The following is a 90746-nucleotide window of genomic DNA, read 5'->3' on the forward strand; positions in this document are numbered from 1 at the left end:
GCCGACCCGATGTACATCTTTGTTGACGCTGACTACGAACAGTATGAAGTCGAGAAGGATAATCTGGGCGATTCCATCCACTTCATTGAAGACGGCATGGAAGAAACCTGCGAAGCGGTGTTCTACGACGGCAAGGCCATTTCGGTTGAACTGCCGAACACCATCGTCCGCACCGTGGACTACACCGAACCGGCCGCCAAGGGCGACACCTCCGGCAAGGTCATGAAGGTGGCCCGCCTGCCCAATGGCTACGAACTGCAAGTCGCCTCATTTGTCGAAATCGGCGAACGCATCGAAATCGACACCCGCACCGGCGAGTTCAAGTCGCGCGCCAAGAACTGATTGTTCCTGCCGTGACCCAAAAAATAAGGAGCCTTGAGGCTCCTTATTTTTTGGGGCCGCTTTTTACCCCGCCAGCGCCGTCCGGTCATCATTGGCGGAATAATGCGGTACTGACGGCTCTTTGACCGGGCGAACAACGGCTTCGGCCGCCTCAGCTTCTTCATCCCCGAACCACCCTTCCAGCCGTTCAATCAGGGCCAGGAAGTCACGGGCGCGGGACTGCTTGCTCAACAGGAAGGGCTGGCCTGACAACTGCCGCGAATCCTCTTCACTGACAAAAAACACCACCACCTTTGCCAGTTTCTGGGCCTGGCGTATCTGCTCCAGCGAGGGATTGCTCAGGCTCATCACCACCACATCGGCCACGCCTTCGTCGATGGACTGCCAAAGTGTATGCGGACGCTTGCCAAAGGTGTTGATCAGGGAGTTCAACAAGGCGCGCTCGCGCTCAATGTCGGAAAAAATCATGATGGTGCGGGTTGTGCGCATGGTGGCGGTCCTCGGTGGCGTGTGACGCCTTAAGCCGTATAAAAAGTTGCAATACAAGGACTTCTGCAAGGACGGGGCCAGTTCACGGACTCCCTTTTTCGTTTTGTGAACCGGCTCAAAGGCCGGGTGCCAAAATTTGTCAGGGATGAGACCCGGTTCACGAATTCCCGCCCGGAATCACCACCGTTAATCCGGGGAAGCGTCACGCCGGTCGGGAAACCGTGTGACCATTTTCGTCATTTTTCGGCATTATTCAGCCCGCCGGATGGCAGCGGCGCTTCCTTCGGCCACAGCAGCCAGATTTGGCCCTGCTGTTTCATGCGGCCCGCCAGTTCGCCGGGCTCTGCGCCGAAACCCCAGAAAAAATCCGCCCGGATCGGACCGGCAATGGCACCGCCGGTATCCTGGGCATGCACCAGCCGGTTCATGGCGCGGCCGCTGTTGGGCCGGGTCGTGGCCAGATACAGCGGCGCGCCCAGCGGTACAAACTTCGGGTCCACCGCGACACTGGCCTCGGCCACCAGCGGCACGTTCAGCGCACCGACCGGGCCTTCGTCATTTGCGGGCAGCAGGCGGAAAAAGACCTGGCTGGGGTTGGCGTTGAGCATTTCCTGCAACCGTTCAGGGTTGGCCAGCGCCCAGGCGCGGATGCTCTGCATGGAGGCCTGATCCAGCGTCAGCTCGCCCTGGTCCACCAACCAGCGGCCGATCGACTTGTAGGGGTGGCCATTCTGGTCGGCATAACCCAGACGCAGGGTGGAGCCGTCCTCCAGCAGGATTCGGCCCGACCCCTGCACTTCCATGAAAAACGCTTCAACCGCATCGTCCGCCCAAGCCAGGACCTTGGGGTTGCCGGTCAGTTTTCCCGCGCCGATATCGGCGCGGCTCCAGTAGGGAACCACGGTTTTTCCTTGCAGCCGTCCGCGTACGCGCCGTCCTTTCAACTCGGGATATAGCGAACCTATATCCAGTGTCAGCAGGTCTTCAGGGGCGCTGTAGAAAGGCACGCGACCGGGCTTGTGGGCCAGGCCGCCCTTCAGCAGGGGCTCGTAATAGCCGGTGATCAGCCCGCTTTGCCGGCCATCGCTGCCTTCAATGCGCCAAGGGGTGAAGCGGCGTTCAAAAAAGTTGCGGATGGTGCCTTCATCCTTGGCATCCAGCATCACCGCCTCGGCGCAGGCTTCCTTCCACTGCGGACGATTGGCCAGCCGCTTGCAGGAATTCAGCCAGGCGGGCCAGCTGCCTTGCAGGCTCTCGCCCGGCCAGTCCGGCAGGGCGTCCCATTCGGCGGGGAGATAGCGGGCTGTGACCGGCTCGGGTTTGACGGGTTCGGGTTTGACCGGCTCCGGCTTCACCAAATCGGGCTTGCCCGGACCGGGCGTTGTGCCTGTCGGCGGCAGCGGTTGTGACACGCACCCGGCCAGGGCGCCTAGAACTATGACCAGCAACAGGGAACGCATGCCACTTTCGTCCGGAATCAATCAAAGGGGACCTGATTATCCGGGAAAACGGCCGCGCTTGCCGAGCGGAATTGTCGAAGAATGTTAGCTTTCGGGCGGCTGGCGGCGATAACGGCCCGGTGTCTCCCCGAACCAGCGCTTGAAGCTTTTCTGGAAGTTGCTTTGCTCGGAGAAACCCAGCAGGAAGGCGACTTCACCCAGGCTGAGGCCAGGGTCGCGGATATAGGTGGCCGCCAGCGTCTTCCTCACTTCGTCCACCAACTGCGAATAGGTCTGCCCCTGCTCTCCCAAGCGGCGCTGCAAGGTGCGGACATGAATGCCCAGCGCTGCCGCCACCTCCTCCTGCGGCACCGCCCCCTGCGCAATGCGGGTGGCCAGCAGGCGGCGCAGCTGGGGCAAAAATCCGTCCTCGCGGCTGAACTGCTGCAGTTGCTGCTCGGCCAGCCGCGCCATGGCCTGGCAAACTTCGGGATTGGGTTCGGGCAGTGCATAGTCCAGCATGGTCAACGGCACCGCCAACCGGTAAACCGCCTGGTCGTAGCGGATTTCACAGTCGGCCAGACGCTGCAGGGTGGCCGTTGAGGACGGAGCCGCATAGGCCATGTCCACGCGCACCATACGCAAGTCGTCACCCATGACCAAACGGCTGCAGGTCAACAGCCCCGCCAGGTTGTAGTCCGCCAGATAACGGTTCTGCCGCCAGGCCTCATTGGTATGCCAGTGGATGACCAGGCTTTCCCCTTCGGCCTCAATGCGCGGAGCGCCCACATCCATGGCCAGCGATTGGTACCGCGACAGATAACCCACCGCCTCGCGGCCCCATTGGCAACTGAGGGCGGCATAGGCCACGGCGCCGTAATAACCCAGACGCATCAGTTCCCCGGCATGCAGGCCGACATCTTCATCCTCCAGCCACTGTGCGGCGCGGGCGAACAAGCGATGACAGACATCCACCGCCACCCGCCCTTCCCGGTCGGACGGATCCACCGCCAGCCCGTCCAGCAACACCGGCAGCAACAGCCCGCGCCGTTGCACATAGTCAAAAAAAGCCCGCAGGTAATTGACGGAGACGGTCCGGGACACGGTTTGTGCGGGTAATTCGGCTTGCAATGTGGCCAATGCGGTCATCCCCCCTCTTCTGCCGGTCGATCCGGCCGCCCGACTATAGTGAAACCGCGCCTCAATTGCCAAGCCTGCCGCCTTTATGTCGCATCGTGACAGTGTGGCTGTCGCAATCGGCTAAGACGATTGTCATCTTTGGCTGGAATAATCAGAACCCCGGTCTCTTCCTGTTTGCCGAACCCGGCAGGCGGAGTCATTGGCCCTTTCCAGGAGTGGAAAATGTTTGTTTACCTGCCGCCCGGTTCCATGTCCGTCGCGTTGATGCTGCAGCACGGCCCCATGATCCGCACCTGGCTGCGCCTGTTCGCCAAATCGCTGTTTGCCCGTTATTGGCCCGCCCCGGACACCACCGGCTACCGCCCGGTCACCGAAACCATCGACCCGCCCGCCCGTTATCTGGTGTCCGCCTACAAGACCTGGTGCGGCATCCGGCACTCCGACCCGGCAGTCATCCCGCCGCATCTGTTCTGCCAGTGGGGACTGTCCCCGGCCCTGCGCATGTTTTCCCAGTCACCCTATAATCTGGCCGAGGTGATCAACCAGGGTGTGACCATGCGCATCAACGGCCCGTTACCGGCCGGACAGCGTTTGCGCATCCGCGCCAGCCTGGAGTCCATTCAGGAAACCGGCGGGGTGACACTGGTCTCGGTCCGCATCACCACCGGCACGGTGGATGAACCGGAACTGGTGGTGGCCATTCTGCATTCCGCCTTCCTCAAGGCCGGGGCCTCGCAACGGGCGGCGCTGAGCAAGTCCTTCAAGCCTGCCGCCAAATCCTGGGCGTTTTCAGGCCACTGGCAGGCCCGGCCCGACGATGGCCTGAAGTTCGCGCTGCTGACCGGCGACTTCAATCCCATTCACTGGCTGGACAGCGCCGGGCGCAAATCCCCCTTCGGACGCACCGTGCTGCAAGGGCTGGGCATGTTCGCCCGCACCTATGAGCAACTGGCACAACAAACGGAAATCCGCGAAATCGAGGTGCGTTTCCAGCGGCCGGTACCGCTGCCATCCGGAGTGCTGGCGGTGGAGACCTCCCCCGCCGCCGAGGCCGGCTGGCAGGTGGTGCGCCTGGTGGATGCCGGCAGCCGCGCCTGCATGACGGGGAAATTCCGCTAGACGGAAGTGCTGCGGAACTTTCTGCCGAAGTTTCCGCAGCACATAAGACACTTCAGCAAAAGGTGAGGGTGCCCCAGCAGTTATCCACCGGACGCTGGTTCAGGTCAACATTCGAAATAGGCACATTCGCCCCGCCCAGCAGATTGCCAATGGCCTCCCCCGCTCCCGCATAGACACGCCGCCCCGTGAAGTCACCCAGTATGACCTTGGGCACCGACATCCACCATCCTTTCTCCGCCGACACCGCCCCGGCAAAATTCCCGGTGCTGACTTTCGGCCAGGTCAAGGCCTGTTTCTGCAAGCCCAGATAGAAATCCCGGGTGCCTTCACCGGCATCAAAACGGCCGTTGCCATTGGTGTCAGCGCCCATCTGCAGGCTGTGTACAAAGCGGAGATCCTCGGTGAAATCGGCATGCAGCGACAAAAAGCCGACAGCAACCGCCACCACCGGCGACAGCGTCGGCGAATTCGCGTTGATACCTTGACGCCTCAGAATCAGATTGAAGACATTGTCACCCGGATTCGGATCATTGGTGTTGATCGTCGCATTGCCCAGAGGAATTCCACCGCCGAAATTACAACCGGTCCGAGTGGCATTGGCGGCGCTCAACAGACAGAGTGAAACCGGTAACTGGGCATTGTTGACCATGGCCACCATGTCGCCGCTAAAGCTGTTAATGCCTGAGTGGTTGGCGGGATTGTTATCGGTGCCGGCGGGTCGAAAGCCAAGACTCATGCTCCCAAAAGCTTCCGCCGAGCCCAAGCGGATACCCGTGACTGTACGTGTCGAAGGGCTGTCCGGGTTGCTGATGGCAAACTCCAGAAAGGGCCGGTACAGCGTGAAATCGGTTGGCGGACCGGCGTCAACCCCGGTTCCCGCCAAGCCGGTCAGCACAACCCGGTCTATATCGATATCACAGACACCTGTGCCGTTGGGGCCGTCACAGCCCAGGGCCAGCTTGTGGATATTCAGGTTGAGGTCAATCTGTGCATCCACCATGAGCCGGTAAAATGCCATGTTTCCGTTGGGGTTGCTTCCCCCTGAAGCCGTGTAAAGAGAGTTGAAGAGTGACTGCCCTGAGACACCGGACATCGCCTCATCATCCAGACGCTCCAGTGCACTGCACGGCACTGCCGCGTATAACCATAACCCGCACACCGCCCCCTTGAAATTGACAGCCGCCATCCTCAAACCTCCCTGTTCGATACGTCTTTTGCAACGAATGGTTTTTCAGCGCCGAACGGCAGTGAAATTCCGATAATCGGTCTTTCGACCTATTTCGCAGGCGAGAATATCGGCCGATTGAGGCAGATCAAATGGGAAAAACGGACAGTGGCCATGTGATAAACGGACAGCATGAGCCCTGGAAAGCCAGTGATGCGAGGAATTATGGACGACCAAAGGCATTGGCCGTTTTGACAGGATGATGAAGGCTTTTAACCCCGCACCGGACCGTTCAGGAACAGTCCCAGCTCGCGCACAAACTTCAGCGGTTCATCCATCAGCGGCACATGGCCGGATTTGTGGAAACGGATAATCCGGGCGTCGGGGGCATAGTCGGCAATGGCCATCTGCCCCGCCGGGGCGTACAGCGGCGACTTCATCCCCACCATCACCGTCACTGGCACCGGACACTGCCGCAGGGCATGCCGGTAATCGTGACCGCCGCCGACATAGGCGCGCAGATAGGCCCGGCAGTCGTCTACCCGGCTCAGCGGCAACCAGCGTGTCAGTTGCCCCGGACTGATCAGCAGCTGGCGCAAGACCGGCTTCAACAACGGCTTGCCGGTCATGCCGGCGGCAATCTCGGCCAGCGTGGCGGCGGCTTCACGGCGGGCGGACAGCGGCATTTCGCCGATGTGGGTCAAAGCTGTGTGTTCATCCAGCAGGTCGCCCAGGCGGTGCATCTGCCCGAACAACTCATCCTGACGATGCCCGAACAGGCCGTGGTTCCAATCCGGCCGGTTGCCGACGCAGGGCGATTGGTCGATATGCAGGTAACGCCGAACCCCGTGCAGACCGAACTCCTTGTTCAGGTGCAACGCCGTGGAGCCGCCCAGGGAAATTCCGGCCAGCAGGAAATCGTGCAGGTGGAAATACGCGATGATGTCCTGCACGTCTTCCATATGATTATGGAAAACATCGGCCTGATTTAGCCGGATGTGCGCCGACTTGCCGAAACCCCGGAAGTCCGGCAGGTAGAAGCGGAATTTGTTCAGGTAAGGCAGGATGAACGGCAGCCAGTGGACGCTGTGCATGCCCAGGCCGGGCAGCATCAGCACCGGTTGGCCACGGCCGACCACGCGCACGTACAACGATTTTCCGTCACGAACAGGAACAAATGGCATGGTGCGGGCTTCCCCGTTAAGCTAAACGCAGTCCCGGACTATAACTGTCCGTCCCCCTGACCGAAAGCCCGCCGAGCCGATCATGCGCCGCCTGTCCTTGTTGATCACCAGCCTGTCTGTTTTTGCCACAACGCCCGTCATGGCCTGTTCCGATGACTATTGCGAACCGGAAATGACGCTCACCGCCAACCAGTGCGGTCTGTCGGCCCTGCCCTTCCTCAGCCCGGCCAACGACACCCGCGTCAATCTGGCGTTGTTACTGGCTGAAAAGGGACGGTTCCCGCTGCATGCCGCCGAGCAGGACTACCCCTCATCCGCTCCGGAGCGTGTGCCGTTCACCATTTTCTCCGTGCTGGGCCAACCCCAGACTGCACCGACAGAGGAACCGCCGCCTCCGAAAGCACCCGCGCTGCTGGCCAAACTGGGTATCCCGGACAGCCGCTGGCAAAGCGAGTTGGTTGAGCGTCTTGGCTATGGCACTGGCTCACCCTGTCAATCAAACTCAGCACCTTCAACAACAGCTTTTCTGGAACAGCTGGATGTGGCCGAGCTTAACCTCGCTGAAGCCAGGGCGCTGGCCGGTGCGCGCCTGCAGCTTAACGGCCTGTGCGAAGGTGACACGTTCCCTCCTCTGTCTAGCTTGCCGCGCACTGGCATTGCCGGAGATTTCAGCCGTTATTTAGCCGCCGCCACCGCCTTTTATGCCGGACATTATGAGGAGTCTGAGTCACTGTTCCAGTCGCTGACATCATCCACACAACCTTGGCTGGCAGAAACCGCCCGCTATATGCTGCTGCGGGTGCCCCTGAACCATGCTCAAGTCATGGCTACGAACGAATGGGGCAACTTCGAACGCGCCAAATTGAACATGGAACAGCTAAAACTGGCACTGCAACGCACCGATAGCTACCTTGCCTATTATCCCCAAGGCCGTTATGCCGCCTCTGCCAATGGGCTTTACCGTCGCATCTACTGGCTGATGGGGGACCACGAACGGCTTGCTGCTCGTTATGACGCCGACTGGCGTAACGACACCGCTTTATCGCTGCTGGCAGAGGTTGATGACAAGATTTTTGTCCAGCAAGAAGACTTCTACCCACGCTCCATGCCAGAGCTGTTTCTTGTTAATGCCCTGCGCAGTCAGCGGGCAACCGAGAGTGAGAAGCCCCGACCAACCGCTGACCAACTGCAAAAACGCATTAATGACACGTTCGGCAATACAGCTCCGGCTTGGTCTGGTTACCTTCTTGCCTCCCAACGCTACTTTGTAGACGGTAATTATGCACTGAGCCTGCAAGCGACTACATTGCCTGCCGAGCCAGTACTGCCTATGGACATCACCGCCTTCAGCACGCAAATACTGCACGGATTGTCACTGGCCTCGCTGCAACGCTGGGATGATGCGGAGCAACACTGGCGGCACCTGCTGGAGGTTGAACAAGACCGCCTGCGCACGCCGCTGCTGCAACTGGCGCTGGCCATGACGCTGGAGCGCGCCGACAAGCTGGACACCGTCTTCGCCCCGGACAGCCCGGTCAGCAACACCGTCTTCCGCCAGCCCTTGCTGGGCATTGCCCCGGCGCCGCTGCTGCGCACGGTGATGGCCGGTCAGCACCTGCCTCTGGACGAACGCAAAGCCGCCGCCGTCCGCCTGCTGCGCAAGGATCTGACGCGCGCCCGCTATACCGACTTCCTGACCGACCTGCCGCTGGCGGACGCCTTGGGCCCGAATGACTTCAGCGCCCCGTCACGGGCCGTGGACAACGGCGCTTATGACTGCCCGTCCTTGCCGGATGCCGTGCGAACGCTTGAAACCCGCCCCACCAGCGCCCAACACCTGAATTGCCTGGGCGACTACTTCCGCGAGTACAGCGATCACGGCTATGAAGCCCCGCGCGCCGACCTGCTGGGCGGCAGCCCTGATCGCTTCGGCAGCCGCGATCGCAGCAGCCTGGACCTGTACCGGCAGGTCATGGCCGACACCACTGCACCGGACAACGACCGCGCCTATGCCCTGTACCGGGCGCTGCGCTGCTTCGCCACCAGCGGCAGCAACCATTGCGATACCCAGGATGTTCCAAAGGCACAGCGCAAGCGTTGGTACACGCAGCTGAAAACCCGTTTCGGCAAAACGACTTGGGCGCAGGCGCAACGGGTCTACTGGTGAAGCGGCGCACGGCGCTATGGCTGACGTTATGTCTGGGCCTGCCGGTTCAGGCCCAGGTGGATGCACGAAACTACCACCAGTTCTGGCTGTGGGCGGCCGTGAAACCGCCCGCCAACCTGTTGCCGCTGACCACCACCCTCTACGTCCTGCAAGGCGAGGTGTCCGGAACCGGCCGCACGGCCGCCTTGCAGATGCAGGGCGTCAGCCCCGTGCCGCTGGCTGTGGCCGAGGTCTGGCTGTCCTGGCGGGTGCAACGGCTGGACTGGCATCCAACGGTACTGCCCGGCATGCTCAGTCGCCTCAAACGCTGGCAGCATCGCGGCGCGCACATCGCCGGCATCCAGATCGACTTCGACGCCCGCACCCTGAAACTGGCCGACTACGCCGCCTTCCTGCGCCAGCTCAAACCGCAATTGCCCGCCGGGTGCCGCCTCAGCATCACCGGCCTGCTTGACTGGACCCAAACCGGGGATGTCGCCACCTTGAACAGCCTGCAAGGCGTGGTGGATGAAATCGTGGTGCAGACCTATCGCGGCCGCCGCACTGAGCCTGACTACGGGCGCTACCTGGACAGCCTGTCGCGGCTGGAAATTCCCTTCAAGGTGGGCCTGGTGCAGGGCGGGGAATGGGATGAGACTTGGCAGACACGGCTGAAGGCAAATCCGGCCTATCGCGGTGAGGTCGTGTTTCTGCTGAATACCCGCTGATGCCGGTCGGCGACAGGTCGACAGCGAAGACTTCCTGCCGCAAAATAACCAACCATTCGATTTCTATTCAACGATTCGGGAGATGCCCTCATCATGGGTCACTGCATTACCGGTCTTGTCGCCGCGCCTTCCGTCCTGACAAAACTGTCCCGCCACCACCCCCTGCCCGCCCCGGTTCCACTGAATCAGGGACTGGCCTTCCTGCCCTTGCGCGGCATCGACCTCGACGCCTTCCTGCAACAGCCGCAAGACGGTTTTCCCGAGGGCTTCAATTACCTGTCGGCGCAACTGATCGACCGGTTGCTGACTGCCTCGCGGCTGGGACCACTGGCCTATGTGGAAATGGAGTATTTCGCCGGCGCCGGGATACAGGGCGCAGCGGTGTTCCGCGACGGGAAGCTGTTGATGCAGCCGGTCAGCGCCGGCATCGGACCGGTCAACCTGGCGCTGGGCCTGCTGGGAGTGCGGGTTGCAGGCGACCAGCAAGACGCCTTTGAGGCCATCGGCCTGTACCGGCACCGCCATACCGAGGAATGGGTGGCCGCTGCGGGCTGAATGCCCTGAGGCATCACCCCGCCGGATGGCGCTCAGGCAAACCGGTAGTCCGCCAGCGGATAATGCCCTGCCCGCCACAGCGCCATCGGCGTCGGTGTCGGCCGCAGCAACGTCGACTCCCCGTGCTGGTTGAAGTAGTAACTGTTGGCCGGGGCGCAGTTGCCATTGACGAAGACACTGCTCTCGGCATGGCGGTGCATCTCGGCCACAAAGCGTTGCTGGGCTTCCTCCCGTATCTCGAAGCGTGTGTTCTGCCGCCGGTTCATTTCCCCCAGGCAGCGCGCCATGTGCGTCATCTGGCTCTCGATGGTGAAGAAATACGACAAGCCGGTAAACGAAAACGGGCTGGCCAGATAGAACATGTTCGGGTAGCCGTGAACGGTAACGCCTTCATACGACTGGTAGCCGTGCCGGTTCCAATGCTCCCCCAGTTCTACACCGCCCTTGCCCACCACGTCGAATGCCGGAAAATTGCCTTTCTCCCAGACCTTGTAGCCGGTGGCGAGGATCAGGGTGTCGATGGTGCGCTTGACGCGGTCCTTGCCGACAATGCCGTCCGCTGTGATGTGATCAATGCCGTCCGTTACCAGTTCGACATTCGGCCGTAAAAAAGTGGGGTAATAATCGTTGGAGAAGGTGGGTCGCTTGCAGCCGAAGCTGTAGCGCGGTGTCAGTTTGGCGCGCAGGGTCTTGTCCTTGATCTGGCGATACAGGTGCGCCAGGCAGAACAGCTCCGCCGTCTTGCCGAGGAAAGGCAGTTCGCGCTGGTGCAGCGCGGCGCTGACCATGCCGATTTCCAGGATGGCCGAACCGGCCCAGCGCGCCGCCTTCTGCGTGGCGGGAACCTGCGCGAACAGCCGCTGCACCGGATTGGGAATGGCCGGATTCACCTTCGGCGACACCCAGATCGGCGTGCGCTGGTAGACATCCAACTGCTTCAGCTTTGGGGCGATGGCGGGCAGCAACTGCACAGCGGTGGCGCCGGTACCGATGACAGCGGCGCGCTTGCCGCTCAGGTCGTAGTCATGGTCCCACTCGGCGGTGTGGATGACCTTGCCCTTGAAGCCATCAATGCCGGGAATGTCCGGCCGCTTCGGCTGCGAGAGGAAGCCGGTGGCCAGGATCAGCAGCCGCGCCGTCACCGGCGGCTGACCGACCGGGTGGACGGTCCAGAGGTTCGCCGCTTCGTCATAGACCACTTTCTCCACCGTCGTGTTGAAGCGCATGTAGCGTCGCAGCCGGTACTTGTCGGCGACATGGCAGGCGTAGGCCTTCAGCTCCGCTCCCGGCGCGTAGAGGCGTGACCAGTGCGGGTTGGGCTCGAAGGAATAGGAGTAGGTGGTGGAGGCGATATCCACCGCCAGGCCGGGGTAGGTATTGATGTGCCAGGTGCCCCCCAGGTCACTGGCGCGGTCGATGATCAGGATGTCGTCAATGCCCAGCCGGTTGAGCTGGATGGCGGCGCCCATGCCGCCGAATCCGGCGCCGATGATGATGGCGTGGTGATCCACGGAGCCTGATGATGTTGCCATGGCGGGGGTCTCCTTGTTGTTGTCAGCTTGCGTATTGTTTGAACCGTTTCGAGGGGGTTGGCATTGGCCGGACAGCCCGGTTTCACCCTAGGCTGCGTCAGTCGCTGACGGCGAATCGCCCGGAAAGCGGTCTCCCCCCGGCAATAGCCTTGCCCGCAGCTGCGGCGACGGCAGCAAGCACTGGTCATGCGCCCCGAACACCTTGCGCAAGGGCCACAGCAGGCTGTAGACCGGATTGCCGATCAGGTCGGGCACCAGCAGGTCCAGCACCTTCGCCAGACGCGCCCACTTCCCCCCGATCAGGTAGCCCAGTTGCACGGCCGCCTCGAAGCGGGTAAACGCCCGGCCGTTGCGGATAATCACAAAGGTGCGGAAATCACGAGTGGGCAGGCGGTGGTGCCGCAACAGTTCTTGCCCGACCTCCGATTGCAGCGCTGCAAAGCGCAACAGCGGTTGCTGCTCGCGCTCCAGCGCAAAGTTCACTGCGCCGTTGCAGAACACGCACTTGCCATCAAACAGCATCACCGAAAACTCAGGCATGACGGGCCTCCCGGACATTGCCGGCGCTCGGGAAACTCAGTATCCGCGCCCCCTCCGGCGACTCGGCGATGGCCGTTAGTGCCTGCAAGGCTTCCGGCAGCGCCAGCAATGACGGCTTCAGGATGTCGCCGATCAGTTTCTCCACCAGCGGCAGGCCTTTTTTCGCCACCCAGACCGGCAGGCCGGGCAAGCGCTCCGGGTATGGATAAAGGTCGGCATGAATGTCGATGCGCATGCTGTGGCTGCCCTGCTCCACCAAGGTAAACGTGCCCTTGCAGTCGAACAGGCTGCGGTAATCATCGTGGTAAAACTCGAATTCAACCACCCGCCGCTGCGCGCACCAGACGGTGGTGGAGCGGATATGGTCCATGTTGCTGCGCAGGAAGGGCCGCAGCAACACCGGAATGATCGAAGTGTCGATATGCCATTTGTAGTCCACCTCGGCGGTGTGCGCGGAAGGTTGCTCAAAACGGGTAATGTCGATGCGGTCGATGCTGGGCAACCACGGCGGCAGTTGTTCCATGCCGGTGAGAAAGGCGTCATAGACCCGGTCGATGGGGAAGTGAATCAGGGCGTCGTGGCGGATTTGCATGGGGCATGCCTCGTTGCAAGCGTGTTGCCGGGGATTCCGGATACCGCGGGGCGGTACCGGAAATGTCTTGAGTCAGGGTTGGGCAGGCGCGCCGTTCACAGAACCGGCTTGCGGCGCCGCGCGGTCCAGGCACCAGGGCGACAGCACCCGGTTGACCAGGCCGCCCGGTTTCAGCACCGTGAACCACAACACCGCCAGCGCCGCCGGCAGACCGACCAGATAGCTGGCAATGTGCGCCGCGGTATCCGCCGGAACCTGACCCAGGCCGCGGGCTATGTGGTTGCCAACCCCGAACAACGAGCCAATATAATTCACCACTACCGCGCTGAAGATGGCCGCCCCCAGGCTGACAGCGAACACCGCCACCAGATAAGAAATCAGCAGGATCGGCCCGTAACCCCAGAACGTCACCGGACGACCGCGTTCGGCCAGGGCGGCGCTGTGCCACAGGAACATCAGGGCAGCAAAGGGCGGCAGCAGGTACACGCCGTCGAGATACAAGGTCATGGCCACGCTGCTGGTGATGAAATGCCAGGCAGCCACGGCCGTACCCATGATGGTGCCGCCGGTGCCCACACCCGGTGTCCACGCGGGCGAACCCGTCACCATGTCGCGGTCATAGAAGAAGCGGTCATAACCCAGCCCGTCCCAGCCGTAAACCAGAATGAAGAACATGCCGAAGTAGCCGAGCATCCAGTTCAGGTTGGCGAGGTAATATTTGCCGCACTGCAACAACTTCATACCCACCCAGAAGCCGAGGATGCCCTGGGTGATGTTGGTGATGCCGAAGGCCAGCACCAGGAATTCGTGCATGCTGGAGAAGTTTTCCGCGGCCTGCATGGTTTCCCACGAGGGATGCCTTATCAGCAGCAACATGCCGGTGGGAGACCAGCACAAGGCCAGGAACAGCACCGTCCAGACAAAGAACCGGCTCTCCAGCGGCTTTTTCAGCCGCGTCAATTGCGGGCCGGCGGCCAGCGCCAGACTGGCGCCAAATCCGTAAGCCCAGAACACATCCACTTGTACCATGATGACCTCTCGTTATCGTTATAACGGCTTGGGAACGCAGCCCCGCCGGGATGTCACCATCCTACGATGTCAATAATTTCCCCATGAGCTTGACGCAGGCCAATCTGCTTGTAATCTTGGGCCAATCAGAGGAACCTCGCCCCCATGAGCACATCGGCCACTCCCCCACGCGTTGACTTCGATACTCCGTCGGTGCCGGTGGAGTTCGCCCGCCTGATCCTGCAGATGGGCGCCGAACGCGGCTACCCGCGCGAGCGCATGCTGGCCGGTCTGGATATTCCCGTGGCGCTGGTGGACGAGGACGGCGCCTGCCTGTCCATCCGCCAGCACATGAGCCTGTTGTTGAAGGCCATTGACTTGTCCGGCGGTGAAGGCGGCCTGGGTTATGAACTGGGCCTGCGCATCGGCCTCAGCACCCTCTCGCTGATTGCCATTGCCCTGCTCAGCCAGATGACCATCGGCGACGCCATCCGTCTGGGTATCGAATACAGCCAGGTCTTCGTCCCGGTTTACCGGGGGCAACTGGACGAGGAAGATGGCTTTGCCGTACTGGACATCAGCATGGACCTGCCGATGCCGGAGTCGCTGTACCGTTACGCCTATGACATGGCGCTGGTCAGCGTCTGGAGCGGCCTGCTCAACCTGTTCGGCGGCGTCTGGCCCGATGCCGAGCTGTGGTTCGCCTATCCCGAGCCGGAATATTTCGCCGCCTACCGCGACCGCCTGCCCACCTGCCGTTTCGACATGGACGCCAACCAGATCTGTTTTCCCGCTTCCCATCTGACGCGCCGCATCCAGACCGGTGATCCGGTGATGGCGCAGTTGATGAAGGAAAAGATGGCGCGGGAACGGGAAGCGCGGAAACAGCAGGGCAAGGCCGACATCCTGACCCTGTTGCGGTCACTGCTGGTGCGGGGACCGGATGGCTATCCCGATCTGGAAACGGTGTGCTCGCGGCTGTTCATGTCGTCACGGACCCTGAAGCGCAAGTTGCAGCAGGCGGGAACCGGCTTCCAGATCCTGCTGGATGATGTACGCCGCCAGGATGCCATGCGCCTGCTGGGCAATCCGGAACGCAGCATTGAAGACATTGCAGCCTGGATGGGTTTCGTGGAACCGGCCAACTTCACCCACGCCTTCAAGCGCTGGACCGGCAAGACACCCAGCGAGTGGCGGGAGCAACAACGGAATCCCTCATCGAACTAAGCCCGAAACAGTTTGACAACCATCAAACAGTTCGATAATTTTGACACTGTCAAATATCGCCCGGAGCTTCACCGATGACCGCCTCTCCCCACGCCCCCGTCCAGACCAAGCTGATCGACGGCAAGCAACGTTATTACGAACCCGCCCCCGAAGGCATGGATGTGGAAGCTTTCCGCCAGGTGGTCACCAGCCGCCGCTCCGTGCGCAAGTTCACCACTAAACCGATTCCTAAAGCCGTGGTGGATGACTGCCTCGACCTGGCGATGCTGGCCCCCTGCTCCTCCGGCCTGCAGCCCTGGGACTTCTACGTGGTGCGTTCCGCCGACAAGAAAGCCAAGCTGGTCAAGGCCTGCATGAGCCAGTGGGCGGCCAAGAGCGCGGCGGAACTGATTGTCTGCGTGGCGCGCACCGACCGCGTCAACGAGTTCTCGAAGAAAATGATGCGCGACTGGCCGATGCCGGAAGTGCCGCCGCTGGTAAAGCGTTACTACCAGATGATTCCCTACAACTACATGCCCGGTCCGCTGAACAGTTTTGCGCGGGTGAAGAAGGCGGCGATCTCGGTGGGCGGGATCTTCACGCCGCTGCCGCGCGGCCCCTTCACCGAGGACGAGGTCAAGCTGTGGGCCGCCAAGAGCGCCGCGCTGGCCTGTGAAAACCTGGTGCTGGCTTTCCGCGCCCACGGTTACGACACCTGCATGATGGAAGGCTATGACGATGCCCGCGTCAGCAAGCTGCTGAACCTGCCGGACGGCGCTTTCCCGATCATGGTGGTGGCCGCCGGGGAGCGTTCCGACGACGGCGTGTTCTGGCCGCAGGTGCGCTTTGAGCGCGAACTGTTCATCCACGAAGTCTGAGCGGAGCCGCCCGGAATGAGCGCCATTACCGTCCGCCGCACCCGCTTCGATGCAGCACAGCCGCTGAACCGTCATTACTTCGCCGGGCAATCGCCATTGATGTCGCACCTGCTGACGGCGTTGTCACTGACCTTCCCGGACGGTGAGCAGTTCTTCGTCCATAGCGTGCGTAACGTCCGCGATCAGGTCAGCGATCCGCAATTGCAGGCGGACATCTCCGCCTTCATCGGTCAGGAAGCCATGCACTCGCAGGCACACGCCCGCTTCAACGCGGTGATTCAGGCGGACGATTACCGGTTGCAGCGCTTTGAGCAGGAAATGGAGCATGGCATGGCCACGCTGCGCTCCCGCTCGCCGCGACGGCAGCTGGCGGCGACGGTGGCCTATGAGCATTTCACGGCGTTGATTGCCGCGCACCTGCTGAGCCGTCCGCACCTGTTTGACGGTTTTGACGACAACCTGCGCCAGTTGTGGCTATGGCATGCGCTGGAGGAGCTGGAACACAAGGCGGTGGCGTTCAATGTCTATCAGGCGGTGTTCGGCAACGGCAAGGAGAGTCTGGCGCAGCGGCGGCGCAGCATGCGCACGGTGTCGGTGGGCTTTGTGATGGGGGTGGCGACCATGACCGGCAATCTGTTGTGGCAGGACCGCAAGGCCAGTCTGGGCAGTGCGCGCAAGCTGCTGCTGAATGTGCGCGATGCGGCTTATCTGCTGGATTTGGTGGTGAATACGTTGCCGCATTATCTGGCGTTTTATAAGGCGGGGTTTCATCCGGATGAGGCGGATCATGGGGCGTTGATTGCGAAGTGGCGGAAGGCCTTGGAGGCATAAGCCCTTCCGGTTTTATCAAGTCGGCTGGGCATGACGTCTGCCAGATCTACGACACACGGTCGGCTGGAATTCAAGGCGGGTCGTTGTCGGGATTTTGGGGGTGTGGTAGCTTGTGGTTGTTGCGGCGCGGTCGCTTTGCGGGAAATGTCTTTTTCAACGTCGTTTCCGTAAAATTCAGGCACCGAATTTGGTGTTAATATCAAAGTTAGGCCACCAAAACTCGCTACACATGTCCAAGTTGTCCGGTTTTACCTTCAGGTTTTGCATCGGCTCGCAAGGAGGAAAGCGCTCTGGCGTCTGGCGCGTCTGGACAAATGACGGCAAGAGTGATGTGTATGTTGCGGTACGTACTATCGCGGGGCTCTCAAAGATCAGTCTTCACGAAACTGGAGATTGCAATGCCTCTATGACCGCGCAGTCCATCGCAATGGATTCAACAATGCTGGAGAAGCTCAACGGTACACGCCACCTCGACCAGTGGAGGCGACCGCTTCGAACTGGAAGGCTGCTTTCAATTCCGCTCCGACTTCGCTTTCCGGCCTCAGAATTGCGCGCTGGTATCGATAGCGTTCCAGAGAAAGACTTGCATTGGATACCCCCGCCAATTGACGGATGTACCTGTGACGTAGTCTTCATGTTCTCCAGTTCACCCCATGAGCCTGGCGACTGGCCATGGAGAACCACAGGTGGCATTTGCTTAGCGTCGACCGTGCTGGCGAACGGTGAGAAGCTCTGGTTGGTTTCCAAGAATTACACCACCGGGCAGCCACTCGCCTCGGTTCTTGACGAAAGAAAACCATCCAATCTTCCGTTAGGTTCACGCCTTCTCATGGGCGAAATAGGTCCTGGCAACATCAGAATTATCACGGACGCAGCATCCGACAAGTCGGCGCCTACGGAAGCCTAACATCTGCCCAAGCACATCAAACTTCAAGCGCAAAACCATGAGTAGTGCTACTGATTTCGAAACAGTCACCAGCCTAACTGATCTATAAGGAACCTCCCCACCAACCTTTCGCCACGATGAAAGGCCTGCCTGACACGCCCGACCAATAAAAAAGAGGCCTTACGGCCCCTTTCTCATGTACCACGCCAACATCAAGCCGCCTGTTTCGCCTTCTTCCCCGCCGGGTTGGAAAACTCCATCACCCCGTCGTCAATCGGCTTGTAACGCAGCGTCCCCAGATCCAGCATGTAGTTCATGTAGACCTTCCACGGCGCCTTGTTGCCCTGCTTCGGCAAATGCGCCAGCGCACGCTGGATATAGCCGGAATGCATCTCCACAAAGGCCTCCTGCTGCACCGACGAGTCCTTGTTCACCGGCATGCACTGACGCAGGCCCTTCTTGTCCATCTGGTTCAGCACCCGGCACACATACTCGCTGCTGATGTCCGCCTTCAGCGTCCACGAGGCATTGGTGTAACCAAACACCATCGCCAGGTTCGGCATGCCTTCAAACAAAATGCCCTTGTAGTTCATGCGCTCGGTCAGCTTAACCGGCTTGCCGTCAACGCTGAAGGTCGCGCCGCCCATGATCTGCAAATCCAGACCGGTGGCGGTGATGATGATGTCCGCTTCCAGCTCCTGCCCCGACTTCAGCTTGATGCCCTTTTCGGTAAAGGTATCAATGTGATCTGTCACCACCGAAGCCTTGCCCTGACGCAGCACCTTGAACAGATCGCCGTTAGGCACGGCGCACAAACGCTCATCCCACGGGTTGTAACTGGGGGTGAAATGTTTCATGTCCACCTTCCCGGCCAGCTGACGGCGGGTCAGTGACAACAGCAGGCGACGCACCGGCTTCGGCTTCTTCTTCGCGAGGTTGAAGAAACCCAGCGTCAGCGACACGTTCTTGGCGCGGGTGATGCGGTACACCGCCTTCTCCGGCAGGAAACGGCGCAGGCCGGTGGCGATCGGATCCTTTTCCGGAATGGTGACAATATAAGTCGGCGAACGCTGCAGCATGGTGACATGCGCAGCCTTGTCGGTCATGGCGGGCAACAGCGTCACGGCGGTCGCGCCGCTGCCGATGATCACCACCTTCTTGCCGCTGTAGTCCAGGTTTTCCGGCCAGAACTGCGGATGGATGATCTGGCCCTTGAAGCTGTCACGACCGGCGAATTCGGGCGTGTAGCCTTGGTGGTACTTGTAGTAGCCGGTGCACATCCACAGGAAGTTGCAGGTCAGCTTTTCCACCTTGCCGGTGGCGGCATTTTCCACACTCAACACCCACAGCGCATCCGGGGTGGACCAGGCAGCGCTCAGGATTTTATGACCGAAGCGGATGTGCTTGTCGATGCCGTTCTCGAGGGCGGTTTCCTGAATGTAGTCGCGGATGGACGGGCCGTCGGCAATCGCCTTGGGGTTGGTCCAAGGCTTGAAGCTGTAGCCCAGGGTGTACATGTCGGAGTCGGAACGGATGCCGGGATAGCGGAACAGGTCCCAAGTGCCGCCGATGGCCTGACGGTTTTCGAGGATGGCGTAGGACTTGTTCGGGCAGTCGCGCTGCAGATGAACGGCCGCGCCAATACCGGAGAGACCGGCGCCGACAATTATGACATCAAGATGCTTGCTGGACATGAAAACTCCCGCGGGTTGGGTAGGTGTTCCGGCGTTGTCACGCCTGGATTGTCGTTTTTCCGATAGAAACATCTTACCGCTGCCCAAATCAAGCACGATAGTCCAAGTCAGGACAAAAAATTGTCATTCGAGGCCACTTGCCGGGTTTGCCCGCTCTGGTTGGCCCCGTCTCCGAAAAGACCTCCGGCAAGGTCAAAGACTTTGCAGCAGCGACTTGGCGGCCTCATGTCCCTCTGCCGCCGCCTTCGCCAGCAGCGGACGCGCCTGCTCCGGCTGCTTCGGCAACCCCTCCCCCAGTGCATAGGCGCGGCCCAGCAGGTAAGTGCCCTGTACATCCCCGGCGTCAGCGGCCTCCTTGAGCAGGCTGCCGCCGCGCGCCACGTCGGCCGTCACCCGCTGGCCGTTCAGCAGCCGGTAGCCCAATCCGGCGCGGGCGGTCATGTCACCGGCCTGCGAGGCTTTTTCCAGCCATTGCAGGGAGGCGGCAGAGTCAGGTTTCTCCAGCTTGTCGCTGTCCAGCAGCGCGGCCAGGTTGCGCATGGCGGCGGTTTCCCCGGCCTCGGCGGCGCGGGTATACCAGGTCACCGCGTCCGGATAAGCCTTGTATGTTTCCAGCGCCAGGCCGATGGCGGTCAGGAATCCCGGCGCCTGTTGCTCCTGCGCCCATTGCGCAATGATCGGCAGCGTATGCGCCCGGCCGCCCGAGGTGGTCACCGCGCCGCGGATCAGCTCCAGCACATCATCATCCTTGGGTTGTCCTTCGCGCAGCAGCAAGGCCACATCAAACATGGCCGGACGGCCGCTGTCGGTGAAATAGTCACTGAACCAGTCGTACCAGAGGCCAGCGCAGGCCACGCAGCGCTCCCGCTCCACGGTCACGGCATCCGATTTCATCGCCTGCCAGACATCCGCCTCCTTTTTCTCCTTGCATCCGGCCTCGGTCAGATTGCCGGTGCCGTATTTCTCGATGCAGTAGTAACCGTCGGTGAATTTGCCCCGGCGGTTATGCATGCTGTCCAGCAGTTGCCGCCGATACAGGGCGGGAGACACAATATCGCGCAGGGAGTCGCTCAAACCGCCGAAGGTGGGATTGCCCAGGGCATAGAGACTGCCCTCCAACTGCTTGTAATTCGAGCACAACACGGCGGACAGGCTGCTGTAAGGGGTGTACTTGCGATACAGCGCACTTTTGGCCTTGCAGCCCTCGGCCAGATACGCCTTGAACTCTTCCTTCTGCGCCGGACGGCGCGCCATTTCCTCGGTGTACATCGCCACGGCACGGTCATCGTCAATATCCACGCCGCGCTTGAGGATGCGAAGGTAATTGTCCGCATCCCCTTCCTTCAGGGCGATCATCGCCTCGCGGGTGGCGGCCTTGTGCTGGTGCCCCAGCAGGATGATGCCGGTGCCGTTCTGGTCGCGCTGGATATCCTCGACATAGCCCGCCCATTCCTTGTCGCTGCCGCGAATTTTCTTGCCGACTTTCTGCCGCAGGCGGTTGAGGCTGGCCTTGTCCCAGGCGTCGTTCATCGACTTCAGGCCGCCGCCGGTGAACTCCAGCAGCATGCCCACCGGCAGCAGCGAGGCTTTGATCAGTTTCTCCGCCCCTTCGTCGAGGTCGGTGGCGGCAGTGGCGTTACCGGCGCAGCCGCCGCCCAGGCAGGACATGGTTTTCTGGTCCAGACCGTTGGCCTGGCGGCGCAGCATCAGCTCCTTGGCGGAGGCGCGGGAGTAATCGCGGTAGTCCTCTAGCGGCGGCGCGGCCAAGGTCGGGGATGACCCGGCCAGCGCGCCCAGAAAGGCTGTCGTCAGGGTGAGCAGGCGGAAGGATGAATACATGGCAGGGCCAGCCGTCAAGATCAGGAATGGCCCGATTATGGCGGCTGAAAAGTGTTGCTGTCACCCCCATAGCGGGAGTGAAAAAGCCTTTCAGACCTTCGCCATCCCCACCACCTGCAACTTCATCCGCTCCCTAATTACGGCAATGCACTCCGGAAACACCCGGCTGATGCGGGTCAGGTCGCGGATCATGGCCATCTGCGGCCAGGTCGCCTTCTCCCCGGCGCGGATGTAGTCCGCCAGCCCCTGCGGTGTGGGGTTGGAAATCACCTTCAGGTAAGCCGACGGCCGGAACGGATACTGGATGTTGATATCGCCCAGATAGGTTTGCGCCGCCACGGCATGCGCCTGCGCCAGCACCGGGTTCAGTGGCGTCTTTTCAAACAGGTGCCGGCCGATATCCAGCAACTCGGCGGTGCCGGTATGAATCACCGACGATACCACCCGCTTGCCAAAAGCCTGGATGCCGCGCTGCTTGCGGTGGGTGATGAAGGGAATGACGTGCGGATTGGCCTGGCTGACGATGGTCTGGTTGACGTTGTGCAGCCGCGCCAGCCGTTCACGCGGCAGGTCGCCGTGAACCGTGCCGTCGATCCAGGTTTCCGTACTCATATACGGGACCTGCCGCCCGTCCGCCCGCCGCGCCTGCAAGGCCACCGGCGGAAACAGACCCGGCACCGCGCAGGAGGCTTGCGCTGCATATTCCACCAGCACATCCGGCGAGGTCAGGTAGTTCAACACGCGCGGCTTCTGGTGGGTACGCGTGGGCGATACGGAAATATTGAGGATGCGGCCGCTGCGGCGGTAGGCTTCCAGAAACGTGGCGCTGCCGGCATTGGCGACAATGTGTTCAAAGACCTGGGCTTCGTCCATGGCGGTGCGATGCTTCCACATCCCGACCGGGGTGCGCCAGCGCAGGGCGATACGATGGATGCGCTCCTGCGATTCGGAGAAGAGTTCATCCAGCTCCGCATCGCTGCGGTTACAGATCGCCGCCGCGACAATCGCACCCATGCTGGAACCGGCCAGCGTCTGCGGCAACAGGTGCTGTTCCCACAGCGCCTTGACCACACCCAGATGATAGATCCCGAATGCCGCCCCGCCGCTCAGCATCAACGCCGGGCGGCCATAGATGCGTTCCGCCTGTTCAAACAAGGCCAGCTTGCGCGCCTCCGGCATGCCGGGGATGGTCTGCTCACTGAGCGTGCGCATCACCCGCTCCACCTCGTCGAGGTATTCCGTGACAATCAGCTTGGTGCCGGTACGGGCATAGAGATACAAGTCGGGGTTGTTCAGTTCACCCAGATGACGGTAAACACTTTCCTGCAGCAACACCGCCAAGGCATCCAGATCATTGCTCTGGCGCATGGCCTGCATCTGGCGGATATGGTCGCGGATCAGCTTTTCGTGGAAGAAGGCCGAGCCATCCGAGTGCCGCCAGTCCATCAGCCCTTCGGCTTCGTCCAGTGCTTCGGCGGCGGCCAGCCATTCTCCGTAGGTGGAGGCTTGGTCCAGCCGGGCTTGCAGGTCAAAACGGGGAAGGAGTTTGCGCATGGGGAATGCCTCTGACAGGCGCGATCAATGGGTTGGACCAATTATCCTCCCATGGTTCGGACGGGAACAACCCCAAAGAGAACAGTTGTGCAGAAATAAAAAAGGCGCGCCGGAAACCTCCGGCGCGCCCGCTGTTTCACCCTCAGGCCGGTTCTTGCAACTGGATCAGGATCGCCGGATTTTCCAGCGTCGAGGTATCCTGCGTAATCTGCTCACCCTTGGCGATGGCGCGCAGCAGGCGGCGCATGATCTTGCCAGAACGGGTCTTCGGCAGGTTGTCGCCAAAGCGGATGTCATCCGGCTTGGCGATGGCGCCGATTTCCTTCGCCACCCAATCGCGCAATTCCGCCACCAGTGCCTTGGCTTCTGCGCCGCTGGGGCGGGCGCCCTTCAACACCACGAAGGCCACGACCGACTCGCCCTTGATCGGATCGGGCCGTCCCACCACCGCCGCTTCCGCGACCTTGTGGTTGGCCACCAGCGCCGACTCGATTTCCATGGTGCCCAGGCGGTGACCGGACACATTCAGCACGTCATCAATACGGCCCATGATCCAGAAGTAGCCTTCGGCGTCGCGGTTGGCGGAGTCGCCAGCCAGATAGTACTTGCCGTTGAACTCCTCGGGGAAGTAGGACTTCTTGAAACGCTCGGGGTCGCCCCACAGCGTGCGCACCTGCGACGGGAACGGGCGCTTGATCACCAGGATACCGCCCTTGCCCAGCTCCACCGGATCACCGGCTTCATCCACGACATCGGCCATGATGCCCGGCAGCGGGAAAGTGCAGGAGCCCGGCTTGGTCGCCACCGCGCCCGGCAGCGGCGTAATCATGTGGCCGCCAGTCTCGGTCTGCCACCAGGTATCGACGATGGGGCAGCGTCCGCCGCCGACCACTTCGTGGTACCAGATCCAGGCTTCCGGGTTGATCGGCTCACCCACCGAGCCCAGCAGCCGCAGCGACGACAGGTTGTACTGCTTCGGCAGATCACCACCCAGCTTGATCAGCGAACGGATCGCGGTCGGCGCAGTGTAGAAGGTGGTGACGCGATGGTCTTCGATCATCTTCCAGAAACGGCCGGCGTCCGGATAGGTTGGCACGCCCTCGAAAATGACTTGTGTCGCACCCACGGCCAGCGGGCCATAAGCCACATAGGTATGGCCGGTGATCCAGCCGACGTCGGCGGTACACCAGAACACATCATCCGGCTTGTAGTCAAAGGTCCACAGCATGCTGTTGACCGCGCCCAGCAAGTATCCGGCGCTGCTGTGCTGCACGCCCTTGGGTTTGCCGGTGCTGCCGGAGGTATAAAGGATGAAGAGAGGGTCATCGGCATAAACCCAGGTCGGCTCGCACTGCTCGGGCTGCTTGGCAACCAGGTCATGCCACCAGATGTCGCGCCCCCGCGTCCACGGGCCGTCTTCGTGCAGCACGCGCTTGAACACCACCACCCGCTCCACGGAATCGCAGCCGCCCATGGCCAGCGCTTCATCCACGGTGTCCTTTAGCGCCACGATCTTGCCGCCACGCACACCGCTGTTGGCGGTAATCACCAGCCGCGCCTTGGCGTCGATGATGCGCTCGTTGACGCTCTTGGCCGAGAAGCCGCCGAACACCACCGAATGGATGGCGCCGATCCGGGCGCAGGCCTGCATCGCCACCACCGCCTCAATGCTCATCGGCATATAGATCAACACCCGGTCACCCTTGGTGATGCCCAGACTCTTAAGGCCGTTGGCCAGCTGGCAGACCTTGCGGTGCAGTTCGGCATAGGTGACGCGGGTGACGGTGCCGTTGTCGGATTCAAAGATGATGGCCAGCTTGTTCGCCAACTCCGGCAAATGACGGTCCAGGCAGTTATAGGAGACGTTCAGCTCACCGTCTGCAAACCACGAAAAGAACGGGGCATTGCTTTCATCCAGCACTTGGGTGAACGGCTTCTTCCAGCTCAGGTTCTGGCGGGCCAGACTGGCCCAGAAGCCTTCATAGTCATCTTCCGCCTGCTTGCACAAGGCGCGGTATGCGTCCATGCCGGAAATACGGGCCTTGGCGGCAAATTCGGCGGACGGCGGGAAGTGGCGGTTTTCGTGCAGGACGGTATCAATGGTCGAAGACATGGGGCAGGCTCCTTGTTATGTGATGACCCGAAGGAATGGAACGTTTTTAAGCGATTTTACGTCCGGTTGGAATGGGTTTAAGGGACTGACACATACAAAACGCCGCATGGCTGCGGAATTGCCGGTTTTTAATCCATTTCCAGCCGGTCTTTCAGACGACTGACATTAAGGAGCCCCTGATACAAATGATTGACCACGTATCCAATAAGTTTTAGATTCCGAGAAAAGGCTCACATAAATTATTGTGCACCACCGAATTATTTGCCTGCTAGCGGAAGGCAGCCCACCGGTATCTCAACATGCCTGTAACCGCACCATCCACCTTCCAGCAACCCACGATGATGCCCTACGTGGAAATCATCCGTGACAGCTCCCAGCTCAAGCAGTATTTCGGGCGGATGCACCGTTACGACCCGCCTCCCGTGCATGACATCCTGATTTCGTCCGGCATGATCACGGAAGAACAGTACCGGACCGCCATGTCAGACCCTAACCGGGTGCAAAGCCAGCATATCGCTTTCTACTTTCGGCATCAGGGGCTGATCACGGACGATGACCTCGGCCATATTCTGGGCCGTTGCTTCGGCATCCCCTACGTCAACCTTCATGATTTCGACATCGACATCAGCACCCTGCAAAGCATTCCGGTCGAATTCGCCCGCAAGAATGCCGTAATGCCGTTGTTGTCGCAGGAAACCAAGCTGGTCATTGCCGTTGCCGACCCCACCAACAACACCCTGATGGAGACGCTGCACTTCATCACCGGCAAGCAGATCGAGCTGGCGGTGTCCACCTACGAAGACATCATGCTGGCGGTGTCCACCTATTACAGCCAGGATGAAATTGCCAAGGCGCTGCAAACCGTCGATGTCCTGTCGCATGAGCCCGGCGATACGCCAATCAGTGAAAAAGCCCTGGAACGGCCGGTGGTGCAACTGGTGCAGAACCTGATTGCCGAAGCCGTCATGAACCGCGCCTCGGACATTCACATCCGGCCCCGGCAGAGCGCCGTGGAAATTTACTTCCGGGTGGACGGCCAACTGGTGCACCAGCGCAGCTTCAGCAAGCAACTTTTGTCCGCCATCACTTCCCGGCTGAAGATTTTCGGCGGCATGGACATTTCCGAACACCGGGTTCCGCAAGACGGCCGCGCCCGCATCCGTTTCGGCGACAAGGAAATCGATTTGCGGCTGTCCATCATGCCCGGCATCTATGGCGAAGACGTGGTGATCCGCCTGTTGGACAGCCAGTTCGCCATGAAACACCTGGAAGATCTGGGTTATGAAGGTGATGACGCCGAACGCATCCGCCACCTGCTCTCCCGCAATAACGGCATGTTCCTGGTCACCGGCCCCACCGGCTCCGGCAAGTCCACCACGCTTTACACCGCCATTGAACAGATCCGTTCCGACAGCATCAACATCATTACCGTGGAAGACCCGGTGGAATACCGGATGGACGGCATCACGCAAATCCAGATCAACAACCAGACCGGCTATACCTTTGCCCGCGCGCTGAAGCACATTTTGCGCCACGATCCGGATGTGATCATGCTCGGGGAAATCCGCGACGAGGAAACCGCGAAGATGGCGGTGGAAAGCGCCCTCACCGGCCACCTGGTGCTCAGCACCCTCCATACCAACAGCGCCGCCACCACCATCACCCGTTTTCTGGAAATCGGCGTGGAGTCGTACCTGCTGAGCAGCACCCTGCTGGGCGTGCTGGCGCAACGACTGGTGCGCAGCAACTGCCCGCATTGCCTCATTCCCGAGGAGGTTTCACCCGGCGTGCGCAAGGTCATGGGCGTCGAGGATGGCGAAGTGTTCTACAAAGGAGGGGGCTGTGAGTTCTGCAAGCACCGCGGCACCAAGGGACGCCGGGCGGTCTATGAATTGCTGGTGATGACACCGGCGGTGCGCAACCTGCTGCAACCCGGCGTTCAGGCCGACACCATCCAGCAACTGGCCATCCAGGAGGGCATGACTCCTTTGACAGAACATGCCCTGCACCTGGCGCGCCAAGGACTGACGTCGCTGCAGGAAGCCTACAACATGCGGCTGGAGTAAAACCCCCTCAGCCCTTGGCGGACGCCATGGCCTGTTCAATGCGGAACAGCGCCGCTTCCACCGTCCCCAGTTCATCGGCAGCCAGACGGCTGATTTCGTTCAGCACATCGGCATTTTCCAGTTGCTGGGCCTGTTCCTCAAAATCAGCCGGAAGTCCGTTGGCGTAATCCTTGCGGATGGCGTTAAGGCGGGTCAGCAATGCATCGCGGCGAAGGGTAAGTTCGGCCTTGCGGGCGGCGAGATCAGGCATGGGAAACCTCATGATTATTGGGGGGATTATTCATTATCCGCTGATGCCTTGCCAGGGGCAAGCCAAATGAAGAAGGAGCGCCCTTGGGCGCTCCTTCTTCATTTGGCGAAAACAGCGGGTCGGTTCAGACCGGCGCCAGCAGCGCTTCCGAAGGGTGCAAAATCGACAGCTTCTTGCCAATCGCCTGCTCCAGCGCGGGAATCAGGAAGGCGTCGTCTTCACACGCAAAACTGATGCTCTTGCCGCTGGCCCCGGCGCGGCCGGTTCGGCCGATGCGGTGCACATAGTCATCGGTCTGCTCGGGCAAGGTGAAATTGACGACATGGCTGACGCCGTCGATGTGGATGCCGCGACCGGCGACATCGGTGGCCACCAGCACCTTGATCTTGCCTTCGCGGAAGCTTTCCAGCGTCTTCACGCGCTTGTCCTGCGGCACTTCGCCTGAAAGCACGGCGCAGGAAATATTGTTGCTCTTCAGCAGGTCGCCCAGACGGCGCACCTGGTCGCGGCGGTTGGCGAACACCATCATGCGTTCCACCTGTTCCTCGCAGATCAGGTTATAGAGCAACTGGTATTTCTGCTCGGCGCTGACAATGTAGATCACCTGCTCCACCGTGTCGGTGGTGACCGACTCCGGCTCAATTTCCACGCGCAGCGGTTCAAACTGCCATTGCTGGGCCAGGTTCAACACATCGCGGTTGAAGGTGGCGGAGAACAGCAGCGTCTGCCGGTGCGACTTGGGCGGGCACATGCGGATAATGCGCTTGATGTCGGGAATGAAGCCCATGTCAAGCAGGCGGTCGGCTTCGTCGATCACCAGCACTTCAATCTGGTCGAGGTACACTTCACCCTGACCGGCAAAGTCCAGCAGGCGGCCGGGCGTGGCGACGATGATGTCGGTGAAGTCGCGCTGCAGTTGTGAACGCTGCTTGTCATAATCCATGCCGCCCACCAGGGTGACAATGCGCAGGCCGCTGTGCTTGCACAGCAACTCGGCATCCTTGGCGATCTGCAGGGCCAACTCCCGCGTGGGGGCCAGGCACAAGGCGCGGGCTTCACCCACGAAACGGTCTTCGGCGGGCGGAGTCTTCAGCAGGTCGTTGATCAGCGTGATCAGGAAAGCGGCAGTCTTGCCGGTGCCGGTCTGGGCGCGGCCAATGGCGTCGTGGCCGGAGAGCGTGAAACGCAGCACTTCGGCCTGAATGGGTGTGCAATGAGGGAAGCCCAGGTCGTCAATGGCGCGCTGCAGGCGGGAGTCCAGCGGGAGTTCGGTAAACTTGATGATTTTATGAGTCATTTCTGGAAATCGGTTCCGGGGTTGTGACGCCGCACCCGTCAGGCGGGAGAAGTCGTCAGCCAGTACAAAAAACAAGGCTGGATGATAACAGTATCCGGACAGCAAATATGCAGAATCACCAAAAATGCTGACGGAGAACACGTCTGGCCGTTCCTGCAAAACAAATGTCCGCCCCTGACGCCGCCTCACGCCTAAAATCCGGCCCCTCCGCACCCTGACAAGCCGGCCCTTCTGGTCTACTCTTGGCTGCTGAAGTGTCCCTCAATTCGCGAGAAAACAACAATGAGCATGATGCAGCAACCCCTGCTGATTTCCTCCCTGATCGAACACGCCATCGTCTCCCATCCCGACGCTGAAATCGTCAGCCGCAAAGTGGAAGGCGGCATCCACCGATACACTTACGGCGAGGCCGCCAGACGCAGCAAGCAGTTGGCCAATGCCCTGACCCAAAAGCTGGGCGTTCAGGCCGGCGACCGTATCGGCACGCTGGCGTGGAACACCTGGCGGCATTACGAGCTCTATTTCGGCGTTTCCGGCATTGGCGCGGTGACTCACACCATCAACCCACGCCTGTTTCCAGAACAGATCGTCTATATCGTCAACCACGCCCGGGACCGCTACATCTTTGTCGACCTGACCTTCCTGCCGTTGCTGGAAGCCGTGCACGACAAGCTGCCCAATGTAGAAGGCTATGTTGTCCTGACCGACCGCGAACACATGCCCGCCGCCAGCAAGCTCAACAACCTGTTGTGCTATGAAGAACTGATTGCCGACCAGTCTGACGAATTCACCTGGCCCCCTCTGGATGAAAACTCCGGCGCGGCGCTGTGCTACACGTCCGGCACCACCGGCCACCCCAAGGGTGTCATGTACACCCAGCGCTCCACGGTGCTGCACGCCACGGCCGCCACCCGTCAGGATGCGCTGAACATCCACGGCGACACGGTGATCCTGCCTGTGGTGCCCATGTTCCACGTCAATGCCTGGGGCACGCCTTATGCCGCCACCATTACCGGCGCCAAGCTGGTGTTCCCCGGGGCGGGCATGGACGGCGCTTCCCTGTATGAACTGATCAACAGCGAACAGGCCACGCTGTTGCTGGGCGTACCGACAGTGTGGCTGGGCTTGTTGAACTACCTCGACCAGATCAACGCCAAGCTGCACAGCGTACACAGTGTCGTGGTGGGCGGTTCCGCAGCACCGCTGGCCATGATCAAGGCCTTCGACCAGAAACACGACGCCTTCCTGATCCACGCCTGGGGCATGACTGAACTCAGCCCGCTAGGCACCATCAACAACCTCAACAAGAAACTGGACGCCCTGCCCCGTGAAGAGCGCTACCAGCGGCAGCTGAAGCAGGGGCGGCCGGTTTACGGGGTAGAAATCAAGATTGCCGATGAGGAGGGCAATGAATTGCCCCGTGACGGCAAGACCTTTGGCCGCCTGCTGGTGCGGGGCCCTTGGGTTGCGGGCGAGTATTACCTGCATGACGACAAGAAAGCCTTTGCCGACGGCTGGTTTGACACCGGCGATGTCGCCACCATTGATGCTGAAAACACCATGCAGATCGTGGACCGCTCCAAGGATGTGATCAAGTCCGGCGGCGAATGGATCAGCTCGATCGATCTGGAAAATGCGGCGGTAGGCCATCCCGGCTTGAAGGAGTGCTGCGTGATCGGGGTTTATCATCCCAAGTGGGATGAGCGGCCGTTGTTGCTGGCCATCCGCAAGGAAGGCAGCACGGTGACCGAGCAGGAGGTGCTGGATTTCCTGAAAGACAAGATCGTGAAGTGGTGGATGCCGGATGCAGTCGTATTCGTGGACGAACTGCCACACACCGCGACCGGCAAGCTGCTAAAGACCGGTGTGCGCGAGCAGTACAAGAACTGGCTGGTGGAGAATGGGCGGGCTTAAGCCCTCAAGGCCTGATCAGGCATGGATAACACAGCGCGAGCGGGTGTCATTTCACCGGCTCGCGGATATTGCCCTGCAATTACAATAGCGATACATTTCATAAGCCATCCAAACGATCACACAACAACAATCCGGACACTCATATGATCATCCGCACACCCGCCCCATTGGGGCTGATCACCTGCCTCGCAGGCTCCATATTTCTCAGTGGTTGCAACAGCAACGGTGACGACGGCTCACTGGCAAAAACCACGCCTACCCGAACCGTACTCGTCTACATGGTCGGTTCTGACCTGGAAAGCGGCAGCAACGCCGCCACCAACGACATCCGTGAAATGATGCAGGTCGGCTCCGGAGAAAACCTCAACATTGTCATCACCACCGGCGGCGCAGATAAAGCCGGGTGGAAAACCGTCAAGCGGCACCTGATCAACAAAGGGGAACAGAAGACACTGACCGATCTCGGCAATTTAAATATGGGGCACAGCGACACCCTCCGCGACTTCCTGGATTGGGGTATGCGCAGTTATCCGGCCAGCAAGTACACCCTGGTTTTCTGGAACCATGGCGGTGGCGCAGTTGGCCATAACGGAGCCACCGTTGGCAACGACGAAAACCACGGCAATGACGCGCTGTCCCTGCCGGAAATCGCTACAGCTCTGAATACTGTGACTCATGCCAATGGCAAGCGCTTCGATTTGATAGGCTTTGATACCTGCCTCATGGCTACCATAGAAACCGCCGCAACCATATCGCCTTTTGCCGACTACATGGTCGCCTCGGAAGAGCTTGAGCCGGGAAGCGGCTGGGACTACCGGGCATGGCTGGGCAAGGCCAAATCCTCACCGGCTCTGGCCACCCTGGACCTGGGCAAGACCATCGTTGACAGCTATTTCGCCTCCTTCCCCGCCGGGTCGGATGAAGGCAAAAGCATCACCCTTTCAACCATCCAGCTGGCCAGGGTTTCGGCGGTGACCACCGAAATAGGCAAACTGGCCCGCACGCTCGGAGACCGTTTGACAGCCAATGCCGATGTCGCCCGAATTGAAATCGCCAAAGGCCGCAGCCGTTCTGAAAGCTACGGACATCAAAACGGAACAGACTCCGGCATGGTGGATATCAATGATTTTCTGAGTCACCTGCCGCCCGCACTGGCCGCCGAAGCAGCGCGAGTCCGCACCAACCTTGATGCAGCTGTTGTTTATAACCGTCGCGCCGAAGCCCGTCCTAATGCCTCGGGACTCAGCATCTACCTGCCCGGTGAGCGCACCATCGCCGGCGGGATCACCGATGACGTTCTCGCCTATAAGCGTATCGGCTACAGCACTTTCTGGGAGTCCGTCATTGATCGTTACGCCACTGCCGCCGCTAATGATGTCACGGCCCCGGCTTTCCAGAACGCTGGTCTGGTCGGAAACCGGCTGGCTGTGGATATCCCGGATGCGCCGGACCTGAGCTCGGTGGAGGTCTACATCACACAAGAACTCCCGGATGGCAACCATTTGGTGCTTGGCCGGGAAGAGCCGGACAGCATGGTTGGTGAACACGCTGTCTATGATTTCGACAATACAGTGCTGACCATGAACAACCAGTTTGTCTTCGCCGAAGTCCTGGAGGAGGATGAAGACAACAATCGCTTCGTACTGGGCGTGTCAGCCCAAGTCAATGGCCAGCAGGGACAGTTGACGGTTCTGGTCAGTCTGGACCCCTCGGATAATCTCGTTCTGGAGGTCGTGGGCTTTCTTCCCATGAGCGCTGCCGGAGTTGCCCCGCGCATGATGTCCCTGAACACCGGGGACTCAATCACTCCGCTTTACCTGCGACTCAATCCTTCAACCGGCGAAACTGATTATGTAACCTTAGAGGGAACTGCGTTCACCGTACCGGCTGGCGGCATCAACGCCTCCGTCGGAGCGCTTCCGGCCGATACCTATAATGCCTTTTTTGCGGCACAGGACTTCTCGGGAAATATGGCCTATAGCGATGCATTCGCCTTGACCGTCGGGGAATAACGGCTGCACCCCCTGCGCTTGCGCGGGACAGATTCTAAGGCAAGGGATTGCCTTTCATCAGAATGCACACCAACACAGGCGCAGGCATCTTGTCGGTCGGCGCCTGTAACTGTCGGATTTCCCACTTGTAAGCCCCCGCGCCAAACGGCAGACTAAACCCATAATCCTAATAATTGACTGGAGAAAGCCTTGAGTCCGGATGACATTGCCCGCACCCGCCTTCGCCCCCGCCGCATGGGCATCGACTCCCACTCCGAACCGGTCGCCTTCCTGCGCGCCGACTGCCATGTCTGCCGCTCGGAGGGTTTTGAGGCCCAGTCGCGAATCTCCGTGACCGTGGGCGACAAAACCATCATCACCACCCTTAATATCGTCTACAGCGACATCCTTGGCAAAGGTGACATCGGCCTTTCCGAAGCGGCCTGGAAACGGCTGGACATCAGCAATGGCGAAGTGGCCACGCTGTCCCACACCCCCTCACTGGACTCCATGTCGCATGTCCGCAGCAAGTTGTACGGCCACCGCCTGTCCCGGGAGGGCATGGAGGCCATCGTTACCGACGTGGTGGCTGGCCGTTATGGCGACATCCAGCTCGCCGCACTGCTTACCGCCTGTGCGGGCAACCGGCTGGATCTCAGTGAAATCACCTGGCTGACCACCGCCATGGTCAACGCCGGTCACCGCATTGACTGGGGACGTGAAAAGGTCATGGACAAGCATTGCCTCGGCGGACTGCCGGGCAACCGCACCACCCCTATCGTCGTTTCCATTGCTGCCGCCTGCGGGCTAACCATCCCCAAGACTTCCTCCCGCGCCATCACCTCCCCCGCCGGCACCGCCGACGCCATGGAAACCATGACCCGGGTGGCCATGAGCCTGGAAGACATGAAGCGTGTGGTGGAAAAGGAAAACGCCTGCCTGGTCTGGGGCGGATCGGTGTCACTGTCCCCGGCAGATGACATTCTCATCCGCATTGAACGCGCGCTGGATATTGACAGTGAAGGACAAATGGTCGCCTCCGTTCTGTCAAAAAAGGCCGCCGCCGGTTCCACTCATGTACTGATCGACATTCCTGTCGGCCCAACGGCCAAGGTGCGGGGAAGGCAGGCTGCCGACCATCTGTCGCACCTGCTGAAGTCGGTCGGGGAGGCGCTGGGCATGCAGGTCCGCACCATCCAGACTGACGGCACACAGCCCATCGGTTATGGTGTCGGCCCGGCGCTGGAGGCGGCCGATGTACTGGCGGTCTTGCGCAACGATCCCCGCGCCCCGACCGACCTGCGCGAACGCGCCTTGCTGGTGGCCGGCGAGTTGCTGGAACTGGGCGGCATTGCCGCGCATGGCAAAGGCAACCGCATGGCACGGGAAACACTGCATTCCGGTCGGGCCGGGGAAAAATTCATGGCCATTTGCGAAGCCCAGGGTGGTTTCCGGGAACCGCAGATTTCTCCCTGCACCCGAGGCTTTACCGCCCGACGCACCGGCATCGTTACCCACATCAACAACCGGCTGGTGTCCCGTCTGGCCAAATTGGCCGGAGCCCCTGGCGCATCAGGCGCCGGTCTACGGCTGGCCGTCCATCTGGGTGATCGGGTGGAGCATGGCGACCCGATGTTCGAGCTGTTTGCCGAAAGTCCCGGCGAGCTGGCCTATGCCATGGAGTTCCACGAAGCCCACCCCGACATGATAGTCATCGAGGAAGAATCCGTATGATCAGCCTGGTCACCCTGTACGACGAGGCCGAACTCGGCCCCCGCCTTCAATCCTGGCTGGCTTCTAAAGACATCGCCTGTCATTGTCTGGCGGCTGAAATCCACGCCTTCCCCGACGGGGAAATCCGGGTCCGGGTTCCCGAGCCGGTCAGCGAGACCGTGGTGCTGATCTGCACGCTGGACCACCCCTCGGAGAAAACGCTGGCGCTGACGTTTGTCTCGGACGTACTGCGCAGCATGGGTGCAAAGCGCATCTGGCTGGCTGCGCCCTATCTGGCTTACATGCGCCAGGATATCGCCTTCCATCCCGGTGAAGGCATCAGCGCCGCCAGCTATGCCCGTCTGCTGTCACGATCCGTGGACGCCATGGTCACTGTCGACCCGCACCTGCATCGCATCCCCGATCTGGAGGATGTCTATACCATTCCTTCCACCGCCCTGCACGCCACCGACATCATCGGCGACTGGCTGAAGGACCGGCTGCCCGGCAAGTCGCTGCTGATTGGCCCGGACCGCGAAAGCGAACAATGGGTTACCGCTGTGGCGGCACGCTGCGGCCAACCGTTCCGGGTGCTGGACAAGGAACGCCTTGGCGACCGCCAGGTGGTGATTCAGGTGCCGGATTTGTCGGCCGAGGGCTTGCAAACTGTGGTGCTGGTGGACGACATGGTCTCCACCGGCCAAACCTTGATGAAGGTGGCGCGGGCATTGCGCAGTCAGGGGATCAAGGATATCCGCGCGGTCTTCGTGCATGCCCTGTTCGGGCCGGAAACCGCCGCAGAAATGCACGATGCCGGGATTGGGGAATTAGTCAGTTGCAATACAGTGGCGCACCCCACCAACGGGATTGACGTGACCATCATGATGGGAGAATGGGTGCAACAGCAACTTCAGGCATGACAACACCGGAGCGCACCTCGCAGGCGCTCCGGATTCACCCCGGGTTTGCTTATACCTCGTGGACAAACCGGGCCCGGTCAAAGCGCAGCCGGGGATAATAAACCCCGTCTTTGGCGCGTTCACCTGCCCCCAGCACCATCACCACAAAGGCATCCTTCGGCAACTTCAGCAGGCGGCGCACCCGCACTTCGTCAAAACCTTCCATGGGGCAAGAATCGAAGCCGTGCGCCCGCAGGCCCAGCATCAGGTTTTCAGAAGCCAGCGCCACGCTCTTGGCGGCCCAGACCTTCATGTCGGCGTGGGAGAACGGCCCCCTCGGCACCGGCTTGAACAGCCCGGTCACGCCGGCGATGCCCTTTTTCACCAACCCCCAGCTACCCAACGGCCCGATGCCATAGTAGAACGGCGCCACCCGGCTGTAATACTGCTGCACGATTTTCGGCACGGTGGGTTGCGGCCATTCGGTCAGCGTCATGCGCGCATGCTCACGCCAGGAAGACATACTGGCCACGATAACGATCAACTCGGCGGCGGTGCCGGCGGCATTCTGGTTCAGGCAGGCTTCCACCAACTTAGCCTTCTTCTCAGGGGTCTTGACGACGTAGAATTCCCACTGCTGCAGGTTGGACGAATTGGGAGCCAGCATCGCCATGTCGATACAGTCATTCAGCACATCAGAAGGAATAGGCTTGTCTGTGAACTTCCGGACCGAACGGCGGCTGTCGACGACCTTGCGGAACTCCTCGACATCAATCGAGTCGGGAGCGGGTTCGTAATAGCGTTCTTTGGCCACGGCAGGCATCCGGCAGTCAGTGAGTGAACCCCGATCATAGCCCGGCCGCTGCTCAGTTTGACAGATTTGAAAAGTGTATTCCGCCAAGATTGGCCGCAACTCCCACCCGGCCAGAGTGACTGCCGACCCTGACGTTTCAGGGCCGGCAAGGCATATCAGTTGACGGTGAACTCCAGCACGCCGAAATAGGTCTTGCCCGCCTGATCCAGCCGGTCAAAAGCCAATTGACGGTGCCCGGAATTATCGGAAACTTCAACCTTCAGATAATAAACACCCACCGCCGGAACCGGCACAACGACTTCGGTGACGTTACTGACCGTTCGATCCACCACCGTCGTTTCAAACCCCGGTGATTCAGACACCCGCACATGGTAAGTCAGGTTGCCGCCCTGAAAGTCATGGGAGGCATCCCACCCCAAACGCAGACCGGAGCCATCCGGAAGCTGCTCTGCTGCCTGAAAATATGGCATTGGCTTCTGCAGGCTTGCCACAAATAAATCCCGGTTGGTCTGGATCACGTTCGCCAACCGGGCAAACTCTGCATCCCATTCCTTCATCCGATCCGCATCAACGGCAGGCAGATAATCCAAATCCGGCACCGCCGCCACCCACGGACGCACTTGCGGCCTGTAAACCGCCAGTTTCGCCTGGATGCGGGACGGAGCCAGGTAGTTTGTCCGGATTTCATCCACCGCCATCACGACTTCCTGCAAATGTTTGGGATCACTCATAAAACGCCGGTGCAGACCAACGCCCCACCAGTTACTTATGCCCAGTTGCCAGTCATCGTAAAGGTTATTGGCTGCCAGAATGTCTGGTTGTCCTTCAAACCCCAGCGAACCGTCGTAATCCCACGGCAGGAAATAAAATTTTTCACTCCCCTTTGGCTGGTAAAGCGCAAAGTTCTGATTGACTGTGTCGCGGTTGCCCATAAGTACGTTTACAGCCAGCCATGTCAGATAGTTGCTTTTGTCAAAGTACCGCTCAAAAGTCTGGTCAAACGGCAGATCCGGATCATTGATTTCCGCCAGCATCTGCAACAGCAAACGGTGATCCTTGTTGTCAGCTTCCAGTGACAGTGTCTTCTCGAAATCCGTTTTGCTCAGCGGCTTGCCCGCAGCATCCAGGGCCAGATTTCCATTCACCAGGAAGCTGAAGTCTTCAGCCTTGTAGATATTGCCGTCCGTCGGCAACCCCCGGTTCAACAAATACTCCTTGCCCATTTTCTCCACATGCGTGAAAAGCCCGTAATCCTGGCCATTCAAGGTGACATGTACAAACTGGGTGCGCAGGCTGGGCAGGTGAGGAATGTCACGGAACAGATCAAACGCCAGCTTGTTGCGTACCCGGGTCAAGTCGTATGGATGCTTGTTGAGTTGAAAGGTGCTTTCACCTCGCCACAAAGCTGAGCCGGAGGCCAGCTTGACCCGGTAGGATTTCTGGTCAGCCAGCCTGGAACTGTGGCCACGAAGACGCAAGGTGGCATTCACCGCCTTACCGTCATCGGCGTAATTATCCGTACGGATGTGCGCTTCTACCTCGGGTGTTACGGCGTCTGTGTCGTCAATATCCGCATCCACTTGCGCCAGTGTATAAATACCGTCACGGGTGGTGATGTCGGCCTGAAGCACTCGCGCCGTTTCTTCCACGGCATACACCGCCGGATCATCCCTGAGAACGGGATTCTCATCAGCAGCAAACACTGACGCGGGCGGTGTCACAGCCGGAGCAGACGAATCACCACCTCCCCCACCACAGGCCGACAGCAAAATCACCCACGGCAGGCTGAACCGAAAATACATATTGGAAGACATCCTTAACACCTCACCACCAGAAGACTCAAAACTTGAACCCAACCCTAATAACGGGCAAAAAAAAACGACCCCTAAGGGTCGTTTCTTCAGCGTAAGTAGCCGACTGAAATCAGTCGAGCGGACGTACGTCTTCAGCCTGCAGGCCCTTTTGGCCCTTGGCAACGGTGAACTCAACGCGCTGACCGTCACGCAGGGTACGGTGGCCGTCACCGCTGATGGCGCGGAAGTGAACGAATACATCTTCACCGGCTTGACGTTGAATGAAGCCGAAGCCCTTGGTGTCATTGAACCACTTGACGGTGCCTTGTTCGCGATTGGACATGAAATTTCCTCAGATTTTACAGATAACCCTTTCCAAGATGTTCATTCAACGAGGAAAGGGCAAAACAGCAAGTTGACATTCAGGACTAAACCCGAACCAATTGCAGTCAATTCGATTTGACTCCGGAGAGACAAATCATTGATATTGGACGCGAGCGTCGCAACGATCAGTCGAGCGGACGGACGTCTTCAGCCTGAAAGCCCTTCTGGCCTTTCACGACAGTGAATTCGACACGTTGGCCGTCACGCAGGGTGCGGTGGCCGTCGCCGCTGATGGCGCGGAAGTGTACAAAAACATCTTCACCAGCTTGACGCTGAATGAAACCGAAACCTTTGGTGTCATTGAACCACTTGACAGTGCCTTGTTCCCGATTTGACATAGGAATATTCCTCTGAGTTACTGAAAATCCGCCTAAAACATATCAACAACGGCCAGACATCAGCAAACATCAGGCGACACAGTTGCAGCTTCAACGGTACGTCCCATTAGACACCCTTTCCGCCTTGCTGGCAACCTAAATATCAGGGTTGAATCACACTTTGTAACAATGGCAGCGGACAATCCAGCAAACCGGCAATGACGCGCAACAACTCATACTCCTGCACATGCAGAACGCCGTCACTTTCCACGGTGCGGGCGCACAAGGCCAGCAACCGGCGCTTGCCATCCGGGTCCAGCGTCCGCAACGACCTTAGCGCCCTGTCCAGCGCCGGCAGCGGCTCGGGCCCCGGATCCGGCATGGGCGGCATCTGCTCTCCCAGAGACTGCATCAGCTTCTGGTAATGCACGGGGATAGCTGTCCGGGCGTGACTACCAAAGTCCAGCAGGCAGCGCACCAGCACCGCCACCGACAAATGTTGCGACTCCAGGGAGCGCTGGTGCATCACCATCGGCGCGGGGCGGATTCGTTGCTCAACCCGCTTCAGCAAGGCGAACTCGAAAACGGACAGCCGGCTGTTCTGCAGGGCAAAGCGCCGCAAGTCCCGCAACATGGCCGCCGACGCCTGGGCGTCCAGCAAGTCCAGCCGCGGCAGGCACAACTCAACCAGCGGCAAGGCAAACCGGCCGTCCAGTGTCGCCAGATGCCCGCCCAACGGAATGACCCAGCGCGCAAAAGCGGATTGCCCCTCCAGGAATTCCTGCACCGCCTCCGCGCTCATCGGCTGGAACCGGGCAATCAACGCATAGAGCACCGCCCTGGCGCCGGTTGCGGTTTGCAGGGCGCGGGTTATTTCGACCGGTATTTGCCGGTGCAGCCAGGCAGCCGACTCCAGGTCCTCCATTCGCAGCTCACCCACCCGGTCGGTCAAGCCGTCTCCACGGAGGTCAACTTCACGGTCAAAAGCAATCGGGGCATCGTCAACGGGTGGCGGAACGGCATTTGCAGTTCGGGCCGATACCGGCATCCCGGTTAACGGAGCCAGCCCCGGCAGCAGGCCCGGCAGGGGGGCTCCCACAGAAGCCGGAAGGGTCAGCGGAGCAGCAATGGCTGACGATTTTCGTTGCAGAAAACCGGGACAGATCGCCTCGATGCGCTCATCCAGCGGCGGATGCGTCGCCAGCCATGCCTGGATTGGCACCGACTCGCCAAAACAAAGGTGACTCAGGGTTTCTGCATGCAGCCCCTGCAACCGGGAGCCCTGCTCACGAATCTTCCACAAGGCCCCGGCCAGCCCTTCGGGATTGCGGGTGAATTGCACGCCGGCGGCATCGGCCAGCACCTCCCGCTCGCGGGAAACCGCCGCCTTGATCAAACGCCCCATGAACAGCCCTGCATATCCCACCAGCCAAATGGCCAAGCCCAGCAGCCAAACCACCGGCAGCGGATTGCGTTCCCGGCGTCCGTCATAGCCGCCGGTCAGGGAACGCATCAGGAAGCCGCCCAGCTGGCCGATGGCCAGCACCCCGGCCAGTGCGGCCAGCATGCGCATGTTCAGACGCATGTCGCCATGGAGGATATGACTGAACTCATGGGCCACCATGCCTTGCAACTCATCACGTTCCAGATGCTCCAGGGCGCCTTGGGTCACCACCAGCACGCTCTGCTGCGGCGTCAGCCCGGCGACAAAGGCGTTGATGCCGGCTTCACGCGGCATCACGTACACCACCGGCACCGGCAGACCGGCCGCAATGGCCATTTCCTCGGTCACGTTCAGCAAGCGGCGCTCGGAGGCGTCACGTGCGCTGAAATCGACAGGCACCCCGCCCATCATTTCCGCCACGACCTTGCCGCCTTCACGCAGGTACAGCCACTCCAGCAGGGCCCCACCCAGCACCAGAATCAGGGTGCCTGCCAGCGCCTGCGGCGTCCAGTAATGCCACCACCAGAAGCTGCCGCCGCTGTCAGCCTTGCCAACCGACAGGGCAACACCATAAAGCACGGCATTGACTCCGGCAAAAAGCAGGAGAATGGTCAGGGCAAAATAAACCAGCATGCGCATCGTGGTGCGGCGTGCATGCTCCTGACGGCTGAAAAAATCCATGGCCTTCAGCTCATCCGGATGCGTACCGGCTCGCGGGCTTCAACATTGGGAATTTCGAGCGCCATGGCCCGCTGGAAGCCGCAGACACCGGCCAGCAGGTTGTTCGGGAACTGCTCCCGGGAAATATTGTAGAACATGACAGCATCATTAAAGGACTGCCGGGCAAAGCCGACCCGGTTCTCTGTGGCCTTCAGCTCCTCCATCAGGTCGGCAATGGTTGCGTCCGCCTTGAGATCCGGGTAGGCCTCCGCAACCATCATCAACCGGCCGAGGGCGCTGTTCAGCGCTCCTTCCGCCTGGGTGAACCGTGTCATGGCATCGGCGCTGGCGGCATTGGCGGCCAAGGCTTTTTCCAGCCCGGCCGCCTGGTTGCGGGCGGCAATCACCTGGCTGAGCGTTTCCTTTTCATGGCCAAGATACGCCTTGGCCGCCTCCACCAGATTGGGAATCAGTTCATAACGGCGCTGCAATTGCACATCTATCTGGGCGAAGGCATTGTCAAAGCGGTTGCGCAACGCCACCAGGCCGTTGTAAATACTGACGGCATAGAACACCACTGCCGCCAGGATGGCCAGATAAACCACCATTGCTGTCATGTCGACCACTCCATTGCCAAGGATTTGCTGTAAAAATAGCAGATTGCCCACTGAACAACCAACGCCGGAAGCCCCATGAGCAAGCCCACCCTTGAAAAGCGCCAGAATCTGGCCAACCTCGCGCTGGTTGCCGCAGTCGGCGGGTTGCTGGTCCAGCACCCTTTGGCCAATGCCTTCCCCGGTTATGCCGCCGCCATGCCCCATGTCAAGATGGCATTTGAGGCCGCCCTGATCGGTGGGCTGGCGGACTGGTTTGCGGTCACCGCGATCTTTCGCAAGCCGTTCAACCTGCCCATTCCGCACACCGCCATCATTACCGAAAACAAGGACCGCATTGCCGACACCATCGGCCTGTTCGTGCAGCAGAATTTCCTCACCTCACAGGCCATCCGGCAGAGCTTCACCCAGAACAATGTCGCCGGACAAATGGCGTCCTGGCTGGAGAAAGAGGCCAATGCCGAAAAGCTGTCGCGCGAGATCGGCCTGATTGCGCCGCGCATGCTGCAGTTCTTCCGGCATCCGGCGGTGGAGAAATTCGTTCAACGCAATGTCGTGGACTGGATTCGCGCTTCATCCTCCAACACGCTGGCCGCGCAGTTCCTGCAAGCGGTCTTCAACAACGGCAATCACCAGCAGGCGTTCCAGTTCGCACTGGAACGCACGGATGACTGGCTGCGCCGACACCCCGAAAAGGCGCAGGAACTGCTGGCGCCGGTGATCGAAGCACTGATCGGCCCTGTATTGAGCAAAATCCGCAACTCTCTGAGTACGGACACCCAGGGCGTGCTGTCCCTGCTGATGGGCGGCCTGACCGCTTTCGCCAAACCTGAAACCAAACGGGCCGTGGAACAACTGAAATCCGGTATGAATGCCGCGCTTAACGTGGAACTGCGCATCATTGACGGCCTGATCAACGTCATCCATGACATTCGGGAAGACCCGCAGCACCCATTCCGCAAGCAACTGGACGAATCGGCCAAATACTATATCGGCGTGCTGAGTGTGGACTCCCCGGAGTCGCGACGGCTGAACGCCTTCAAGGACGAGATGATCAACAATCCGGAGGTGGTGCAGTTCTTCACCAGCATCGTCATCAGTATTCGCGAAGCGGTGCAGAAAGACCTGAATTCCGTAAAGCCGGGCATTCTGGACAGCGTCAAGGAAGCCTTGATGATGCTGGGCCGCAACCTGGCGCAGGACGGTCAGTTCCAGCAGGACTTGAACAAGGGCATTGTCGATGCCACCTGCTTTGTCACCGAGGAATATGCAGATGCCATCATGCGCTTTGTCAGCGACCAGGTGCGGGCGTGGGAGTCTGAGAAAATGGTGCGGGAGATCGAGAAGGCGATCGGGCCGGATTTGCAGATGATCCGGGTGAACGGGACGCTGGTGGGGGGATTGATCGGGCTGGTGTTGAGCTTTATTGCTTGATCGAAGTCACGATTTCCAGCGCGACCAACCCCAGACTGATGATGGCGGCGGCCAGCGACATCCATCTTGGAAAGATCATGACTCCTTCGGCCGTTGGCTGCCGTTTCTTGATGCGCCACAAAGCCAGGTTTACCCCGGCGAAAAGCGTCAGCATGATGACGGAAGTGATGGAGGCCAACCCGGCAAGGCGTCCGGTCAACGCCAGAATCAACACGATCACGGTGGCCAGCACGGTGGCGCGCAGCGGAGTTCGGGTGCGGGGATGGATGCGGGCAAGCCGCTGGGGCAGCAAGCCGCGTGAGGACAGGCCGTAGAGTACGCGGGAAGCCATGATGATCTGAATCAGGCCGCCATTAATTATGGCGAACATGCCGACCAGCGACATCAGCACCGGCTCACGACCGGTGTAGTGGGTGTACAAGGTGGCCATCGGGGCGCCGCTGGCGGCCAGTTCACCCGGAGGCAGCGCCAGCACAGCCATCACCATGATTAACAGATAGAGAACCGTGGTGATGATCAGGGTCAGGATGATGGCCAGCGGCAAGGTGTGCTTGACGTCCCTGACTTCTTCGGCAACGTCCACCATGTCCTCGAAGCCAAGAAAGGCGAAGAAGGCCAGCAAGGCTCCGGCATAAACAGGGGCAAGACCAACCAGGCTGAAGACGGGCAGCAGCTCTGTCCAACGCATCGGCAGTTCGGCCAGGTGGCCGCTGCCAACCACAATCAGCCAGACCAGACCGCCGACCTCGACGAGGGTGATCGTCGTGGCGATGAACACTGACTCGGCAATTCCCCACGCGGCTACCGCGCCCAGAGCAACCGTGACCAACAGTATGGTCGGAAGCCGGGGCAGCCCGGTCAACGCCTGAAAGTAACCTGAGAAACCGTTGACCAGCGCCGAGGCGGAAACCAGCCCGGCCAGGACCATCATCAAGCCCGCCACTACCGACAGCCGTTCAGAACCGAAGCCTTCGCGGATATACAGAGAAGCTCCGGCGGCGCGGGGGTAACGCCCGGATAACTCCGCGAAGGACAGCGCCGTAAAACCCGCCAGCACCGCCGCAAACAGGAACGCGGCCGGAGCCAGCATGCCGGACACCCGCGCCAGCTCGCCCACCAGAGCGTAGATACCTGCGCCAATGGTGGTGCCCAGACCATAGAGCACCATTTGCGGCAAGGTGATGGTGCGCTTCAGTGCCGTCGGAGAGCCCACCCTGATCAGCAGCTCGCCCATGCGGGGCGAGTGGCAATCTGCTGCGCCAGCAACTCACGGGTGCGGGTCAGTGTCAGGGTGGGGCCTTCCTTGCAAATCAGGCTGCTGCCCACGTAACAGTGGCCGCACAAGCCGATACCGCAATGCATGCGCCGTTCCAGTGACAACCAGAATACATCGGAGGGAAGCCCCCTTTTCTCCAGCATATCTCCAACGCCCAGCATCATCGCCTCCGGGCCGCAACAGAGCACGGCGTCGGGGAAGGACGGCAACAGCGCCAGCGCCTCATCCAGCCGGTAGCCGGTGGCTTGCGTCAATTCCTCCGGAGTGTGCCAGGCGGGATCATCCACGGGCAGGGTCATCACCAATCCCGCCTGCCGCCACGCCTCGCGCTCCTTCGCCAGAATACGGCTGTCCTCGCTACGGGCGCTGTAGAGCAAGGCCGTGCGCTGCTGTTGCCCTGTCACCATGCGCTGCCCAATCCACGCCGACAACGGCGCGAGGCCGCAACCGCCCGCCACCACCAACACGGTCTTGCCCGCCAGTTCCGGCCAGGGCTGCCCGACCGGCCCGCGCACACCAATAAAGGCTCCGAGCGGCAAATCCTGCAAAGCTTCGGTCAGCTTGCCCACCTTGCGCACCAGCGCCGTAAAACAGCCCTGCTCATCCGGCAGGCTGACAAAAGTGAAAGCCGCCTCCCCCAGCCCCGGCAGGCTGAGCATGAAAAACTGGCCGGGACGGGCCTGCCAGCGCACGCCGTCTTCCAGCCGGAAACGCAGATGCAGCGCAGCTTCGCCATCGTCATAGCGCGCCAGCAGGGTTGCAACCTCGGGAACCAGACTCAGCATGCACCGATCCTCGTCAATACGGCTTTCGCCCCGATCACGCCCGGACAGACCGCGTCACAACGACCGCAGCCGGTGCAGCCCAGCCTGCCCTGTTGCGGGATGAATTCCGGGGAAAACTTGTGGAACCAGTAGCGGGCGGTACGAGCGCCCGGCGTGGGAGAAGGGTGATGGCCACTGGCCTCCCGTTGGAAGCCTTCATACAGGCAGGCGTCCCAAACGCGTTCACGCACGGTGCCCTCCGGATGCGCAACATCGTGGGTGGTGAAGCAGGAGCAACTGGGGCAGAGATTGACACAGCCGGAACAGCTCAAACACTGGATGGCGAGGGTTTCCCATTCGTCGGCAAGCACCGTACCGGATTGCAAGCGGGTCAGGCCGGCGGCCAAGGCGTCCAGATTGCCGAAGGCGGCAACACAGGCGGTCTCCAGGGCTTGGCGGGTTTGGGCTGCAGCCTCCGGATCGAGCGGCGTCGGGGCGACGGTGTCGCCTTGGTGGGTCTTGACCCACCCTGCGTAGGTGTTCAACACCGACAAGCCTTGATCGGTCATCCCGGTCGCCTGCCAGCCCTGCCCTACCGGCGTCAGCACCACATCCGCCCCGGCCTGCACCAGGGGGCCGGACCGGGTCAGCGGGCAGAACCCACCCCGGCAGGGAGACACACAGTCCACCGCCACGATCAGCGCTGACTGCCGCCGGGACTGGTAGAGTGAATCTTCGGCAAAAAACCGGTCCTGCACGGCCAAGGCGGCGGCATCACAAGCCTTTACACCCCAGAACACCCGCGACGGTACTTCCGGCAAACGACTGCGGAAATGAAAGCCGTCAAAGACGAACACCGTTTCCCGGTCAGCAAAGAAATAGGGCTTCAGGGAGGATAACGGCACGCCGTCATGATTCACCCAAAGTTGCTCCGGGGAAGAATCCGCCCAGCGCACCACGCCGTCCGCGTCTTGCACCGGCTCAACCAATACGCGGCCTTCGGCCAGGAAGCGGCGCAGACCATTAATATCCGGACAATACAGAGTGGTCATGCCTCGCTCCGCTTTTCGACGCGCACTGCGCAGGCTTTCAGTTCCGGCATTTTCGTCACCGGGTCTTGCGCGGTATTGGTCAGCCGGTTGCAGGGGGCTTCATGGAAGTGATACGGCATGCTGACCAGGCCCGGCGGCAAGTCGGGGGTCAGCTCGACGCAGGTATCCACCTCGCCGCGCCGGGAATAGATGGTCACCGGGCTGTGCTGCTGCAAGCCCAACGCAATGGCATCATCCGGATGCATGAACAGCAAACCTTCCGGCGTTTCACGCTCCAGTACCGGCGCGCAGCGGGTCATGGAGCCGCAGCCGTAATGGAAATGCAGGCGCTGGGTGGTAAAGGCCAGCGGGTACTCGGCATCGGGCATTTCGGCCGGTTCGGCGGCCTCCACACAAATCATGCGCGCACGGCCGTTGGCCTGCAAGGGAAAACGGGTCTGGTGCAGCACCGGGCTGCCGTCGGGATGCTCCGCATCACAAGGCCATTGCAAGCCATGACATTCGTCGATACGGGCATAGCTCATGGCGGAGAAGATCGGCATCAGGCCGCACATTTCCTCGAATACAGCCTCCGAAGTGTTCCAGTCCAGTCCTCTCACACCGATGCGCCGCGCCAGTTCACCGAAAATCTGCCAGTCGGTTCTACAGTCCGCAGGCGGCTCCACCGCCTTCCTCACCCGCTGCACCCGGCGTTCGCAGTTACTGAAAGTCCCGTCCTTCTCGGCAAACGCCGCGACCGGCAGGATGTAGTCGGCCAGCTTCGCCGTCTCGGTCAGGTGCATTTCCAGCACCACCAGCAAGTCCAGCTTTTTCAGGGCGCGGGCCACTTCCGTCTGGTCGGGGTCGGTCAACGCCGGATCTTCCCCGGCGATGATCATCGCCCGCATGGCGCCGTCGCGCGCGCCATGCATCATGGCCAGCGAAGTCATGCCGGGCTTGTCCGGCTGAGGAGCATTCCACGCCCGGGAGAATTTCTCGCGCACCGCCGCATCCGCCACCGGTTGATAGCCGGGATAGACATTGGGCAGACAGCCCATATCACAGGCCCCTTGCACATTGTTCTGGCCGCGCAGCGGATTGATGCCGGCGCCGGGCTTGCCGATCTGTCCACAGGCCAGCACCAGGTTCGACAAGGCAATGACGTTGTTGGTGCCGCAGGCGAACTGGGTGATGCCCATGCCATAACAGAGGAAGGCGGCCGGGGAACGGGCATAAAGCTCGGCAAATTGGCGCAACAGCGCCGGATGAATGCCGGTCACTGCCGCCGTACGCTCGGGAGTCCAGGCCGCGACATGCTGTTTCAGCGCCTCCACCTGATCCACGCGCGCGGCGAGAAAGGCCTTGTCCTCCCATCCTTCCCGGAAAATCAGGTGCAGCAGGCCGTTGGTGAGGGCAATATTGCTGCCCAGTGTCAGCGGCAGGTAGAGGTCGGCCAGCTTGGCAAGACGGGTCTGGCGGGGGTCAACCACCACCAGCTTCGCCCCGTTGAGCTTGGCGCGCAGGATGCGGCCGCCGAAAACCGCATGGTTCTCGGTGGGGTCGGCGCCCCAGACAACTATCAGGTCAGCTTGCTCCACATCGGCCATGCTGTTGGTCATGGCCCCGGAGCCCAGCGTCTGCGCCAGACCGGCTACCGACGGGCTGTGACAGATGCGGGCGCAGTGGTCAATATTGGGGGTTTGCAGCACGGCGCGCGCAAATTTCTGGGCGGCGTAATTGTCTTCGTTGGTGGCGCGGGCGCAACTGATAACGCCCAGACTGTCCGGGCCGTCGTTGTCGCGGAAATCCTTGAGCTGGCTGGCGATATCGCTCAGGGCTTCGTCCCAGCTGACCGGGACCAGATGTCCGCCCTCACGCTTATACGGCCGGGTGATGCGCTGGGCGGGGTCAACGCCGAAGGCGGCATTCCAGCCCTTGGCGCACAATTGGCCCTGACTGACGGGGTGTCCGGGAACCGGCTCCACCGATATCACGCGATTGTCTTCCACACGCAGGCCCATGCCGCAGCCGACGCCGCAAAAGGGGCAAATGGATCGGGTGGTGGTCAGGGTCACAGACGGCTCTCCCTCGTCATGAAATACATTCCCTTAAGTTTAACATGGGAATAAGAAGGACGCGGTCATCCCTGCAACAGCATCCACACCCGCATACCCGCCACGGCCAACGACGCCAGGAGCAGCAAGTAAACCAGCCCCCAGACTCGACTTAACGCCGCTGCCGGCACGCTCCGCGCCGGATGCCGGACAAGTATCCCGATGGCCGCCAGCACACAAGCCGCCGCCAAGGCGCTTCCGCCCAGCAGTAACAGTTGATTGTGAAAAATATCGCCCGCCACGCCCGAGTAATCAATGGTCATCGGTGGCAGCGCCATATCTTGTGACAGGCTCTCCTCCGCACCGGCGACGGCGGGCGATATTAAAAACAGTCCTTGCCAAAAGCGGCCAAAAAGCATCTTCATACCCGACAAACCCCTCAAAACATTGATCGCATTCATTGCCATGCAGCACCAGTTTAGGTATCTTGCGGCAAAAACCGGCAAAGTATTGCTAAATTTCGTTATCTTTCGCCCATAAGGCGGAAGATTGCCACCATCCATCACCACGGATTGACTATGGCCCGGATTCTGCTGCTGCACGGCCCCAACCTGAACCTGCTCGGTACGCGCGAGCCGGGTATCTACGGCGCCGCAACCCTCAAGGATATCAATGCCCGCCTCAGCATCCATGCGGTGCAGGACGGCCACGACCTCGACACCCTGCAAAGCAACCACGAAGGCGTGCTGGTGGACCGCATCCAGGCGGCCGGGCAGGACGGCACCTCGTTCATCATCATCAATCCGGCGGCGTTTACGCACACTTCGGTGGCCATCCGTGATGCCTTGCTGGCGGTGAAGATCCCGTTTGTGGAAGTGCACCTGTCCAATGTGCATGCCCGTGAAGCCTTCCGCCACCATTCCTATTTTTCCGATGTCGCCGTAGGCGTCATTTGCGGCCTGGGCGCGCGGGGCTACGATTACGCCCTGCAGTTCGCCGTTCAACATCTGGCACAACCTTGAGCTTGTTTGGGGGAGAACCCGTATGGATTTGCGCAAAATCAAGAAACTGATCGATCTCGTTCAGGAATCCGACATTGACGAACTGGAGATATCCGAGGGCGAAGAGTCGGTTCGTATCTGCCGCCACCGGACGGTCTACCAGACCGCACCCGTCGCTGCCCCCGCACCGGTTTATGCACCAGCGGCGGCCTCCGTCCCGGTTGAGTCGCACAAGAGCACGGCGCCGGCGGCTGTAGAACCGGCCACCCACGGGTACATCCAGCGCTCACCCATGGTTGGCACCTACTACAGCGCCTCCTCGCCCAATGCCACGGTCTTTGTCGACGTCGGCCAGACCGTCAAGGTCGGCGATACCGTCTGCATCATTGAAGCCATGAAAATGATGAACCAGGTCCAGGCCGAAAAAAGCGGCGTGATCGAATCCATTCTGGTTGAAAACGGCCAGGTGGTGGAATTCGACCAGCCGCTGTTCACCATCGTTTAAGCAGCCGGGGGCAGCATGCTCGAAAAAGTCCTGATCGCCAATCGCGGCGAGATCGCCCTGCGGGTGCTGCGCGCCTGCAAGGAACTCGGCATCCGCACCGTGGCCGTCTACTCCAAGGCCGACCGCGACCTGCTGCACGTGCGGCTCGCTGATGAGGCGCTGTGCATCGGCCCGGCATCCTCACGGGAAAGCTACCTGAATATTCCCTCCATCATTGCCGCCGCCGAAGCGACGCAGGCTCAGGCCATTCATCCCGGCTATGGCTTCCTCGCGGAAAACGCGGATTTTGCCGAAGCCGTCGAGGAGTCCGGATTCATCTTCATCGGGCCGCGCGCTGACACCATCCGCCAGATGGGCAACAAGGTTGCAGCCATCGAGGCGATGAAAGCCGCCGGAGTGCCGACTGTCCCCGGTTCCGATGGCGCCGTGACCAGTGAAAATGCCGAAGCCATGGCGGCGCGCATCGGCCTGCCGGTCATCATCAAGGCGGCAGCCGGCGGCGGCGGTCGCGGCATGCGCGTCGTCAATGACGCCGCCGCCGTGCTGGACTCGCTGGCCGTAACCCAGGCCGAAGCCAAGGCCGCCTTTGGCGACGACACGGTCTACATGGAAAAATTCCTGCAGAAACCCCGTCACGTTGAAGTACAGGTCATTGGCGACGGCGCTGGCAAGGCGGTTCACCTCGGCGATCGCGACTGCTCACTGCAACGCCGCCACCAGAAAGTCGTGGAAGAAGCTCCGGCCCCCGGTATTCCGGAAGAGGCCCGGCAAGCGGTGCTGAATTCCTGCGTGCGCGCCTGCGAACTGATGCGTTATCGCGGCGCGGGCACCTTTGAATTCCTCTATGAAGACGGTCGCTTCTACTTCATTGAAATGAATACCCGCGTGCAGGTGGAACACCCGGTTTCGGAAATGGTGACCGGCATCGACATCATCAAGGAACAGCTGCGGATTGCCTCCGGTCTGGGCCTGTCCTGTACTCAGGACGATATCGTCATTCGCGGTCACGCCATCGAATGCCGCATCAATGCCGAAGACCCGAAGACCTTCCTGCCCTGCCCCGGAAAGATCGAATATTTCCACGCCCCCGGCGGCCCCGGCATCCGCATGGACTCCCATATTTATGCCGGTTATACCGTGCCGCCCCACTACGACTCGCTGATCGGCAAGCTGATCGCCTACGGACCCACCCGCGCCATTGCCCTGCAACGCATGCGCAATGCCCTGGATGAAATCGTGGTGGACGGGATCCGCAGCAACATCCCCCTGCACCGCGAACAAATCCTCAAGGACGCCGCCTTCAACGAAGGCGCGGTGGATATCCATTATCTCGAAAAGAAACTCGGGATGAGTCACTGAAAACGCTGCCCGGGGCCGGCCGATGACACCGGCGGCCCCCTTCACCCGGAAGACACCATGCCCTGGCTGCAACTGAAGATTGAAACCAACAAGGCGGATGCTGAGCGCATTGAGGAAATACTGGAGTCGGTCGGCGCTGGCGCCGTGATGCTGGAAGATGCCGCCGACCAGCCGCTGTTCGAGCCTCCGCTGGGCACCACGCCGCTGTGGGACGCCACCCGGGTGGTGGCGCTGTTCACTCCCGACTCGGAAATGGACGCCATCCTTGAATTCGTACAAAGTGAGCTGGGGCAACCGTTGCCGCCCCATCGCGTTGAAATTCTGGAAGACCAGGTCTGGGAACGCGCCTGGATGGACCACTACCACCCGATGTGCTTTGGCGACCGGCTGTGGGTGGTTCCCAGCTGGACACCACCGCCGCGCCCGGACGCCATCAACCTGCTGCTGGACCCCGGCCTGGCGTTCGGCACCGGCACCCATGCCACCACCGCCCTGTGCATGGAGTGGCTGGACGGCCTCGACCTCAAAGACAAAACCGTGATTGACTATGGATGCGGCTCCGGTATTCTGGCCGTAGCGGCCTTGTTGCTGGGCGCCCGTCAGGCTTGGTGCGTCGACATCGACCCCCAGGCGCTGCAAGCCACGCGTGACAACGCCGAACGCAACGGTGTCGGCGCACGCATCAGCACCTTCTTCCCCGACGAGATGCCAGCCGTGGAAGCCGATGTTGTTGTTGCCAATATTCTCGCCGGACCACTGGCCGAACTGGCCCCGGTACTGGCACAATTGTGCGTTGCCGGTGGCGATCTGGCCGTTTCCGGCATTATTGTGCCGCAGGTGGAAGACCTGCAGAAAGCCTACGCGTCCTGGTTCAGCCTTGACACCTTGCAGACAAAAGAAGAAAACTGGTGCCGGCTGTCAGGCAAACGACTGGAAAACACCTGAGCGGCATGCCAACCGGAAGCCTGGAGCTTGAGGGAAGATGAGCGAAACCAAACAGACACGCTGCCCGTTCTGCAACAGCGTTTTCAATATTACCGACGCACAACTGGCCGCCCGGGGTGGACATGTGCGTTGTGGTTCCTGCTTGCAAGTCTTCCGGGCCGACCAGAATCTGGTCAGCGGACTTCCCGTAACTCCGACGGGGACACCCCCTTCAGCACCGGCTCCAGCTCAAGCACCCCAGCCCGCATCAATGCCTGACGCCGGCGGCACGGGTTCGACTCCCGTAGTGTCCCGTACCCAGAGCTCTGCCCCGGCGGCGGGTGACCAGCCGATCGGCCAGCGCAAGAAAAAGAAACTGGAAGACGAGTCCTGGGCCTTCAACCTCATCAGCGATGAAGGCGAAGTCATTAATCCGGAAGCTTCCCCTGCGCACCCTCAACCCAAGCCTCCGGCAACCCCCGAGCCTCCCCCTGCACCGGCTCCGAAAGCCAAGAAGCCGATGTTTGATGATGAACTCAGCGACATGCTGCACGAGGCTTGGCAGGAAGAACCTTCCAAGTCCGGTCATCAGCTGAAGGGACCCGGCGAGGTCGAAAAAATCAAGGCCGCCGCTGACGACAGTTGGGCGCAGGCCTTGCTTTCCGAAATTGCCGAAGAGGAAAAGAAAGAGCAGTCCAAGAATTACAGCATGGAGGTGCTCCCCCCCTCCAAGACTGGCGGCAAGGAAACCGCACGAAAGACTCCTCCGGCATCACCGAAGGCTGCTGAACCGGCCCGACAGAAACATGCGGACACCTCCCGCGACAAACCCGCCGGTAATTCTGACGACGACCTGCTCAACTTCCTTAACAGCAACAGCGCACCGACGTTGTCGCAGAGCACCGCCACGCTACCGGTCGAGGTTCGCCACCAGCGCCACCTATCCGTCAACTGGGGCTATTACCTGACGTGGTCATTCCTGTGCATGCTGGCGCTGGCCGCGCTGACAGCGCAGTATGTCTACTTCAACTTCGAAAAACTGTCGGTTTCCGCCAGTACCCGTCCGCGGATGATCGAACTGTGCGACACCCTTAAATGTAAGGTTCCGGAACCGCCCGACATTGGCTTGCTGGCCATTCAGAAATTGGTCGTGCGCAAGCATCCCGAAGTCAGCCATGCCTTGATTGTGAACACCATCCTGTTCAACAAGGCCGTCTTCACGCAGCCATTGCCGAACCTGAAACTGGTTTTGACCAACAAGAAAGGGGAAGTCGTCGCCGGACGCATGTTTACCCCCGGCGAATACCTTTCCATGGATTACTCCAATTTGCGCCGAATTCCCCCGCAAACCCCGATTCACATCGAACTGGCGCTGGCAAACCCTAACGTGTCCTTCACCAGCTACAGGATGCAGCCCGTGTTCTAGATCATAAACTGAGCCCCTGAACAACCCGCAACCGGCTGTTCAGGGGCGACCTCACTGACCGCATCGCAATAAAGCTCAAAAAACACTCTCCCTTCTGCGGTCTTTGAGGTATGATGCGCGCCGCTTTCTCCGGCCTGACCATCACCCATCCATGCTCTCCCCCATCGCCATCGGCCCGTACCGGATCGACCCGATTGCCCTCGCCCCCATGGCGGGCGTGACCGATCGCCCGTTCCGGAAAATCTGCCGCGATCTGGGAGCCGGTTACACGGTATCGGAAATGGTCACGTCGGACGCACGCCTGTGGAACACCGCCAAGTCCAGCTTCCGCCTGAACCATGACGGTGAGCCGGGGCCGCGTTCGGTGCAGATCCTGGGCTATGACCCGGCGATGATGGCCGAAGCCGCACGCCTGAATGTGGAGCGTGGCGCGCAGATCATCGATATCAACATGGGTTGCCCGGCCAAGAAAGTCTGCAACCGGCTGGCCGGTTCGGCTTTGATGCAGGATGAAGCACTGGTCGCCGACATACTGAATGCGGTGGTCAAGGCCGTGGACGTGCCGGTGACGCTGAAAACACGCACTGGTTGGAACCGCGACAACCGCAACGGCGTCAACATTGCGCGCATTGCCGAAGATGCCGGCATCCGCATGCTGGTGATCCATGGCCGCACCCGCGCGGACAAGTACGAGGGTGATGCTGAATACGACACCGTAGCCGCCATCAAGCAGGCCGTGGGCATTCCGGTATTGGCAAACGGCGACATAAACTCGCCGGAAAAAGCGTTAACGGTGCTGCAACAAACGGGCTGTGATGGTATTATGCTGGGCCGCGCCGCACACGGTCGGCCGTGGATTTTTCGTGAAATTCGCCATTTCCTGAGTACCCGCATACTGCTGTCACCCCCGGACCTTTCCGATCAAATTCAAGTCAGCCTGAACCATGTGGCCGCCTTGCATGATTTTTATGGAGAGGAGCTGGGTGTCCGCTTTGCCCGCAAACATATTGGCTGGTATGCGCAGTACTGGGAACATGGTCGCGACTTTGTCCGCCGGTTTCACGCACTGACGACCGGCGAGGCGCAACGCGCCGCCGTGCAGACTTTCCAGGCGTCCTGCCTGGAAGGTTTTCCCGTTATCTCGTAGTAGTAGGGTCATTATGAGCAGTTTGAAGTCTTCGATTCCCGTTCCCCAGACCGATGCCGCCCTGCGCGTGCATGTCGAGCGCGCCATGCGTCACTATTTCGGCCAACTCAACGGTGAAAAGCCGTGTGAAGTCTACGAACTGGTGCTGGCCGAAGTGGAGCGTCCGCTGTTGTCGGTGGTGCTTGAATACACCCGTGGCAACCAGACCAAGGCAGCCCAGATTCTGGGTCTGAACCGTGGCACCTTGCGCAAGAAGATGAAAACCCACGGCTTTATCTCTGACTGATTTCCGGTCACTTTTTCAGGGCAATTCGGCTAGAATTGCCCTTTTCTTTTTCTGAGCCTTTCACTCACTTTCTTTAGAATTTCTTCGGGAATCGCCATGCAAGTCACTCGTGCGTTGCTGTCCGTGTCCGACAAGACCGGCATTGTAGAACTGGCCCGTGAACTGGCCGCCTGCGGCGTTGCGCTGCTCTCCACCGGCGGCACCTACAAACTGATCAAGGACAACGGCATTGCCGTGCAGGAAGTGGCCGAGTACACCGGCTTCCCGGAAATGATGGACGGTCGCGTCAAGACACTGCATCCCAAGATTCACGGCGGCATCCTCGGCCGTCGCGGACAGGATGACGGCGTGATGGAACAGCACGGCATCGGCCGCATCGACCTGGTGGTGGTGAACCTCTACCCCTTCGCCGCAACCATCGCCAAGCCCGGCTGCACGCTGGAAGACGCCATCGAGAACATCGACATCGGCGGCCCGACCATGGTGCGCTCCGCCGCCAAGAACAACGCCCACGTCGGCATCGTCGTCAATGCGTCCGATTACGGTCGCGTCATTGACGAGATCAAGGGCACCGGCGGCCTGTCGCAGGCCACCCGCTTCGACCTGGCCGTGAAGGCCTTCGAACACACCGCCCAGTATGACGGCATGATCGCCAACCATCTGGGCAAGCTGGTCACCGAGCCGGCCCAGCAGTTCCCGCGCACCTTCAACCTGCAGTTCAACAAGGCACAGGACCTGCGCTACGGCGAGAACCCGCACCAGAAGGCGGCCTTCTATGTCGAATCGAACGCCAGGGAAGCCAGCGTCGCCACCTCGAAGCAGTTGCAGGGCAAGGAACTGTCGTACAACAACATTGCCGACACCGACGCCGCGCTGGAATGCGTGAAGTCCTTCGTCAAGCCCGCCTGCGTCATCGTCAAGCACGCCAATCCGTGCGGCGTGGCCGTGGTGCCGGACGCCGAAGGCGGCATCGGCAAGGCCTATGACCTGGCCTACGCCACCGACCCGGAATCCGCGTTCGGCGGCATCATCGCCTTCAACCGCGAACTGGACGCCGCCACCGCCAAGGCGATTGTCGACCGCCAGTTCGTGGAAGTGATCATCGCCCCGTCCGTCAGCGCCGAAGCCCTGGCCATCACCGCCGCCAAGCAGAACGTGCGCGTGCTGACCTGCGGCGCCCTGCCCGCTCCGGCCGAGCGCATTGCCGGTCTGGACTACAAGCGCGTCAACGGCGGCCTGCTGGTGCAGGATGCCGATCTGGGCATGATTGGTGAAAGCGACCTGAAGATCGTCACCAAGCGCGCCCCGACCGAAGCCGAGATCCATGACCTGATCTTTGCGTGGAAAGTGGCCAAGTACGTGAAGTCTAATGCCATTGTCTACGCCAAGAACCGCCAAACTATCGGCATTGGCGCCGGCCAGATGAGCCGCGTCAATTCCGCCCGCATCGCCGCCATCAAGGCGGAGCATGCCGGACTGCCGGTGCAGGGTGCGGTAATGGCCTCCGACGCCTTCTTCCCGTTCCGCGACGGCATGGATAACGCCGCCAAGGTCGGCATCAGCTGCGTCATCCAGCCGGGCGGTTCCATGCGCGATGCGGAAGTGATTGCCGCGGCGGATGAGCATGGCATGGCGATGGTGTTCACGGGAATGCGGCATTTCCGGCATTGATGCAATAACTCCCTCTCCCCTTGTGGGAGAGGGCCGGGGAGAGGGGTGCGGAAAGCGGCCCGAACACAGGCCAGCTCCTTAGCCACCGCTGTACCCCTCTCCCTAACCCTCTCCCTCAGGGGGAGAGGGGACTCTCTTTGTGACTTAAGAATTCATAAATTTTGGGGACATCTCCCATGAAAATCCTGATCCTCGGTTCCGGCGGCCGCGAACACGCCCTCGCCTGGAAGTGCGCACAAGACCCGCGCATCGACACCGTCTTCGTTGCCCCCGGCAATGCCGGTTCTGCCACCGAAGCCAAGTGCCAAAACGTGGTGCTCGACATCCTCGACAACACCGCCCTGATTCAGTTCGTGCAGGTGCAGGGCATCGACCTGACGCTGGTGGGCCCGGAAGCCCCGCTGGTGAACGGCGTGGTCGATGCCTTCCGCGCCGCCAACCTGAAGATCTGGGGCCCCACGCAATATGCTGCACAACTGGAAGGCTCCAAGGCTTTCGCCAAGGATTTCCTGGCGCGCCGGGGCATCCCCACCGCCTGGTACAACGTCTTCACCGATACCGACGCCGCCCTCGCCTATGTGCGCGAGAAAGGCGCGCCGATCGTGATCAAGGCTGACGGTCTGGCAGCGGGCAAGGGCGTGATCGTGGCGATGTCCTTGGAAGAGGCCGAGGCCGCGATCATCGACATGCTGTCAGGCAACAAGTTCGGTTCCGCCGGCGCGCGCGTGGTGGTGGAAGAATTCCTGGACGGCGAAGAAGCGAGCTTCATCGTCATGGTCGACAGCGTCAACGCGCTGGCCATGGCCACCAGTCAGGACCACAAGCGTATCGGCGACGGCGACACCGGCCCCAACACCGGCGGCATGGGCGCGTACTCCCCCGCTCCGGTAGTGACGCCCGCCGTGCACCAGCGGGTGATGGACGAGGTGATCATGCCGACCGTGCGCGGCATGGCGGAAGAAGGTCACCCCTACACCGGTTTCCTGTATGCCGGGTTGATGATTGATGCCTCCGGCGCGCCGAAGGTGATCGAGTTCAACTGCCGTTTCGGCGATCCGGAAACCCAACCGATCATGATGCGTCTGCAAAGCTCGCTGGTGGCGTTGGTGGAAGCCGGGATTGCCGGACAACTGCCTGCGGAAGCGCAATGGGACCCGCGTCCGGCGCTGGGCGTGGTGATGGCAGCCGGGGGTTATCCGGATGATGTACGGAAAGGCGATGTGATTTCCGGCATCGACGACGCCAACAGCCCGGTGGTGAAGGTGTTCCAGGCCGGGACAGCGCTGAAGGACGGCCAGGTGGTGACCAACGGCGGGCGCGTGTTGTGCGTGACCGGGTTGGGCGCGACGGTGTCGGAAGCGCAGCGCAATGCCTATGAGGGTGTTAAGCGGATTTCGTGGGCGGATGAGTATCATCGTTCCGATATCGGCTATCGGGCGGTGGCGCGGGAACAGCAGGTGCAGCAACAGCAGCAGTAAGGCTGGGGTTGCGGGGAGGAAGGGCGGCTGAGGCTGCCCTTTTTCTTGGGTTGCGTTTGGGAAGCGGATTGGTTAGCTTGGCCTGACGAAGGACGCATCATCCGTATCCGTTTTCACGAGGTTATTCATGGTTTCCACCGCCCGCCAGATCGACCCGCCTGTCAGCGAAGCCGACTATTTTGCGCTGGAACGGGACACCGATATCCGCCACGAATTGCTGGACGGTCAGGTGTTTGCGATGGTCGGTGGCAGCTTTAATCATAGCCGGATTGTCGGCAATGTGTTCCGGCGCATCGGGAACCATCTGGAAGGTAAACCCTGTGAAGTCTTTGCCGAAAGCACCAAGCTGCGTTTTCCGGAGCTGATAGGCGGTTTCAATTATGTCTATCCGGATGTGGTAGTGGACTGTTCCACGCATCTGGCGCAGGACAACATGCTGGTGACGCCGGTGCTGATTGTGGAAGTGCTGTCGCGCTCCACCCGGCGTCGTGACGAGACGGTGAAGCGGGCGGCGTACCGGCAGATTCCGACGCTGATGGAATATGTGTTGATTGAGCAGGACGCGGTGGATGTCGAGGTGATGCGGCGCGGGTCGGGGTGGTTGCCGGAGAATTATTTCATGGGCGACAGTCTGGTGCTGGAATCCATCGGGGTGACGCTGCGGGTGGAGGAGATTTACGAGCGGGTGCAGAATGCGGATGTGGAGGAGTGGGTGGGGCGAAATGAACGAGAAGCATAAACGCTTCCACCACGATTGAATCCGGCGCATTTTTAATGCGCCCTACACAGGCGTTCGGCGCTGTATGCGGACATTTACCTGCCCTACGAGAGCTTTCAATTACTAACGGAGCCGAAATGAAAATTGAAGACCTTAAAAAAGAATCATTCACCCTCGAAAAAAAACAAGCTTATAGCCTAGATCTTGCACTTATATCGCTTCGACTTGCTATCAAAGCCTATTTTTCCACATACAAAGCAAACCCAACTTATCTTGGAATCATCAATAGCAAGGCACTTCACAACACGAAAGCTGCTGACAATCACCATACGACTGATTTTTGCGAGGCATCTACAGAAACCATTTTTCACTTTCAACACTTTGCAGAACTATCCTGCAAGAAAATACTCAGAGATGTCCATCCACTTTTATGCGATGTTGCCATAAAAAAACCCTTAGTTCTCTATAAACTACTAAAGAATGAAAGTTTGACTGCAGATGAGTCGCAATCAGTAAAATCTATTGAGTTCTCTGAAACCTTAGAGAATCTTATTGTTCTCATCAACAAAAAAGCCCTTATCGACCACGACAAACTCTCTTTTATTATAGAACACAAAGAAACACTAAAAGCCCTGAATGATCTTAGAAACAGAATATCCCACCGAGGATTATTCATCATGCGATACAAAGCACTTGATATTTTCATAGGAAAATACATATTCCCATTTGTAATCGCAATGACAGACCATTGCTATCCAAACTCAACTCGCAATTATTGGTTCCCCAAGAAAACGGCCTGCAGCATTGACCCAATTCATGAAATAATTACCGAGTGCAATTTGACTGCTCCAAATCATAAAAAGATTGCCCTACTTAAGGAAATGGGTCGGGCGTCTTATGAAAACCCTCTAGAGATCGAAGCCAACACAGACAAGACCGTTGGCCTCACTTTCTCTGAGCTTTTCAATGAGCGCACTAAAAAACGCGCGGTACAAGTCGCCAATTTTGAACAAACTGAGGGAAACCGCATAAAAATAAAATGCCCAGTTTGCGGCATGCCAACATTAATCATATATAAAGAGACCCATTGTGATGACGATGACGGCACTTATTTTGACTATGCCTATGAAGCAAAATGCGAATGCTGCACTTTTAGCATCCATTATGATGTTGACATTCCAGACGAGTATGAAAAATTCGGTATTGAAAACTACTGGAATGATTTATGACTTGAAACTGTCAGAGCCAAGTCTTCTTCAAGCCCCTATGAAGAAACTCAACTGTTGACTCCCCTTGCCCACCCCCTCCCCCACCTGCTAATCTCCCATCCTTGCACCGCCGCCCGCTTCCCCGGACGGCACCGCAAGGCGGCCTCAACCCCCGCCCGGACATCGGTTACCATGCCCTTGCCCGCGCATACCACGCGAGGCAAGAGCAGCAACAAGGGCTTCCGCCAACCGGACCCTTCCGGCCCCCGGGCCGACCACCGTGTCGCGCCGGTCTCCCAAAAGGAACCGGCCCGACCGGGAAACAACCACCCTCCCCGTTTCCCGGTCTCCCCTCAACCTGTCCCCCTAAAAAGGGGACCGGTTCCGTAACCCGATTTTGTTTGCGCATGTCCATGCCACACCGTGGCGCGGAGTGCTATAGTTTTCAACCCTTTTTCGTAGCCCGTGTGCCAACACGGGACCGCCGGCATTAACCACACGACCGGCCTCCCCGCCTTCCATGCGGGCTACTTGATACAAACCGTGCCTGACACGAAGCGAGAACGACAATGGATGAGGTGTTTAAGAAAGCCGCGCTGGACTATCACGAATTTCCCAAGCCCGGCAAAATTGCAGTCACCCCCAGCAAGAACCTGATCAACCAGCGCGACCTGGCGCTGGCCTATTCCCCCGGCGTCGCTGCACCCTGCCTGGAAATTGAAAGAGACCCCAGCACCGTCTCGCGCTACACCGCGCGCGGCAACCTGGTCGCGGTGATCTCCAACGGCACCGCCGTGCTGGGCCTGGGCGACATCGGCCCGCTGGCTTCCAAGCCGGTGATGGAAGGCAAAGGCGTGCTGTTCAAGAAGTTTGCCGGTGTGGACGTGTTCGACATCGAAATTGACGAGCGTGATCCGGACAAGCTGGTGGACATCATCGCCAGCCTGGAACCTACCTTCGGCGGCATCAACCTGGAAGACATCAAGGCCCCGGAATGCTTCTACATCGAGCGCAAGCTGCGCGAGCGGATGAAGATTCCCGTTTTCCATGACGACCAGCACGGCACCTCCATCATTGTCGGCGCCGGCCTGCTTAACGCGCTGAAGATCGTTCAGAAAGACATCGCCGACATCAAGATCGTCTGCTCCGGCGCCGGTGCGGCCGCGATCACCTGTCTCGACCTGATCTGCGCCCTGGGCGCGCGCAAGGAAAACATCTACGTTGCCGACTCCAAGGGCGTGCTGCATCACGGCCGCGCCATGGACGAGAGCAAGGCGAAATACGCGCAGGAAACAGATGCCCGCACGCTGGCGGACATCATGGTCGGCGCGGACATGTTCCTCGGGCTGTCCACCGCCGGTATCGTCAGCCGCGACATGGTGAAGACCATGGCCGCCAAGCCGATCATCTTCGGCTTGTCGAACCCGACGCCGGAAATCATGCCGGAAGAAGTGAAGGCCGTGCGCGATGACGCCATTATCGCCACCGGTCGCTCCGACTACCCGAACCAGGTCAACAACGCCCTGTGCTTCCCCTACATCTTCCGCGGGGCGCTGGATGTGGGCGCCACCAACGTCAACGAAGCGATGAAGATTGCCTGCGTGCACTCCATCGCCCGAATGGCGCATGTGGAACAGACCGAATCCACCGCTTTCGGCGAAGTGACGCCGTTCGGCCCGGAATACATCATTCCCAAGGCGCTGGACCCGCGCCTGATCATGGAAATTGCGCCCGCCGTGGCCAAGGCCGCCATGGAATCGGGTGTCGCCACCCGCCCCATCGCCGATCTGGATGCCTATCGCCAGAAGCTGTCCGAATACGTCTATAACTCCGCCTTCATCATGAAGCCGGTGTTTGCCCAGGCCAAGTCGCAGCCGAAGCGCATCATCTTCTGCGAAGGTGAGGACGACCGCGTGCTGCGTGCCGTGCAAATCGTGGTGGACGAAGGTCTGGCCAAGCCGATCCTGATCGGCCGCGTACCGGTGATTGAAAGCAAGATCCAGCGTCTGGGCCTGCGCATCCGTCCCGGCATCGACTTTGTGCTGGTGAATCAGGACAACGATCCGCGCTACAAGGAATACTGGACCTATTACCATCGTTTGATGGAGCGTCGCGGTATTGGTGTCGAACTGGCCAAGCGCGAAGTGCGCCGCCGCACCACGCTGATCGGCGCGCTGCTGATGCACTTCGGTGAAGCCGACGGCATGATCTGCGGCACCTTCGGCCATTACCAGCTGCATTTGGACTATGTGTCCGAGGTGGTGGGTCTGGGTCGCAAGGCGCAGAACTTCTATGCCATGAATGCGCTGATCCTGGATGACCGCACTATCTTCATCGCAGACACCTACGTGAATCCGGATCCGACCGCGCAGCAGATTGCCGAAATGACGCTGCTGGCCGCCGAGGAAATCCGTCGCTTTGGCATGACGCCAAAGGTGGCGTTGCTGTCGCACTCCAGCTTTGGCACCAGCAACACCGCCAGCGCCCAGAAAATGCGCGACGCCTACGCCATCCTCAGCGCCAACGCGCCGGAACTGGAAGTGGACGGTGAAATGCATGGTGATGCGGCGCTGGATGAAAGTGTCCGCACCGCGACGTTCCCCAACTCGCGCCTGAAGGGTAACGCCAACCTGCTGATCATGCCGACACTGGATGCCGCCAACATCGCCTTCAACCTGTTGAAGACGTCGAACGGCAACGGTGTCACGATTGGTCCGATCCTGCTGGGCGCCAACAAGCCTGTGCACATCCTCACCTCGTCGGCCACCACACGACGCATCGTCAACATGACAGCGCTGACCGTGGCGGAAGCCATCGCCAACCAAAACTAAGCTTCCGGTTTGTGAGTCTCAGCAGAGGGCGGCGAAAGTCGCCCTTTTGCTTTCTGCGGCATCCTCCCGTCTGTTAAATTCGCCCCCTCACTTCAGGCCAAGCCACCATGACCGATCACCTCTCCGAATTCCTCAACCGACTGAGCCAAAGCCTGGATGCCAACACCCTGTCGAAGCTGGTGCTGAGCAAATATCAGGGCGGCGAGAAGGAGCTGGTGCGGCTGACGGTGCGTCCGGTCACCCTGCGTGCTGAGGATTACCTGAGCTTTGTCTACCAGTACCAGACCCGCGAGATCACCAAGAATCATCCGGTGGCAGAGGGCATCGCGCTGATTGGCCAAAAGCTGGGTACCGACTTCCAGAATGCCAACCTGCTGGCCCGCGATGGTGAAACCCAGTTGCAATTCAGCAAGAAGGGCAAGCCCTCGCTGCAACACCACGGGCAGGTCCGCGCGGCGGCGGCCGACAAGGCGCACAACCACGAGAAGCACCGTTTGCTTGACCTCGACCGCCCCTTTCTCACCGATCTGGGCGTCACCGATGCCGAGCAGCGGCTGATACCGGCGATGTCGCGGAAATGGAAGCAGATCAACAAGTTCCTGGAAATCTTCAGCCATGCTTTCGAACAGGCGCAGCTGCCTGCAGACCGGCCGGTGCGGGTGCTGGATTTCGGCTCCGGCAAAGGTTACCTGACCTTTGCCGTGCACGACTGGCTGACACGTGCGCAAGGTCGCGCGGCGCATGTCACCGGGGTCGAACTGCGCGACCCCCTGGTCAAATTGTGCATGCAGGCTGTGGAACGATCGCAGTTACAGGGACTGGATTTCTTCACCGGCGATGTGCGCAGCTTCGACACGCCGCAACTGGACATCATGATTGCGCTGCATGCCTGCGACATCGCCACCGACTACGCCATCCACACCGGCATCCGGCTGGGGGCCTCGGTGATCTTGTGTGCGCCGTGCTGCCACAAGGAAATAAGGCCGCAGATGCACAGCCCGGCGGTGATGCAGCCGTTGCTGAAGCACGGCATCCATCTGGGGCAGGAGGCGGAAATGGTCACCGACGGCCTGCGGGCGCTGCTGCTGGAGGCCAGCGGTTATGACACACAGGTCTTTGAGTTCGTGTCGCTGGAACACACCAGCAAGAACAAGATGATCCTGGCGATCAAGCGCCGGACCGTGAAGGACAGCGCCGCCGTGCGTGAGCAGATCGGGGCGCTGAAGGCGTTCTACGGCATCCGGGAACAATGCCTGGAAACGCTGCTGGCCGCCGATCAACCGACGGCCTGACACCAGCCTGCCAGCTTGTCCGGGTTCTGCTGGAAATAGAGTTCAACGATGCCCTGTGCGCTGACGCAGGCGCTGACCACATACCGCACCTGGTCCTGCTCACGCATCACGACTGCCAATCGTCCGTTGACAGTTGCCCGCGACATGGCCAACCCCGGCGGCTGCTTGCGGTTCAGCGCCAGCATCAAGCGGATGATCTTGGCGGGGCCGTAGATCGGCCGCAAGGCGCCCTTCACCTTGCCATTGGTATCCGTGTACAGGATTGCCTCACGCGACAGCGCTTGTTCCATCAGCCCGACATCTCCCTGCTGACAGGCCAGCAGGAAGGTGCCCAGCAAGCGGGCATGGGTGTCGCCGGGAGCTTCATGCCGTGCCGGGGCTTCGGCCACCTTGCGTTTGGCGCGGCTGTAGAGCTGGCGGCAATTAACGGCCGACTTGCCCAGCAACAACGCCATTTCCTCGAATCCGGTATCAAATGCCTCGCGCAGGACAAACACCGCCCGCTCCACCGGCGTCAGCCGTTCCAGCATGTGCAGGAATCCCAGCGAGAGCGACTGCTGCTGTTCGGCGAAATCATCCGGTTCCGGGGTCAGTTCATCCGGCCGCTCCGGCTCCGGTTCCGGCAGCCACGGGCCGACATAGCGCCCGGCTTCGCGGCGGCGGCGGCGCAATTGGTCCAGCGCCAGGTTCACCACCGTCTGCCGCACCCAGGCATCCGGATTGGTCACCGCCTCCGCCCGTTGCCAGCGCAACCAAGCTTCCTGCACCACATCCTCGGCATCTTGGACCGAGCCCAGCACGCGATAGGCCAGCCCGAACCAGCGACGGCGCTGCGACTGGAACCACTGCTCGGGATAGCCCATATTCATTCCACCTGCTCCTGATAACGCCCGCCGCTGCCTGGCCAGAAATAGAGCGGCAAGCCGGTCAGTAGCTCCCACTTCACGATTGAAAAGGTCATGCGGCAAATCCATTCCTTGTAGCGCGCGGCCACAAAACCGGAGACGACAGCACCGTCAGGACTATCGGCGCGATCCACAAACTGGGTCACCCCCCGCCGCCGCCCCAGGCTGACTAACCGTGCGAAATAGCCGAAATCAAAAGCTTGCGGATGACGTCCGGCCAGTAGGGCCGCGACATTCATGCCTGCGCATGCACCCAGCGGCATGGCCGTGGCACAGGCCATGCGCAACGGCTCCCCCGCGATTTCAACCCGCGCCGTATCACCAGCGACAAACACATTCTTGAAGCCCGGCAGACACAGGCAATCATCCACTGCCACCCGGCCATGTTCATCCACCGCCAACCCGCTGTCCGCCGCCAACGGGCTGGCGCGCATGCCGGAGCAGTCGATGCACAGATCGAAGGGAAGCGCGGCTCCTTCAGCCAGCCGGACCTGCCCGGGTTCTATCGCTGTAATCCGTCCCTGTTGCCGCAGGACGCCCAGTTCATCCAATGCCGTCAGCAAGGCATCGCGGGCTTTCGGCGACAAATCGGCTCCCGGTTCCCGACCGGACACCATCATCACCGACAGCCCAGGAAAACGCTCTGCCAGTTCGCTGCTCACTTCCTGCGCAGTCAGGCCGCCACCCAGCACTATCACCCGGCCCTTCCGGTCGGCCAGCGCGGACACCCTGGCGTGCATGGCCTGCATCCGGTCACGGCTGTCCAGCTGCACGGCGTGCTCGCGGCTGCCCGGAATGGTACAGGCGGGTTGGCTGCCCAAGGCATGCACCAGCCAGTCGTAGGCCAGTACTTCCCCACCGGTCAGTTCAACCTCCTGCCGCGCCGGATCCAGACGCAGCACCCGGTCATGGCGGAATTCCGCGCCGCGCCGCGCCAGCACCGGCGCCAGTTTCAGCCGCGCCGTGGTTTGACCGGCCAGCGTTTCATGCAAGCGGATACGTTGCTCGAAATAGGGATTGGCGCTGACCACGATCACCCGCACCGGCCCCGGCGCACGCAAAATGCGGGAGCAGGCCAGCAGTCCGGCATAACCGGCGCCGAGGATGACAACAACAGGCTTCTTGGGGTCTTGCATGGCAGTCTCCGGATTTTCAGGATGTATGCCGGTAAGACGAACGAGGCCGTAAATGTGTGACAACCGGGAGGAAAAAATCTCCCGGACGGTGGAAAACCCTTAACCCATGGTGAAGAAATTCAGCTTGTTCCCATCCAGATCACGGAAATAGGCCGCATAGAAATTCCCACCGCGATTGCCGGGACCGCCTTCATCCGTCGCCCCCAGGGACATGGCCTTGGTGTACAGCCGATCCACGGTGGCTGGGGAATCGACCGCCAGCGCCACCATGACGCCGTTGCCGACGGTGGCGGGTTGCTTGTCATAGGGTTTGCACACCGACAATGCCGGTTGGCCGGGTTTGACCGACCAGGCGATGAAGGTTTCATAGTCCATAAAGCGTTTCGCTCCCATCTCGCCCAGCAAGGCATCGTAAAAAGCGGCGGCGCGGGGCATATCATTGGAGCCGAGGGTGACGTAACCGATCATGGCGGAACTCCTTGGTTGTATTCCGGGAAAAAGCAGGATTGACGTTTGTGGAGAGTAGAAGCCGTTGGCTGGAATAACAAGTTGTGAAATAGACATCGGTGGCCTGCGCTCGCTGCTGGAAAGGGACAACCACGCGCCGGGAAACGAATGTAAAGCATGCGCCAGTTGAAACCCCCTCGCCGCTAGGCGGCGGTCCCCTTTCCAAGGGGACGGAGATCACAAACCTGCAAAATCCACTTGTTCAAAATACCGGTAGGGGTATATTAACCACATCCCCCCTATGGAGAATACACCCATGCGCCTACTCCCCCTGCTTGCCCTCCTGCCCGCCACCCTCTGGGCTGCCGAACTCGCCGACACCAGCGCCCAACGTGCGGCGGCCGCCCAACTGCTGGGCAAGCTTTCCACTGAACTCAAGCAGGAAATCGCCAAAAACGGCCCGGTCAGCGCCATCGCCGTCTGCCGGGACCTCGCCCCCAAACTGGCTGGAGACGCATCCCGGGAAACCGGCTGGAAAGTCAGCCGCGTCAGCCTGAAGCCGCGCAACCCTCTGCTGGGCATGGCGGATGCCTGGGAACAGGACGCCCTGCTGCAACTGGAAAAACGCCTGGCCGCCGGGGAAAAGCCGGAATTGCTGGACATGAGCGCCATCGTCCAGGAACCGGCCGGGCGTTACCTGCGCTATGCCAAGGCAATCCCGGTGCAACCCGTGTGCCTGATGTGCCACGGCGACAGCAAAGCCATTCCTGCCGAGGTACGCAAGCAACTGGAAACGGGGTATCCTCACGACCGCGCCACCGGCTATTCGGCCGGACAATTGCGGGGCGCGGTTTCCATCAAGGTTCCTCTGCCGGAGTAACGCCAGCCGATGCACGACCCGACCGATCATGATGTCCCCTGCCTGTGGGAAACAGGCCGCTCCGTCACCCTGCATTTCGGGGCCGAGGCCGTGCAAAGCCAGATGAGCAAGGATGCTCCCAACCGGCTGGAATTCGAATACACCCGGCTGATGGCCGCCTTCCTGCCGTTTCACCCCGAACCGGCGGATATCCTGATCGTCGGCCTGGGCGGCGGCTCACTGTCGAAGTTCTGCCACCACCATCTGCCAGACTGCCGCATCACCACTGTCGAAATCAACCCCGAAGTCATCGCCCTGCGCGACACCTTCCTGATTCCCCCGGAAAGCCCCCGCTTCCGGATCATTTGCGCAGATGCTGTGGACTACCTGCCGCAGCAACCCGCTTCGACCGACATCCTGTTGCTGGACGGCTATAACGCCGACGGCCTGCCTCCGGCCCTGAGCAGTGAGTCCTTTTATGAGGATTGCTTCCAGGCGCTGCGGCCCGGCGGCCTGCTGGTCGCCAATTTGTGGAAGACCGACCCGGCCTTTCGCCTCTATACCGGCCGTCTGGGCCGACTGTTCAACCGGCGACTGGTGCGTTCGGGCTGCGACACCGGCAATGAGGTGGTGCTGTGTTTCCGGGATGAGGAGTTGCCGCCCTTCGAGACGGTCTGGCAACGGGCGCAGGAATTTCAGGCAAAGACTGGGCTGAACCTGCCCCAGTACCTTGAAAACCTGGTCTTCAATGCGGGGAGCTCGTGGTTTTACGGAGGCGGATGATTGTTCCTCTCCGGCTGGCTGCAATTAACTGCCGCTGATGGTTCAAAGGCTATCGGCTAGTCATCAAACTTCGTTGTTCTGCAACACTTTGCAGCCATTCACACTTAGCTGACCGCACCCGCACAAACATGGTGCAAACCTCTTGGCAGCCTGAACCAAAACCAGTAATCTCGGTCAGGTCGTCCGAAGAGAAGGACTGACTACACTAAAATGACAACGAGGGATTCTTCATGAAAAAATTTGTAGCGATCGCCATGCTGGCCGGTTTTTCTTCAATGGCCATGGCCGACCAGGACACCGGTTGCGGTCTGGGCACCATGCTGTGGGCCGGCCAATCCGGTGTTCTCCCCAAGATCCTGGCGGTGACCACCAACGGCACTTCCGCCAACCAGCTGTTCGGCATCACCACCGGCACCTTGGGTTGCCAGTCTGACGGCGTCATCTCCTCCCGCGCCAAGCTGAGCATGTTCATGGGCACCAACAGCGAACGTCTGGCCCGCGACATGTCGGTCGGTCATGGCGAATCCCTGAATGTGCTGGCTGACCTGATGGGTGTAAAGGCTGAGCACAAGGCCGCCTTCTTCCAGGCCGCCAAGTCCAACTTCGGCGCCATCTTCGCTCCGGAAAACCAGTCCGCCGGTCAAGTCCTGTCCGCACTGCAAGGCGTGATGGCCAAGGACGCCGTGCTGGCTGCCTACACCGCCGCCTGATTTCGGCCGTGGTTCCTGCCCCTCGCTACGGCGGGGGGTTTTTGTTTGCGGCTCCGGAATTGCCTGCCCATGTCCTCCCGATTTTCCGCCCTGCTGCCGGGCATCCTTTGCGTGCTGTGTCTTCTGAGTTCCCCGTCCATCAAGGCCGACCCTCTGGAAGAAGTCCTTGAGAAGGCCTCTGCATCCCGGCTGTTTGATGACGCCTATTGGCGTGTCCTGCTGCGCTATGAAGAGCTGAGCCACTCCCGGCGCAGCAGCCTGGTACGTTTACCTTCTTTCTTCCAGCATCCTGAAGGCCGGGGAAATCCCGAAGCCGAGTTGCGCGCCAACATCCACGCGCTCTATACCGATTCCGCCGGGCTGGGTGATCAGGCGTTTGCCTGCCGCTTCCCCGCCCGCTCCGCCTGGCTGCGCCAGCGCCTGCCTATCCAGGACAAGGACTTGTCCCCGGTCGCCTGCAATGCGCTGGACACCTGGATGAAGGGCGTTAATCCTCAGTCCGCGACCCTGATTTTTGCAGCGGATTACCTCAACAATCCCTCCTCCATGTTTGGCCATACCCTTCTGCGCATTGACGCGCCCGACCAGACCGAGGAAACCCGGTTGCTGGCCTACGCCATTAACTATGCCGCGCAAACAGACAACGCCAACAGCCTCGACTTTGCCTGGAAGGGCGTCACCGGCGGCTATCCCGGGGCATTCTCGATTCTGCCCTATTACCAGAAGGTCAAGGAATACAATGACTTCGAGAATCGCGACCTTTGGGAATATCAGCTGAACCTGAAGCCGGAAGAAGTGCAGCGGCTGATGCAGCATCTTTGGGAACTGAAAGGGGTGATGTTTCCCTATTACTTTTTCTCCAGCAATTGCTCGTATCAGTTGCTGGGCCTGGTGGAAGCCGCTCGGCCGGGGCTGGCAATGCGCCGCGACTTCCCGGTCTATGCCGCGCCCACTGACACCCTGCGCCGTGTCCTCGCCGAACAGGGCATGCTGAAGCAGGTCATCTACCGACCCGCCAGCGGCACCCTGCTGGAAGCCCATGCCGGGCAAAATCCAGCCGCCGTGAATCAGGCGGCCATGCGGCTGGCCGACCATCCGCAAGCGTCACTGGACGGGCTTTCGTCCGCCGAGCAGGCCCGCGCGGTGGAAATGGGTTATGACTGGCTTTACTACCGTTATCTGGCGCACAAGGCCGATGCCGCGATTGCGCCGGTTCATCTGCGCCAATTGCTGATCCGCCGCAGCACCTTCGCCGAACCGGACAGCCGCCGTGCTCCGGAACGCCCGGCCGTGGACCCCGCCAACAGCCATTTGACCTCGGAATGGCAGGCAGGCGGTGGTTATGAGCAGGATCAGGGCTTCCTGTCTTTGGATTATCGCTTGGCGTATCACGATCTGCTGGACCCCGAAGGCGGTTACCGGCAGGGAGCCGCCATCGACTTCCTGCGGGTGCAGTTACGTTACCTGCTGCGTGAAGAGCAACTGGCCGTTCAGCACTTCAGCCTGGTGCATATCGACTCGCTGGCAACGCGCAACGACTTCCTGAAACCCAAATCCTGGAATCTGGGGCTGGGCTTCCGCCAGACAGCGGTGGATAAACAAGGGGGGTTCAGCACCACCGAGTCCCATGGCGTGGGCTATTTTGAGGGGGGCATGGGGCTTTCCGTCAAACCGTCGGCTCATGCCTTGTGCTACGGGGTGTTGCAAGCGGAGCTGGAAGGCGGGCGGGCGTTGGATAATGGCTGGCGCGTCGGTGCCGGGCCTCGGCTGGGCTGTCGTTTACAGGGCGCCCGCAGTCAGTGGCTGGGCCATGTGGAGAGTTTGTGGTTCAACGACAGCTCGAATTTCCAGACCTCGGTGGAAGGCGGCTATCAATGGAATTTGGGGCGAAATGACGGTTTGCGGGTGGAGGCCAGGTACCGGGCTGAGGCCAGTCTGGACTGGCATGGTTTGTCTGTGGGGTGGCGGCGCTATTTCTAGGCCTTGCCCGGAGGAGCGGCCGTGAACCTGATAACAGTTCAATGCCCTCCCCCCGCAGCCGCCGGTGCCTGCACCTTCTGAATCAACGGCAACAACAACAGCACGCTCAGGATCAGGCCCGACAACAGCATCGTAATATCATTGAAGGCCAGGGTCGTCGCCTGCAGGCTAACCCGCTGTTGCAGCATGGCAATGGCCACCTGCCCCCCGGAGTCGCCCGACACCCCCGGCAGGGCGGCGCTCGCGGCCAGCATTTCCTGCACCGGCATGCGCGCCGGGTCGGTCAGCGCCGCCAGATGCTGCCAGTGGAAGGCATAGCGCCACTCCATGATGGTATTGATACAGGCCAGCCCAATGGCCCCGCCCACATTCCGGGTCAGGTTGAACAGCGCGCTGCCATTCTTCATCTCGGTCAGCGGCAAGGTGCTCAGCGCCAGTTGCGACATCACGATCATGGCGCACATCAGCCCCACCCCGCGAAAAATCTGCGGCCAGAACAGGTCTTCCGGACCGGCCAGCGAGGTCATGTGTGAATTCAGCCAGACACCGAACGCCGCCGTCACCAGCCCCATGCCCACCAGCAGACGCGTATCCATTTTCGCCGACAGCATGCCGATCAACGGCGCGGTGATGAACATCGCCACGCCCATCACCATCATGGTCTCGCCAATCTGCAGGCTGTTGAAATGCCGCACCTGCCCCAAAAACAGCGGAACCAGGTACACCATGCCATAAAGGCTGACACCGACCACAAAGGAAATCACCGAGCCGACCGCGAAGTTACGGTCGGCAAATACCCGCAGGTTCACAATCGGGTTCAAGCTGGTGAAACTCCGCCAGAAAAAGAATATCCCGCTCAGCACACCCACCATGACGGCCAACAGTACTGAACGCTCGGCAAACCAGTCGTGACGCGGCCCCTCATCCAGCGCAAATTCCAGACAGCCCAGAAACAGCGCCATGCTGAACAGGCCCGGCCAGTCGATGATGTGCCACAGCTTCCACTCCGGCTTGTCGATCCGGTCGAGATAACTCCACACCACGCTGGAAATCAGCAGCGCAGGCGGCAGGTTGACCAGAAACATCCAGTGCCAGGAAAAGGTATTGGTCAGGAAGCCGCCCAGCGACGGTCCCACCGCCGGGGCCAGTGTCGAGGCCATGCTGACCAGCACGATGGGGCCCATGCGCTTTTCCGGGGGAAACAGCATGAACAGCGCGGCCATGGTTGTCGGGATCATGCCGCCACCCAGAAAGCCCTGGATGGTGCGGAACACCAGCAGCGACGGCAGGCTCCAGGCCATGGCGCACATCAGGCTGGCAAAGGCGAAACCCACGGCGCTGATCACAAAATAGAGGCGTGTGGACATCATGCGCGACAGATAGCCGGACAGCGGAATGGCGATCACTTCGGCAATCAGGTAGCTGGTCTGCACCCAGGCGATTTCGGCAGCACTGGCGCTCATGCCCGCCTGCAATTCGTTCAGCGAACTGGCGACAATCTGGATGTCCAGAATGGCCATGAAGTTGCCGAACACCAGCGCAAAAAAACCGATCCAGGCGCGGCGCATGGCCGCCCGCTGTTCGGGTGTCGGCGGCGCACCAGCCGCTGCGACGGGACTCATCGCGTTTCCACGGTCACTTCGACCGACATGCCGGGCCGCAACCGGCCTTCGGCATTGACGCCGTCCAGCACGATCTTCACCGGCACACGCTGCACAATCTTGTTGAAATTGCCGGTGGCGTTGTCCGGCGGCAACAAGGCGAATTCCGCGCCGGAAGCCGGAGACAGGCTCTGGATGACGCCGGTCAGTTTCAGATCGGGATAGGCATCCAGTTTGATCTCGGCCTTCTGCCCCACATTCATCTGAGCCAACTGAGTCTCCTTGAAGTTGGCCTCTACAAACACCGACTCCAGCGGCACAATCGCCATCAGGCGGCTGCCTGCGGTGACCCGGCTGCCCAGCCGCGCCGCCTGGTCGCCCACCACGCCGCTGATCGGGGCGCGGATTTCCGTGGCGGCCAGATCAATCTCCGCCAGCTTCAGGGTGGCCTTGGCGGCATCCAGCTCCGCTATCAGCTGTTCGCGGCCGGTGCCCACACCGCCCTGACGGGCGCGCGCGGCGGCAATGCCGGACTCGGCGCGACGGCTTTGGGCGGCGGCGGACTGCCAGGCGGCGGCGGCGTTATCCAGCCGTTGCTTGGTCGCCACGCCGTCCTGCACCAGCGCCTTGGCGCGCTGCATTTCCAGAAACAGCCGGTTTTCTTCCGCCCTCGCTGCCTGCAGCGCGGCTTCGGCTTCGGCCACCTGGGCCTGCCACGAAGAATCCTCCTGACCATTGGTCCGCAACGCCGCTTCGCGAACCGCCACCTGCGCCTTGGCCTGGGCCACCTTGGCCGCATAATCCGCATCATCCATCTTCAGCAGCAGGTCGCCGGCCTTCACCGCCTGGTTGTTCTTCACCAGCAACTGCTGCACCTCCCCGCCCACACGCGGCGTCAGGTAGCTGACATCGGCGCGCAGGTAGGCGTTGTCCGTACTTTCATGAAAGCGTCCATAGGTCCACCAGCGGATGGCCAGGCCGACAGCCGCCAGTAACAGCAGGGCCAGAATGACAAAGGGAAGCTTGCGGGAAGAATCGCGACTCATGATCTGGGCTCGAACGGGTGACAGGGGCCGGATGTCCGGTTATTGCTTTTTGAGCATCTCGCTGATAATGTACTGAACAGTACAGTTCATTGCAAGCCTGTCATTATGACGATCGAGAAAACCTGGTTTTCCTGTTGCCCGACAACCGCCCGCGGCGAAGCCAGGCGCGAGTCGCTGCTGGACGCTGCCCGCGCCCTCTTCCTGGAAAAGGGTTATGCAGGCACCAGCATGGATGATGTGGTCAAACTGACCGGTGGCTCCAAAGCCAGCGTCTACAAGTATTTCGGCAATAAGGAAGGCCTTTTTGCCGCCATGTTTGCCGACCGCTGCCAGGCCTTTCTCGCCACCCTCGCCATTCCCGACGCCGTCAGTGAAAACCTGGAAGAAACCCTGCTGCTGTTTGCGGAACGGGTGCTGGAAGCCTCGCTGGCGGCAGAGCGCATTGCCATGATCCGCGCGCTGGCTGCCGAAGCCGACCGCTTTCCGCAACTGGCGGAAATGGCCTACCGCACCGGCCCGCAGCACGGCTTGGGCTTAATGGCCGACTTCCTGAAACGTCATCATGACGCCGGGGTTATTGATTGCCGTCAACCGGACATCGCCGCCATCCAGTTCCTGGAGATGGTGAAGGGGCATCCGCAATGGCGGGCGTTGCTGGGCCTGCCGCCCTTCCCCCCCCATCTGGATCGGGCGGATTATATCCGCGAGGCTGTCCGCACCTTTCTGCAGGCTTATCGACCATGAAAATCCTTGCCCCTTGGTTGCTGGCACTGCCGGTCATGGTTCAAGCCCAGACGCTCACCGGCACGGTCCATCAGGCCTTGAGCCACCACCCCTTGTTGCAGGCCGCCCGCGCCGACGCCGACGCCGCCGACCGGGCCGCCGACAGCCGCAGCAGCCTGATGAAGCCCCGCTTGCTGGTCGCCACTGAAATCGGACGCTCCAGCCTGCAAACCACGGCGCCGTTTCCCCAATCCGGTTCACGCTGGCCCAACACCGTGAGCCTGACGCTGAACCAGCCGCTGTATACCGGCGGCGCGCTGGAAGCAGGCCGTGATGCCGCCGGCTTGCTGGCGGCGGCGCGTCATTTCAGCACTGACGACATCAAGGTGCGCATTGCCGTGGACGCCATTGCCGCCCACGCCGCCGTGGTGCGCGACCAGGCGCTGCTGAACCTGCAGAACGAATCCCTGCGCACCCTGCAAACCATGCTGGGGGATACACGCAAGCGTTTCGACGCCGGGGAAGTCACCCGGACCGAAGTGGCGCAGGCGCAAGCCCGGCTCTCCGAGGGCGAAGCGCAGGTGGCGCGGGCGCAAGCCAATCTGGCCATCAGCGAAGGCCAGTATGAGCGCGTCACCGGCGAAGCTCCCCATGAACTGCAAACCCGCTACCCGTCCCTGCCCCTGCCCGCCTCGCTCACCGACGCGCAAACCCTTGCACGGGAAAACCCGGCGCTGAAGTCGGCCCGTGAAGAAGCCCGGGCGCTGGAGGCGGCGGTACGCCAGGCACGCAGCGGTAACCGTCCGCAAGTCAGTGTCGAAGCGCGCGCCGCCACCCAGGACAACACCGAATTCGGCTATGACCGCATGAATGCGTGGGGCGTTTACGTCAAGGCGCAGATGAACCTGTATGACGCCGGACATACCGGCAGCGCCACCGCCGAGGCCGTGGCCAAGGCCGACGCTGCCCGCTGGCGCATTGCCGATCTCCAGGCCGGTGTGACCCAGGCCATGACCGAGGCCTGGCAGCACTGGCAGGCCGCCCAAGCCAGCCTGCCCGCCATCCGGTCGGAAGTGGCCGCCGCCGAACTGGCGCGGGACAGCACCCGCAAGGAAGTGGCGGTGGGCACCCGCACCACGCTGGACTTGCTGGACGCCGAACGCGAACTGCTTTCCGCCAAGGTCAGCCTGTTGCTGCATGAACAGGAACAGAGCCTGTCGGCTTATCAGGTGCTGGCAGTGATCGGGGATTTGTCGGTGCTGTCCGCCACGCCGGTGGCTGCGCCATGAGCGGCCAGGCGAACGTTCCCGAAGAAGCCTTCCGCGTGGAAGGCCACTGTTGCGCCGCCACCCTGCCGGGTATCCGCGACGGCGATACCGCCGTGGACTTTGCCGCCGGAAAGGACGTACAGGACTATCTGGCCGTTACCTGGGGCATCGGCCGGGACAAGGAAAGTGAGGGAAAAAAGGAAAATGCCGAAAGCCGCCCCGAAGGACGGCCGGATGAAATTCAATCGGCGGTGATGGCGAACGGAGCCTGACCAGTCGGCTGACGATAGGCCGCCTGCTGCACCACCCGCTGCAAACCCATCATGCTGCTGTAAGGCGCCATGCGCTGAATGGCGTTGATGCCCCACACCGGCGAGATTCCACCCGGATCGATATAGCCTTCCACCTCCAGGTGCGTCTTCTCCTTGCCCATCGGTGTCAGCTTGATGGTCATGTTTTGCTGGGTCACCCGCACCAGCCCCTTCACCGGCGGCATGTAATCCGGCGCGGCCTTCAGTGTAATGACCATGAATCCCTTGCGCTCCGAATAAGGCTGGATGACCGCATGGATGACCGAGTCCCGATCGGGCATGGTGACCGGCGCGTTGAACTGCTGGTAATAGTAAAACTCGTAAGGCGAGATTTTTTTCAGCAGTCGCGAATCGGTAGTTTCCCAGAACCAGCGTTTGAGATTGTCGGCATCGTAGTGCACCCGCGCCACGGTCTCCATGGAAGCATCAACCACCATATCGATGCGGAAGGTGCGGACCCGCCTGCCGTCTTCCTGTTTGGAATAAGTCTTGATGTTGCGCTTGGTGTCATTCTTGACCAGATGCCATTCATTGCGGGCGCCCAGTTCGGCATCCCGCAAATCCTCCACATCATCATCGGACGCAGCCAAAGCGGGTATCTGATACAACGAGAACATCGCCAATACAGCAACAGCGAGTTTCTTTCTGAGGGACATGAGGTGATCTCCTTCTGCAAGGCTGGAACGCCAGCAGAATGTTCTTGTTATCAATCTTCTTCGCCTACCCAGATTAGGTCATTCCGGGCCAGCGAACAAGATTTTAACAACCTCATATCGGCTTTTTACGCCACTGGACAGATTAGCTTACAGAATTTGCCACTTTCTCTCCCGAAAGGTAATCCGCCACCCCGGCAAACACGGCAAAGCAGTTTTCCAGAATCACTTCCAGCGGCTGCTGGAAACCGCCATAGACCCAGCGCGCCACAATATGAGCATTGGAGCCGTTCAGCCCGGCGGCAATCAGGTCCATCTGGATCAACGGATTTTTCGGGGGCGGAAACAGCGTATTGCCGAACTGGGTCAGCATCCGGTCAAAACCGTTCATGGTTTCCTCAATCAGCGAACCGTGCTCCATCCGCACCTGCGGCACCTCGATGAACAGGATGCGCGCCACCCTCGGGTCCTGCCGCACGAATTTGAGAAAAGCCTCCAGCCCGGCGCGGATCAAGGCCAGCGAACCCTGATGACTTTGCCCCATGATCGCCATCAGGATGTGCTGCTGCATGCCCTCCACCGCCTCCCGGTATACCTCGGCAAACAACTCCTCCAGGCTCTTGAACGACTCGTAGAAATAGCGCTCCGTCAAATGCGCCTCGGCGCACAGCTCGCGCACCTTGGTGTTATAGAAGCCATGCGTGCCGAACAACTGCAGCCCGGCATCGACAAACTTGCGGTGCCGTTCCGCCTGACGCTGCTCGGCGCTGACGCCCCGGAAACTGCGCCGCTTCTTGATCTCCGCCATCTCTTCGCTCATGTCCGCCCACCTGGATTGACCCGTCTGACTTCGCCGACCGCATCATCAGCCAATGTTACATTTATTTTTGAAACGCATTGTTGACAACACTTGATGTCAACAATATATTCCGACAACACCTGTTGTCAACTTCTGAGGGAAAACCCATGCAGAACGCTACTGTCAAACACTTCGATGTCGCCATCGTCGGCACCGGTTTCTCCGGACTCGGCATGGGCGTGGCCCTGAAGAAGGCCAAGAAGAGCAACTTCGTCATTCTGGAAAAAGCCAGTGATGTCGGCGGCACCTGGCGCGACAACCACTATCCCGGCTGCGCCTGCGATGTGCCCTCGCACCTCTATTCCTTCTCCTTCGAGCCGAACCCCAACTGGTCGCGCATGTTTGCACCGCAGCCCGAGATCAAGGCCTACCTGCAACATGTCGCCCACAAGTACGGCCTGATTCCGCACACCCAGTTCAACCAGGAAGTGCAACAGGTCCGCTACGATGACAGCATCAAGCGCTGGCGCATCACCACCAAGGGCGGCGTTACCTACATTGCCCGCGTGGTGGTCAGCGGCATGGGCGGCCTCAGCACACCGTCCTATCCGGCGCTGAAAGGCATCGAGAACTTCAAGGGCAAGACCTTCCACTCGCAAGACTGGGACCACCACTACTCCTTGGAAGGCAAAAAAATTGCCGTCATCGGCACCGGCGCCAGCGCCATCCAGTTCGTGCCGCAGATTGTGCCCCAGGCCGCGCACGTCGACCTGTACCAGCGCACCCCGCCCTGGATTGTGGCCAAGCCCGACCGCGCCATGACCACCGCCGAAAAGACGCTGTTCAAGCTGGTGCCCCCGGCGCAGGAAGCCTTGCGCAACGCCATCTACACCCAACTGGAAGTGCGCGCCCTCGGTTTTGTGTTCAGCCCGCGTGTGCTCAAGGTGGGTGAACTGATGGCCCGCCGCCACATCCGCAAGCAGATCAGCAACAAGGAACTGCGCAAGAAAGTGACCCCGGACTTCTCGTTCGGCTGCAAGCGCGTGCTGATTTCCAACGACTACTACCCGGCGCTGGACCAACCGCATGTGGACGTGGTGACGCAAGGCATCCGCGAAGTGCGCGAGCACAGCATTGTCGACAGCAACGGCGTTGAACGCCCGGTGGACACCATCATCTACGGCACCGGCTTCAAGGCGCAGGATCCCGTTCCCAAGGGCGCGATTTTCGGCCGCAACGGCGTTGATCTGGTGGATTTCTGGAAGGAAGGCCCGGAGGCTTATCTTGGCTCCGCGATTACCGGCTTCCCCAACCTGTTCATGCTGATGGGCCCCAACACCGGCCTGGGCCACAACTCGATGGTGTACATGATCGAGTCGCAGATTGCCTATGTCATGGATTGCCTGAAGCAAATGGACAAGCACAACTGGCAGGTTGTGGACGTGAAACCGGACGCCTACGCCGCCTTCAACCGCGACACCCAGACCAAGCTGGGCGGCGCGGTGTGGAGCACCGGCTGCCAAAGCTGGTACGTCAACGCCAACGGCAAGAACACCACGCTGTGGCCGGGCTTCACTTTCGACTACCGCCGAAAGACCGCGCAGTTTGATGCGCAGAATTATCAGGTTGAGCGTTAATTACCACATTCACACAGAGGACACCCCATGAAATCCTTCGAAAAGAAAGTTGCCGCCATTACCGGCGCCGGATCGGGCATTGGCCGCGCGCTGGCTGTGAAACTGGCCCAGCAGGGCTGCAACCTGTCGCTCAGCGACGTCAATGAAAAAGGCCTGGCCGAGACGGTCGGTCTGGCGCAGGCCTATGGCGTCAAGGTCACCAGCGCCAAGGTGGACGTGGCCAAGCTGGACCAGATGCAGGCCTGGGCAGCCACTACCGCCAAGGAACACGGCAAGGTCAACCTGATCTTCAACAACGCGGGCGTGGCGCTGGGCAGCACCGTGGAAGGCATGAGCTATGAAGAACTGGAATGGCTGATGGGCATCAACTTCTGGGGCGTGGTTTACGGCATCAAGGAATTCATGCCGCACCTGAAGGCCTCCGGTGACGGCCATATCATCAATATTTCCAGCATCTTCGGCCTGGGCTCGCAGCCGTCGCAGGGCGCGTACAACGCCAGCAAGTTCGCGGTGCGCGGCTACACCGAAGCGCTGCGTCAGGAACTGGACCTGCAGGAATGCGGCGTCAGCGCCACCTGCGTGCATCCCGGCGGCATCAAGACCAACATCGCCAAGGCCGCACGCATGAACGACAGCATGAAGTCCATCGGCATCGACCCGAAGAAGAGCCAGCAGAGCTTCGAGAAATTCCTGCACGTGACCCCGGACGACGCGGCCGACGCCATCCTCAACGGCGTGAAGAAGAACGCCCGCCGCGTGCTGATTGGTGCCGAAGCTTATGCGTTTGACGCCATGCAGCGGCTGCTGCCCACCGGTTACCAGAAGTTGGTGACAATGGGTACGAAGTTCATGCAGTAACGTAACTCGTTCCCTCTCCCCCTTTGGGAGAGGGAACCTCCTTTACAAAACTGAATAACCATTCATCGGATTTCATCATTCTACACTTTCATAATTATCGAATTGTCGAATAAGATAGCCCTCATCGAAACCCACCTGATGAGGAACACCCCATGTCCACTACTCTCGCTACCGTCATCACCGGCGCATCCAGCGGCATCGGCGAAGCCTTGGCCAAGCAACTGGCTGCTTCCGAGCAGCAGGCGCTGGTGCTGGTGGCCCGTCGTACGGACAAGCTGAATACCCTGGCGCAGGAACTGAAAACGCATCACGGTGTGCGCGTGGAGGTCATCGGGCTGGATCTGGAAAAGCCAGGTGCCTATGTTGAATTGTTGAAGGCGGTCAGCGATTTGGGTCTGGAAATCGACACCCTGATCAACAACGCCGGTTTCGGCCTCAACGACCTGCTGGCCGACATGCCGCTGGACCGTGTGCAGGGCATGATGCAGCTGAACATGGTGGCGCTGACCGAGCTGACCCATGCTGTGCTGCCGGGCATGCGCGCCCGGAAACAAGGCCGCATCATGAACATCGCCTCGGTGGCGGCCTTCCAGCCCTGCCCGCGTTTTGCGGTTTACGGCGCAACCAAGGCTTATGTGCTGTCGATGTCGGAAGCGCTGGCGGCGGAAGAAAAGAAGAACGGGATCAAGGTGATTGCGGTGTGCCCCGGCGCCACGCGCACCGAGTTCCATGATGTGGCGGGCAATCACGGCACGCTGGCCATGAAGTTGATGGATACCCCGGAAACGGTGGCCAAAACCGCCCTGCGCTCGCTGAAGTGCGGTTGCCCGATGGTGGTGACCGGGCTGCTGAACAAGCCGTTGCCGCTGGTGAACCGGTTGTTGCCGCGTTGCGTGATGGTGTGGCTGGCCGGCAAGAGCGTGGCTCGGTAAGCGACGATTGCTGAAGGGAAAAGGCCCGCGATTAAGCGGGCTTTTTCTTGGCCGGGAAAAAGGCGGCAGGCTTGTCGCGGACGGTGTTGCAAGGCAGAATCCGAAGCTCATCCTTACATCCTCCAAACGCCCGGATTGGTTGCCTATGTTCATTGCGCATGTGCCATCCGGCTATATCCTGTCTGTTTCACTGCTGGAACGCATACTCCATGCCCCTGCTTCTACCTCAGCCATATTTTGGGCGGGCATGACCGGCGCGCTGGTCCCCGACTTTGACTTGGCTTATTTCTACCTGGTGGATCACCGCCACACCCACCACCACAAGTACTTCACCCACTGGCCGATGTTCTGGCTGTTGCTGCTGACCGTTGCAATGCTGTGGCTACGTTTCGACAGCAAATCCCGGGTGGCGCTCCTGTCATGGATTTTCTGTCTGGGCTGTACACTGCATGTGATACTGGATAGCTTCGTTGGCGATATCTGGTGGTTTGCCCCGTTCATCAACAAACCGTTTGCCTTGTTTACAGTGCAGGCGGTGTTTCAGCCATGGTGGCTGAACTTTATATGGCATTGGTCGTTTGCGGTTGAAGCGGGAATTTGCCTGTGGGCGGGACTGCTGTATCGGAGGCGATCGCCAATGAACAAGAGTATGAAAACATGAAATTGATAAAACAGTGGCCGTTGTGGGTTTTCACCGTGATTGGCCTGAGCTTGGCAGGATGTCAGGACAAAACCGCCACCGTTGAACCAGCCCCGGTACTGGTGGGTGCGGACCGGGACGCACATGGCTGCATCGGGTCGGCCGGTTATTCGTGGTGCGCGCGGGAAAAAGCTTGTGTCAGGCCTTGGGAGCTGACGAAGGACAAGGGTTTCGAGAACAGTGCGGAAGGCTTTGGGAAATATTGTTCCAGCACAGCCCAGTAACTCAGGACCACACTGGTAGCAGCCATGCCTATATTACTTATAAATCGAATAGCCCCCATGAATTAAATACGCCAATCATTGAAGCGCATCGCGATTGACCCTAGAATGTACTCAACCATTATGTACACAGGTTAATGCAGCCATGCCCAGCCATGCCGTATCGGCGGAGCGAATCAACCTCCGGGCTTCCGCCGAAGCCAAGCAAGTCATTGAACAGGCCGCGCAATTGATCGGCACCAATCTAAGCGCCTTCATGCTTAATCAGTCCTATGAGGCCGCCTTGCGCATCATCCAGCAGCACAGCGTCATCATGCTGAGCAATGCTGACCGTGACGCGATCATGCACGCCCTGAATAACCCGCAAGAGCCTACCCGTGAGTTGCGCGAGCTGATGGCTCTTGCCCGATGACCCGGGCGGTACAGCCACTGGCAAAGCACCACGACCGGCAAGGGTTTGATTGCGGGCAATCCGACCTCAACGACTTCCTGCGCCTGTACGCCCTGCAACAGCAAACCCGTCTTCAGAACAAGACCTATGTCGCCTGCGGTGAGGGTGGACGCATCGCGGGCTTCTATTGCCTGAGTATCGGTTCGCTTGGGTTTACAGACCTGCCCGCAGAGATACAGAAACGGCTGGGCCGTTACCCGGTTCCTGCCGTGTTGATCGGTCGCTTTGCCGTCGATGTACAGAGCCAAGGACAGGGACTTGGGCGCTATCTGCTGGCGCATGCCCTGCACAACGTTTGCAACGTGGCGGGCATCGCCGGGGCCGTGCTGGCGATGGTTGATGCCAAGGATGGAAAAGCGGCGGAATTCTATCAGCAGATGGGCTTCAGGCCGCTGCCGGACTCACCGCTGAGGATGTTCATCCCGGTGGCTGAGTTGATGAAAACCATTCCGGCTTGACTTTCCACAGCCGCGCCTACAAAGTGGAACAGGCCGTATGCGACGTCTTGAATGAGTGGGGAATGGCTCGCATTTGCCTACAAAGTGCTTACACGAAGCCCAAACCCCAAAACGACAAAGGCCCGCATAAAATGCAGGCCTTTGAGGGAATTGGTGGGTTGTGACAGATTCGAACTGTCGACCTACGGATTAAGAGTCCGCTGCTCTACCAGCTGAGCTAACAACCCCAGTTTTCGCCGAAAACAACCACCGGCTCAACGAGGGCTGCATAGTATCAAAGGCCGCCCCCTCATGCAATCCCAAGACTATCGTTTGCTCAGTCTTCATACTGTTTCAAAAATAGCCGCTGCTCCGAAACCGCACGATTTCCATTCCCTGCCACCTATCCGACGACATGCCTGCCATTGACCTTCCCACCGCTGCCGCCTACCTTTAAAATCCAAGGCATTCACACAAGCCATCAGGGAATGAAAACATGCGTCTGAAACCCGTCCCCCTGTTACTCCTCCTTGCAACCGGCGCTCCCGCCCTGGCCGATGACGTGCTGCAACAAGCGGAGTCCCTGCTGGCAGGAAAGAAAGCCGCAGACGCCGTGGCGCTGCTGGCTCCGCTGGAAGAAGAACGCGCCGGTGACCCGGCTTTCGATTACCTGATGGGATTGTCGCATCTGGAAAACGGAGACCCCAGCCAATCCGTTTTTGCCTTTGAACGCTGCCTGGCCGTGGAGCCCAACAACGGCCCCTGCCGGGTGCAGATTGCCCGCGCCCATCTGGCCGTGGGTGAAACCGCCAACGCGCGCGCGGAACTGGAAACCATCCGGCAATCCAACCCGCCCTCCCAAGTCGAGACGCTGGTAGCGCAGTATCTGGGCGCGGTTGATGCCCGCGAAAAGCGCCAGAAACGACAGCTCGACGGACAAATCCGCTTTGGCCTGGGCTTCGATTCCAACGCCAACAGCGCCACCGATTTGAAGCAAGTGGCACTGCCCGACTTTAATAATGCCCTGTTCGACGTCACGGCCGCCTCACGAAAACAGGACAGCATCATGCTGCAAGGGCAGTTTGCCGGCAGCTACCTGAACCGCCTTTCCCCGACCCTGACCGCTCTGGCCGACGCCGGGCTGCAGGTGCGCAGCTACCCGGACAGCAGCGACTATTCCTACACCGTACTGGATGCAGGTGCCGGCGCTGCCCTGACGCGCGGCCGCCAACAGTTCATCGGCAAATTGCAGTTGCAGACCATGCAATTGGGCGGCGACCCGTACCGCAACCTGACCGGGCTGCTGGGCCAGTACCAGTATGATCTGGCGGGGGGCGCCCGGTTGGCCGCTTGGCTGCAACTGGGTCAGTTGCGTTATGAGCAGTCCGCCCGCGACAGCAACCGCACCACCTTGGGCGGCGCTTGGTCGCAGGGGTTGGAAATGCGCTGGAGTCCCGTGGTTTTCGGCAGCTTGTATACCGGCCAGGAACGCGCCCAGGACGCTTCGGTCAGCTCCGTCAGCCAGGACTTCCACGGCTTGCGGGCCGGTGGATCGCTGACGCTGGACAAGGGCATGAAACTGAACTCGGCGCTGAGTTTCGAACAGCGGCAATACAAAGGCGTTTTCCAGAATTTCGGCAAGTCCCGCGATGACAACGAACTGTCGTTGAATCTGGGACTGGAATGGAAGATCGCCCCGGCGGTTTCGCTGCTGCCCTCACTGACCGTCACCCAGAATGATTCGAGCATCCCGCTCACCGACTATGATCGCCAAATGGTGAGCCTGGAGATTCGCTATGACCTGTAACCAAGGAGGATTCACCATGTCCGGGACTCAACGCCTGCCAGGCGCTCGCCACCTGCTGGCCATCATGGTCACCGCACTCTCCGGGCATGCCCTGGCCGACGTTGCGGGCAAAGTCAATTTCGTATCCGGACCGGTCATGGCCTACAGCCTGGACGGCAACCAGCGCCTGCTGACCCGTGGCGCGGAGGTCAACGGCGGCGAACGTCTGGAAACCGGCAAGGGCCGCCTGCAAATCCGGTTCACGGACGGCAGCTTCCTGTCGCTGCAACCCAACACCATTTTCCGGCTGGACAGCTACCGATTCGAAAAGAACAAGCCTGAAGAAGGCCAGTTGCTGTTCAACTTCGTGCAGGGCGGCATGCGCACCATTACCGGCGCCATCGGCCGCGTGAACCGTGCGCGTTACAAGGTGCGCACCCCGGTCGCCTCGCTGGGCATTCGCGGCACCGGTTATGCCTCCACCCTCAACAACGGCGTGCTGACATTGAGCGTGGACAAGGGCATCGTCAATATTGAGAACGAGTTCGGCTCCAGCAATGTCAATGCCGGGCAGACCTTCCGCGTCATTCAGGGTGAAGCGCCGCGACTGGCCCCGGACGGTGTCAGCGCCGATGCCCGCGCCCGGGAACCGGACAACAACTTCACGACCGCCGGCAATGACCGCGACATCAACAGCAACCCCGAGACAGGTGCCGAAGTGATCGCCGGGGAAAATCCGGACTTTGGGCAAGTCGTGGTTGCCAATGTTCTGCCGGACTCCAACTACCCCCCCGGAAGCGGCGTGCCCCTCCCCTCCTACACGCTGGCCAGCCGCTTTGAGCAAACCGGAAACTCACTGCTGTTGAGCGGTTTGGGGGCCATTTTCAACCGCACGGCTTCTGATGCCGGGCGGGGCGGGCTGGTCGGGCTGACCGAAACCCGCAACAATTCGATTTCGGCGATTTTCCATACCGGTTCCGCCGGGAATGCCTTGCAATTCAATGGCATCACCACCATCGGCGACCTCTCTTTCGGAGAGTGGACAAATGGCGTCGCCGCCAACGGCACACTGGACCGGACCGATGGCAACATCACGCTGGGCGACGGTCAGTTTGAGCCCTACATCATCGGCGCATCCTCATCGCAAGCCTTGGGGCTGGATGCCGCCGGGCAAGGGGTGAAGTTGTCCTACCTGCTGGCGGGCGCCACGGTGGCGGGCAGCACCAACGGCGAAGCCGGTGTACTCAGGAACCTGTCGCTGAACATTACTCTGGCTCCGGTTTCACTGGTGGACGTGGACCTGAAGGTCAGCATGCAGAATACCGGCGACTACGTTGCCTCGGCCCGTAACCTGATGATCAATAACAACAACGCCTCCACCAGCAGCGGCCTGCGGCTGAACGGCAGCGACCTGACCGCCACCGGCCAGGGCTGCACCGGTCAAGGTTGTGCGGTGCGTCTGGAAGCCTTCTTCGCCGGAAATGATCCTCAACTAGGTGCGATTTATGTCATTGACCGCACTAGCTCCCAGATCAGCGGCGTGGCGGCCCTGGACCTGAGCGGCAAAACCACCGCTTCCGTGCTGCTGGCGGATGCGGCCTCGCCGGATTACCGGGCTGTCTTCGTCAAGCATGGCGGGGTTTATCAGGAAAACGCCATCAGCGCCGACTTTGCCTCCAACGGCAACTGGCAAAGCGGCACCGTTTCGTCCAACAGCGTTTACGGCCCGAACAGCCAGGCCTCGGTTGCGGCCGTCAATCAAGGTGTGGCCCACGTCAACCACACGCTGGCCTGGGGCCAATGGGTCAACGGCTCGGCGCAGTTCGGCAACGGCAACACGGTGGATCTCAACAGTCAGGGCGTGCACTACCTGGTGGGTTCACCGACCGTCTCCGGCAACCTGCCCAACAGCGTGCTGACTTACAACCTGCTGGGCGGTTCACGCCCAACGCTGGCGGACGCCAATGGCGCACCGGCTTCGGCCAGTGGCATCCTGACTTCCGGCACCATGACGCTGGACTTTGAGGCCAGCACCGCTTCCCTGAATCTGGGCATGGCTTTCGCCGCCGGTTCGCAAACCGCCTCGGTGTTGCTGAGCGGCTCACAGGGCATGATCTCGTCCGGCAATGTCGGCTTTGACAGCCTGAATGTCTCCGTGGGTTCGAATGCGGGCACTCCGATCGCCTGCACATCGTGCTCGGGCAGCGCCAGCGGCTTTGTCGCCGGGCCTTCGGCGGAGATGGTGGGGTTGGGATATGCCGTCAACGGCGTGACGGTGCTGCAGACGGACAACGGTTCCATCAGCGGCGTCGCCACTTTCGGCAATCCTAAACCCTGATCGTTGTTGCGGAATCAGCGTGCCGACCACCAGGGTCGGCACGCAGTCACTCAGAACTGATAACTTCCCTGCAGCCAGATGCGCGGCTTCAGGTCCTTGCCGTCGGAAACCGGCACTTCACTCCCCCGCCAGGCCACATTCAGCTTCAGCCCGACGCCCGGCACCGGTGAGGCATTCAGCCCCAAGCCCTGACCGGAGAGCGTGCGATGATTCTTGCCGGCCGCAAAGGGCGTGTGATTGACATCGACGCCACCGGTATCATAGAACAACACGCCCTGCAAGGTGGGCAGCAGGCGGTAACGCCATTCCGCCGTCGCCAGCCAGCCCTCATCCCCCAAGCCCTCACCCGAGGGATAGGCGCGCACACCGCCAACGCCCCCCAGCAAAAACTTCTCGGAGGAATCCAGGTTCTTTCCGGCAAACTGCGCCGAGAGTGAGCCGTACAGCCCCGACTTCTCGGACAGGCTGTACAAATAGCTGCCGCTGAGCGTCACCTTGGTGAAACTGCCGTTGGATTTGGCGCCAGCCGCATCCTTGGCACGCTCGCTTGCCGGGTCGATGCTGAGACTGCCGAACGTCCCTTCCATGCGCCAGGCACCCGCCCCTTCGCCACGCACGGCGTTTCCGGACAAGGTCAGCACGGCGGAGCTGACCTTCTTGTCCACCGTAAACGCCGTGATATCACTCAGGTTGCTTTGCTGCAACGCCGCCTCAAACAGAATCTTCCGTTTTACATCCAGCACCAAGGGGTAACTGGCCTTGAGGCCAATCGTCAAGGCATCACCATGTAAATCAAGGCTGGCAAACTGATCGCCCAGCACATAGCGGCTGTAACCCGTCTCAACGCCAGCCCGCCAGCCGTTGACCCCTACTGGCATATCCCAGCTAACCAGCCCGTAGGCCAGCGACTCATCACTGACCGTGGCGCGCAAATCCAGTTGGTCACCGGCCTGCAGCGGGTTGTTGAATTGCATGTGGCCGCTGAGGCGGTACTGGCCGGTAAAACGGTTACCGGTATTGTCCAGCATGATATCGCCGGAACGGGAGCGCCCTTCCGGCACGCTGACGATCAGATTGGTGGTGCCGACTTCTTCACCGGCGCGCAAAGCGCCCTGAATACGGCCCACACCCGGAAGGGTGTTCGCCAGCAGCAGCGCCCGATTGACACGGGAGGTGTCCATCAGCTGTCCGGGGGTAATCCGGCCCTCAATCAGTGACTTCAGATACTCATCCGACACCTTGGACTTGTTGTTCAGCACGATGCGGTTGAGTTTGCCTTCCAGCACCTGAATCACCACCTCACCGTTCTGCACGGTTTGCGCAGGCAGGTAGGCGCGGGCCACCGAATAACCATGGTGCCGGTAATAGCGGGTAATCTGGCGGGCGGCTTCATTCAACTCTGACAATGTCCGCTCAGAACCCACCATCGCGGTCAGCAACGACTCCAGTTCCCGGGCGGTAAAGGCCGTACTGCCCTTTACCGTCATGGACTTGACCAGGAACCGCATTTCCGGCTGACCGGGCGCGGCTGCGGAAGGCTTGTCCAGGGAGTCTGCCTCCAGCGGGCTGACGGTTTTTTGCGGCGGTTGCGGTACGGTCCATGGCTGCATCTGTTGCAGCGTTCGACCGGCATCCGGCTGGTCCAGCGCAAAGGCGGAAACAGCGGGCATGACCACGGAGGCCAGCAGCACTCCTTGCATCAGCGAAAACGGCTTGCTCATTTTCATGGAAATCCTGCGTCCTTAGAATGTATTGTCATCATCGTCATCGGTCAGATCGCCCGGCAGGCGTATGCCTTCACCCAGCACCACCAGCAAGCCGTTCTCCCCGTCCGGGGAACCGCCATCTCCACCATCAGGCGGAATCACCGGGTTGTTGATGTCATCCGGGTCTGGCAGGAATACGGGGTTGTTGCCGGGAGGCGCCTCACCATTATCACCGCCACCCGAGCTGGTCGCTGCGACGATGGTCAGTTGACCTGCCTGATAGGAGATAATGTAATTCCCGGCAGTGAGGCCTGAAGGAGTCACGTTATACACGCCCGGTGCCGAGGCAGACGTTGCATCCGTGGCAAAAGTCAGTGTACCGCTGAGCCCGGAAACATAATTACCAAGACTGGTAGAGGCATCGGCATTGAAGAACGTTGCACCCGCCAAGCCGGAAACGTTATCACCCACCACAAAGTTGGCAATGTTGATGCTGAACGCCGGATTGCCGCTTCCCTCAACACGCGAGGCATCGTTAGCCTTGATCGTCAACGTTGCCCGGGTGATGTCAGCACTCAAGGTCTCCTGACTGAGCGTGTAGTTACCGGCGTCAAAACCGTTCAGTTGGTAGGAGGCTGTCACTGCCTTGCTGCTACCGGCATCCTTGTCGGCAAAGACACCCGCACCACTGACTGTGACATCATCACTGCCCAGAATGCCGGACAGCGTTCCGGCATCGACGATGGCGACCGTATTTGCATCATAAACCTTGCTAACCGCCGAACTGCCGCTAATGGACAGCGCCAACGGCGTGATGTCCGCCAGCAGTGTTTGGTCCGCCAGCGTGTAGTCAAGGGCTTCATTGCCGGAAAGCGTATAGCGGGCCAACACATTCTTGTCGGCGCCGGCCTGCTTGTTGTCGAAGCTGCCACCCGCTGCTGCCGCCTGCACCACATCCCCTGCGATGATGCCTTGCAGTTGTCCGGCAGTTATCGCCGCATTGACGTTGCCGTCATAGACTTTGTCGGCGGCCACAGATCCGGTGATGGTGAGTGCTTTGGGTGTGATGGTTCCGGTCAGTGTGTCATCTGTTATTGCATAGTAATCGCCCGCTGAATCCCCGGTCAGGGTATAGCTTGCAGTGACTTGCTTGCCGGTTCCTGCATGACGGTCAGTAAACTGACCTGAGGTGCCGCCGATGGCTACCTGGTCGCCTGCAATGATGCCTTCCAGCACCCCGGCATTTACCTGCGCATTGAGCAGACCGTCATAGACCTTGTCAGCCACGGTGCTGCCCGTCACCATCAGGTCACGCTGGTAAATATCTGCGGTGGTTTCGGCATTCATCGACACCAGACGATAGTTCGCCTTATCTGCCCCGACCAATTCACCGGAAACCGTCACGGTTTTGGCGTCAGCGGCGTGGCGGTCGGCAAATTGACCGGTTGTCGTTACGCCAATGTCATCCGGGTTGGAGCCTTCCCAATCAATCAGGTTATTCAGATTGGCGTAGGTTGAGGCATCCACAGTCCCATCATAGACCTTGCTCTCGGCCACGATATCCGCCGTGATCTCCCGAATAAAGATATCGGCGGTGTCGGTGGTGTTGGTGGAAACGGTGTAGTTACGCGCATCCGTGCCAAGCAGGCGGATAGACGAGAAGGTCACCGTTTTATCCGTACCGGCATTTTTGTCGGCAAACGCGCCACGGGCACTCAGGGTAACAATGTCATCCGCCAACACGCCGTCGATGAAGCGCTGGGTAAACGCCCCCGTATCTGCGTCATATATCTTGTCGTCCGCCACCAGCGTTCCAGTGATGGCCCGCGGGGTGATATTCGCCAAGGTGGTGCTGTTGGCCGATACCGAGTAGTTGGCGGCATCGCTACCGCTGACGGTGAAGTTGACGTTCACTGTCTTGCTGTTGCCGGCATTTTTGTTGGTGAATGAACCGGAGGTGTTCATGACCAGGTCGTCGCTACCCAGCAGGCCGCTAAGGCTTCCGTGCGTCGTGGCAGCCGTCGTGGCGTCATAGACGCGGCTGTCTGCCGTAATCGCTCCTGTGATCGAAAGCGGTGTGATGTCCGCCGTTGTTTCAGCGTTGATAGACACCAGACGGTAGTTCCCGGCATCAATACCGCCAAGGACACCGGAAACCAGGACCCGCTTGTTAGTTCCCACATTTTTATCCAGATACTGTCCTGTGGTCAAAAACTGGATATCATCGCCATCGGTGAACCCAGCACCCCAACCGTCTCCCTGCAGATCTCCACTCGTTAACACATCGGTGGTAGCGTCGTACACCTTTCCATCCGCCCAGATAGAACCGGTAACTTCCAGTGGGGTGATATCCGCCAGGCTCTCCACATTGGTTGTGACAGAATAGTTTCTGGCATCAACTCCCGTCAGGCGGATATTGGATAATGTGACGATTTTATCCGTCCCGACGTTCTTGTCGCTGAACTTTCCGCCGGCGGTCAGGCTTACATCATCAGCGGACAAAACGCCGTTTAAGACGCCTTGGACTGAGGTAGATGTCAGTGCGTCATAGACCTTGTCCTGGGCAATCAAATCTCCACTGATTTCACGCGGCGTGATATCGGCGATGGTCGTGCTGTTGGTCGAGACGCTGTAGTTACCGGCATCCGCGCCCGCCACCATGAAGCTGACGTTCACTGTCTTCGTTGAGCCGACATTCTTGTCCAGGAAGGTGCCGCTGGTGGTCAGGGACAGGTCGTCATTGCCCAGCACACCGCTCAGGCTGCCGGTGGTTACCGCCGCCGTCGTGGCGTCATAGACTTTGCTGTCGGCCGTGATCGAACCTTTGATCGCCTTCGGGGTGATATCGGCGATCGTCGTGCTGTTGGTCGAGACGCTGTAGTTACCGGCATCCGCGCCCGCCACCATGAAGCTGACGT

78 protein-coding genes, 1 tRNA gene and 1 pseudogene (1 of these 80 cut by a window edge) are annotated in these 90746 nt (G+C 60.4%); 44 read left to right on the forward strand and 36 right to left on the reverse strand.

Annotated features, from left to right (window positions below; genetic code table 11):
- Positions 1 to 342, forward strand: the 3' portion of a protein-coding gene (gene efp, locus Q7T36_RS14525; protein ID WP_304850104.1) for an elongation factor P. 225 nt of this gene lie to the left of the window's left edge; 342 of the gene's 567 nt are visible here — the last part of the coding sequence; its start codon lies beyond the left edge, outside the window; the stop codon is at positions 340 to 342.
- Between the two features lie 63 nt (positions 343 to 405).
- Here efp and Q7T36_RS14530 read toward each other — a convergent pair whose 3' ends face one another.
- The 3 genes from Q7T36_RS14530 to Q7T36_RS14540 form a co-directional block, all read right to left on the reverse strand.
- Positions 406 to 831, reverse strand: a complete 426-nt coding sequence (locus Q7T36_RS14530; RefSeq protein WP_304850107.1) for a hypothetical protein — start codon at positions 829 to 831, stop codon at positions 406 to 408.
- 236 nt (positions 832 to 1067) lie between these two features.
- On the reverse strand, positions 1068 to 2291 hold the full coding sequence (locus Q7T36_RS14535) for a murein transglycosylase A (protein ID WP_304850109.1): 1224 nt from the start codon (positions 2289 to 2291) through the stop codon (positions 1068 to 1070).
- An 84-nt stretch (positions 2292 to 2375) separates the two neighbouring features.
- Complete coding sequence (locus Q7T36_RS14540; RefSeq protein ID WP_304850112.1) at positions 2376 to 3419, reverse strand: AraC family transcriptional regulator; 1044 nt, start codon at positions 3417 to 3419, stop codon at positions 2376 to 2378.
- 213 nt (positions 3420 to 3632) lie between these two features.
- Here Q7T36_RS14540 and Q7T36_RS14545 point away from each other — a divergent pair, with 213 nt between their 5' ends.
- Entirely contained in the window at positions 3633 to 4529 is an 897-nt protein-coding gene (locus Q7T36_RS14545) for a MaoC/PaaZ C-terminal domain-containing protein (protein ID WP_304850115.1), read from the forward strand.
- A gap of 52 nt (positions 4530 to 4581) precedes the next feature.
- Here the strand turns inward: Q7T36_RS14545 and Q7T36_RS14550 are convergent, their stop codons facing one another.
- Together Q7T36_RS14550 and Q7T36_RS14555 are read right to left on the reverse strand one after the other, a co-directional pair.
- On the reverse strand, positions 4582 to 5715 hold the full coding sequence (locus Q7T36_RS14550; protein ID WP_304850117.1) for a hypothetical protein: 1134 nt from the start codon (positions 5713 to 5715) through the stop codon (positions 4582 to 4584).
- A gap of 251 nt (positions 5716 to 5966) precedes the next feature.
- On the reverse strand, positions 5967 to 6878 hold the full coding sequence (locus tag Q7T36_RS14555) for an alpha/beta fold hydrolase (RefSeq protein WP_304850119.1): 912 nt from the start codon (positions 6876 to 6878) through the stop codon (positions 5967 to 5969).
- Positions 6879 to 6960: 82 nt separating this feature from the next.
- Here Q7T36_RS14555 and Q7T36_RS14560 point away from each other — a divergent pair, with 82 nt between their 5' ends.
- The 3 genes from Q7T36_RS14560 to Q7T36_RS14570 all read left to right on the forward strand — a co-directional run bounded on the left by Q7T36_RS14560 (position 6961) and on the right by Q7T36_RS14570 (position 10307).
- On the forward strand, positions 6961 to 9045 hold the full coding sequence (locus tag Q7T36_RS14560) for a hypothetical protein (RefSeq protein ID WP_304850122.1): 2085 nt from the start codon (positions 6961 to 6963) through the stop codon (positions 9043 to 9045).
- Positions 9042 to 9752, forward strand: coding sequence for a DUF3142 domain-containing protein (locus Q7T36_RS14565; RefSeq protein ID WP_304850125.1), 711 nt, complete (start codon positions 9042 to 9044; stop codon positions 9750 to 9752). Before Q7T36_RS14560 ends, Q7T36_RS14565 begins: the two co-directional genes overlap by 4 nt.
- Before the next feature lie 93 nt (positions 9753 to 9845).
- Positions 9846 to 10307 (forward strand): hypothetical protein, encoded by a 462-nt coding sequence (locus Q7T36_RS14570; RefSeq protein WP_304850128.1) that lies wholly within the window; start codon positions 9846 to 9848, stop codon positions 10305 to 10307.
- Between the two features lie 32 nt (positions 10308 to 10339).
- Here Q7T36_RS14570 and Q7T36_RS14575 read toward each other — a convergent pair whose 3' ends face one another.
- From Q7T36_RS14575 to Q7T36_RS14590, 4 genes are all read right to left on the reverse strand, one after another.
- Positions 10340 to 11839 (reverse strand): NAD(P)/FAD-dependent oxidoreductase, encoded by a 1500-nt coding sequence (locus Q7T36_RS14575; protein WP_304850130.1) that lies wholly within the window; start codon positions 11837 to 11839, stop codon positions 10340 to 10342.
- A gap of 87 nt (positions 11840 to 11926) precedes the next feature.
- Positions 11927 to 12379, reverse strand: a complete 453-nt coding sequence (locus Q7T36_RS14580) for a thiol-disulfide oxidoreductase DCC family protein (RefSeq protein WP_304850133.1) — start codon at positions 12377 to 12379, stop codon at positions 11927 to 11929.
- On the reverse strand, positions 12372 to 12971 hold the full coding sequence (locus Q7T36_RS14585) for a hypothetical protein (RefSeq protein WP_304850136.1): 600 nt from the start codon (positions 12969 to 12971) through the stop codon (positions 12372 to 12374). The genes Q7T36_RS14580 and Q7T36_RS14585 overlap by 8 nt, the downstream gene beginning before the upstream one ends.
- 72 nt (positions 12972 to 13043) lie before the next feature.
- Entirely contained in the window at positions 13044 to 14000 is a 957-nt protein-coding gene (locus Q7T36_RS14590) for a hypothetical protein (protein WP_304850138.1), read from the reverse strand.
- 144 nt (positions 14001 to 14144) lie between these two features.
- Here Q7T36_RS14590 and Q7T36_RS14595 point away from each other — a divergent pair, with 144 nt between their 5' ends.
- The 3 genes from Q7T36_RS14595 (at position 14145) to Q7T36_RS14605 (ending at position 16894) form a co-directional block, all read left to right on the forward strand.
- Positions 14145 to 15206 carry an AraC family transcriptional regulator gene (locus Q7T36_RS14595; protein ID WP_304850141.1) on the forward strand — a complete coding sequence of 354 codons (1062 nt, stop codon included), beginning with the start codon at positions 14145 to 14147 and terminating at the stop codon, positions 15204 to 15206.
- Positions 15207 to 15280: 74 nt separating this feature from the next.
- A complete protein-coding gene (locus tag Q7T36_RS14600; protein WP_304850144.1) occupies positions 15281 to 16063 on the forward strand; it encodes a nitroreductase family protein in 783 nt (260 codons plus the stop codon).
- Positions 16064 to 16078: 15 nt separating this feature from the next.
- On the forward strand, positions 16079 to 16894 hold the full coding sequence (locus Q7T36_RS14605) for a metal-dependent hydrolase (RefSeq protein WP_304850147.1): 816 nt from the start codon (positions 16079 to 16081) through the stop codon (positions 16892 to 16894).
- A 1098-nt stretch (positions 16895 to 17992) separates the two neighbouring features.
- Here the strand turns inward: Q7T36_RS14605 and Q7T36_RS14610 are convergent.
- The 4 genes from Q7T36_RS14610 to acs all read right to left on the reverse strand — a co-directional run bounded on the left by Q7T36_RS14610 (position 17993) and on the right by acs (position 24980).
- Entirely contained in the window at positions 17993 to 19474 is a 1482-nt protein-coding gene (locus Q7T36_RS14610) for an NAD(P)/FAD-dependent oxidoreductase (RefSeq protein ID WP_304850149.1), read from the reverse strand.
- A 192-nt stretch (positions 19475 to 19666) separates the two neighbouring features.
- Positions 19667 to 21313: a tetratricopeptide repeat protein gene (locus Q7T36_RS14615; RefSeq protein WP_304850152.1), complete on the reverse strand. Its 1647-nt coding sequence runs from the start codon at positions 21311 to 21313 to the stop codon at positions 19667 to 19669.
- A gap of 90 nt (positions 21314 to 21403) precedes the next feature.
- Entirely contained in the window at positions 21404 to 22867 is a 1464-nt protein-coding gene (locus tag Q7T36_RS14620) for a DUF3336 domain-containing protein (RefSeq protein ID WP_304850154.1), read from the reverse strand.
- Between the two features lie 142 nt (positions 22868 to 23009).
- Entirely contained in the window at positions 23010 to 24980 is a 1971-nt protein-coding gene (gene acs, locus Q7T36_RS14625; RefSeq protein ID WP_304850157.1) for an acetate--CoA ligase, read from the reverse strand.
- 299 nt (positions 24981 to 25279) lie between these two features.
- Between acs and Q7T36_RS14630 the strand changes: the two genes are divergently transcribed.
- The gene (locus Q7T36_RS14630) at positions 25280 to 27046 is read left to right on the forward strand and encodes a GspE/PulE family protein (protein WP_304850160.1); all 1767 of its coding nucleotides are present in this window, start codon (positions 25280 to 25282) and stop codon (positions 27044 to 27046) included.
- A gap of 7 nt (positions 27047 to 27053) precedes the next feature.
- Here Q7T36_RS14630 and Q7T36_RS14635 read toward each other — a convergent pair whose 3' ends face one another.
- Together Q7T36_RS14635 and rhlB are read right to left on the reverse strand one after the other, a co-directional pair.
- Positions 27054 to 27296 carry a hypothetical protein gene (locus Q7T36_RS14635; RefSeq protein ID WP_304850162.1) on the reverse strand — a complete coding sequence of 81 codons (243 nt, stop codon included), beginning with the start codon at positions 27294 to 27296 and terminating at the stop codon, positions 27054 to 27056.
- A 124-nt stretch (positions 27297 to 27420) separates the two neighbouring features.
- A complete protein-coding gene (rhlB, locus tag Q7T36_RS14640) occupies positions 27421 to 28593 on the reverse strand; it encodes an ATP-dependent RNA helicase RhlB (RefSeq protein ID WP_304850165.1) in 1173 nt (390 codons plus the stop codon).
- A 282-nt stretch (positions 28594 to 28875) separates the two neighbouring features.
- On the opposite strand from rhlB, the gene Q7T36_RS14645 reads away from it, so the two are divergent.
- From Q7T36_RS14645 to Q7T36_RS14660, 4 genes are all read left to right on the forward strand, one after another.
- A complete protein-coding gene (locus Q7T36_RS14645; protein WP_304850167.1) occupies positions 28876 to 30507 on the forward strand; it encodes a long-chain-fatty-acid--CoA ligase in 1632 nt (543 codons plus the stop codon).
- A 143-nt stretch (positions 30508 to 30650) separates the two neighbouring features.
- Positions 30651 to 32519 (forward strand): clostripain-related cysteine peptidase, encoded by a 1869-nt coding sequence (locus tag Q7T36_RS14650; RefSeq protein WP_304850168.1) that lies wholly within the window; start codon positions 30651 to 30653, stop codon positions 32517 to 32519.
- Between the two features lie 189 nt (positions 32520 to 32708).
- Positions 32709 to 34232: a thymidine phosphorylase family protein gene (locus tag Q7T36_RS14655; protein WP_304850171.1), complete on the forward strand. Its 1524-nt coding sequence runs from the start codon at positions 32709 to 32711 to the stop codon at positions 34230 to 34232.
- The gene (locus tag Q7T36_RS14660; RefSeq protein ID WP_304850174.1) at positions 34229 to 35131 is read left to right on the forward strand and encodes a ribose-phosphate diphosphokinase; all 903 of its coding nucleotides are present in this window, start codon (positions 34229 to 34231) and stop codon (positions 35129 to 35131) included. The genes Q7T36_RS14655 and Q7T36_RS14660 overlap by 4 nt, the downstream gene beginning before the upstream one ends.
- Before the next feature lie 49 nt (positions 35132 to 35180).
- On the opposite strand, the gene Q7T36_RS14665 is transcribed toward Q7T36_RS14660, so the two are convergent.
- The 6 genes from Q7T36_RS14665 to Q7T36_RS14690 form a co-directional block, all read right to left on the reverse strand.
- On the reverse strand, positions 35181 to 35924 hold the full coding sequence (locus Q7T36_RS14665) for a nitroreductase family protein (RefSeq protein WP_304850177.1): 744 nt from the start codon (positions 35922 to 35924) through the stop codon (positions 35181 to 35183).
- Between the two features lie 155 nt (positions 35925 to 36079).
- Positions 36080 to 37738 (reverse strand): CotH kinase family protein, encoded by a 1659-nt coding sequence (locus Q7T36_RS14670; RefSeq protein ID WP_304850179.1) that lies wholly within the window; start codon positions 37736 to 37738, stop codon positions 36080 to 36082.
- A 109-nt stretch (positions 37739 to 37847) separates the two neighbouring features.
- On the reverse strand, positions 37848 to 38060 hold the full coding sequence (locus Q7T36_RS14675; protein WP_304850182.1) for a cold-shock protein: 213 nt from the start codon (positions 38058 to 38060) through the stop codon (positions 37848 to 37850).
- A gap of 166 nt (positions 38061 to 38226) precedes the next feature.
- Positions 38227 to 38439 carry a cold-shock protein gene (locus Q7T36_RS14680; RefSeq protein WP_304850185.1) on the reverse strand — a complete coding sequence of 71 codons (213 nt, stop codon included), beginning with the start codon at positions 38437 to 38439 and terminating at the stop codon, positions 38227 to 38229.
- Between the two features lie 142 nt (positions 38440 to 38581).
- The gene (locus Q7T36_RS14685) at positions 38582 to 40543 is read right to left on the reverse strand and encodes a M48 family metallopeptidase (protein ID WP_304850188.1); all 1962 of its coding nucleotides are present in this window, start codon (positions 40541 to 40543) and stop codon (positions 38582 to 38584) included.
- 5 nt (positions 40544 to 40548) lie between these two features.
- Positions 40549 to 41139, reverse strand: coding sequence for a LemA family protein (locus tag Q7T36_RS14690; RefSeq protein ID WP_304850191.1), 591 nt, complete (start codon positions 41137 to 41139; stop codon positions 40549 to 40551).
- A gap of 75 nt (positions 41140 to 41214) precedes the next feature.
- Here Q7T36_RS14690 and Q7T36_RS14695 point away from each other — a divergent pair, with 75 nt between their 5' ends.
- The gene (locus Q7T36_RS14695) at positions 41215 to 42570 is read left to right on the forward strand and encodes a DUF445 domain-containing protein (RefSeq protein ID WP_304850194.1); all 1356 of its coding nucleotides are present in this window, start codon (positions 41215 to 41217) and stop codon (positions 42568 to 42570) included.
- Here the strand turns inward: Q7T36_RS14695 and Q7T36_RS14700 are convergent.
- From Q7T36_RS14700 to Q7T36_RS14720, 5 genes are all read right to left on the reverse strand, one after another.
- Positions 42560 to 43804 (reverse strand): APC family permease, encoded by a 1245-nt coding sequence (locus Q7T36_RS14700; RefSeq protein ID WP_304850197.1) that lies wholly within the window; start codon positions 43802 to 43804, stop codon positions 42560 to 42562. The genes Q7T36_RS14695 and Q7T36_RS14700 overlap by 11 nt on opposite strands.
- Positions 43789 to 44631, reverse strand: coding sequence for an FAD-binding oxidoreductase (locus tag Q7T36_RS14705; RefSeq protein WP_304850200.1), 843 nt, complete (start codon positions 44629 to 44631; stop codon positions 43789 to 43791). The genes Q7T36_RS14700 and Q7T36_RS14705 overlap by 16 nt, the downstream gene beginning before the upstream one ends.
- Positions 44625 to 45662: a 4Fe-4S dicluster domain-containing protein gene (locus tag Q7T36_RS14710; protein ID WP_304850203.1), complete on the reverse strand. Its 1038-nt coding sequence runs from the start codon at positions 45660 to 45662 to the stop codon at positions 44625 to 44627. The genes Q7T36_RS14705 and Q7T36_RS14710 overlap by 7 nt, the downstream gene beginning before the upstream one ends.
- Positions 45659 to 47716 carry a formate dehydrogenase subunit alpha gene (gene fdhF, locus Q7T36_RS14715; RefSeq protein WP_304850206.1) on the reverse strand — a complete coding sequence of 686 codons (2058 nt, stop codon included), beginning with the start codon at positions 47714 to 47716 and terminating at the stop codon, positions 45659 to 45661. Before fdhF ends, Q7T36_RS14710 begins: the two co-directional genes overlap by 4 nt.
- A gap of 65 nt (positions 47717 to 47781) precedes the next feature.
- Positions 47782 to 48297: a hypothetical protein gene (locus Q7T36_RS14720; RefSeq protein ID WP_304850208.1), complete on the reverse strand. Its 516-nt coding sequence runs from the start codon at positions 48295 to 48297 to the stop codon at positions 47782 to 47784.
- Here Q7T36_RS14720 and aroQ point away from each other — a divergent pair.
- The 14 genes and pseudogenes from aroQ to Q7T36_RS14785 all read left to right on the forward strand — a co-directional run bounded on the left by aroQ (position 48274) and on the right by Q7T36_RS14785 (position 63541).
- Positions 48274 to 48717, forward strand: a complete 444-nt coding sequence (aroQ, locus tag Q7T36_RS14725; RefSeq protein ID WP_304850211.1) for a type II 3-dehydroquinate dehydratase — start codon at positions 48274 to 48276, stop codon at positions 48715 to 48717. The genes Q7T36_RS14720 and aroQ overlap by 24 nt on opposite strands.
- A 22-nt stretch (positions 48718 to 48739) precedes the next feature.
- Positions 48740 to 49201 (forward strand): acetyl-CoA carboxylase biotin carboxyl carrier protein, encoded by a 462-nt coding sequence (accB, locus tag Q7T36_RS14730; RefSeq protein ID WP_304850214.1) that lies wholly within the window; start codon positions 48740 to 48742, stop codon positions 49199 to 49201.
- 15 nt (positions 49202 to 49216) lie between these two features.
- Positions 49217 to 50560 (forward strand): acetyl-CoA carboxylase biotin carboxylase subunit, encoded by a 1344-nt coding sequence (gene accC, locus Q7T36_RS14735; RefSeq protein WP_304850217.1) that lies wholly within the window; start codon positions 49217 to 49219, stop codon positions 50558 to 50560.
- Between the two features lie 57 nt (positions 50561 to 50617).
- Positions 50618 to 51505 carry a 50S ribosomal protein L11 methyltransferase gene (prmA, locus tag Q7T36_RS14740; RefSeq protein WP_304850220.1) on the forward strand — a complete coding sequence of 296 codons (888 nt, stop codon included), beginning with the start codon at positions 50618 to 50620 and terminating at the stop codon, positions 51503 to 51505.
- A 37-nt stretch (positions 51506 to 51542) separates the two neighbouring features.
- A pseudogene (locus tag Q7T36_RS18020) lies at positions 51543 to 51653 on the forward strand (MJ0042-type zinc finger domain-containing protein); the annotation flags it as partial.
- 138 nt (positions 51654 to 51791) lie between these two features.
- Positions 51792 to 52910 (forward strand): DUF3426 domain-containing protein, encoded by a 1119-nt coding sequence (locus Q7T36_RS14745; protein WP_304850223.1) that lies wholly within the window; start codon positions 51792 to 51794, stop codon positions 52908 to 52910.
- A gap of 151 nt (positions 52911 to 53061) precedes the next feature.
- Positions 53062 to 54057, forward strand: a complete 996-nt coding sequence (gene dusB, locus Q7T36_RS14750; RefSeq protein WP_304850226.1) for a tRNA dihydrouridine synthase DusB — start codon at positions 53062 to 53064, stop codon at positions 54055 to 54057.
- 13 nt (positions 54058 to 54070) lie between these two features.
- Positions 54071 to 54343: a DNA-binding transcriptional regulator Fis gene (fis, locus tag Q7T36_RS14755; RefSeq protein ID WP_130415365.1), complete on the forward strand. Its 273-nt coding sequence runs from the start codon at positions 54071 to 54073 to the stop codon at positions 54341 to 54343.
- Positions 54344 to 54439: 96 nt separating this feature from the next.
- Positions 54440 to 56014 carry a bifunctional phosphoribosylaminoimidazolecarboxamide formyltransferase/IMP cyclohydrolase gene (gene purH / locus Q7T36_RS14760; protein ID WP_304850235.1) on the forward strand — a complete coding sequence of 525 codons (1575 nt, stop codon included), beginning with the start codon at positions 54440 to 54442 and terminating at the stop codon, positions 56012 to 56014.
- A gap of 176 nt (positions 56015 to 56190) precedes the next feature.
- Positions 56191 to 57492 (forward strand): phosphoribosylamine--glycine ligase, encoded by a 1302-nt coding sequence (gene purD, locus Q7T36_RS14765; protein ID WP_304850238.1) that lies wholly within the window; start codon positions 56191 to 56193, stop codon positions 57490 to 57492.
- A gap of 127 nt (positions 57493 to 57619) precedes the next feature.
- A complete protein-coding gene (locus Q7T36_RS14770) occupies positions 57620 to 58231 on the forward strand; it encodes a Uma2 family endonuclease (RefSeq protein WP_304850241.1) in 612 nt (203 codons plus the stop codon).
- A gap of 116 nt (positions 58232 to 58347) precedes the next feature.
- Positions 58348 to 59439, forward strand: a complete 1092-nt coding sequence (locus tag Q7T36_RS14775; RefSeq protein WP_304850244.1) for a hypothetical protein — start codon at positions 58348 to 58350, stop codon at positions 59437 to 59439.
- Between the two features lie 548 nt (positions 59440 to 59987).
- Positions 59988 to 62249: an NADP-dependent malic enzyme gene (locus tag Q7T36_RS14780; RefSeq protein ID WP_304850246.1), complete on the forward strand. Its 2262-nt coding sequence runs from the start codon at positions 59988 to 59990 to the stop codon at positions 62247 to 62249.
- A 107-nt stretch (positions 62250 to 62356) separates the two neighbouring features.
- A complete protein-coding gene (locus Q7T36_RS14785) occupies positions 62357 to 63541 on the forward strand; it encodes an SAM-dependent methyltransferase (RefSeq protein ID WP_304850249.1) in 1185 nt (394 codons plus the stop codon).
- On the opposite strand, the gene sigJ is transcribed toward Q7T36_RS14785, so the two are convergent.
- From sigJ to Q7T36_RS14800, 3 genes are all read right to left on the reverse strand, one after another.
- Positions 63526 to 64410, reverse strand: coding sequence for an RNA polymerase sigma factor SigJ (gene sigJ, locus Q7T36_RS14790; RefSeq protein WP_304850252.1), 885 nt, complete (start codon positions 64408 to 64410; stop codon positions 63526 to 63528). The two genes, Q7T36_RS14785 and sigJ, sit on opposite strands and share 16 nt — an antisense overlap.
- Positions 64407 to 65582: an NAD(P)/FAD-dependent oxidoreductase gene (locus Q7T36_RS14795; RefSeq protein ID WP_304850253.1), complete on the reverse strand. Its 1176-nt coding sequence runs from the start codon at positions 65580 to 65582 to the stop codon at positions 64407 to 64409. Before Q7T36_RS14795 ends, sigJ begins: the two co-directional genes overlap by 4 nt.
- Positions 65583 to 65681: 99 nt before the next feature.
- Positions 65682 to 66050 (reverse strand): VOC family protein, encoded by a 369-nt coding sequence (locus Q7T36_RS14800; protein WP_304850256.1) that lies wholly within the window; start codon positions 66048 to 66050, stop codon positions 65682 to 65684.
- Positions 66051 to 66345: 295 nt separating this feature from the next.
- On the opposite strand from Q7T36_RS14800, the gene Q7T36_RS14805 reads away from it, so the two are divergent.
- The 4 genes from Q7T36_RS14805 (at position 66346) to Q7T36_RS14820 (ending at position 70361) form a co-directional block, all read left to right on the forward strand.
- Entirely contained in the window at positions 66346 to 66909 is a 564-nt protein-coding gene (locus Q7T36_RS14805; RefSeq protein WP_304850259.1) for a DUF3365 domain-containing protein, read from the forward strand.
- Between the two features lie 9 nt (positions 66910 to 66918).
- Complete coding sequence (locus Q7T36_RS14810) at positions 66919 to 67671, forward strand: methyltransferase domain-containing protein (protein WP_304850262.1); 753 nt, start codon at positions 66919 to 66921, stop codon at positions 67669 to 67671.
- A 230-nt stretch (positions 67672 to 67901) separates the two neighbouring features.
- Positions 67902 to 68381 carry a DUF3015 family protein gene (locus Q7T36_RS14815; protein WP_304850265.1) on the forward strand — a complete coding sequence of 160 codons (480 nt, stop codon included), beginning with the start codon at positions 67902 to 67904 and terminating at the stop codon, positions 68379 to 68381.
- A gap of 69 nt (positions 68382 to 68450) precedes the next feature.
- Positions 68451 to 70361, forward strand: coding sequence for a DUF4105 domain-containing protein (locus Q7T36_RS14820; protein WP_304850268.1), 1911 nt, complete (start codon positions 68451 to 68453; stop codon positions 70359 to 70361).
- Between the two features lie 38 nt (positions 70362 to 70399).
- On the opposite strand, the gene Q7T36_RS14825 is transcribed toward Q7T36_RS14820, so the two are convergent.
- Entirely contained in the window at positions 70400 to 71983 is a 1584-nt protein-coding gene (locus Q7T36_RS14825) for a DHA2 family efflux MFS transporter permease subunit (RefSeq protein WP_304850271.1), read from the reverse strand.
- Positions 71980 to 73008 (reverse strand): HlyD family secretion protein, encoded by a 1029-nt coding sequence (locus tag Q7T36_RS14830; RefSeq protein ID WP_304850273.1) that lies wholly within the window; start codon positions 73006 to 73008, stop codon positions 71980 to 71982. The genes Q7T36_RS14825 and Q7T36_RS14830 overlap by 4 nt, the downstream gene beginning before the upstream one ends.
- A gap of 105 nt (positions 73009 to 73113) precedes the next feature.
- On the opposite strand from Q7T36_RS14830, the gene Q7T36_RS14835 reads away from it, so the two are divergent.
- From Q7T36_RS14835 to Q7T36_RS14845, 3 genes are read left to right on the forward strand one after another with little or no spacing between them, the layout of a single operon-like run.
- Entirely contained in the window at positions 73114 to 73752 is a 639-nt protein-coding gene (locus Q7T36_RS14835; RefSeq protein ID WP_304850276.1) for a TetR/AcrR family transcriptional regulator, read from the forward strand.
- The gene (locus Q7T36_RS14840) at positions 73749 to 75020 is read left to right on the forward strand and encodes a TolC family protein (RefSeq protein WP_304850279.1); all 1272 of its coding nucleotides are present in this window, start codon (positions 73749 to 73751) and stop codon (positions 75018 to 75020) included. The genes Q7T36_RS14835 and Q7T36_RS14840 overlap by 4 nt, the downstream gene beginning before the upstream one ends.
- The gene (locus tag Q7T36_RS14845) at positions 75017 to 75271 is read left to right on the forward strand and encodes a hypothetical protein (protein WP_304850282.1); all 255 of its coding nucleotides are present in this window, start codon (positions 75017 to 75019) and stop codon (positions 75269 to 75271) included. The genes Q7T36_RS14840 and Q7T36_RS14845 overlap by 4 nt, the downstream gene beginning before the upstream one ends.
- Here Q7T36_RS14845 and Q7T36_RS14850 read toward each other — a convergent pair.
- Together Q7T36_RS14850 and Q7T36_RS14855 are read right to left on the reverse strand one after the other, a co-directional pair.
- Entirely contained in the window at positions 75241 to 75966 is a 726-nt protein-coding gene (locus Q7T36_RS14850) for an START domain-containing protein (protein ID WP_304850285.1), read from the reverse strand. The two genes, Q7T36_RS14845 and Q7T36_RS14850, sit on opposite strands and share 31 nt — an antisense overlap.
- A 142-nt stretch (positions 75967 to 76108) precedes the next feature.
- Positions 76109 to 76783, reverse strand: a complete 675-nt coding sequence (locus Q7T36_RS14855) for a TetR/AcrR family transcriptional regulator (RefSeq protein WP_304850288.1) — start codon at positions 76781 to 76783, stop codon at positions 76109 to 76111.
- Positions 76784 to 76929: 146 nt separating this feature from the next.
- Here Q7T36_RS14855 and Q7T36_RS14860 point away from each other — a divergent pair, with 146 nt between their 5' ends.
- The 7 genes from Q7T36_RS14860 to Q7T36_RS14890 all read left to right on the forward strand — a co-directional run bounded on the left by Q7T36_RS14860 (position 76930) and on the right by Q7T36_RS14890 (position 82019).
- Positions 76930 to 78399 (forward strand): NAD(P)/FAD-dependent oxidoreductase, encoded by a 1470-nt coding sequence (locus Q7T36_RS14860; protein WP_304850291.1) that lies wholly within the window; start codon positions 76930 to 76932, stop codon positions 78397 to 78399.
- A 27-nt stretch (positions 78400 to 78426) separates the two neighbouring features.
- On the forward strand, positions 78427 to 79257 hold the full coding sequence (locus Q7T36_RS14865) for an SDR family oxidoreductase (protein ID WP_304850294.1): 831 nt from the start codon (positions 78427 to 78429) through the stop codon (positions 79255 to 79257).
- A 152-nt stretch (positions 79258 to 79409) separates the two neighbouring features.
- Positions 79410 to 80189 (forward strand): SDR family oxidoreductase, encoded by a 780-nt coding sequence (locus tag Q7T36_RS14870; protein WP_304850297.1) that lies wholly within the window; start codon positions 79410 to 79412, stop codon positions 80187 to 80189.
- A 7-nt stretch (positions 80190 to 80196) separates the two neighbouring features.
- The gene (locus tag Q7T36_RS14875; RefSeq protein ID WP_304850301.1) at positions 80197 to 80850 is read left to right on the forward strand and encodes a metal-dependent hydrolase; all 654 of its coding nucleotides are present in this window, start codon (positions 80197 to 80199) and stop codon (positions 80848 to 80850) included.
- Entirely contained in the window at positions 80847 to 81113 is a 267-nt protein-coding gene (locus Q7T36_RS14880; RefSeq protein ID WP_304850304.1) for a hypothetical protein, read from the forward strand. Before Q7T36_RS14875 ends, Q7T36_RS14880 begins: the two co-directional genes overlap by 4 nt.
- A gap of 142 nt (positions 81114 to 81255) precedes the next feature.
- Positions 81256 to 81522, forward strand: coding sequence for a DUF1778 domain-containing protein (locus Q7T36_RS14885; protein WP_304850307.1), 267 nt, complete (start codon positions 81256 to 81258; stop codon positions 81520 to 81522).
- Entirely contained in the window at positions 81519 to 82019 is a 501-nt protein-coding gene (locus tag Q7T36_RS14890) for a GNAT family N-acetyltransferase (RefSeq protein ID WP_304850310.1), read from the forward strand. The genes Q7T36_RS14885 and Q7T36_RS14890 overlap by 4 nt, the downstream gene beginning before the upstream one ends.
- A gap of 151 nt (positions 82020 to 82170) precedes the next feature.
- Here the strand turns inward: Q7T36_RS14890 and Q7T36_RS14895 are convergent.
- Positions 82171 to 82246: transfer RNA gene (locus Q7T36_RS14895), tRNA-Lys, on the reverse strand.
- Positions 82247 to 82494: 248 nt separating this feature from the next.
- Between Q7T36_RS14895 and Q7T36_RS14900 the strand changes: the two genes are divergently transcribed.
- Complete coding sequence (locus tag Q7T36_RS14900) at positions 82495 to 83805, forward strand: tetratricopeptide repeat protein (protein WP_304850313.1); 1311 nt, start codon at positions 82495 to 82497, stop codon at positions 83803 to 83805.
- A 16-nt stretch (positions 83806 to 83821) separates the two neighbouring features.
- On the forward strand, positions 83822 to 86122 hold the full coding sequence (locus Q7T36_RS14905) for a FecR family protein (RefSeq protein WP_304850316.1): 2301 nt from the start codon (positions 83822 to 83824) through the stop codon (positions 86120 to 86122).
- Between the two features lie 50 nt (positions 86123 to 86172).
- Here Q7T36_RS14905 and Q7T36_RS14910 read toward each other — a convergent pair whose 3' ends face one another.
- Positions 86173 to 87843, reverse strand: coding sequence for a ShlB/FhaC/HecB family hemolysin secretion/activation protein (locus tag Q7T36_RS14910; protein ID WP_304850318.1), 1671 nt, complete (start codon positions 87841 to 87843; stop codon positions 86173 to 86175).
- Between the two features lie 21 nt (positions 87844 to 87864).
- A partial coding sequence (locus Q7T36_RS14915) for a YDG domain-containing protein (protein WP_304850320.1) occupies positions 87865 to 90746 on the reverse strand: 2882 nt, incomplete at its 5' end.

The sequence above is a fragment of the Fluviicoccus sp. genome, assembly GCF_030646115.1.
Lineage (GTDB): Bacteria > Pseudomonadota > Gammaproteobacteria > Pseudomonadales > Moraxellaceae > Fluviicoccus.

Excerpts from the sequence above, each read along its gene's own strand:
- Q7T36_RS14530 (WP_304850107.1), bottom strand. The coding sequence starts at position 831 with ATGCGCACAACCCGCACCATCATGATTTTTTCCGACATTGAGCGCGAG.
- Q7T36_RS14535 (WP_304850109.1), bottom strand. The coding sequence starts at position 2,291 with ATGCGTTCCCTGTTGCTGGTCATAGTTCTAGGCGCCCTGGCCGGGTGC.
- Q7T36_RS14540 (WP_304850112.1), bottom strand. The coding sequence starts at position 3,419 with ATGACCGCATTGGCCACATTGCAAGCCGAATTACCCGCACAAACCGTG.
- Q7T36_RS14545 (WP_304850115.1), top strand. The coding sequence starts at position 3,633 with ATGTTTGTTTACCTGCCGCCCGGTTCCATGTCCGTCGCGTTGATGCTG.
- Q7T36_RS14550 (WP_304850117.1), bottom strand. The coding sequence starts at position 5,715 with ATGGCGGCTGTCAATTTCAAGGGGGCGGTGTGCGGGTTATGGTTATAC.
- Q7T36_RS14555 (WP_304850119.1), bottom strand. The coding sequence starts at position 6,878 with ATGCCATTTGTTCCTGTTCGTGACGGAAAATCGTTGTACGTGCGCGTG.
- Q7T36_RS14560 (WP_304850122.1), top strand. The coding sequence starts at position 6,961 with ATGCGCCGCCTGTCCTTGTTGATCACCAGCCTGTCTGTTTTTGCCACA.
- Q7T36_RS14570 (WP_304850128.1), top strand. The coding sequence starts at position 9,846 with ATGGGTCACTGCATTACCGGTCTTGTCGCCGCGCCTTCCGTCCTGACA.
- Q7T36_RS14575 (WP_304850130.1), bottom strand. The coding sequence starts at position 11,839 with ATGGCAACATCATCAGGCTCCGTGGATCACCACGCCATCATCATCGGC.
- Q7T36_RS14580 (WP_304850133.1), bottom strand. The coding sequence starts at position 12,379 with ATGCCTGAGTTTTCGGTGATGCTGTTTGATGGCAAGTGCGTGTTCTGC.
- Q7T36_RS14585 (WP_304850136.1), bottom strand. The coding sequence starts at position 12,971 with ATGCAAATCCGCCACGACGCCCTGATTCACTTCCCCATCGACCGGGTC.
- Q7T36_RS14590 (WP_304850138.1), bottom strand. The coding sequence starts at position 14,000 with ATGGTACAAGTGGATGTGTTCTGGGCTTACGGATTTGGCGCCAGTCTG.
- Q7T36_RS14595 (WP_304850141.1), top strand. The coding sequence starts at position 14,145 with ATGAGCACATCGGCCACTCCCCCACGCGTTGACTTCGATACTCCGTCG.
- Q7T36_RS14600 (WP_304850144.1), top strand. The coding sequence starts at position 15,281 with ATGACCGCCTCTCCCCACGCCCCCGTCCAGACCAAGCTGATCGACGGC.
- Q7T36_RS14605 (WP_304850147.1), top strand. The coding sequence starts at position 16,079 with ATGAGCGCCATTACCGTCCGCCGCACCCGCTTCGATGCAGCACAGCCG.
- Q7T36_RS14610 (WP_304850149.1), bottom strand. The coding sequence starts at position 19,474 with ATGTCCAGCAAGCATCTTGATGTCATAATTGTCGGCGCCGGTCTCTCC.
- Q7T36_RS14615 (WP_304850152.1), bottom strand. The coding sequence starts at position 21,313 with ATGTATTCATCCTTCCGCCTGCTCACCCTGACGACAGCCTTTCTGGGC.
- Q7T36_RS14620 (WP_304850154.1), bottom strand. The coding sequence starts at position 22,867 with ATGCGCAAACTCCTTCCCCGTTTTGACCTGCAAGCCCGGCTGGACCAA.
- acs (WP_304850157.1), bottom strand. The coding sequence starts at position 24,980 with ATGTCTTCGACCATTGATACCGTCCTGCACGAAAACCGCCACTTCCCG.
- Q7T36_RS14630 (WP_304850160.1), top strand. The coding sequence starts at position 25,280 with ATGCCTGTAACCGCACCATCCACCTTCCAGCAACCCACGATGATGCCC.
- Q7T36_RS14635 (WP_304850162.1), bottom strand. The coding sequence starts at position 27,296 with ATGCCTGATCTCGCCGCCCGCAAGGCCGAACTTACCCTTCGCCGCGAT.
- rhlB (WP_304850165.1), bottom strand. The coding sequence starts at position 28,593 with ATGACTCATAAAATCATCAAGTTTACCGAACTCCCGCTGGACTCCCGC.
- Q7T36_RS14645 (WP_304850167.1), top strand. The coding sequence starts at position 28,876 with ATGAGCATGATGCAGCAACCCCTGCTGATTTCCTCCCTGATCGAACAC.
- Q7T36_RS14650 (WP_304850168.1), top strand. The coding sequence starts at position 30,651 with ATGATCATCCGCACACCCGCCCCATTGGGGCTGATCACCTGCCTCGCA.
- Q7T36_RS14660 (WP_304850174.1), top strand. The coding sequence starts at position 34,229 with ATGATCAGCCTGGTCACCCTGTACGACGAGGCCGAACTCGGCCCCCGC.
- Q7T36_RS14670 (WP_304850179.1), bottom strand. The coding sequence starts at position 37,738 with ATGTCTTCCAATATGTATTTTCGGTTCAGCCTGCCGTGGGTGATTTTG.
- Q7T36_RS14675 (WP_304850182.1), bottom strand. The coding sequence starts at position 38,060 with ATGTCCAATCGCGAACAAGGCACCGTCAAGTGGTTCAATGACACCAAG.
- Q7T36_RS14680 (WP_304850185.1), bottom strand. The coding sequence starts at position 38,439 with ATGTCAAATCGGGAACAAGGCACTGTCAAGTGGTTCAATGACACCAAA.
- Q7T36_RS14685 (WP_304850188.1), bottom strand. The coding sequence starts at position 40,543 with ATGGATTTTTTCAGCCGTCAGGAGCATGCACGCCGCACCACGATGCGC.
- Q7T36_RS14690 (WP_304850191.1), bottom strand. The coding sequence starts at position 41,139 with ATGACAGCAATGGTGGTTTATCTGGCCATCCTGGCGGCAGTGGTGTTC.
- Q7T36_RS14695 (WP_304850194.1), top strand. The coding sequence starts at position 41,215 with ATGAGCAAGCCCACCCTTGAAAAGCGCCAGAATCTGGCCAACCTCGCG.
- Q7T36_RS14700 (WP_304850197.1), bottom strand. The coding sequence starts at position 43,804 with ATGGGCGAGCTGCTGATCAGGGTGGGCTCTCCGACGGCACTGAAGCGC.
- Q7T36_RS14705 (WP_304850200.1), bottom strand. The coding sequence starts at position 44,631 with ATGCTGAGTCTGGTTCCCGAGGTTGCAACCCTGCTGGCGCGCTATGAC.
- Q7T36_RS14710 (WP_304850203.1), bottom strand. The coding sequence starts at position 45,662 with ATGACCACTCTGTATTGTCCGGATATTAATGGTCTGCGCCGCTTCCTG.
- aroQ (WP_304850211.1), top strand. The coding sequence starts at position 48,274 with ATGGCCCGGATTCTGCTGCTGCACGGCCCCAACCTGAACCTGCTCGGT.
- accB (WP_304850214.1), top strand. The coding sequence starts at position 48,740 with ATGGATTTGCGCAAAATCAAGAAACTGATCGATCTCGTTCAGGAATCC.
- accC (WP_304850217.1), top strand. The coding sequence starts at position 49,217 with ATGCTCGAAAAAGTCCTGATCGCCAATCGCGGCGAGATCGCCCTGCGG.
- prmA (WP_304850220.1), top strand. The coding sequence starts at position 50,618 with ATGCCCTGGCTGCAACTGAAGATTGAAACCAACAAGGCGGATGCTGAG.
- dusB (WP_304850226.1), top strand. The coding sequence starts at position 53,062 with ATGCTCTCCCCCATCGCCATCGGCCCGTACCGGATCGACCCGATTGCC.
- fis (WP_130415365.1), top strand. The coding sequence starts at position 54,071 with ATGAGCAGTTTGAAGTCTTCGATTCCCGTTCCCCAGACCGATGCCGCC.
- purH (WP_304850235.1), top strand. The coding sequence starts at position 54,440 with ATGCAAGTCACTCGTGCGTTGCTGTCCGTGTCCGACAAGACCGGCATT.
- purD (WP_304850238.1), top strand. The coding sequence starts at position 56,191 with ATGAAAATCCTGATCCTCGGTTCCGGCGGCCGCGAACACGCCCTCGCC.
- Q7T36_RS14770 (WP_304850241.1), top strand. The coding sequence starts at position 57,620 with ATGGTTTCCACCGCCCGCCAGATCGACCCGCCTGTCAGCGAAGCCGAC.
- Q7T36_RS14775 (WP_304850244.1), top strand. The coding sequence starts at position 58,348 with ATGAAAATTGAAGACCTTAAAAAAGAATCATTCACCCTCGAAAAAAAA.
- Q7T36_RS14780 (WP_304850246.1), top strand. The coding sequence starts at position 59,988 with ATGGATGAGGTGTTTAAGAAAGCCGCGCTGGACTATCACGAATTTCCC.
- Q7T36_RS14785 (WP_304850249.1), top strand. The coding sequence starts at position 62,357 with ATGACCGATCACCTCTCCGAATTCCTCAACCGACTGAGCCAAAGCCTG.
- sigJ (WP_304850252.1), bottom strand. The coding sequence starts at position 64,410 with ATGAATATGGGCTATCCCGAGCAGTGGTTCCAGTCGCAGCGCCGTCGC.
- Q7T36_RS14795 (WP_304850253.1), bottom strand. The coding sequence starts at position 65,582 with ATGCAAGACCCCAAGAAGCCTGTTGTTGTCATCCTCGGCGCCGGTTAT.
- Q7T36_RS14800 (WP_304850256.1), bottom strand. The coding sequence starts at position 66,050 with ATGATCGGTTACGTCACCCTCGGCTCCAATGATATGCCCCGCGCCGCC.
- Q7T36_RS14805 (WP_304850259.1), top strand. The coding sequence starts at position 66,346 with ATGCGCCTACTCCCCCTGCTTGCCCTCCTGCCCGCCACCCTCTGGGCT.
- Q7T36_RS14810 (WP_304850262.1), top strand. The coding sequence starts at position 66,919 with ATGCACGACCCGACCGATCATGATGTCCCCTGCCTGTGGGAAACAGGC.
- Q7T36_RS14815 (WP_304850265.1), top strand. The coding sequence starts at position 67,902 with ATGAAAAAATTTGTAGCGATCGCCATGCTGGCCGGTTTTTCTTCAATG.
- Q7T36_RS14820 (WP_304850268.1), top strand. The coding sequence starts at position 68,451 with ATGTCCTCCCGATTTTCCGCCCTGCTGCCGGGCATCCTTTGCGTGCTG.
- Q7T36_RS14825 (WP_304850271.1), bottom strand. The coding sequence starts at position 71,983 with ATGAGTCCCGTCGCAGCGGCTGGTGCGCCGCCGACACCCGAACAGCGG.
- Q7T36_RS14830 (WP_304850273.1), bottom strand. The coding sequence starts at position 73,008 with ATGAGTCGCGATTCTTCCCGCAAGCTTCCCTTTGTCATTCTGGCCCTG.
- Q7T36_RS14835 (WP_304850276.1), top strand. The coding sequence starts at position 73,114 with ATGACGATCGAGAAAACCTGGTTTTCCTGTTGCCCGACAACCGCCCGC.
- Q7T36_RS14840 (WP_304850279.1), top strand. The coding sequence starts at position 73,749 with ATGAAAATCCTTGCCCCTTGGTTGCTGGCACTGCCGGTCATGGTTCAA.
- Q7T36_RS14845 (WP_304850282.1), top strand. The coding sequence starts at position 75,017 with ATGAGCGGCCAGGCGAACGTTCCCGAAGAAGCCTTCCGCGTGGAAGGC.
- Q7T36_RS14850 (WP_304850285.1), bottom strand. The coding sequence starts at position 75,966 with ATGTCCCTCAGAAAGAAACTCGCTGTTGCTGTATTGGCGATGTTCTCG.
- Q7T36_RS14855 (WP_304850288.1), bottom strand. The coding sequence starts at position 76,783 with ATGAGCGAAGAGATGGCGGAGATCAAGAAGCGGCGCAGTTTCCGGGGC.
- Q7T36_RS14860 (WP_304850291.1), top strand. The coding sequence starts at position 76,930 with ATGCAGAACGCTACTGTCAAACACTTCGATGTCGCCATCGTCGGCACC.
- Q7T36_RS14865 (WP_304850294.1), top strand. The coding sequence starts at position 78,427 with ATGAAATCCTTCGAAAAGAAAGTTGCCGCCATTACCGGCGCCGGATCG.
- Q7T36_RS14870 (WP_304850297.1), top strand. The coding sequence starts at position 79,410 with ATGTCCACTACTCTCGCTACCGTCATCACCGGCGCATCCAGCGGCATC.
- Q7T36_RS14880 (WP_304850304.1), top strand. The coding sequence starts at position 80,847 with ATGAAATTGATAAAACAGTGGCCGTTGTGGGTTTTCACCGTGATTGGC.
- Q7T36_RS14885 (WP_304850307.1), top strand. The coding sequence starts at position 81,256 with ATGCCCAGCCATGCCGTATCGGCGGAGCGAATCAACCTCCGGGCTTCC.
- Q7T36_RS14890 (WP_304850310.1), top strand. The coding sequence starts at position 81,519 with ATGACCCGGGCGGTACAGCCACTGGCAAAGCACCACGACCGGCAAGGG.
- Q7T36_RS14900 (WP_304850313.1), top strand. The coding sequence starts at position 82,495 with ATGCGTCTGAAACCCGTCCCCCTGTTACTCCTCCTTGCAACCGGCGCT.
- Q7T36_RS14905 (WP_304850316.1), top strand. The coding sequence starts at position 83,822 with ATGTCCGGGACTCAACGCCTGCCAGGCGCTCGCCACCTGCTGGCCATC.
- Q7T36_RS14910 (WP_304850318.1), bottom strand. The coding sequence starts at position 87,843 with ATGAGCAAGCCGTTTTCGCTGATGCAAGGAGTGCTGCTGGCCTCCGTG.